Below are 88510 nucleotides of genomic sequence, written 5' to 3'. Positions count from 1 at the left end.
CTCCCCGCCGTATCGGGTCGAACTGTCGCTGAACCTGGCGCTGGCGCTGCTGTTGCTGCTGTTCTTCATTGCCTGGACCGTGCTGTCGGCGATCCGGCATCTGTCCGAGATGCCTCGGCGCGCCGCCGCCTACCGCGAGCGCAATCGCATGCTGAAGGCGCAGGCCGCGCTGCGCGAGGCGATCGAGAACCTGTTCGCCGGCCGCTTCGCCCGCGCCGAGCGGACCGCGCGCGAGGCCCAGGTCTGGCCCGAGCAGGCGCAGACCGCGGCGCTGATCGGCGCGCGCGCCGCGCACCAGATGCAGGAGGCCGAGCGGCGCGACGGCTGGCTGGCCCAGGTCACCGCGCCCGAGCGTGAGCAGGCCCGGCTGGTATCGCTGGCGGAAATGCTGGTCGACGCCCGCGATGCCGATGGCGCGCTGGAAACGATCGCGCAGCTGCAGGCCCAGGGCGGACGGCAGATCCATGTGCAACGGATCGCGCTGCGCGCGCACCAGCATCTGAAGAACTGGAGCGAGGTGCTGCGGCTCGCGCGTTCGCTGGAGAAGCGCAACGCGCTGCATCCGGTGCTGGCGCTGCGCCTGAAGCAGCTGGCCTGCGAGGCGATGCTGGAAGAGCGCCGCCACGACGCCGACGCGTTGCAGGACTTCTGGCGTTCGCTGTCGAACGACGAGCGCCGCGCGGCCCGCATCGCCGAGCCGGCCGCGCGCTATTTCTCGGCGCTGGGCCGTCAGCAGGAAGCCCGCCGGATCGTCGAGGACGCGCTGAAGGTCAACTGGGACAGCCGGCTGGTGCTGCGCTACGCCGACTGCGCCGAGCCGGGCCAGGCGTTGCCCCAGATCCAGCAGGCCGAGAAATGGCTGGCGCAACATCCGAACGATGCCGAGCTGCATTTCACGCTGGGCGTGTTGTGCCTGGGCGAACAGCTGTGGGGCAAGGCGCAGTCCAACTTCGAACGCGCGCTGAAGTACGCGACCAGCGAGGAACAGCGCCGCCTGCGCATACGGGCGCATCTGGCACTGGCGCGGCTGTTCGAGCAGACCGAACGTCCCGAGGACGCGCAGCGGCACTATCGCGAAAGCGCGCTGCTGGCAGCGTAGGCCCGCTGCTCGACAGGGGGCCTTCTCCCCTCTCCCGCATGCGGGAGAAGGGTTGGGGGAGCGGGCAAGGCGCCCGCTATGCCGATCCCGTCGCTGCCGCGGCCCCCACCTTCACCACCGCATACCGCTGCAGCGTTTCCTGCCGCGCCACGTCATGCTGCACGAGCGGACGCGGATAGTCCTTGCCCAGCGTGATGCCGGCCGCGGCCAGCACCGCCTCCGGCGCGGTCCACGGCGCGTGCAGATACTTGTCCGGCAGATCGGCCAGCTGCGGCAGGTAGTGCCGGATGAAGCGGCCCTCGGGATCGAACTTGCGGGACTGCGTGACGGGATTGAAGATCCGGAACCACGGCTGCGCGTCGCACCCGGTCGATGCGGCCCACTGCCAGCCGCCATTGTTGGCCGCGAAGTCGTAATCGTTGAGCAGGTCCGCGAACAACGCTTCGCCGCGGCGCCAGTCGATGCCCAGATCCTTGACCAGAAAGCTGGCGCTGACCATGCGCAGGCGGTTGTGCATATAGCCGCTCTGGCGCAGCTGAAGCATCGCGGCATCGACCAGCGGATAGCCGGTACGCGCCTCGCACCACGCGCCGAAATACTGCTCGGCGATGGGTCCGGTGCGCCAGCGGATCGCGTCATAGGCGGCGTGGTACGAGCGGCCATCGGCCAGGTCCGGGCGATGGTGCAGCACCATGAAATAGAAGTCGCGCCAGATCAGCTCCGACAACCACGCCGCCGCGCCGCCGGCATCGGCACCGCCTTGCAGCATCGCCGCATGCGCGGCGCGCGCCAGCGTGCGGATCGAGATGGTGCCGAAACGCAGATGCACCGACAGATAACTGGGCCCGCGCACGGCAGGGAAATCGCGCCGGCGCGCATAGTCGCCCAGCCGGTCGAGGAAGGCATCGAACAGGGCATGCGCGCCGGGGCTGCCCGGAAGGAGCGGCACCGCCTGCGGCTCGGGCGGCGTGAAGCCCAGCGCCTCCAGCGTGGGCAGCGGACGGTCGTGCGCCGCCGGCAGCGGCGCCAGCGCATGCAGATAGGGCGCGACCGGGTAGGGCCGCAGATCGAAGGGCTGCAGCGCCTTCAGCCAGGCGTTCTTGTATGGCGTGAATACCGAGAAGGGTTTGCCCTGGCCGTTCAGGATCTCGTCGCGCTCGAACACGGCCTGATCCTTGAAGGTGAACCAGATGCGCGCATCGGCGGCCAGCGCGTCGGCCGCGGCGCGGTCGCGCTCGATGGCCGCAGGCTCGTAGTCATGGTTGGCGAAGACGGCCTGTACGTCGAGCTCCCGGGCGAGCCGGGGGATCGCCGTACGCGCGGCGGCGTGCAGCACGATCAGGCCGCCGCCTGCCGCCCGCAACGCGGCGTCCAGCGGGGCCAGCGAGGCGAGGATGAAGGCCACGCGGCGATCGCTGGTCAAGCCGCGAGCCAACAAAGGGTCGACGATGTCCCGATCGAATACGAATACGCACCATACCCGGCGCGCATGCTTGAGGGCATAATGCAGCGCCGCGTGGTCGTCCACGCGCAGGTCGCGGCGAAACCAGACCAGTGCGCGGTCGAACGAACGGCCGACGCGGTACGGCTCGCGATGGGGGGATGGGTTCAAACTCGATCTCCGAGAAGGCTGCGCCGCCAGCCGCGCGACCGTTTACCGTAGCATGGCCCCCTGCGCCATTCCCCCTGCAACGCGCCGCTTTCCCTGATCGCCGATGAGCTCGAAGACCGCCAAACCGCCCAAGACCACGCCGCTGGACCGCATCCTGCAATCGCAGGGCTTCGGCACGCGCCGCTATTGCGGGGATCTGGTGGCGGCCGGCATGGTCGAGGTCGATGGCGAACTGTGCGAGGACCCGCGCGCGGAATTCGTGCTCGAAGGGCTGCGGCTGACCGTCGATGGCGAGGCGTGGGTCTGCCACGAGAAGGCCTACCTGATGCTGCACAAGCCGACGGGATACGAATGCTCGCAGCGGCCGCTGCATCATCCGAGCGTCTACACGCTGTTGCCGGTGCCGCTGCGCGAGCGCGGCGTGCAGGCGGTCGGCCGGCTCGACCAGGACACCACCGGGCTGCTGCTGCTCAGCGACGACGGCCAGTTCATCCACGCGCAGACCTCGCCCAAGCGCAAGGTGCCCAAGGTCTACGAGGTCACGACCGCGGAGCCGGCCACCGAGGCCCAGGCCGCGGCGCTGCGCGAAGGCGTCCAGCTCGAGGACGAACCCGCCCCGATCGCGGCGCTGGCCTGCGAGATCGTCGGCGAACGCGCGCTGCGGCTGACGCTGGCCGAAGGCAAGTATCATCAGGTCAAGCGGATGGTCGCCGCGGCCGGCAACCATGTCGCCGCGCTGCATCGCAGCCGCATCGGCGGACTGGCGCTGGATCCGGCGCTCGCGCCCGGCGAATGGCGCTGGCTGACGCCGGCGGATCTGGCCGAACTGGCGCGCAAGGACTGAGGCGGGGACTGGGCGGCAAGGCTCACCGCGGCCCCGATGCTGCGATGCAACGGCTGTGCGGCGGCGCGCACCATCCCAATCCCTGCGCGGGCCCGGACGAGGGAATCTTTTCCGGAACATTGGCGCTGATTTGATAAAATGCAACGCATGGCGACGTCCGCAGCCCCCATCAATCTGACGAATCAATTCCTGATCGCCATGCCCGGCATGGCGGATCCGACTTTTACCGGCGCCGTCGTCTACATCTGCGAACACAACGAGCGTGGCGCGCTCGGCCTGGTGATCAACCGGCCGATCGACATCGACATGGCCACGTTGTTCGACAAGATCGATCTCAAGCTCGAAATCCAGCCCGTTGCGCAACAACCCGTCTATTTCGGCGGCCCGGTGCAGACCGAGCGCGGCTTCGTGCTGCACGACCCGGTCGGCGTCTATGTGTCGTCGCTGACGGTGCCGGGCGGCCTGGAGATGACCACCTCCAAGGACGTGCTCGAGGCGGTCGCCAACGGCAGCGGTCCGCACCGCTTCCTGCTGACGCTCGGCTACGCCGGCTGGGGCGCGGGCCAGTTGGAGGAAGAGCTGAGCCGCAACGGCTGGCTGACCGTGCAGGCCGATCCCGAGATCGTATTCAGCGTTCCGCCCGAGGAACGCTTCGCCGCCGCCATTCGCCTTTTGGGCATCGACATCACCATGCTCTCCGGCGAGGCGGGGCATGCCTAGCGCGGACGCGGCCACGCCGCTCCACAAGCCGGCGCCGCAAGGCGCGCCAGTGTCCGCCGCGCCTACCGACGGCACCGTATTGGGCTTCGATTACGGCGAGCGCAAGATCGGCGTGGCGCTGGGCAACTTCATCACGCGCGAGGCGCGGCCGCTGACCATCCTGCCGAACATCACCGTCGAAGGGCGTTTTCAGGCCGTCGCCGCGCTGATTGAAGAATGGGCGCCGGTGCATCTTGTCGTTGGACTGCCCCTGACGCCTGACGGCGGCGAACAGCCGGCGACCACGCTGGCGCGACGCTTCGGCAATCAGCTGAACGGCCGCTTCAATCTGCCGGTGACCTGGGTCGACGAGCGCTATAGCTCCCTGGAGGCCCAGGCGTCCGGCGCCAGGCCCGGGGCGCTCGACCACGAGGCGGCCCGCATCATCCTGCAACAGTATTTCGACCAACTCCCGCTATGATTTCCAACGTCACTCTCGACGCCGAGGCGCTGTACCGCGCGCTGCGTGACCACGTGCAAGGGATGCTGTCCGCGCCCTCAGGCTCCGCTTCGGGCGGTGCGCCCTGGTCGATCGCCGGCATCTATTCGGGTGGCGCGTGGATCGCGGAGCGGCTGGCCGCCGATCTGCAGTTGCCGCATTACGGCGTGATCAACGTGGCCTTCCACCGCGACGATTACGCGAAAAAGGGCCTGCACAGCCAGGCGCAGCCGAGCACGCTGCCGTTTTCGGTGCAGGACAGCCAGGTGCTGCTGATCGACGATGTGCTGGCCACCGGCCGTACCATCCGCGCCGCCGTCAACGAGTTGTTCGACTACGGGCGGCCTGCGCGCGTTGCGCTGGCCACGCTGGTCGATCGCGGCGGCCGCGAGTTGCCGATCGCGGCGGACTTCGTCGGCGAGCGGATCACGCTGCCGCGCGGCACCAACCTGGTGTTGTCGCGCGAAGGCGAGGGCGCCGGCATCCGTTTTTCCTTCGCCACCGAAACGCTGAACGGCAACCACGATTCCGCCGCGGGCTGAACGGAAAGCAGACCAGCAGGCAGACCAGCAGTAGAACGAGCAGAGCCGCCCGAGCCAACGCAAGCACAGCACCCGCGCACCCGTACCGAGCCAAACCGCACCCGCCCACGCCTCACCCATGACCAAGACGTTCCGCAACCCGCAGCTCACCAGGAACGGCGAGCTCAAGCATCTGCTGTCCATCGAGGGGCTGTCGCGCGACATGATCACGCACATCCTCGACACCGCCAGCCAGTTCGTGTCGCTGTCGGACTCCGACCGCGACGTCAAGAAGGTGCCGCTGCTGCGCGGCAAGAGCGTGTTCAACCTGTTCTTCGAGAACTCGACGCGGACCCGCACCACGTTCGAGATCGCCGCCAAGCGGCTGTCGGCGGACGTGCTGAACCTGAACATCAATGCCTCGTCGACCAGCAAGGGCGAATCGCTGCTCGACACCATCAACAACCTGTCGGCGATGTCGGCCGACATGTTCGTGGTGCGGCATGCCAGCTCGGGCGCGCCCTATCTGATCGCCGAGCATGTCGCGCCGCACGTGCACGTGATCAACGCCGGCGATGGCCGCCATGCGCACCCGACGCAGGGCCTGCTGGACATGTACACGATCCGGCATTACAAGCAGGACTTCACCAAGCTGACGGTCGCGATCGTCGGCGACATCCTGCACTCGCGGGTGGCGCGCTCGGACATCCACGCGCTGACCACGCTGGGCGTGCCCGAGGTGCGCGCGATCGGTCCGCGCACGCTGCTGCCGTCTGGGCTGGAGCAGATGGGCGTGCGCGTCTTCCACAACATGGAAGAGGGGCTCAAGGGCGTCGACGTGATCATCATGCTGCGGCTGCAGAACGAGCGCATGAGCGGCGCGCTGCTGCCGTCGGCGCAGGAATACTTCAAGGCCTTCGGCCTGACGCCCGAACGTCTGGCCCTGGCCAAGCCCGACGCGATCGTGATGCACCCGGGGCCAATGAACCGCGGCGTCGAAATCGATTCGGCGGTCGCCGACGGTCCGCAGTCGGTGATCCTGAACCAGGTCACCTTCGGCATCGCGGTGCGGATGGCGGTGATGGGCATCGTCGCCGGCAACAACGACTGAATGACTGAAGCGCGATCCACCGGGCAATCGTCGGCCTCGTGACGATCGCCAGGCACCAAAACAAGCCGCAATGGCAAGCGATAGCAAGCGACACGATATGAAGATCCACATCAAGGGTGGCCGCCTGATCGACCCGGCCGGCAATATCGATGCCCAGCAGGACCTGTTCCTGGCCGCCGGCAAGATCGTCGGCATCGGCAGCGCGCCGGCCGACTTCCAGGCCAACAAGACCATCGACGCCAGCGGACTGATCGTCTGCCCGGGCCTGGTCGACCTGTCGGCCCGGCTGCGCGAGCCGGGCTACGAATACAAGGCCACGCTCGAATCCGAAGTGGCCGCGGCCACCGCCGGCGGCGTCACCAGCCTGGTGTGCCCGCCCGATACCGACCCGGTGCTCGACGAGCCGGGCCTGGTCGAGATGCTGAAGTACCGCGCCCGCACGCTGAACCAGACCCATGTGTACCCGCTCGGTGCGCTGACGCTGGGGCTGAAGGGCGAGGTGCTGACCGAGATGTCGCAGCTGACCGAAGCCGGCTGCGTCGGCTTCTCGCAGGCCGAGGCGCCGATCCTCAACACCCAGGTGCTGCTGCGCGCGTTGCAGTACGCGCAGACCTTCGGCTTCACGGTCTGGCTGCGGCCCGAAGACCCGTACCTGGGCGGCGGCGTCGCGGCCAGCGGCGCGGTCGCGTCGCGGCTCGGGCTGTCGGGCGTCTCGGTGATCGCGGAGACCGTGCGGCTGCATACGATCTTCGAGCTGATGCGCTCCACCGGCGCGCGCGTCCACCTGTGCCGGCTGTCGTCGGCGGCGGGCCTGGAACTGGTGCGGCAGGCCAAGCGCGAGGGGCTGCCGGTCACCTGCGACGTCAACATCCACCACGTCGCGCTGACCGACATGGACATCGGCTACTTCAATTCGCAGATGCGCTTCTCGCCGCCGCTGCGCAGCGGGCGCGATCGCGACGCCATCGTCGCCGCGCTGGCCGACGGCACCATCGACGCGCTGTGCTCGGACCACACGCCGGTCGACGACGACGAGAAGCTGCTGCCATTCGCCGAAGCCACGCCGGGCGCGACCGGCCTCGAACTGCTGCTGCCGCTGACGCTGCGCTGGGCCGACGAACACAAGGTGCCGCTGGTCAAGGCGCTGGGTCGCATCACCAGCGAGCCGGCACGCGTGATCGGCCTGCCGGCCGGCCGGCTCGCGGTCGGCGGCGCGGCCGACGTCTGCCTGTTCGATCCGAATGCCGTGTGGAAGGTCGAGCGCCGCTCGCTGAAGAGCCAGGGCAAGAACTCGCCGTGGCTCGGCTACGAGATGCGCGGCCGGGTCACGGCCACGCTGGTCGGCGGCCAGCTGGTCTACGAGCTGGCCGGCCAGCCGCGCAACGGCGAGGCGGTGGCCGCCCGCTGATCCCGAGGCTCGGCGTCGGCCCTGGCAGACCGACATTCCCCTCGCCCGGTTGCGGGAGAGGGGCGGGGGAGAGGGCAGCAGCCCTTGACCCGCCGCCACGGTTCCGACGCCTGTTTCCATCGATCCCATGATCGCCCTGCGCAAGCTCGCCCTCTGCCTGCACCTGCTGCGCGGCCTGCTGACCTGCGCGGTCCTGTTCCCTTGGCTCGGCAAGACATCGCGCCAATGGCATATCCGCCGCTGGTCGCGCCGGCTGCTGCGGATCTGCGGCGTCGACATCGAACTGATCGGTGCCGTTCCGCAGACCGGGCGCGGCGCCATGGTCGTCGCCAACCATATCTCCTGGCTCGATATCTTCGTGATGCACAGCTGGGAGCCGTCCCGCTTCGTCGCCAAGTCGGAGATCCGCGACTGGCCGCTGATCGGCTGGCTGTGCGAGCAGACCGGCACGCTGTTCATCGAACGCGGCCGCAAGCGCGACGCGCACCGCGTGCTGCACGACATCACCGACTGCATGCTGCAGGGCGATCGCGTCTGCGTGTTCCCGGAAGGCACCACCACTGATGGCACCGACGTGCTGCCGTTCCACGCCAACCTGATGCAGGCGCCAATCTCTGCGGGCCTGCCGGTGCTGCCGGTGGCGCTGCGCTATTGCGACGCCGCCACCGGGGAGCGCACCGTCGCGCCGGCCTATATCGGCGACTTGACGCTGTTGCAGACGCTCGACGCGATCCTGCACTCGCCGCCAATCATCGCGCAGATCGCGTTCGGCCAGCCGCTTCAGGCGAACGACGGCGGGCGCCGTGCGCTGGCTGAGCATGCGCGCGAAGGCGTGGTCGCGTTGTGCCGGCAACTAGAGGGCGAGACGGCGGTGCCCGCCGGCGGACCGTCCGCCGCCGCGGCGGAAACCACGGCCACCGGCAATCCGGTCTGATCGTCGGTGCGCCTGCACACCGACATCCCGTCGAGGGGATGACAAAATCAGCCTAAAGGATCACAATATTGCGGGCAATCGACCTGGATGACCTCGCGGTCGGCCGGATCGGGCGCCAGGCGGGCTGCGGTCAGCCGGCCGCCCCAGACGCAGCCGGTATCCAGCGCCATCAGGTCGGGCCGCATCACCAGCCCCAACGTGGACCAGTGGCCGCAGACGATCGTGGTATCGCCGGTGCGGCGTTCCGGCACGTCGAACCAGGGCAGGAAGCCATCGGGCGCCTTGCCCAATCCCTCCTTGGTCTTGAAGTCCATCACCCCGTCGACGGTACAGAAGCGCAACCGGGTCAGCGCATTGATCACGACGCGATGCCGCTCGATGCCGCGCAGCCCCTCGTGCCAGCGGTTCGCTGCATTACCAAAAACATCCGCGAGAAATGCTTTCCAGTCCGGTCCCTGTAGCTTCCGCTCGACTTCGCCGGCAAGCTCGAGCGTCTGCTCGACGGTCCATTGGGGCAGCACGCCGGCGTGGATCAGCAGGAAGCCGTTCTCATGGAGGGCCAGCGGCCGGTGGCGCAGCCAGTGCAGCAGTTCCTCCCGGTCCGGCGCCTGCAGGATGTCATCGAGCGTGTCAGACGAACCCGGATTGCGTACGCCGGCGGCGACGGCTAATAGATGGATATCGTGGTTGCCCAGCACCGACTCGGCCCGCTTGCCCATTGCCCGGACTCTCCGCAAGGTATCCAGCGACGCCGGCCCGCGGTTTACCAGATCCCCGACGAAGCGAAGTGGCGCATCGTCGGGGATTTTGGTGACAAGTTGTTCCAGGGAGGGACAGCAACCTTGCAGGTCGCCGACGGCGTAGGGGTAAGGGGCTGGCACCGAGGAATGGGGCATAGAGGTAAAAAAGAGAGCCGGAGGCGGCTTTTTGTCGATTGTAAAGAGGGGGGGCGTGAGCCGTTACAACAGGCTACAAAAAGATGACTGGCCCGGGTAATCCCGGGGGGGCGCTCGGATAGAATACCGCCACTTCTGAGAACACTGATGATCCTGCCGTCCCCCAAACGGATCAAGGCGGGCGCCGGGCTATTGTCCCGTTTTCGAAACATATCGATAGTTAGGGAGAAAGGGGTTTGCCGCACATCCTCGTGACAGGGGGCGCCGGTTTCATTGGCGCCAATTTCGTCTTGAACTGGCTTGGCAATGCCGACGCCGACAGCGTCGTCAATGTCGACAAGCTCACGTACGCCGGCAACCTGAAGACGCTTGCCTCGCTTGAGGGCAATCCGCGTCACATTTTCTCGCGCACCGACATCTGCGATCGCGCCGCGCTGGACCGGCTGCTGGCCGAGTACCAGCCCCGCGCGGTCCTGCACTTCGCCGCCGAAAGCCACGTCGACCGCTCGATCCACGGCCCCGGCGAGTTCATCCAGACCAATATCGTCGGCACCTTCACCCTGCTCGAAGCCGTGCGCGCCTACTGGAGCGGCCTCGACGACGCTCGCAAGGGCGCCTTCCGCTTCCTGCACGTGTCGACCGACGAGGTGTTCGGCTCGCTCGGACCGAGCGATCCGCCGTTCTCGGAGACGACGGCCTACGCGCCCAACAGCCCGTATTCGGCTTCGAAGGCAGGCTCCGACCATCTGGTCCGCGCCTACCACCACACCTACGGGCTGCCGGTCCTGACGACCAACTGCTCGAACAACTACGGGCCGTATCACTTCCCCGAAAAGCTGATCCCGCTGATGATCGCCAACGCGCTTGGCGGCAAGCTGCTGCCTGTATACGGCGATGGTCTGAACGTACGCGACTGGCTGTATGTGGGCGACCACTGCGCCGCGATCCGCGAGGTGCTCGCGCGCGGCCGGCTCGGCGAAACGTACAACGTCGGCGGCTGGAACGAGAAGACCAACCTGGACGTGGTCCACACGCTGTGCGACCTGCTGGACGAACTGAAGCCAAAGGCCTCGGGCTCCTACCGGGACCAGATCACCTTCGTCAAGGACCGCCCTGGCCACGACCGGCGCTATGCGATCGACGCCCGCAAGCTCGAGCGCGAGCTCGGCTGGAAGCCGGCGGAGACCTTCGAGACCGGGCTGCGCAAGACGGTCCAGTGGTATCTGGACAATCAGGCCTGGGTGCGGGACGTGATGTCCGGGGAATATCGGAATTGGGTGGCGAAGCAGTATGCGGCGTGAAAGCTCCCGTGTCCCGACCCTTCTCGTCACTGGAAGCAATGGCCAGGTTGGTTTCGAGCTGCGCCGCAGCCTGGCACCGCTAGGCCGCGTCGTCGCGCTGGACCGCAATGCCTGCGATCTGGCCGACCCGGAGCAGCTTCGTCGCGTCGTGCGGGACGTCCGCCCGGACATCGTCGTCAATCCCGCCGCCTACACCGCGGTAGACAAGGCCGAGAGCGAGCCTGAGCTGGCTCACGCCATCAATGGCGTGGCCCCCGGCGTACTCGCCGAGGAGGTGCGGGAGCTCGGCGGCCTGCTGGTCCATTACTCGACCGATTACGTGTTCGACGGCCGCAAGACGAGCCCGTATGTCGAGACCGATCCGGTCGACCCCCAATCGGTCTACGGCAAGAGCAAGCTCGCAGGCGAGCAGGCCATCGCGGCAGCCGGTGCCGATGCACTGGTGCTGCGCACCTGCTGGGTGGCCGGCGCGCACGGTGCCAATTTCGCCAAGACGATGCTGCGGCTCGCGTCGGAGCGCGACGCGCTGCGTGTCATTGCCGACCAGTTCGGCGCTCCGACCACTGCGTCGCTGATCGCCGACGTGACGGCCCAGATTGTCGCGCGCCATTGGTTGCACGGCGATCGCGCGGGCTTCGCTGGAGGCGTCTATCACCTCGCCGCCGCGGGCGAAACGAGTTGGCATGGCTATGCGACGGCGGTGCTGCGCCACGCGGAAACCAAGGGCATTGCGCTGAAGGTCGGGTCCGACCGGGTGGCGGCGATCGCGTCCACCGAGTATCCGCTGCCGGCGCCAAGGCCGGCGAATTCGCGCCTGGATACCAGCAAGTTGCGCGATACGTTCGGCATTCATCTTCCGGACTGGCAGCAGGGCATCGCCCACCTGCTGGACCAGATCCTTTCCTGAGTGGTTCGCCATGCGCAAGGGCATCATCCTGGCCGGGGGCTCCGGCACTCGCCTTTATCCCATCACCCGCTCGGTGTCGAAGCAGCTGCTGCCTGTCTACGACAAGCCGATGATCTACTATCCCCTGTCGACGCTCATGTTGGCGGGGATTCGTGACATCCTCGTTATATCGACGCCGGAAGATACGCCGCGCTTCGCGGAAATGCTCGGCGATGGCAGCAAATGGGGACTGAATCTGCAATACGCGGTCCAGCCATCGCCAGATGGGCTGGCCCAGGCGTTCCTGATCGGCCGCGATTTCATCGGCAATGATCCTTCGACCCTGATCCTGGGGGACAACATCTTCCACGGCCATGACCTGGTCAGCCAGCTGACGCGAGCGTGCGCGAAGGAAGACGGCGCGACGGTGTTCGCCTATCACGTGCACGATCCCGAACGCTACGGCGTGGTCGAGTTCGACGAGAACTTCCGGGCGATGTCGCTGGAGGAAAAGCCGCTGAAGCCGCGCTCGAACTATGCGGTGACGGGACTCTATTTCTACGACAACCAGGTCTGCGATATCGCGGCCGAGATCAAGCCGTCCGCACGTGGCGAACTCGAGATCACCGACGTCAACAAGCGTTACCTCGCGATGGCGCAACTCGAGGTCGAGATCATGGGCCGCGGCTACGCCTGGCTGGACACCGGCACGCACGATTCGCTGCTGGAGGCTGCCAGCTTCATCGCGACGCTGCAGAGCCGGCAGGGATTGATGGTCGCGTGTCCCGAGGAAATTGCGTTCCGCAATAAATGGATCTCCGCCGATCAGGTTGCCGAACTGGCGCGCCCTCTGTCGAAGAACGGCTATGGCGCCTACCTGATGCAGATCCTGTCGGAGGCCATCAAATGAGCCTGAACGTCATTCGCACCGAAATCCCGGAGGTGTTGATCCTCGAGCCCAAGGTCTTTGGCGATCAACGCGGGTTTTTCTTCGAAAGCTTCAACGCCAGGCAGTTCGCCGAGGCGACGGGCTTGAACCGGGTCTTCGTGCAGGACAACCATTCGCGTTCGGCGCGTGGCGTGCTGCGCGGTCTTCACTATCAGATCCAGCATCCCCAGGGCAAGCTCGTCCGCGTGGTAGCGGGCGAGGTGTTCGATGTGGCGGTGGATATCCGCAAGGGTTCGCCCACCTTCGGCAAGGCGGTCGGCGTCACGCTCTCGGCGGAGAACAAGCGCCAGTTATGGGTGCCCGCAGGCTTTGCGCATGGATTCCTCGTGACGTCCGACCATGCCGAGTTCCTGTACAAGACTACCGATTATTGGTATCCCGAATACGAGCGTAGCTTGTTGTGGAGCGACCCGGCCCTGGGCATCGACTGGCCGACCGACGGGAACCCCATGCTGGCCGCGAAGGACACCGCCGGCAAGCCGCTCGCCGAAGCGGACCTGTTCTCGATGGACGATCCATCGCTGCAGGGGCAGGGGCGCGGCTGACCCGATGCCGGATTCCGACGGGAGTGTGCCTTGCGGCCCAGATCCAACGTCGACATTTGAAACGCAACACCAAGCGCAACGATTGACGCGCATTGTGAGGAACATGTGAGTTTGGTACCCATCATCCTGTGCGGTGGCGCCGGTTCCCGGCTGTGGCCCGTGTCGCGTGAACTGCATCCGAAGCCGTTCATCCGTCTGTCGGATGGTCAGAGCCTGCTGCAGAAAGCATTCTTGCGCGCGGCAGCTCTGCCGGGCGTGGCGGAAATCCTCACGGTCACGAACCGGGAGCTGTTCTTCAAGACGGAGGACGAATTCCGTGCCGTCAATGAACAACATTGCGCTACCTCGTACATCCTCGAGCCGCTCGGCCGGAACACCGCCGCCGCGGTCGCGGCAGCGTCGCTGCGCGTCGCGCAGACCCATGGCGACGATGCCGTGATGCTGGTGCTCGCCGCCGATCATCTGATCGCCGATCAGGACGCGTTCCGCGACGCCGTTCAGCAGGCCGAGGCGCTGGCGCGCGAAGGCCGCATCGTGACCTTCGGTATCCATCCGGAGTCGCCCGAGACCGGCTATGGCTATATCGAGGCCGATGGCAATAAGGTACTGCGTTTCGTCGAAAAGCCATCGCTGGAAAAGGCGCGCGAGTATCTGGCATCGCAGCGGTTCCTGTGGAATTCCGGCATGTTCTGCTTTACCGCGGGCGCCATGCTGCGCGAGCTGAAGGAGCATGCGCCGGATATCCTGCAGGCTACCGAGGCCAGCCTCGCCAGATCGCGCGTCGCCACGGCGAAGGGCTGGGCCCAGGTCGAACTGGAGCAGGAGAGCTTCGCCGCGGTGCCGGAAGACTCGATCGACTACGCCGTGATGGAAAAATGCACGCGGGCCGCGGTGGTGCCGTGCTCCATCGGCTGGAGCGACATCGGCTCCTGGGCCGCGCTGAGCGAACTGTCGAAGGCCGACGACAAGGGCAACCGCGTCGAAGGCGAGGCGCTGTTGCATGACGTCAGCGACTGCTATCTGGTGAGCCGCGACCGGTTGATCGGCGCGGTCGGCGTGGAAGGCCTGATCGTGATCGACACCCCCGATGCACTGCTGATCGCCAACCGGGAACGGGCGCAGGACGTCAAGCACGTGTTCGCCAAGCTCAAGGCGCAAGGCCATGAGGCGCACCGCCTGCATCGGACCGTGCATCGGCCCTGGGGCACCTATACGGTGCTGGAAGAGGGCCCGCGCTTCAAGATCAAGCGTATCGAAGTCAAGCCCGGCGCCAGCCTGAGCCTGCAGATGCATCACCATCGCAGCGAACACTGGATCGTCGTCAGCGGCATGGCGAAGGTCGTCAACGGCGACAAGGAGTTCTTCGTCGCGATCAACGAATCGACCTATATCCCGGCGGGCCACAAGCACCGGCTCGAGAATCCGGGCGTGGTCGATCTGGTCATGATCGAAGTGCAGAGCGGCGAGTATCTCGGCGAGGACGATATCGTCCGCTTCGAGGACATTTACGGACGTGCATGACATGGCGGAAACCGCAGCAGCTGAACACAGCTACGACACCGACGATATCACCCGGCATAGCCATAGCGACGACATGCTGGTGGGCATGCGTGCGTCCCGTATCTGGGGCACGCTGGGCTGGCATGACATCCGCCAGCGCTATCGGCGCTCGGTGATCGGGCCGTTCTGGTTCACGTTGAGCACGGCGATCATGGTGATCGTGCTGGGCGCGCTGTACTCGACGCTGCTGCAGCAGGAAATCTCGGACTATCTGCCGTATCTGGCGATCGGCCTGGTGGTCTGGCAATACCTGGCCTCCGTCGCCAACGAGGGCTGTACCGCGTTCATCGGCTCGGCCTATCTGATCAAGCAGATACGCATCCCGCTGACCGTACATGTATGCCGCATCGCGTGGCGGAATTTCGTCATCCTGCTGCACAGCCTGCCGGTGGTGATCATCCTGATGGTGGGCTTCGGTCACTGGCCGACATGGGAGTTCCTGCTCGTGCCGGTTGGCCTCGCCATGCTGCTGTTGCACGGCATCTGGGTCGGCGTCTCACTGGGCGTGCTGTGCGCCCGCTTCCGCGATATTCCGCCGATCGTGACGAACCTGGTTCAGGTGATTTTCTTCTTCACGCCGGTGATGTGGATGCCGGAGATCCTGAAGGATCGTTCCTGGATTGCCCACATGAACCCGCTGTATCACCTCATTGAAACGATCCGCGCGCCGATTACCGGCAGGCCGATGCTTTGGGAATCGTGGGCCTGGTCGTTCGGGCTGCTGATTCTGGGATTCGCGTTTGCGCAGTATCTGATGAGCCGATACCGCAATCGCGTTCCATACTGGCTGTAACATCGTGACCTCATCCATCGTTGCAAAAGACATCTCCGTCGCCTTTCCGATCTACGAGAACTCGCACCGTTCTCTGAAGAAGGCCGTGCTGAACCTGACCACAGGTGGCCGGATCGGACAGGATGCCGGCAAGCACGCGATCGTGACTGCGCTCGATCGGCTCAGCTTTCGCTTCGCGGATGGTGAGCGGGTCGCACTCGTGGGCCACAACGGCTCCGGCAAGACCACGCTGTTGCGCACGCTGTCGGGCGTCTATGCGCCCGTCAGCGGCGAACTGCATACGCGTGGCAAGATCGCCTCGCTGCTCGACGTGTCGATGGGGCTGGACCCCGACGCGACCGGATTCGAGAACATCTATCTGCGCGGCATTCTCGACGGCCTGCGGCCTGCGCGCATTCGAAGCAAGATCGACGACATCGCCGAGTTCAGCGAACTTGGCGATTACCTGAACCTGCCCGTTCGCACGTACTCGAGCGGAATGATGCTGCGGCTGGCCTTCGCCATCTCGACCAGTGTCGAGGCCGACATCCTGATCATGGACGAATGGCTCAGCGTGGGCGACGCCGACTTCAGCCTGAAGGCTGCCAAGCGCCTGGACGAGCTGGTCGGCAAGGCTTCGATCCTGGTGCTGGCGTCGCATGACCCGAAGCTGGTGGCGCGAGTCTGCAATCGGCAGATCAAGATGGAACACGGCCGGATCGTCTCGGACGAGCCAGTGGTCGCCGCAGCCCCGGCCAAGGAGGAGGCGGCGACAACGGAGGCTGCCGGCCTCGCGGCGAGCTCGGTCGGCTGAGGCGCGTCGGCGGATATCGATAACAAGGACGCCTGCGTACCGACAGGCGCCATGGAAAGCCCAACCCGACCATCGGCGACTTTCCCGAACACAGTGCGGTCAGCCCTATGAGCGACATGACATTTACTATGCGAGCTGATCATCCCCTGCTTCGTTATGGCGAACTCGTTTTTGCTCGCCAGCCGCTGCGCACGCTGAAGGGCGTGGTCGGCGGCTATATCGGCTATCCGATCGCCGAACGGCGGGAGCGCCGCAGCGTCACGCCGAAGGTGGCGGAGCTCCGCCGCTACTACGCCAAGCCGATTGCCGAACGGCGCCGTATCGCGCAAAAGCGGCTTGGAGACATCCTGGCCTTCGCCGGCATCCATGTGCCGTACTATCGCGACCTGTTCCGCCAGGTCGGCTTCGATCCACAGCGTGCGGCCGAGGATCCGCGTCGACTGGAGGTCCTGCCTTACCTGACCAAGGACATCATCCGCGAGCAAGGCGAACGCCTGCTCTCGCGCCCGCTGGCCGAACTGCGGCACCACGCGTGCAAGACGGGCGGCTCGACCGGGCTGTCCTGCACCATCTACTACGATCAGGAAGCGGCCGATTATTCGTCGGCCGTCACGCGCTATGCGCGCGAGCGCATCGGCAAGTCGGGCCATCGATCGGAACTGCATTTCGCCTGTCGCTTTCCCGATATGGCGGTCCCGCAGTGGCCGTCCCGTGAAGACTTCAAATGCTTCGTCAATAACCGAAGCAATATCTTCTTCGACCGCATCGACGATGTCGGCCTGGAAGAGATCTGGCGTACCCTGCAGCGCCGCCGGCCGTATCTGGTCCATGCGCATCCATCGACCATCTACGCGTTGGCCTGCTATGTGCAACGTCGGTACGGCGGCGGAAAGACCTTCGAAGTGTTCGAGTCCAGTGGTGAACTGCTCGAGCCTCACGCCAGGAAGACCATTGCGGCCGCCTTGCAGTGCCGGGTGGTCGACCGCTACGGTCTGGCCGAACTTGGCGTGATGGCCTACGAGCTCGACGGCGAACAGGGCGGCTTCCAGGTATTGGAGTCGGAGGGATGGCCGGAGTCGCGCACGGTCGAGAACAATGCGGACGGTGCGCACGAACTGGTGTTCACCGGTTTCCGCAACCGGCTGATGCCGCTGGTGCGCTATGCCACCGGCGACCTGGCTCGGGTCGAGGAACGTCCGACCGGCTTCTATCTGACCGATGTGGTCGGCCGCATCCACGACGTCGTGCCGATCAATGGCGTCGATCATCCGACCCACCATATCCAGGACATGCTGGACCACCGGGTCGGCGGGATCCAGGAATTCCAGATCGATCTGCGTACTTCGCCGCCGACGCTCCGTATCGTGCTCGAACCGTGGGCCAGTGCGGACGACACCATGGCCAAGCTCAAGGCGTTCTGGGGCGATGCCTTCACCGTGGCGTTTGTCGGCCATGACGACTTCGTGCGGGTTGGATCCCGTGCCAAGTTCCGGCATGTGGTGACTGGATGATCGGCGTCGCCTTTCCCTATTCCGCGCGGGCTGCCGGGCAACTGGTGCTCGCGGCCGTGCGCCGTTCGGTCAGCGCGTCGCAAGCGGCGGCGTTGTCGCGGGGCGCGCTGGCGTCGGTCTCGACGCTGGTAGCGGTCGATATGCCGGATGCCTGGACGGATGACCTGATCGCATGGCTCTCTCGGGGAAGGCGCAAGCTGATCGTGTTTGGCCGTATCTCCGACGTGCTGGCACGCCATCTGGGCTGGCAACCGTCCGCGCTGCCGGACGAGCTCGAGCCGGCCAGCCGCAGCGTGGCGGCACCGCGTTATGGCATGGCGGCGAGCCGTGCCGCGGTGCGCTATAACGGCGCTGCCGCGGCGCTGGGTTTGCCGGCATGGCACCGACCGTTCGAGCGCTTCGATTTTGCCGACGAGTGGAACAACCTCGGCTACGGTGCGATCCGCGCGGACGGTTCATGCTGGAGCATCGCGGTCGGCATGGATACCGGCGCCGACGAACTGGCCGCGATCGACGTCGATGGCCAGCGCCAGGGCAGCTATGCCGCGCTGGCACGGCGCGACGAAGCCAGCGTGCTGTGGTTCAACCGTGCCGCCGGCCCATGCGATTCCTGGGAATGGCGCATCGTCGAGCAGTTCCTGTCGGCGCACGGGGCGGAGACGCTTCCCTGCCATCCCGTGCTGTCCGAAGTGCCATGGGGCCATGACGCCGCCATTACGTCGCGGCTGGATTGCGACGAAGACGTCGAGTCTGCACGCCCTTTGTGGGACGCTTACCGCGAGGCCGGCGTGCCGTTTTCCCTGGCGGTTCACACCAGCACGCTGGAGGACGAGCGCCAGCACGGGCTGCTGCGCGAACTGGTCGCCCAGGGCGGTGCCGTGCTGTCGCATACCGCGACGCACGCCCCGCAATGGGGCGGCAGTTACGAAGCGGCGCTGCACGAAGGCTGGGCCTCGGCGCACCGTCTGCACGCGGTGACCGGCCGCGAGGTCCGCTATGCGGTCTCGCCGTTTCACCAGACTCCGCACTACGCCCTGCAGGCATTGGCCGATCTCGGCTATGCCGGCTGCATCGGCGGCATCATCCGCAACGACCCCGAATTCGTTCTTGCGCGCGGCGGCGAGCTGCCCGATCTGCCGGCGGGCTTTGTCGGCCACAGCCAGCAATGCATGCTGCACGGGGACTGCTTGCTGGCGGAAGGGGATCCGCTGGCCGTTTATCGTGAAGCCTTCGACCGTGCGCATGCAACCGGCACGCTGTTTGGCTATCTCGATCATCCCTTTTCCGCCCGCTATGCCTATGGCTGGGCCGATGAAGCGGCCCGCATCGACGCCCATCGACAATTGATCGCACATATCCGCACGCGGGCACAGTCGCCGCTCTTCCTGCACGAGGAGGCGGCAATGGATTTTCTGCAATATCGCGCGCGGGCGTCGGTGCGCGAGCAAGAGGGCGCCTATCGTGTCGCCGTGCCGGTCGGCGCATCGAACGGACTGCAACTCGCGGTCGAGTATCACGGCCGCCGGATGTGCGCGACCGGATGGGAGGCAGCGCGATGAAAGTCATGGTCGTGATGGGCACCCGTCCCGAGGTGATCAAGCTCGCGCCTGTCGTCGCGGCCCTGCGCGAAGCGGTCGACGTCACGGTCTGCAGCAGCGGTCAGCACCGCGAAATGCTCGAACAGGCGATGTCGTATTTCGCGCTGTCGCCGGATATCGGCCTCGATTGCATGCGACCAGGCCAATCGCTGAACGGTCTGGCATCGCGCCTGCTGGCGGAGCTGGACGAGGCAATCGCCGCTCAACGGCCCGACTGGGTGCTGGTGCAGGGCGATACCACCACGGCCTTTTGCGCGGGCCTCGCGGCGTTCCATCGCGGCGTACGCGTCGGGCACGTCGAGGCCGGCCTGCGCACTGGCGATCTGGCCAGTCCCTTTCCCGAGGAAGCCAACCGCAGCCTGCTGGGCCGCATCGCCGCGCGCAACTTTGCGCCGACCCGATCGGCCCGCGCCAACCTGCTGAACGAGGGCGTCCGCGCCGATACGATCGTCACGACCGGCAACACCGTCGTGGACGCCATCGAAATGGTGCGCGCCGGCTGGGCGGGCCATGCACCGGAGCTGCCCCCCGAACTGCGCCATGGCGGTCCGCAGGTCCTGGTCACGTGCCATCGGCGCGAAAACTTCGGCGACGTGATGCTCGGTATCTGCACCGCACTGCGCGAACTGTGCGGCCGCTATCCCCACCATCGCTGGATCTTCCCCGTGCACCTGAATCCGGCGGTGCGCGAGCCGGTGTTGCGTGAACTGGGCGGCGTTCCGAATCTGTCGCTGGTGGAGCCGGTCGACTATCCGACCAGTCTCTATCTGATCAGCCGCAGCGACCTGGTCGTCAGCGATTCGGGCGGCATCCAGGAAGAGGCGCCGACCTTCGGCGTGCCGGTGGTCGTGATGCGCAGCCATACCGAGCGGCGTGAAGGCGTCGATGCCGGCTTTGCGACGCTGGCGGGCCAGGATCCGCGGTCGATTTGCGCGGCGGTTGCGGACTGGCTCGATGCCCCGCAGCGTGTCGTCGCGTTGCGCGATCGCGCCAATCCGTATGGCGACGGTCGCGCGTCGGCGCGTGTGGTCGCGAGCCTGCTTGATCGGCCGATGGAGGACTTCGGTGGCTGAGGCGATCGACAGGTCCGAAACGGCGAGCGCCCGTCAATCCGCGCCGGCGATAACCGGCGCGGAAGCGGGCGATTGCGTGTTGTTCTCGACCGCCGATTGGGACGAGCCTTACTGGACCAACAAGCAGCATATGACCTGCGAGCTGGCCGGACTCGGCTGGCGGGTCTTGTATATCGAGAGCGTGGGCCTGCGCAGGCCCCGCATGGCGAGCGGACGAGACTGGAAGCGCCTGTGGCGACGGCTCTGGCGTGGCGTGCAGTCCGTGGTGATCGGTCCACCACGGCGCCGCGACAATATCTGGGTGCTGTCGCCGCTGATCGTGCCGGCGAAGCATCATTGGCCTGTCGTTCGCTGGATCAATCAGGCCCTGCTGCGACATGCCCTGGGGCGATTCCTGCGGGCCAGGCGTTTCGCGCAGCCGCTGGTGTGGACCTACCACCCATACATGCAGAACGCGATCGCCGACATGCCGCGCGGTCCACTGGTCTATCACTGTGTCGACGATCTGTCGGCGGTGCCGGGTGTCGACGTGGCGGCGTTCGATGCCGCCGAGCGCAGCTTGCTACAGGCATGCGACCTGGTCTTCGTCACCGCGCGCGCGCTCGAGGAGCGTTGCCGCCCGTTCAATCCGAACACGTATTTTCTGCCCAATGTCGCGGACGATCGCCACTTCGGCAAGGCGCTGGCCGCCGGACCGGTGCCCGACGATCTCGCTGCCATTCCGACGCCGCGTCTCGTTTATCACGGCGTGCTGTCCGACTTCAAGGTCGACTTCGCGCTGCTGCTGGAGGTCGCGCGTCGGCGTCCGGATTGGCACTGGGTGCTGATCGGCGAGCAGCGCGAGGGGCAACAGAGCCAGCTGGTGGATGCACTGGCGGCCTTGCCGAACGTGCATCTGCTCGGCTACCGCAGCTATGCGCAATTGCCCGACTACCTGCGCGGCATGCAGGTCGGCCTGCTGCCGACACTGATCAACGATTACACCAGATCGATGTTTCCAATGAAGTTCTTCGAATACCTGGGGGCCGGCTTGCCGGTAGTGTCGACCCCGCTGGCATTCGCCGAAAGCGGGCCGGCGGGCCTGGAAATCGGCGCCGATGCGGACGCGTTCGAGGCGGCGATCGAGCGTCAGCTGCGGCGCGGACGGTTGAGCGAGGAGGAGGCCCGGCGCTTCGTCGGCGACAACACTTGGCGGGCCCGCACCGCGCGCATGCTCGGACGCGTCCGTACGTTGGAGGCCAGACCATGAAGGTGATGTTCGCCACGTATCCGATGGCGTTCCATACGCCGGGCGGCGGGGAGATCCAGCTGCTGGCCTATCGCAAGCATCTGCCCGCGCATGGCGTCGACGTTTCGCTGTTCGACCAATGGGCGCCGCGTTTTCTCGAGCACGATGTGGTGCACTTCTTCTCGTGCATTGGCGGCTCGGTGCACTTCTGCCATTTCGTCAAGCAGTTGGGGTTGCCGCTGGTCGTGTCGACCAGCCTGTGGATCACCGAAGGGACCCGGCACCTGTACCCGGTGGACGAGATTCGTGCCCAGCTTGCGCTTGCGGACCGGGCCGTCACCAACTCGGATATCGAGAGCGACATGCTGGCCAGCGTGCTGGACCTGCCGCGCTCGAAGTTCGCCACCGTCTACAACGGCATCGACGAGTTCTTCCTGCAGAAGGTCGGCCCGGAAGGGTTTCGGCAACGCTTCGGTATCGACGGTCCATTCGTGTTGAACGTCGGCAATATCGAGCCGCGCAAGAACCAACTGGCGCTGGTGCGCGCGATGAAGCGGCTGCCGCAGTGCAGACTGGTCCTGATCGGTCATCAGCGCGATCCGGGATATGCGCGCCAGGTGCTGGAGGAGGGCGGCGCGCAGGTCAGTTACCTGGGACCGATGCCGCACGACGAAACGCTGCTGTCCGCGTACACCGCATGCGAACTGTTCGCGTTGCCCAGTACGTTGGAGACGCCCGGCCTTGCGGCGCTGGAGGCGGCGGCGCAGGGTGCGCCGCTGTTGCTGACGCGGGAGGGTTCGTGCCAGGAGTATTTTGGTGACCGTGCCGTGTACGTGGACCCGGCCTCGGTGGACGCAATCGCCGACGCCATCAGCGCGATGCTGTCGAACGGCGGGCGCGCGGGCGCGCGGGAACAGGCGGACGCCGCGGCGTCCTCGTTCCGGCCGGAGGGGTTTACCTGGTCGTCCACGACGGCGGCGCTGCGCGATGTCTACCGGCAGCTGATCTAGCCTCATGACGACCGACGCAGCAGATACGTCGCAGACGCGCCGCAGATACGCCGCAGAAACACAGAACGGCCATACGCCATTAGAACGATGATGAAACCCAGTTTCGCTTCCATCCCGCAGAGCAGCGCCAGGCCGCGCGTGCTGATGGTCACCCATGTGATGCCGTACCCGCCCGCGGCGGGTAACGAGATCCGCATCTACAAGATGCTGTCGTGGTTCCGGCACAAGGGATATGCGGTGACGCTCGTGCTGAAGCCGCTGGGCGACACCGAGGTCACCAATCAATGCATCGTTGGCCTGCGCGAGGTCGTCGACGCGTTGCATGTGTTCGACAATCGGATCGTGCTGCCGCGGCCCGGAGGCACCATGGCCAAGCCGGTGCAGGTCGATACCGATTTTGCAGACGCCGAGCTGTCCCGCATCCAGGACGGCTTCTGCCCCGACTGGTTTGCCGCCGAAGTGGCGCCCATCGTGGCCGCGGTCCGTCCGGACGTGGTGATCGCCCAATACGTGTTCATGAGCCGTATTCTCGAACTGCCGGAATGCGGGGATGCGCTGAAGATCATCGACGCCCATGATCTGTTTTGCCGCAAGCAAAAGACGGTGGAACAGTACGGGATCAAGAACTACACCCTGAGCCTGACCGAGGCGCAGGAAAGCGCCTTGCTCCGCCGCGCCGACATCGTGCTGGCGATCCAGAAGGCCGAGCAGGACGAGCTCCGGCAACTGGTGCCGGAAGTCGAGGCGCTGCTGACGTCGTTCGATCTGGACATCCATCATGGCGATTCCGCCGCGGTGGTGGCGGACCAGGTGCTGATCGTTGCATCGAGCAACGAATTCAACGTCAAGGGAACGCAGGACTTCCTTGACTATACGTGGCCGCTGGTGCGTGCCGCGCGTCCCGGCGCGCGCCTGCGGGTGATCGGCAAGGTGTGCCAGTTCGTGCATTGCGACGATCCGACCGTATCGCTGCTTGGATTTGTCGAGAGTCTCGAGGCGGAATATGAGCAGGCTGCGGTCGTGGTGAATCCCTGCCGCGTCGGTACCGGCCTGAAGATCAAGACCATCGAGGCGCTGGCGTGGGGCAAGGCGCATGTCGCCTGGCCTTCCGCGGCGGACGGACTTCGTGAGCTCGGCGACGTGCCGGCGGTGATCGTCCACGACGCGGTGGCGTTTGCGCGCGAGATCGTGGCCCTGCTGGCGCGGGAGCCCGAGCGCATCGCGCTGCAGCAGTCCGCTCACGCCTTCATCGAACAACATTTCGGTTCCGAAAGCGTTTATTCGGCGCTGACCGGCCGGATCGACGCATGCCGCAACCACGACATCGAACAGGTGCCCGCTTGACCAGCAAGATCGCCATCGTCATTACCTTGCCCGAGGCTGCCCAGCCCGGGAAGCAGGCTATCGCCTGCCTGAGCGCGCTGGCCGCTGCGTCGCTGCGGCAGCTCGTCGGGCGCGTCCATGTCTTCGTGCCCGCCGGCGCGGCGCCGATCTCGGACGACCCGATGATCGATACGATCCCGGTGCGGGACGCCGGCGATTACATCGCACGGTTGAACCGCGTCGTGCATCCGCTGGCGGAAGCCGGCACGCCGGTGCTGTTCACCGCGCCAGAGTACGAGTTCGACGGGGAGGCGGTCGCGCAGCTGCTGGAGGCGCTGTCCGCGGATCCGCTGTATGGGTTTGCCGTGCCGCGCACCAATATCGGCGGTTCGGCGCCGGTTCCGCGCCAGGGCGGAGACGAGGCGCTGACCGGCCGCGAACCGCTCGCGCCGTTTCTGCAATCGTTGCCGTCGCGCTGGGGCGGGGGCATCGTCACGGGCGCGCCCGTGCTCGTGCGGGGCGACATGCTGTACCACTTCGGCCGGCTCGACGGCAAGGACCAGGGGCTGGGCGATGCGCTGGGGCGGCTGTTCATCCGTGCCAACCGCCGCGGCTACAGCGCCGTGGTCTGCAATCGCGCGTTGTTCTTTGCCGCCGAGTCGGGGCCCTATCCGGGCGCGGCGCAGCCGCCGTCGATCGAACGGGCGGCCGACTATGCGCGCGCCATTTCGCGCCGTGCGGAGTTTCCGGAGCAGCGCTGGGAGGCGCTGCTGTGGCAACGGCTCAAGCCGAAGGCAATGCGTACGGTCCTGTTCGACATCCGCAATCTCGCTCCCGGCTACAACGGCACCGCGCAACACATCCTTTCGCTGCTTGACCCGATCGTCAGGCTCGCCGACAGCTTGTCGGTGACTCCGCGTTTCTGGGTGCTTCCGGAGGCCGCGCAGTTCCATGGGCTCGACCGCACCATGCCGGACGCCCTGATCCACACGATGCCCGACGATGCCATGTTCGATGCGGCGATCCGTCTGTCGCAACCGTGGAGCTTCAGCGAACTGCGCGACCAGGCGCGTCGCTCGACCGTGAATCTGTATCTGATCATGGACGCCATCGCCTGGGACTGCCATTACATCCGCATGCCGCATATCGATGGCGTATGGCGCGCGGCCGCCAGCTATGCCGATGGCTTCGTCTTCAACAGCGGCTATACCCGCAATGCGTTCCACGAGCGCTTTCCGGCGTCGCGCGAAGTGCCGAGCGCCATCTCGTACTGCTCGCTGGATCCCGCTGAATACTACGCACCGCCAACGGTGGGAGACGGACCGGAAGGCGAGCCCTATGTGCTGGTGGTCGGCAACCAGTACTACCACAAGGGCCTGCACGAAGCGGTGCGCGTGCTCGCCGCTGGCTTTCCGGAGGCGCGGATCCGCGTTCTCGGCGAAGTGGGCGAGCAGTACCCCAACGTCGAGCAGCTGCCTTCTGGCATGTTGTCCAACGAAGCGGTCGATACGCTGTTCCGCGAATGCGCCTGCCTGGTGTTCCCGTCGTTCTATGAAGGGTTCGGTCTTCCCGTGCTGAAGGCGCTGTCGTTCGGCAAGCCGGTGATCGCGCGGCAAAGCCAGCTGATCGACGAGATCCGCTCGCGCGTCAGTCCGGTCGACGGCATCGTGCCGTTCTCGCGGCGGACCGAATTGCTGCAGGCGGTCAGCGAGGTGCTGGAGCGCAAGGAACACTGGCGGAATTGCCAGACCCAAACGCAACGGCCCGCCCAGGTCTTCGGTTGGGAGGCGGCTGCGCGCGAAGTGCTGTCGCTGGTGGACGCATCGCTGCGCGACGCGGATGCCGGGCGCTGCCTGCAGCGGCTGGAGTTCTTCTATCGGATCGACCAATTCGACGTGGAGCGCGCGGGATGGGCCAACGCGGCGCAGAACAAGGTCATCTTCGAAGTGGAGATGGAAGAATGAAGCTGCTTACCTTGTTCGTCCGCTACGGCGATGCCGACTACCAGGGCGCATTCAAGCGGCTGTGCCAGCTTTACCAGCGCATCGAAGGGCTCGACTATGATGCCGTCCTAATCGACACGGCGCTGCCCACGGACCTGACGGTGAACCTTGGTCCGAACATCGTCATGATCGGCGGCGACAACTCGCGCCGCGAATTCAGCGGCTGGGACACCGCGCTGGCGCGCTTTCCCGCCTTGCTGGATGGTTACGACCTCGTCCATATCGTGACGTCCGCCTTCGAGAACGAGTACAACGGCTTCTATCCGTACATCAATCGGCAGATGTTCGACTATGCGGCAAGCCACGACGATGTCGTGCTCGCGCATATCGATGCCTATCCCGACGCGGTGCGGCAGTTCGGGCGCAGTTTCCAGACGTGGGGTTGTTCCAAGTTCCTGATCGCGGTCCCCGAGCGGATCCGCAAGCTCGGCAGCTTCGTCGGCCGGTTTGGCCCGGAGGCGCTGTTCGCGCCTTCGTCCGACCGCCCCTTCCGCGAAGACGCGCCGTTGTCGGCAAACTACCAGTCCTATCTGCTGGAATGGCTGACCGGAGACGGCCTGCCGCACGGCAAGTGGCATTCGGTGTTCGAGCTATCGCCGCAGAACCTGCAGCGCTTCCAGGCGAAGGCAATCTCGATTCTCGACGAACATGCACTGTCGATGCGGCTGCGCGAAACCGGCGCTCGCATTGTCGACTACACGTGGCTGCATTCTCGCGGGCTCGAGCAGGATGTTGGCAGCATCCCGGATGAAATCCAGCAGGTGCAGGAACGCAACCGATATCTGTTCGACAATCCCATCGTCGACCGTGGCCTCGATCTTTCCGACCATCGGCATCATCGGAGCCTGTCGACGCTGTTCCAGCGCCGGCAGAAGAGCGAGACGCCGTTCGGTCGCACTCCGGTGCTCGAGGCGTTGTGGCTCGGCAACCGTGTGCTGCGATCCCAGTTCGATCTCGACGATCCGCTGCACTGCGCCGCCATCCATCTGAACCAGGGCGTCGCGATCGATGGCGAGCAGCGCGACTGGCTGGCGCGCCCCGATTCCACGCTGCCGCAGGACTGCTGGCTGCCGCTGACGCGCGGCCTGCATGCCATCTATCTCGCCCGTGACGATCTGCGTGCTTCGTTCGATCTGGCCACCCGCGGCGGCAGGCACGGCCTGGTGTCATGGTGGCTGCTGGAAGGCCTGCGCGATGCGCGCTACGTCGGCTTCATGCGCGACGACATGTACGCGCGCGTCGATGAAACCGTGGTGCAGGACCAGCCATTGCCCATCACCTGCGGCTTGCACGCGATATGCGAGGCTCGCGACGATTTGCGCGAGCAGGCCGACCTGTCGACCGAGGCCGGGCGGCGTACGCTGCTTTCCTGGTGGATGCTCGAAGGCATTCACGATCCTTCGCTGCGGACATGCATGCCGGCGGCCCTATACGCGGAAGTGTCCACGCAGGTCGACCAGGATGCCGCCATTCCGCTGACACGCGGTTTGCTGGCGCTCAGGGTGGCGCGGCAGGATTTGCGGGGCATGGATACCGCCACGCGCGAGGGGCGTGAGCGGCTGGCGTCGTGGTGGGTGCTGGACGGCCGCCACGAATCCCAGCCCGTCTGCATCGTGCGGCCTGAAGAGTATGCGGCGGTTGACCCGGCGATCGTGCAGGACGCATTGCTGCCCATCACCAAGGGTCTGCATGCCGTCTGCAAGGCGCGCACGGATCTGCGCGACCAGATCGATCTGGCCACGCCTGAAGGCAGGGGCAAGCTGGTCCAGTGGTGGATCCGCGAGGGCGCCGGAACGCCGGCGTTCGACGGCTTCCTGCCGATCGCCTTCTATCACGAGCTGGCTCGCGATATCGCACAGGATGCACCGCTGCCGATTACGCGCGGCATGCAGGCCCTGCACGCCGCCCGGGACGACCTGCGCGAATTCGCCGATCTGGCGAGCAGGGAAGGGCGCGCGGCTTTTGTCTCGTGGTGGATTCGCGAGGTGCCGGGCAATGCGTTCCTTGCCCAGTTGATCTCCCGCGACCAGTTGCAGCAGCCCGACACCGCGGTGACGCAGGACCAGCAGGTTCCCATTACGCGGGCGATGCGAGCCCTGTACACAGCTCTGGCCGGCGGGCCTGACACCGACAAGATCTTGTCGAAGGCAGAGGGCCGCGGTGAACTGGTGGCATGGTGGAGCGAGCTGTTGCTGCGCGGCGCGGTTCCCCGCGCGCTGCTGCCCACCGACGCAACACTGGGCATCTCCGACCCGACGCAGCCCGGCAACGAACGCGACGTGGTGCATCCGCTGGCCGCGGCCGCCTATGCCCAACGGTCCGATCTGCGTGATGCGTTCGACATGGGCACGGCCGAAGGCCGTCTGGCGCTGAACTTGTGGCTGTTCAACTTCGGCAAGTACGAACTGCGCCTGCATATCGAGGATGAAGAGTCGCAGACGCATGAAATTCGGCCTGCGCAGCAGGCCGCGGCAACCGGCAAGTTCCTGCGCGGCGGCGTCAATATCGTGGGCTTCGGGCGCGGCGAGCTGGGCATCGGCGAGGACGTCAGGATGGCATCGCTCGCGCTGCGCCATGTCGACATGGACCTGTGCGTCCCTGCTATCCCGCTCGCGATCGGGGCGCGCCAGCAGGATCTGTCGCTGCGTGCCTATGAGGTCGACGCGCCGCTGTACAACACCAATCTCGTGTTTCTGCCTCATTACGAGACGATCCGGCTGCTGGGCGCCACCGGCGAGAAAATGTTCGGCGACCGCTACAACATTGGCTGCTGGCAGTGGGAGTTGCCTGCCTACCCTCGCGGCATGGAGCTGGCGCTCGAACTCGTCGACGAAATCTGGTCGAGCACGCGCTTTACTGCCGAGGCAATGCGCGGCGCCACCGACAAGCCTGTGCTGGTGATGCCGATGGCGGTCGCGCTGCCGCCGTTGAGCCGCGCCTACACCAGGACGGACTTCGGCCTGCCGGAAGACGCGTTCGTCTTCCTCAATATCCTGGACGGTAATTCCAGCGTCCATCGCAAAAATCCGCTGGCGGTCATCAAGGCGTTCCAGCGGGCGTTCCCCCCGGGTACGCCCGGTGTTCACCTGCTGTTCAAGACGATGAACATGGGGAATGCGCCGGGCCAATGGGCCGATGTGCTGGCGCTGTGCCGCGACGATCCGCGTGTCTCGATCATCTCCGAGGCCATTGCGCGCGAGGCGGTGATCGGGCTGCAATCGGTCTGCGACTGCTTCGTGTCGCTGCATCGTGCCGAAGGCTTTGGCCGCAATATCGCAGAGGCGATGCTGCTGGAGAAGCCGGTGATCGCATCGGCGTTCTCGGGCAATACGGACTTCACCAACGACACCACCGCGTTCATGGTCGGCGGCGAAGCCATTGCAGTTGGCGCCGGCGAGTATGCATTCGCGGAGGGGCAGCATTGGTGGGATGCCGACGTCGAATCGGCGGCGTCGCAGATGCGGCGCTGCGTCGAGGACGAGGGCGAGCGCCGGCAGCGTGCGCTGGCAGGCAAGCACTTCGTGCTGGCCCACTATTCGCCGGAAGCGGTGGGGCGCAACTATCTCGAACGGCTGCAGCAATTGAACGCAGCGGGCAAGGAGGGCGCATGACGCTATTCATCGCTGCACCGGACATCCACGTCGGGGACGCCGTGGGCAACCACTGCCTCGGTATCGCCCGCGCCGCCGAGCGGCTGGGCATACCGGCGCGCGCCTGCGCGAAACACTTCACGGGCGACGTGGAACCGCTGGATACGCTGTTCGAGCAAATCCAGCCGCAGGATACGCTGCTGGTCAGCTATTCGATCTACGATCCGATGCTCGAGCGGCTGCTCGCGCTGGGAAATCGCAAGCTGTGCTATTTCCATGGCGTGACCGAGCCGGAGCTGCTGCGCGAATTCGAGCCCGTCACCGCGGATCTGTGCGCACGCTCGCTGGAGCAGTATCCGCTGCTGCGCCAGTTCGATCTGGTAATGGCCAATTCCCGGCTGACCGCGGCATCGCTGTCACCGCATCTGCGGACCGACGAGATTCTGGTAATTCCGCCGGTATGGCCGGATATGCCGCTGTTCCGGCGTATCCCCGCCGGACAGGCCGACCCCACCGGCCCATTGACGCTGCTCGTGGTGGGACGGGTCGTTCCGCACAAGCGGGTCGAGGATGCCATCGAGATCCTCGCTCTGGTTCGAGAAGCCGGTGTCGACGCGAAGCTCGAAATCGTCGGCAGCGCGCCCAACGGCGTCTATCTCGCTTTCCTGCGCGAGCGCGCGGCGCAATGCGGCGTGGCCGAGCACGTCGACATCACCGGCATGATCGACGACGAAAGCCTGTTCGCGCGCTTCGACCGCGCCGGCGCCTTGCTGTCCGTCAGCCAGCACGAAGGGTTCTGCGTGCCCGTGCTCGAGGCCATGCACCTGGGCGTGCCGACCTTCGTGCGCTCCGGCACGGCGGCGAGCGAGGTCGGCGCCGATGCCACGGTCTCGTTCGACCGCCTGGACGACGCGCCCACGGCGATCCTGCAGATGCATCGCGATCCGGGGCGCCGTACCGCCATGATCGAAGCGGGCAAGCGGCGCGCGGCGGCGGTGCTGGCGCAGGCCGACGACAAGGCCCTCGCCGCGGTGCTGTCGGTGCCGCGCCAGGCCAACAACTTCTAGCTGGATATCATCTTGTCCGATCCTCGTGTATTGATCACCACCTACCACCAGGCGTTTCTGGTGCGTGGCGGCGGCGAGTACGAAATCTTCTCGGTGGCCGACAGCCTGAAGCAGCGCGGTCTGATCGTCGACATCTATGGCCCTTATTCCAGGGACATGGACAACTACGATGTCGTGCTGCATTTTTCGGTGCACGGAGGCGGTATCGAGTTGCTGCAGGAATTGAAGGCGACCGGCAAGCCGGTGGCACTGTGGCCCAACCTGTGGGTTCGGGACATCGGCAACGCGCCGGTCGATCTGGTCAATCGGCATGTCGATCTCGCCGATGCGGTGATCTTCAAGTCGGACGCAGAGCTTGCGCACTTCCGCGAGCGCTTCCGGCTGCCTGCCGAGAAGGAGCACCGCGTCACGGTCGGCGCCGACGCCGCCTACATCAAGCGGGCACCACAGGGCCTGTTCCGCAGCCTGTATGGTCTGGATCGCTACGCGATCTGGTTCGGCGTGATCGAGCCGAACAAGAACCAGCTGGCGGCGATTCGCGTGCTGCGCGAAAAGGGCATCCCGTTGGTGCTGGTCGGGCGTAGCCGCGAGGAAGCGTACTTTCGCCAATGCAGAGAGGCCGGCGGCGACAACGTGCTGTTCATCAAGGGGCTGCCGCAGAAATCCGAAATCGTCCGCAGCGCGCTGCAGGAAGCCCTGTTCTATATCGAGGTTTCGCATGAGCCGCCGGGGTTGTCCGCCATCGAGGCAGGCTTGTCCGGCTGCCGTCTGCTGTTGAGCGATTCTCCCTGGTCGCGCGAGCACTTCGGCGATCATGCGGTCTATGCCGATCCCGCCAGCGACGACGCCATCGCCGCTGCTGTCGATCAGGTACTGGCGCTTCCCGCCGATACCACGTCGCTGGTCGATGACATGCGCCGCTTCTGCCTTCCCGGTGCGATCAATCCTCTGATCGACATCCTGCGGAGCATTGCCAGATGATGCTCTATCTGGTCCGCCATGGCCGTTCCGTGGCCAACGATGCCGGGCTGGTGACCGGCACCACTGCCGACGAGCTCGATGCCATCGGCCTCGCGCAAGTCGAGCGGATGGCGGCGTGGTTCTCGCGTGCCGGCATTGTCGCCGATCGCTACGTGACGAGCCAATGGCGCCGCGCCCAGCAGACCGCGCGCGGGCTCGTGCCCGGCGTGGAGTGGGAGGTCGACTCCCGGCTGGGCGAGACCGACGCCGGCGAGGTGGCCGACTGGCAGCTTGCCCGCTTTGTTGCGCAATGGCCGGACTTTTATGCCGATCCGGGCAATCGCTATCCGGGCGGCGAGTCGCATCTCGCGCTGAACGAGCGCGTGCTGGCCTGGCTCGATGAACAATTGGCGCGGCCGGTCGACGCCCTGATGGTGGTGGCCCATTCGGGCCCGATTTCTTGCATCCTGCAGCATATCCACGGCGTGGGGATGGAGCGCTTTCCGGCCTTCCTGCCGGCCCATGCCAGCCTGTCGGCGATCGAAATGGTGCGCGGCGACGATGCATGGCACGGCCGACTGCTCGGATTCGCGCTGGGCCCGCTGGAAAACCTGCCGGTCTCGATCCATGGGGCGCGGGGGAGGGCGGCATCGTGAAAGTCGTCGCCTTGCATCGCGAGTCGCATGTGGCACAAGGCGTGCCGTCGTTGTCCGTCGCGGCCCGGATCACCGAGGTGCTGGAGTACATGGAGTCGCGCGGCCAGCTGGTCTTCACGGCGATTTCCGAGAACGACGAAGCGGCGCGCAACGGCGTCAATTGGGCCGACGTGCTGATCCTGAGCAAGCACAGCTCTCAGCGCGCGCTGGACCTCGTCCGCCATGCCCGAGCCCGGGGCGTGCGCGTCATCTACGACATCGACGACTGGATCTTTTCCTTTCCGAGCTATAGCGGCGCCCAGGCGCATAACAGCAAGGTCGCCCTGATCCGCGACATTCTCGCCCTGTGCGACGTCGTGACGGTGGCGAACCCCGTCCTGCTCGACAAGGTCCGGCCCTATGTGCCGGAACCTGTGCTGGTGCCGAACGGCATGTGGGTGGAGAAATATGCAGCGGGCGTGGTCGAAGAAGCGATGCCGCCGCGCATCGTCTTCACCAACGCGGACTTCCTGAAGATGCAGAGCGCGAAAGACATGCTGCTGACGGCGCTTCAGGTCTTTTTCCTGCGTCACCCGGACTACGCGCTGGACTTCTATGGCGACCCCTTTCCGGAGATGTTCTCATTGCCGTTCCTGCATTTCACCAACCGGATGCCGTATGCCGACTATATGCGCGCGCTGGTTTCGGGCCGCTACCAGTTCGCGATCACCCCGCTGGGCGGCAGCGAGGACGTGGAGGCGGCCGAGTTCAATGCCTGCAAGAACCCCTTCAAGTATCTGAACTACGGTACCGCGCGCGTGCCGGGCATCTACTCGTCGGCACCGATTTACCAGGGTTGCGTGATGCCGGAACGCACGGGGCTGCTGGTCGGCAACGACTTCCAGGAGTGGGTGGACGCCCTCGAGCGCCTTGCCGGCGACCGCGCGCTTCGGCACCGGATCCGCGATGCGGCGTTTGACGACGTGATGCGCAGCCACCACGTGGAGGCGAGCGCCGCCGCGCTCGCCGCGGTGCTATGAGGCCAGCGATGATGGGCGCCTCCATCCCGGCAAAGGGCGAGCGTCGACCGCTGCGGGTGCTGCACGTGTATCGGACCTATTTCCCGGACCCCCCGGGGGGGCTTCAGGAAGCCATCCGGCAGATCGCGCTCGGTTGCCAGCCGTACGGCGTCGAGAGCCGCGTCTTCACGCTCTCGCCGACCCCCACGCCATCGGAGATCGCTCTCCCGGAAGGGACGGTGCTGCGCAGCCGCTCCTGGGCGGCGCCGGCGTCTTGCGATCTCGGCGGGATCGGGTCCGTGCTGCGCTATCGGCGGGCCGCCGACTGGGCCGATGTGGTGAATTTTCATTTTCCCTGGCCGTTCGGGGACGTCCTTCATCTGCTCGGCGGCAGCAGCCGTCCCGCGGTGATGACGTACCACTCCGATATCGTGCGCCAACGCATGTTGGGCCAGGTTTACGGCCCTCTGATGCGCCGCACGTTGCGCGCGATGGATGCGGTGGTCGCGACATCGCCGGCCTATGCCCGGACCAGCGAGGTGCTGAAAGCCAATGTTGTACCGCAGCGGCTGCGCGTCATTCCACTCGGCATGGCCGATCTTGCCGAAACGGCGCCGACTGCCGGCGAGGCGGAATCGCTGCTGCAGCGTTTCGGCCTGGGCGGACGGCCGTTCCTGCTCGCGCTGGGCGTGCTGCGCTACTACAAGGGGCTGCATTCTCTGATCGAAGCGGCGCCGGCCATCGCTGGCGATATCGTCATTGCCGGGTCCGGTCCGGAGATGGAGCGGCTTCGCGCGCTGGCAGCGCAGAAGGGTGCCACCAACGTCCTCTTTGCCGGCCAGGTCTCCGATGCGGAAAAGGCCGCGCTGCTGCGTGGCTGCCGCGCGCTCGTGCTGGCTTCGCAATTGCGGTCGGAGGCATTCGGCATGGTACTGGTGGAGGCATCGATGTTCGCCAGGCCGATGGTCTCCTGCGAGATCGGCACCGGCACGTCCTATGTCAATGCCGATGGCGTGACGGGTTTCGTGGTGCCGCCGGAATCGCCTGCCGAACTCGCGGCGGCCGCTTCCCGCTTGCTCGATGACGGCGCGCTTGCCGAACGGATGGGCCGCGCCGCGCGCGCGCGCTATGAGCAGCTGTTCTCCGGCGCGGCACTGGGGCAAGCGTACAGCGATCTCTATCAAGAGGTCGTGGCGGCTTGCGCGGCGGGCCGGTCCACGCAACGGGCCTAACGCGGCTCTACGCAAGGACGGCAATCATGGAGGCGCGATGGAACATGTTCTGTTGACCGGCTCTGGCGGATTCGTCGGCGCGGCGTTGTTGCGTGCGCTGGAAGCCGTCCACGTGCAAACGACCTGTGTGGTCCGCGGTGGCACAGGGCGGCCGGCGGCGCAGCGGCACGAGCTCGTCGTGGCGGACGACTTCGCCGATATCGAGTCGGCATGGCCGGACTCGCTGCGGCCGGATTGCGTCATCCATCTGGCGGCACGGGTCCATGTCATGCGCGATCGTGCGCCCGATCCGCTTGCCGCCTTCCGCGCGACCAACGTCGAAGGCACGCTGCGTGTGGCCCGTGCCGCGGCGCGGGCGGGGGCAAGGCGCTTCATCTATGTCAGCAGCATCAAGGCGGTGGCCGAGATCGATCCCGGGCGTCCGCTGCGCGAGAGCGATACGCCGGCGCCGGCCGATCCCTATGGGATATCGAAGCGGGAAGCGGAGCAAGCGCTGGCCGAGCTGTGCCGGGATCACGGAATGGAATGGACCGTCGTGCGTCCGCCGCTGGTCTACGGCCCGGGGGTCAGTGCGAACTTCCGCAGCCTGCTTGGCGCGGTGGCGCGCGGCGTACCGCTCCCGCTGGCATACGCCAATGCGCCGCGCAGCCTGGTCGCCGTCGACAATCTGGCCGATGCGCTGCTGGCCTGTGCGCGTCACCCCGCCGCCGCCGGCAAGATCTTCCATGTGTCCGATGGCGAAGACGTCACGGTGGCGCAACTGGCGCGGCTGATGGGCGACGCGCTGGACCGGCCCGCCCGCCTGGTGCCGATGCCGTTGGCACTGTTGAAGCTGGCGGGGGCGCTGACGGGCCGGCGCGATGCCGTCGCCCGGCTGGTCGAGCCACTGAGGGTCGACAGCACCAGGATCGTCGGCGAACTGGGCTGGCGCCCGCCACTGACGCTGCGCGAGGCACTGAAGCAGACGGCGGACTGGTATCGGCAACGAACCGGGGGCGAGATCGCGCATGCCGTTCGCTAGTCTCCTGCTGCCTCCCGCGGCGCTCGCCTTCGTCGCCAACGCGGCACTGCTCTATCTGTTGCTTCGTACCGGCCTTGCATGGCGGCTGGCCCTTGACGTGCCGAACGCGCGCTCGCTGCATCAGCGTCCGACGCCGCGGGTCGGGGGCGTCGGCGTGACGCTGGTCAGCGCGATATCGATCGCCGTGTTCGCGCCCGCGTTGAGCGCACTGGCGGGGCTCGCGCTGGCGCTCGGCATGCTGTCGCTGGCCGATGATCGATGGGGCATGCCGGCGCGCTACCGCTTCGCCGCGCATTTGGCCGCCGCCGCCGCCTTGCTGTGGCTGCTGCCGCTGCCGTCCGGGCTCTGGATGCTAGCGCCGGTGCTGGTGGTTGCCGTCGTGTGGGCGGTGAACCTGTACAACTTCATGGACGGAGCGGATGGCCTGGCCGGGGGCATGGCCGTCATCGGCTTTGGCGCCTACGCCGTTTGCGCCGGTCCCGCACATGCCGACCTGGCCGTCGCCTCGATCACCGTGGCCGCCGCCGCCGCAGGGTTTCTGGTCTTCAACTATCCGCCGGCGCGCATGTTTCTCGGCGACGCAGGCTCGGTGCCGCTCGGCTTCCTGGCCGCGGCACTTGGTTACTGGGGCTGGCAGGAACAGGCCTGGCCGTTCTGGTTTCCCGCGTTCGTGTTCGGTCCGTTCGTCGCCGATGCGACCGTCACCTTGTTGCGGCGGCTGCTCAATGGAGAGCGCTTCTGGGAAGCCCATCGGACGCACTACTATCAACGGATGGTGCAGATGTCCGCTGGCCATCGCAGCGTGGTGCTGCGGTGGTATGTCCTGATGCTGGTCGGTACAATTCTGGCCGTCATGTCGGTCGACATGCCCGGCTGGAAAGCAGGTGCGGTGATGGTGACATGGGGATTGCTGCTGATCGGTCTTGGCCTGACGATCGATCGTCGCTGGCGTCAATTCAAGTCCGGTTAGATTTACCGAGAGATGTCCAAGATGCCGATTCTCAAAGCCTCACGCGTGGGTGCGCGCTGGTTGTCGCTGGCCGCATTCGCCTTCGATGTCGGATCCGTGGCCGTCGCGTGGCTTCTGTGCTACGTGATCCGTTTCAATGGCATGCCGCCGGACGATTTCCGCGAAAGCGGATTGTTGGCGATCGCGTGGGTCGTGCCGGTGTACGCGGTGATGTTCCGCGTATTCGGCCTGTATCTCGGCATGTGGGTGTTTGCCAGCCTGCCGGATCTGTTCCGCATCGCCAAGGCGATCATCGCCGGTGCCATTGTCGTGACAGTCGCTTCCACGATGCTGCAGCCGTCGCCGCCGATTCCGCGATCAGTGCTGCTGCTGATGCCGGTGATGCTGTTCTTCATCATGGGCGGAAGCCGGGCCGCGTATCGCGCCACCAAGGAGTTCTACCGTTACGGTGGCTTGATCGGCCAAGGCAAGCCGGTGTTGCTGCTGGGGGCCGGGGAGGCCGGCGCCAGCCTGGCCCGGGAGTTGCGCCGATCGCCGCAATGGCGGCTGGTCGGCCTGCTCGATGACGACGAGCGCAAGCTCGGGCGGGAGATCCATGGCTACAAGGTGCTCGGCCGCATCAGCGATCTGAAGGAAGTGTCGGAGCGCCACAAGATCGAGCACGTGATCATCGCGATGCCGTCGGCCCCCGCTCCGATTCATCGGCGCGTGGCGCGCCTGTGCGTACGCGCCAACGTCCGTGCGCTGGTGCTGCCGGCGCTGACGCCGCTGACCCAGGGCCAGCCGTTCATGTCGCGCGTGCGGCAGATCGACCTGGAGGACCTGCTGGGCCGCGAAGAGGTGACCATCGACACGCCGCACATCGCGCAGTTGCTCGAGGGCAGGGCCGTCATGGTCACCGGCGCGGGAGGTTCGATCGGGTCGGAATTGTGCCGTCAGATTGCACGGTTCCATCCGGCTACCCTGATCGCCTACGAGATCTCCGAGTTCGCCAGTTATCGGCTGGCGGAGGAATTGCGCGAGCACTTCCCGCGGCTCAATGTGATTTCAGTGGTCGGGGACGTCAAGGACACGCTTCTGCTGGAGCAGACGATGCGGCGCTTCGCGCCCTACATCGTCTATCACGCTGCCGCGTACAAGCATGTTCCGATGATGGAGGAGCTCAACACCTGGCAGGCGGTGCGAAACAACACGCTGGGCACCTACCGGGTGGCGCGCGCGGCCATCGATCACGGCGTCCGGCGCTTTGTGCTGATTTCCACGGACAAGGCCGTCAATCCGACCAACGTGATGGGTGCCTCCAAGCGCCTTGCGGAAATGGTTTGCCAGGCCCTGCAGCAGACGACCGCGACCACCCAGCTGGAAACCGTTCGTTTCGGCAACGTGCTCGGCAGCGCCGGCAGCGTGATTCCGAAATTCCAGCAGCAAATTGCGCGCGGCGGTCCCGTTACCGTCACGCACCCGGAAATCATCCGTTATTTCATGACGATTCCGGAGGCGGCCCAGCTGGTGCTGCAGGCGTCCAGCATGGGCGAGGGCGGGGAGATCTTCCTGCTCGACATGGGGCAACCGGTCAAGATCGCCGATCTGGCCCGCGACCTGATTCGCTTGTATGGCTTCGACGAGAACCAGATCCGGATCGTCTATACGGGCCTGCGGCCCGGCGAGAAGCTGTACGAAGAGTTGCTGATGGACGACGAGACCACGCGGCCGACGCCGCACGACAAGCTGCGGATCGCCCGGGCGCGCGAGGTGCCGGAGCATCTTCTCAGCGAGGTGCTGCCATGGCTGATGCAACGGCGCATCCCGTCCGACGACGAGGTGCGGCGCGACCTGCGCCGCTGGATCGTCGAATACACGCCGAGTGTGCGGCCGACACTGCAGCCGGTGCCCGAGCGGGCCTGGTCACGGACGGGCTGAACGCGCTACCCGCCTCGCGTGCCGGCGCCCGCGGCACGCAGGCGGCGGTGGCGTTAGCCGATATGCCACCCCTGGCGCCAAGGGCCGGCATTGTTCAGCGGGTCGCTGGCGCCCGCGATTGCCACGCGAAACGCCGTGCCGTGCAGTGGCGGGAGCGCGATAGAGAAACCGGTATGGCTGCTGCCATAGCCTGCGGCAGCGACATCCGGACGCGGCTCGCCAGTCGTTCCGGCCGCCACCATCTCGTTCCCGCTCCACACTTCGATGGAAACCGGTCGATCGGGGCGCGTCAGGTTGATCGCCCATCCGCTGACACTGTTCTCCCGTACCGCATCGACGAAGCCCTCGTAGATGTCAGCGGGGGCGGCGATGGATTGCTGGCTATGCTCGATATAGTCGCGGATCGGGGCAAGGTCGAAACTCTGCGCGATCTCCCGCAGCTTGCCCAGATGCGCGTGGTCGTAGCCGAAGATCATCGACGCATGCTCGTGCGGGTTCTCGACCTGGTTCAGTTCGGCCTGCACGGTCCGGACCAGGGCCAATGCCTTGTCGAACAGCTCGCCGCCGGCGGTCTTGTCGCGGTCGTTCGACTCGCGGACATCCCGATACAGCGCGTAGTCCCACGCATTGTCCGCGAGGAATTTTTCTCGCGCCGACTCGCTGAGCTGTTGCTTGCGGCTGCCCGAGATGTTGGTCACGTTGGTCTCAGCGTAGAAGGGCAGGCCAAAGCCTGTCCTTCCGCACAATCTCAATAGAAACGCACTCATGTCCTCGCACAGTCCGGCGACCGGGATATGGTGCCGCAGGTTATATCGGGCCAGGTCGAGGCTGTGCTCGTTCAATGCCGGATCGCCGCTGAGCATATGAACGTACAGATTTTTGCCGGCGTACGATCCGGCCACCCATTCGTCGAGCGAAATCTCGCCGCGCCGGACCATGGCTTCTACCGTCGATACGCTGGCGCCGCGTTCGACCTCGCCGTTCTTGCCATTGAAGGCATACCAGTAGTGCGAAATCTGCCGCGCCAGCGGATCGCGCAGAATGGTGCAATAGGCCAGCGGCCTTTTCAGGAACCGGTGCATGCCAAAGGAGTGATGGCCTCCGCCTACTCCCGTTTCCACCAATCTGCCCAAGCTGGTACGCCATTCCGGATCACGATCCCATTCGAAATGAACAAACTGGCGTTCACCTCGATTCAGCTCGAAGAAGGAAATGACGGTGGAACCGCCGCTCTTGGGCGGATGAATGAAAAAGATGGGTGATTGCATGGTGGGCATCCACGGATTCGCGAAGGATTTATCCGCGACCGGTATTGGCGAATCTCGGCAAATCGGCAACGCCTTTCGTCATCGGCAGGCGTGGACGGACGTTGGCTAGCGGGAAAGACGGCCGTCCAGGAACGCGGCGAGCACTTCGACGCATTCCTCCACCTTTGTGGTGGTGGTGTCGACGGTCAAGTCCGGGGCGACCGGAGGCTCATACGGTGCGCTGATGCCGGTGAATTGGGCAATGCTGCCGCTGGCGACCTTGCGATAGAGACCCTTGGGGTCGCGTTGCCGGCAGCGCTCCAGATCCGCGTGGACGTACACTTCGGCAAATCGGTCCGCACCGACGATCTGCCGCGCCGCTTCACGATCGCGCGCGGCAGGCGAGATCAACGAGGCCAGAACCAGCACACCTTGATCGTTCAGCAGCTTCGCCATATGCGCAGCGCGCCGGACATTGGCATGGCGCTCTTCTGCGGAAAATCCAAGATCGCTGGTCAGTCCGGCGCGCAGTTCGTCGCCGTCCACGCGCAAGGCAGTGATGCCACGGTCGTAGAGCCGCCGCTGCAGATTGCGCGCAAGCGTCGTCTTGCCGGCCCCGCTCAGACCGGTCAACCAGAGCGTGATCGGGTAGGAACGCGCGGGCGGAGGAGCATCGACCGCCTCGAGAGCGGACGATGGGGGAGCTTCTTTCGTCATCGTTGTATTGGCGCTGGCTGACCGGGATAAAACGGGCGAACCTGAGCAATGCGGACTGAGCGGATCGTTCTGCCAGCCGGAAAGTCAGGAGGTCGGATAAAACGCGCCGGACGGCCGCTCCATATTGCCGTGTTAATTGATGTGCAATGCAGATTTAAACAACTGCGTTGCAGAGGGACTCGATGCTGCTTATTTTCTGGACTCGAATGTTAGCACGCGAATATCAGGATTGAGGATTGACTCCGCTTTGATGCGCGCCCGCTATTTCGGATTGTTCGAGCAGCGGAAGCCAGGCAGCCGCAATCCGGTTTGCCTCGTAATATCTGGCCCGCTCGATCCCGAGGTGCGCCATGCGGGCCGTCATGTCCGGATCGGCGATGGTCCGACAAATCGCGTGCCCCAGCGCATCGGCGTCGTCAACGGGGACCAGCGCCGCGTGCGCCGCCGCTCCGAGTACCTCTCTCGGTCCCGTCTCGCAATCGGTCGCCACGACGGGCAGGCCATGGGCCATCGCCTCGATCAGTACCAGGCCGAAGCCTTCATAGCGGGACGACAGGCAGAACAACGATGCGCCGCGATACAGGTCGGACAAATCTCGGCGCGCAGGCAGTAGCCGAACGCTTGCCGACAAGCCGAGCTCGTTCCGCAAGGTCATCAGCGCATCGTGCAACTCCCCGTCGCCAACGATATCCAGCCGCCAATCCGGATGCTCGCGCGCGACTATCTTCCAGGCGTGCAACAGCACATCGAATCCCTTGGCATGCGTCAACCGCCCAACGGCGAGCGCGATCTTCGACGTTCTGTCCGATCGCTTCTCGGGCATCGCGAACGGCAACGCATTCGGAATCGCGACCACATTGCGTGCCCCCAGCGCTTGTTCCCATTTGTCCCGATCCCGCTGCGTCAGCACCACGACATGCTCGCAAGTCCGAACCGCGAGTCGCCGAGCGACCCGCCGCGCGCCCCGTCCGAGGTCCTGGTCGAAATTGCAATGCTCCCAGGCAATGCGGCGCACGCCAAGGCCCGCACAAGCCGCCAGCGTAAACAACGTCAGCATCGTATCCACCTCGATCAACACCTCGATCCGATGCCGCTTCAGATACCGGCGAATGCCGAGGACGGTCGACAGATACCGCGTCTTGAACGAAGGCCGCTGCGCAAACAGCGCCTCGTGCCGTACCCTGGGTTCGAGGTCGAAACAACTGGCGGCGTCCCACAGGCTCAGGATATGCACCGTGTAGCCGCGCCGCGCCAGCTCGTTGGCGATCACCGCCGTCATGCGTTCGGCGCCGGCGAACGCATTCAGCGTTCCGGTCAAAAAGCAGAGGGTAGGCCTAGTGCTCATGGGCTGCCGTCGCCGTTTGAAGGGCGGTAGAAGACCGCCAACGCCACCACAGCGCCAATCCGATGATCACCGCGAAGCCGTTGGCGAGCGCATAGCCCGCAACCGCTCCCCAGATGCCGTAACGCGGTACCGCGATCAGGTCGAATACCAGGATCATCGCCAGCGTGCCGGCCCATTTGAGTGCAACCCATTCGGGCTTGCGCAGATACACCGGCAGCAAGGTCAGGCCGACATCGACGAACAGCAGCGCGGTGGCGAATGCCGCGACGCGCAGCAGCCCGATGGCGGCGCTGAATTGCTCGCCATAGAGCAGGTGAATGATCCAGTCCGCCGCGCCGGCGATTACCGCCGCTCCCGCGAAGCCGACCGCACCGAGCATCAGCGCAAGAAGGCCAACGTTGCGGCGGGCGAGGGCGGCGTCGGCTTGCCCGTAGACATAGACCGGCGCGGCGCCTGCCGCGATGATGGTGGCCGCCGCCGCGTAGTTGTCGAGAATCTGCATCGTCGCGGCGTAGGCGCCGAAGTCTGCGAGCGGCACCAGCGGCTGCAGGATCAGCTGATCGACGCGGCGCGCGGCCATCATCATCATGAAGCTGGCCCAGAACAGCGTGCCGCCGCGCAGCAGTTGACCTGCGAGCGCGGAATCGACAGTGATGCGCCGGTGCGGCACACGGCTCAGGTAATAGCCGGCGAGCAGCAGCGCGAGTACGATCGCCTCCACCGCGAAGGCGCTGGCGAAGGCCGGTGCGGCTCGGCTGCCGGCGGCAAACAGCAGCCCGACCATGCCGGCCTTGATGGTCAGCGAGATTAGGCTGAACACGGTGCCGGGCCGGTTATTGGTATGCGCCTGCATCCAGGCCGCGACGACGCCGAACGGCTCGCGCAGCAGGATGGCGATGCCGAGCAGCAGCGCCACGGCCCAGACCTCCGCGGCGGCGCCTGCCACGGCCAGGTAGCCGCACATCAGCGCATAGCCGAGCAGGCCGCCAAACGCGCGCAGCACGAAGGCATGCGCGAGCAGGCGATGCTGGGCCGCGCTCGCCGCATCGGCAACCAGCCGCGGTACCACCACTTCGCTGCCGCAGATCAGCGCGACCGACGCGGCGATGGTGACCACGGCTTGGGCATACTGGAAATGCGCGAAGCCTTCGGGTCCCAGCGCGCGCGCCAGCATCGCGACGATCGCGATGCCGGTGACGACCTGCAGCCCGCGCTCGGTCAGCATCCACAGCAGGTTGCCGGCGACCCGTCTGCGCATCAGGCGGTCCCCGTGCGTGCGTGGGCCTTTGCAGCGGCAAGTGCGGCGTAGCGGGCCAGCCATTGGTCCGCGATGGCCTCGAGGCCGAGCGAATCCGCGATATGGCGGTGCCTTGCCGCTTGCTGTGCGATGTCGCCGCGTCCGTCGCGCAGGGCGCGAGCGAGGGCGGCTGCCAGCGCGTCGGCATCGCCGCGCGGTACGACCTGGCCAAAGCCGTCGACCATCTGCGCGACACCGGCCGCATCGGTCGCCACCACGGGGCAGCCGCAGGCCATCGCTTCGCCGACGACCAGCGGCATGCCCTCGATATCGGACGACAGCGCAAACACGTCCGCCGCATTGAGCAGGGCCGGGATATCGGCGCGCGTGCCGAGCAGACGGACGTGGTCTCCGATCGAGAGGGCATCAATGCGGCGTTCCAGCGCCGCGCGTTCGGGGCCGTCGCCCGCGATCAGCAGTTGTGCGGAGGCAAGCGACCACGGCAGGCGGGCAAATGCCTCCAGCAGCAAAGCCTGGTTCTTCTCGGGGACGAGTCGTCCGACATGAAGCAGCAGCGATGTGGCCGCATCGAGGTCCAGCGCCGCGCGCGTCTGCGCCCGCGCCGTGCCATCGGGCCGGAACCGTGCGGTATCGATGCCGTTGGGCAGCACCATGATGCGCTCCGCCGGCACCGCACCAGCCGTGATCATTCTTTCCCGGCCCTCGGCGCTGACATGCGTCGTCAGGCCGGCCCAGCGATCGGTCAGCCGATAGGCCAGCATGCGCGCCGTGCCGCCCTCGCGTGCGCTGTGCGCAGTGCAGACCAGCGGCGGCATGGTGCGCGCCGGACCGGTTGCGATCAGGGCGCGGCCGAACAGGTTGGCATGGACCATGTGCGCGTGGATGACGTCCGGCCGCCAGTGTTGGATGAAACCGCGCATCTGCCGCAGCGCCCGCGCCATCGACCACGGCGATTTGCGCATGGCGAGGTTCAACGTCTCGATGCCGGGCGGCAACGCGACCTCGCATCCCGGCGTCAGGCTGGCCACCGCGACGGCGTGGCCCAGTGCATCGAAGCGGCGCGCCAGCGCGGCGACCTGCTGCTCGGCGCCGCCAAGGCGCAGTCCGGTGGTCAGCAGCAGGATGCGCATCGGCGACCGCGGGGACTCCGGCAGCTGCGGCAATGCCACATAGGCGGAAGATGCCGACGCGAAGGGCGACTCAGTTGGCCCCAACGAACGGGCCGCATCCGGCGACAGCCCCGGCAACGGCGCCACGCCTGGCTCACGCATCCGCATCACCGCGCCCCATACCCAGTCAACAACGTCCGCACCGTCTTCACCGCCACCAGCAGATCCAGCGCGAAGCTGCAATGCTTGACGTAGTACAGGTCGTAGCTGAGCTTGGTGACCGTTTCCTCGTGCGTGCCCGCATAGCCCTGCCGCACCTGCGCCCAGCCCGACAGGCCTGGGCGCACCAGATGCCGGTACGGGTAGTAGGGGATCGTGTCGGCAAAGCGATCGACCATCGGCACCTGCTCGGGACGCGGTCCGATCAGGCTCATGTCGCCGGTCAGCACGTTCCACAGCTGCGGAATCTCGTCGAGCCGGTATTTGCGGATCACGCGGCCGACGCGGGTCACGCGCGGGTCGCGCCGGGCGGCGAAGCGGGCTGCGTCCTGCGGCGCGGCTTCCATGCTGCGGAACTTCAGCATGGTGAAGGGCTTGCCCAGCAGGCCGACCCTCACCTGTCGGAACAGCGCCGGGCCTGGCGAATCGAGCCGGATTGCCACCGCAACGGCAAGGGCCGCGGGCAGCGCCAACGGGGCCAGGCACAGCACCGTGGCGACATCGATCAGCCGCTTCAGATAGCCGTAGAAATAGTGCGCGGCATGATCGTCGAGGAAATTCTCGTCGATATGGTCGAGCCCCAGCCGGCCGGTCAGCATCTCGCCGACGCGCTCGACCGAGTAGATCCGCACATGGCTCATCTTGTAGCGCGCCAGCAGCCGCGTACGCTCGGGATCGGCGGCGGCGCTGCGGTCGAGCATCAGGCCGTCGCAGTGCACCGCCTCTTCGATCGAGGCGATCGGCTCGAAGCGGGTGCGTCCCGGCGGCAGCGCGCCGGGCATCGCCAGCAGCTGCTGCAGTTGCGCGAGGGCGGCGGGGTCGGTGTAGCCGAACACCGGCACGTAGTTCTGCACATAGCGCCGGTAGCCGGCCCAGATCCACGCCAGCGTGGTCAGGTAGCCGAGCAGCAGCGCGCCGCGCGAGTAGGGGATCTGGAAGGCGGCGAAGGCGAACAGCAGCGCGACGAATGGCAGGGTCGCCGCGAGGCCGACCAGGCTGTTGCCTTCCATCGCTGGCAGATGCAGCGAGCGGTGCAGCAGCACGAAGGCCAGCAGATACGGGACGATCGACCACAGCAGCGTGCGCGGGAAGACGTGGGTCACGTAGCCGGCCTGGTGCGCGGCCTCGGCCAGTCCCATGTTCAGCGCGAAAGGCAGCAGGCCGAGCAGGGCCCAGCCGAGCATACGGCTGGCGCGGCGCATCGTTTCGGAGCCGCGGGCTCGGATGGCCAGCGGTACGCGGGCTTGGCGGGCGGTGCCCGATGCCTTGTCCATGCGCATTCCCTCAGGCCCCGTCCCGCGCGAGCGGCACGTTGGCCAGCGCGGCAGCCGGCAGATGCTCGCGGTAAACCGACCAGGTCGCATCGGCCATTGCGGTCACGCCATAGTGCAGCGCCCAGCGGTCGCGTGCGGCCGTGCCCAGCGACGTCCGCAGCGTGGCATCGCCGGCCAGGCGCGCCAGCGCGTCCGCCAAGGCCGGCACGCTGCCGGGCGCGCACAGCAAGCCGCAGCGTCCGTGGTCGAGCTGCTCGCGAATGCCGGGCAGATCGGTGGCAACGACCGGCAGACCGGCGCGCATCGCCTCCAGAATGGACAGCGGAAAGCCCTCGTGGTCGGAGGCCAGCACGAACGCCTGCGCCGATGCCAGCAGCGCTGGCACGTCGCCGACGTTGCCGCTGCACACCACGCGGCCGGGAGCGAGGCGTTCGGCCAGCGCCCGCATCGTCGGCAGTAGCGGGCCATCGCCGGCGATCACGAGTTCGCAACTGGCCAGCGCGCCATCGCCATGGGCCAGCTCGGCGAAGGCCCGGATCAGCAGATCGGGCCGTTTCGGGGCGGCAAAGCGTGCAACCATCACGATGCGATGCATCGGTGCGCCAGGCTCCGCACGCGCCGGCACTTCGGCAATGCCGTTGTGGATCACGGAGATTCGCCGCGCCGGCAGGGGCAGGCTGCGCGCCAGTTCGCGCTCGGCCTGGGCTACGCAGATCAGCCGTGCGGTCAGCGGGGCCAGCATCCATTCGGCGGCGCGGGCGGCGATCCGCTGCCGGCGCGGTGCGGCCGGCTTGAAGCCGAAGCCGTGCACGGTATAGACGACGGGGATGCCAAGCAGCCAACCGGCGATGCGGCCCAGCGCGCCGGCCTTGGCACTGTGCGCGTGGATCAGGTCCGGATCGGCCTGGCGCAGCGCCTGGATCAGTTCGCGCAGCGCGGCGAACGCGCGCAGCGGAGACAGCGCGTTGTCGAGCAGGGACAGCCGGACCGTGCGCGCCCCGAGCGCTGCCGCGGTCGGCAGCAGCGGACCGTCGCCGCCGGCCAGCACGATCGCTTCCACCCGGTTGCCCAGCGCCTCCAGCAGCGTGGCCACATGGGCCTGCGCGCCGCCGATCTCCGAATTGGTGATCAGGTAGGCGATGCGGGGCCGCCGTGCCTGTTCCCGATCCCCCGGCAGCGCGGGGGCAGACAAGGGCTGGGACTCGGACAAACGCTGGGACCGGCGCAGGGACCAGCGCGCCGGAGAATGGGGGAACGAGCGCGGCGACAAGGGCACGGTGGCAGGAGGGCGCGATATCGGAATGGCGGCGGGAATGGCGGCGGGCGGCGCAGCAAATCGTGGGTGCGATGGCGTGTGTCAGGACACCGAACTGCCCGGCCGAACCGATTATAACTGCCGTGCCTGATCGCAATCCGGCAAAATACAGGTTTTGGCGCGCCGTTCTGGGCACATGGCGGGGCATACGAACTGTCCGGCTCCAGGCCCTCGGTGGGGCGCCCGCTCCCTTCACTTCCAGGAAGCTGCATGCAAATCGACTCCTCCATCTTCAAGGCTTACGACATCCGCGGCATCGTCGGCAAGACCCTGACTCGCGATGTCGCCCGTGCCATTGGCCTGTCCTTCGGTTCCGCGGCCGCCGAGGCCGGCGAGACCGCGGTCGTCGTCGGCCGTGACGGGCGCCTGTCCGGGCCCGAACTGCTGTCGGCATTGGTCGAGGGCCTGCGCGCCGCCGGCATGGATGTGATCGACCTCGGCATGGTCGCCACGCCGATGGTGTACTTCGGCACCAATGTCGAGCTGGCCGGCCGCCGCGCCACCTCGGGCATCATGGTCACCGGCAGCCATAATCCGCCCGACTACAACGGCTTCAAGATGGTGCTGGCCGGCAAGGCCATCTATGGCGAGCAGATCCAGGGCCTGCGCGAGCGCATCGTCGCCGAACGCTTCGCCAGCGGTGCCGGCGACTATCAGCAGGTCGACATCCGACAGCAGTACCTGGACCGCATCGCCAGCGACGTCAAGCTGGCGCGGCCGATGAAGATCGCGCTCGATGCCGGCAACGGCGTGGCCGGCGCCTTCGTCGGCGATCTGTTCCGCGCGCTCGGCTGCGAAGTGACCGAGCTGTTCTGCGACGTCGACGGCAACTTCCCGAACCACCATCCGGATCCCGCGCATCTGGAGAACCTGCAGGATCTGATGCGCTGCCTGCGCGAGACCGACAACGAGCTGGGCCTGGCCTTCGACGGCGATGGCGACCGGCTCGGCGTGGTCACCAAGGATGGCCAGGTCATCTTCCCGGACCGTCAGCTGATGCTGTTCGCGCAGGAGATCCTGTCGCGCCATCCGGGCCAGCAGATCATCTACGACGTCAAGTGCACCGGCAAGCTGGCGCCGTGGATTCGCGAGCATGGCGGTGAGCCGCTGATGTGGAAGACGGGCCATTCGCTGGTCAAGGCCAAGCTGAAGGAAACCGGCGCGCCGATCGCCGGCGAGATGAGCGGCCACGTGTTCTTCAAGGACCGCTGGTATGGCTTCGACGATGGTCTCTACACCGGCGCACGCCTGCTGGAGATCCTGTCGCGCCACGACGATCCGAGCGCCGTGCTGAACGCGCTGCCCAATTCGATCTGCACGCCCGAGCTGCAACTGAAGTGCGCGGAGGGCGAGCCCTTCACGCTGCTCGACAGGATCCGCGCCAATGCGAAGTTCGAAGGCGCGCGCGAGGTCATCACGATCGATGGGGTGCGTGTCGAATATCCCGACGGTTTCGGGCTGGCCCGTCCGTCGAACACCACGCCCGTGGTGGTGATGCGCTTCGAGGCCGATAACGACGCCGCGCTGGCCCGCATCCAGGCGGAATTCAAGCGCGTGATCCTGGCCGAGAAGCCGGATGCCCAGCTGCCGTTCTGAGCGGATGCCGGTCGAACCGGCAGTTCCGTTGCAGGACAGCGCCGCCCCCGAGGCGATCGAGGCCGCCGGCATGCCGCGCCCGCTGGGCGTGCGCATGCCGGAGCGGCCGCGCATCCTGGTGGTCAAGGTGTCCTCTCTCGGCGACGTCGTGCACAACATGCCGCTGATCCACGATCTGCGCGCGCGCTGGCCCGGTTGCGAGATCGACTGGGTCGTCGAGGAGGGCTATGTCGAGCTGGTGCGGCTGCTGCCGCAGGTGCGGCGCGTGATTCCGTTCGCGCTGCGGCGCTGGCGCAAGGGCCTGTTCTCCGGCGCGGTGTGGAGCGAGCTGGCAGCCTTCCGCCGCGCGCTGCGCGAGGACGCCTACGACGCGGTGATCGAGACGCAGGGGCTGCTGAAGACCGCCGTGGTCTCGCGGATCGCGCGCCGCCATGCGGGCGCGCCGGTGATCGGGCTGGCCAATGCGACGCAGGGCTCGGGCTACGAGCCGGCCTCGCGGCTGTTCTACACCGATCCGATCCAGGTCCCGCTGCAGACCCATTCGGTGCGCCGTTCGCGCCTGCTCGGCGCCGCGCTGACCGGCGTCGCGCCGGCCGAGCCGCCGCGCTTCTTCGGCGACGAGGCGCGCGTGCTGCATGCCAACGATCCGCTGTGGTCCGATCTGCCGACGCGCTACGCGGTCTGCTTCCATGCGACCGCCGGCGCGAAGAAGCGCTGGCCGCTGGAACACTGGCATGAGCTGGGCCGGCGCCTGTTCGCCGAGGGGCTGGCGGTGATGCTGCCGTGGGGCAACGAGGCCGAGCGGCAGGCCGCCGAGCGCATCGCCGCCGGCGTGCCGGGCTCGCGCGTGCTGCCGCGCTTTACGGTGATGCAGGGCTTCGGCCTGATCAATCGCGCCGAACTGGTGGTCGGCGTCGACACGGGGCTGGTGCATATCGCCGCGGCGCTGTGCCGGCCGACCGTGGAAATCTATACCGCGACCTGGCGCTGGAAGACCGAGGGCTATTGGTCGGCGCGCATCGCCAATGTCGGCGACGACGGCGAGGCGCCGACGGTCGAGGAGGTCCATGCGGCGGCGCGCCGCGTGCGTGGGCTCGGACGGGAAGGCTGATGCTGTTGCGTGTTCTGTACAACCTGGCCTGGGGTTTGATCCTGCCGGCCGCGCTGGCGCGGCTGGCGTGGCGCGCGCGCAAGGAGCCCGGCTATCTGCGGCATGTCGGCGAACGCCTCGGGCGCTACGAGGGGCTGCCGACGCAGGGCCCATGGCTCTGGGTCCATGCGGTCTCGGTCGGCGAGACGCGCGCCGCGCAGCCGTTGATCGCGCGGCTGCTGGCCGCCTATCCGGGCCATCGCATCGTGCTGACGCATATGACGCCGACCGGCCGGCAGACCGGCGCCGAGCTGTTCGGCGCAGAGATGGCCACCGATCCGCCGCGGCTGGTGCAGTGCTACCTGCCTTACGACGTGCCGGCGCTGGTGCGGCGTTTCCTGGCGCATTTCCGGCCGGAGGCCGGCATGCTGATGGAGACCGAGGTGTGGCCGAACCTGGTGCGCGGCGCGCGGCTGGCCGGCGTGCCGCTGTACCTGGTCAATGCGCGGCTGTCGCCGCGCAGCTTTCGCCGTACCGCCCGCTTCGGCCGCGCCGCGGCGGCGATGTATGCCGACTTCACCGAGGTACTGGCGCAGACCCAGGGCGATGCCGAACGCTTCCGTGCACTCGGCGTGGCGGCGGTGCGCGTGACCGGCAACCTGAAGTTCGACATGCAGCCACCGGCCGAGCAGATCGAGCGCGGACAGCGGCTGCGCGGGGCCTTTGGCACGCGGCCGGTATTGGCCGCGGCGAGCACGCGCGAGGGTGAGGAAGCGATGCTGCTCGATGCCTTGTCGCGCTGGCGCAAGCTGTGCGGCGACGTGTGGGGGCAGGGCGCCGACACGGCGCGTCCGCCGGCGCTGCTGCTGGTGCCGCGCCACCCGCAACGCTTCGATGCGGTGGCGGCGATGGTCACGCAGACCGGCTTCACGCTGCAGCGCCGCAGCGCGCTGGGCGAGGACGGGCTCGATCGGCCCATCGACGCGGACGTGCTGCTGGGCGATTCGATGGGCGAGATGGCCATGTATTTTGCGGCATCGGATGTCGCCTTTATCGGCGGCAGCCTGTTGCCGCTCGGTGGCCAGAATCTGATCGAGGCCTGCGCGGTCGGCACGCCGGTGCTGATCGGCCCGCATACGTTCAACTTCGCCCAGGCCACCGACGATGCGATCGCCGCCGGTGCCTGCCTGCGCGTCGACAGCGCCGAACAGCTGATGCATACGGCCGCGGTGCTGCTGTCGGACCGCGAACGGCTGTCGCGCATGCGGACGCAGGCGCGGGCCTTTGCCGGCGAGCACCGTGGCGCCACCGCCCGCACCGTCGAGGCGCTGGTGCCGGCGCTGCCGGCGCCGGCCCAGGCTCCGGCGACCCAGGCCGGCCAAAGGACCGATGGATCGGCCGCGGCGCACAGCGAAGGCACTCGCTGACCGCCGCCCCGTCAAACCGATTGCGTACACTTGCCAGGCGCCCCGTGTGGGCGCGTCGGCATTCTCTTTGCTTCGGGACGCATCATCGTCTGCGATGCATCCCGCCAACCCGAGGAGCGAACCGATGTCCCTGTCCTTCCGCATGGGTACCGCCGCCGCGGCAGCAACGCTGCTTGGCGCGGCGATGACCGGCTGTGCCACCGCGCCGGCCCCCGATTCGCCGTCGGCCACGCCGACGCTGAGCGAGACCCGGCCCGGCGGCCCCAGCCGCTGGGAGCTGGTGCGCTGGCAGATGCCGGACGGCTCGCTGAAACAGATTCCGCATGGCGACAACGGCGAGCCGGTACTGTTCGAGTTCAACGCCGGCATCGATGCGGCGCAGGGCACGGTGACCGGCAACGCGGGCTGCAACCGGATGACCGGCAGCTATGGCAAGACCGACAGCGGCATGCGCTTCGATCGCGTCGCCACCACGCGCCGCGCCTGCCCGCCGCCGCTGATGGAGGTCGAGAACAGCCTGCTCAAGGCGATGCAGTCGCCGTTCACGACGGTCGGCACGCAACCGTCGGCCGGGTCCACCGGGCGCCAGATCATCTGGAAGACCGCCGATGGCGATCTGCTGCATTTCGTGGAGCGCGAGGGCGTCGGCCGGCGCGGCGACCGGCTCGATGACCAGCAGGCCAACGCCGCGCCGGGCGTCGAGAAGATTGTCTATATCGACTCGCAGCGGGTCGAATGCACGGGCGTTGGCAAGCAGACCTGCTATCGCTTCCGCGACGACCCCAATGGCGCCTGGCAGCTGTGGTACGGACCCATCGAAGGGCTCGACTTCGAGCCGGGCATCGCCTACACGCTGCGCGTGCGCGAGTACCGCGTGCCCAATCCGCCGGCCGATGCGTCGACGATCCGGTGGGAGCTGCTCGAGGTACAGCGGCGTACGCGGGTCAATTGAAGGGAAGCTGTTTTTTACCGTGGGTGGTCGTGAACCACCCCCTCTCCCCGACCCTCTCCCCCTGAGGGGGAGAGGGAGAACAACTCTGGGTCAGGGGAGGACGGCAACACCCATTGGAACACCGCGCCGCTTTTCTCCCCTCTCCCGCGCGCGGGAGAGGGGCCGGGGGAGAGGGCAGCAGCGCCTCAAATGTCGCCTAACGCGGCAACCAGCTCCACGCCGGCCGCTGCAAGTCGCCAAGGCCCGCCACCTGCGTCTGCCCCAGCGCCTTCTCCAGCACGATCGCCTGGCTGTCCGGCTGCTGCTCCAGCGCCGCGATCAGCCGCGCCGCATGCGAGACCACGATGACCTGCGAGCGTTGCGCGGCCTTGCCGATCATGCGGCCCAGCGCGGGCAGCAGGTCGGCATGCAGGCTGGTCTCCGGTTCGTTGAGCACCAGCAGCGCCGGCGGTCGCGGCGTATGCAGCGCGGCCGCCAGCAGCAGATAGCGAAGCGTGCCGTCGGACAGCTCGGCGGCGCGCAGCGGCCGCAGCATGCCGGGCTGCCACAGCAGCAGCTCGAAACGGCCGTCCTGCGCGGCGATCTCGATGCGCGAGCCCGTGAAGGCATCGTCAATGCATTCGTTCAACGCGTCACGGTCGCCGATTTCGCGGATCGTCTGCAGCGCCGCGGCCAGGTCCCGTCCGTCGTCCGACAGCACCGGCGTATGCGTGCCGACCTGAGGCTGGCGTGCCAGCGCATCGGCATCGGTACGGAAATGATCGTAGAAGCGCCATGAGCGGACCTGCTCGCGCACCGTCAGCATCTCCGGTGTGCTGCGGCGGTCCGCATATTCGGTCAGCATGCTGTCGAAGCCGCGCAGGGGCAGCGGCAGGCTTTGCCAGCGTCCCTTGTCGTCGCGCGCCCGCACGCCCGCGCCGCGCCGGTCGACCAGCAATGACGAAGGATGGGCCGCCTCGCCATGCCAGATGGTTTCGCGCTTGATGTCCGGGTCCAGCGTGAACATCGAATCGATTGCCTGCCGCAGCCCGAGTTCGATCGCATAGCCGAACTCATCGGAGGCAAAGCCAAGTCGCAGCGATACCGGGTGCTGGCGCACCGTCCCCTGTACCGGCTGCTCGCCGCGCAGCATCGCGCGGGACACCGTCTCCGGCCCGGCCCACAGCGTCGATTGCATGCCGCCTTCGCGCGCCAGCGCCGCCACCACGCCACCTTGCGCGGTTGCCGCCAGCAGGCGCAGCGCGCGATACAGATTCGATTTGCCGGTCCCGTTCTGGCCGCTGACCACATTGAGCGGCCCCAGCGGCATCACCAGCTCCCGGATGGAGCGGTAGTTGGCGATGGCGAGCGTCGTGATCATGCCGGCCGGCTACGCTGCGGCACGAGGCCTGACGGATCGGCTCAGCCGCGCCTTGCCGTCCGCGCCGGCTTGGACGCGGGCGCCGCGGCCTTCGCCGGCTCGGGCAGCTTGTACATCGAGCCCGGCGGCAGGGTCAGCAGCGTGTTGATCTGCACCAGGTCGTCTTCGCTGAGCGAGCCGGTGGCGGCCTTCAGGCGCAGGCCGTTCATGATGGTGTCGTAGCGGGCCCGGGCGAGATCGCGGCGGGTCGAGAACAGTTGCGCCTCGGCGTTCAGCACGTCGATGTTGATGCGCACGCCGACCTCGTAGCCGAGCCGGTTCGACTCGACCGCGGTCTGCGCCGAGCGCTCGGCCGCTTCCAGCGCGCGCACCTGGGCCAGTCCGTTCGATACGCCGGAGAAGGTCTGCCGCGCATTCTGCGCCGCGGTGCGGCGCGCGAATTCGAGATCGCTGGCGGCACGGTCGGCCAGCGCCAGCGTTTCGCGCGCACGCGACTGGATCTGGCCGCCGGCGTAGATCGGAATGGTCAGCTGCACGCCGATCTGCGCGCTGTTGTAGCGGCTGGCGACGTTGATCTGCTGCTGCACCAGGCCCGATGAATCCTGATAGCCGTACGAGGCGACCAGATCGACCGAGGGCAGGTGGCCGGCGCGCGCCTTGTTGTATTCGCGCTGCGCGGTCTCGAGGTTGTAGCGGGCCAGGCTGACCTGCGGGTTGGTCTGTTCGGCCTGCTGCGCCCACAGGTTGACGTCGGCCGGCTGGGGGCCGGGGATGTCGGCGGCGGGGCGCAGGCCCATCAGCTCGTCGACCGGCCTGCCGGTGATCTGCTGCAGCGTCGCGCGCCGGACCTCGAGCTCGTTCTGCGCGGCGATTTCGGTCGAGACGGCGAGGTCATAGCGGGCCTGCGCGTCGTTGGTATCGGTGATCGTCGCGGTGCCGACCTCGAAATTGCGCTTGGCCTGCTCGAGCTGCTCGGCGATCGCGCGCTTCTGCGCGCCGGCCAGATACAGGTTGTCCTGCGCGGCCAGCACGTCGAAGTAGGCCTGGGACGTGCGCGTGATCAGGTCCAGCTGCGCCTGGCTGAAGGTGACTTCCCCCGCCAGCGCAGCCAGTTCGCCCTGCTTGTAGGTTTCCCAGCGGTCCCAGCGGAACAGCGGCTGCGTCAGCTGCAGCGCCCAGTTCTTGTTGTTCAGGAAGCGGTTGGCGTCGATCGGCGCGCTCTGGTCGATTTTGGTGCGGGTAACGCCGGCCACGCCGTTGATCTGCGGCAGCAGGCCGGCGCGGCCCTGCGGCAGCCGTTCCTGCGAGGCGGCAAGCTGGGCGCGCGCGCTGGCGAACTGGGCGTCGTTGGACTGCGCCTCGCGATAGACCTGCAGCAGGTCGGCCGCGCTGGCCGGCAGAGGCAGCACGGCGGCCAGGCACAGCGCCAGCGCCATGCCGGTGAGGGCACCGGGCCGGCCACTGCGCAGCCCCTTCGACACACCCTTCGACACACCATTAGACGCAACAGCATGCGCGGCACTCCGCGCGGGACACAGCGCAAACCTCATGACGTCTCCAGCTTGTCGGACGCGGCGCGGCCGACGGTTAGCGTCCGCTCAGTACTTCGGCATCGCGGGATCGACCTGTTCGGCCCAGGCATGCACCCCGCCGCTCAGGTTGTAGACCTTGCCGAAGCCGTGCTGCCGCTCCAGGAAGTTGGCCACCTGCATGCTGCGGCCGCCGTGATGGCAGACGCAGACGACTTCGGCGTCCGGGTCCAGCTCGGCCGCGCGCGCGACGATCTGGCCCATCGGGATATGCGTGATGCCGGGCAGCGCGCAGGTCTGGACTTCCCAGTCCTCGCGCACGTCGAGCAGCACCGGCTTGGCGCGGTTGGCGTCGCCCAGCCATTGGGACAACTCGGTGGCGGTAATCTGCTGCATGGTGGTTTCCGGTTCAGAACTGGAAGCGCGACGGCGGCTTGATGCCGGTCAGCGGGGCGACCGCGGTCTCGAACAGATTGACGGTCTGGTATTCGGTGTCCGACACGCGCGTGATCAGCTGCGCCTCCATCACCGGCAGCGTGCCGACGAAGGCGGCGATGCGGCCGCCGACCTTGATCTGCGACAGCATCGCCTCGGGCACCGCCGGCAGCGAGCCGGAGATGCAGATCACGTCGTAGGGGGCGCCGGCGGGCCAGCCGTCGGCGGCATTGCCCTCGGCGACCTCGACGTTGACGATGCCGGCCTTGGCCAGGTTCTCGCGCGCCAGCGCGGCCAGTTCGGGGCGGATGTCCACGGTCAGCACGTGGCGGGCGCGATGGGCCAGCAGCGCGGCCATGTAGCCGGAACCGGCGCCGATCTCCAGCACGTTCTCGTGCTTGCGCACGCCCAGTTCCTGCAGCACGCGGGCCTCGACGCGCGGTGCCAGCATGTTCTGGCCGCCCGGCAGCGGGATTTCCGTATCGACGAAGGCCAGCGCCTGGTACGCCGCGGGCACGAACTGCTCGCGCTTGACCACGGCCAGCAGGTCGAGGATTTCCTGATCCAGCACGTCCCAGGGCCGGATCTGCTGTTCGATCATGTTGAATCGGGCTTTTTCGAGGTCCATCTTGCCTTCCTTGCTATGCCAACCGCTATCTGTTTCGTATTCCGGCCGCGCGGTGCAGGGGCCGGGGAATTCCGTCAAACCCGACATTTTAACTCCCCGGCGTGACGCCGGGGCATCCGACCGGAGCGGGGGGCGGGGCGCCTGGCGCCGGTGCGTCGGATCGTCATTCCGCGCTCGCGGGCCGGCGGGAGGCCGGCAGGGCAGCGTCCGCCGACGGGTCCTGACCCGCGGGAGCCGCCGCTCCGGCTTCGCCCTGGGGTACGTCCCCCGCCGCCTTGCCCCGCCAGCGCCGCGCCAGCCAGCCGCCAAAGTCGTCCAGGTAGGTGTAAATCACCGGCACCACCACCAGCGTCAGGATCGACGAGGTGATGATGCCGCCGATCACCGTCTGTCCCATCGGGGCGCGCTGCTCGGCGCCTTCGCCGAGGCTGAAGGCCAGCGGCACCATGCCGAAGATCATCGCCAGCGTGGTCATCAGGATCGGGCGCAGCCGCACGCGGGCCGCCTCGACCAGCGCCGCCTCGCGCGACAGCGGTGCCTTGCCGTGCTCGCCGCGCCGCGCCTGATTGGCGAAGTCGACCAGCAGGATCGCGTTCTTGGTCACCAGGCCCATCAGCATGATGAAGCCGATGATCGAGAACATGTTCAGCGTCGAGCCGAACAGCAGCAGCGCCGCGAACACGCCGATCAGCGTCAGCGGCAGCGACGTCATGATGGCGACCGGCTGGAAGAAGCTGGCGAACTGCGAGGCGAGGATCATGTAGATGAAGATCACCGCCAGCGCGAGCGCCGACACCGCATAGCCGAACGATTCGTTCATCGACTTGGTCGAGCCGCCGAAGCGGTACTTGTAGCCGACCGGCCAGGTCATGCCGTCGAGCGCGTGCTGGATGTCGCGCGCGACCTCTCCCTGTGACCGTCCGGCGGTATTGGCCGTCAGTTCGACCTCGCGGTTCAGGTCGCGCCGGCTGATCTGGTTGGCCCCGGTGGTCGGCACCAGCTCGGCGATCTGGCGCAGCGGCACCATCCGCGGCGAGCCGTCGGGGTTGGTCTGCGTGCTGGCGATCATCAGCGCCGACAGGTCCGCCATGCCAGTGCGCGCGTCCTTCGGCAGCCGCACGCGCACGTCGTAGTTCTCGTCGTCCGGCGCGCGCCAGCTGCTGATCGCATCGCCGGCCAGCAGTGGCCGCAGCGCATTGCCGATCTGCGTGATGCCGATGCCCAGGTCCGAGGCCAGCTCGCGGCGGATCCGCACCTCGACCGTGGGACGGTCGTCCTTCATGCTCGAATCGAGATCGACCAGCCCGGGGATCGCCCGCATCCGGCGCGATGCCTCCTCGGACAGCCGCTTCAGTTCACCCAGGTCGTCGCCCTGCAGCGAGACCTGGATCGCCTTCTGCCCGCCGGCGCCATCGGGCATGCCAACCATCGTCAGCGTGATGCCGGCGATGCGGTTCATCCGCTCGCGGATCAAGGGATTGAGCTGCGTGGTGGTCCGCTCGCGCTGCTTGCGGTCGACCAGCCGCACCGACACCAGCGCGTTGTTGCGGCCCGAAGTGTTGCCCGCATTGATGGTCGCGTAGGTGTAGGCGACCTCGGGGAATTCGCGCAGCGCGGCCTCGACTTGCCGCACCTTGGCCTCGGTGACCTCGAGCGCGGTGCCGACCGGCGTGGTGAAGCCGATCTGCGTCTCGCCGAGGTCGGCGTTCGGTACGAACTCGGTGCCGATCAGCGGCACCAGCGCGAAGCTGCCGAAGAAGGTCGCCACGGCGATCAGCGCGGTCGCCAGCCGGTGCTTCAGCGCCCAGCCCAGCATTGCGCCATAGCCGTGGCCGAGCGCGTCCATCCGCGCCGAGAACCAGTCCAGCAGCCGGCCGATGCTGCGGCCGTACCAGCTGCGCTTGTTGCCGGTGCCGTGCAGGTCCGGGTCGTGCCAGACCGACGACAGCATCGGGTCCAGCGTGAACGACACGAACATCGAGATCATCACCGCGGCGACCACGGTGATGCCGAACTGATGGAAGAAGCGGCCGATGATGCCGCCCATGAAGCCGACCGGCAGGAACACCGCGACGATCGAGAACGTCGTCGCCAGCACCGCCAGGCCGATCTCCTCGGTGCCGTCCAGCGCCGCGGCGCGGTGGTTCTTGCCCATCAGGTTGTGCCGCACGATGTTCTCGCGCACCACGATGGCATCGTCGATCAGCAGGCCGACGCACAGCGACAGCGCCATCAGCGTGATCACGTTCAGCGTGAAGCCGAACAGGTACATCACGCCGAAGGTGCCGATCAGCGCGATCGGCAGCGTCAGCCCGGTGATCACCGTGCTGCGCCACGAGCCGAGGAACAGGAAGACGATCGCCACCGTCAGGAACGCACCCTCGAGCAGCGTCGAGCGGACCTCGTCGACGCTGCGGCGGATGCCGCGCGCGCTGTCGTTGATCACGGTCAGCTGCACGCCGGCCGGCACCAGCTTGCGCACCTCGTCGGTCATGCGCACCAGGCCGTCGACGGTATCGACGGTGTTCTGCCCCTGCGCCTTGACCACCGACAGGAACAGCGCGCGCTTGCCGCCGAGCAGGGCCAGGCTTTCCTGTTCCTGTTCGCCGTCGCGGACCTCGGCCACCTGCTCGAGCGTGACCGGCTGATTGCCCCGGCGCGCGACGATGATCTGCCTGAACGCGGCCGGATCCACCACACGGCCCTTGATCTGCACCACGGTCTCGGTCGCCGACGAACGCAGCTCGCCCGCGGGCAGCTCCTGGTTCTCGTTGCGGATCGCGGTCATCACCTGGTCGACACCGATGCCCAGCGCCTCCAGCTGCGCCGGGCGGATCCGGATCTCGATCTCGCGCTTGGTGCCGCCGACGATGCTGATCGCGCCGACGCCGCGCACCGTCTCCAGCCGTTTGCGCACGATCTGGTCCGCGATGGTGGTCAGTTCGCGCTGGCTGCGCGCGGAGCCGGGCGCGTTCGAGACCGACAGATGGAAGATCGGCGCGTCCGACGGGTCGTAGCGCAGCACGCGCGGTTCCTCGACCTCGTCGCGGAACTGCGGCCGGATCAGCGCGATCTTGTCGCGCACGTCCTGGGCGGCCTGCGCCACGTCGACCGACAGGTCGAACTTGATCACGACGACCGAGGTGCCCTGGTACGAGTGCGAGAAGATCTCGTCGATGCCCGAAATCGTATTGACGATCTCCTCGACCTTGCGCGTGACATCGGACTCGACCGACTCGGGCGGCGCGCCCGGATATTCGGTCTGCACCACGACGATCGGGAAGGTGATGTCCGGGAACTGGTCGACCGGCAGCCGCTGGTACGAAAACAGCCCGATCACGATGAAGGCCATCATCATCATCGTGGCCATCACCGGGTTGCGGATCGACAGACGCGTGAACCACATATCGGGCGCTCCGCTCGTTCAGGCCTTGGTCAGGCGAACCTGACTGCCGACCCGCAAGGTGCCGAGGTTGCTGCGCACGACCTGCGCGCCGCTCGCCAGGCCGCCGGCGATCTCGACCAGCCCGGTGCTGTCGTCGCGGATGCCAAGCTGCACCGGCCGCTCGGCCAGCACGCCGTTCTCGATCACATAGACGAACGCGCGCTCGCCCTCGGTGCGCACCGCGGTGATCGGCACCGATACCACGCCGGCGCGCTGTCCCAGTACCAGGCCGCCCTGCGCGAACATGCCGGCGCGCAGCCGGTGCTCGGGATTGTCGACGCGCACGTAGACCATGATGCTGCGCGTGCCCTGCGTGACGGCCGGGTTGATCCGCACCAGCTTGCCCTCGAAGCGGCCCGCGCCCTCGACCTCAAGCTGGACCGGCTGGCCGATCGCCACGCGGCCGACATCGGCCATCGGCACCGGCGCCTCCAGTTCGAGGACGCGCAGGTCGACCACCTCCAGCAGCGCGGTGTCCGGCGACACCTTCTCGCCCGGCTGCACCGAGCGCACGGCGACCATGCCGTCCAGCGGCGACTTGACCACGGTGTCGGTCAGCGCCTTCTGTGCGACCGCCAGCCCGCCCTCGGCCGCATCGAGATTGGCCTTGGCCACGTCGAGCTCGGACTGGAACTTGTCGAAGGCGGTCTTCGAGATGAAGCCGCGTCCGACCAGGTCGCGATTGCGCTCGTATGTCTGGCGCGCGTTCTCGTACTGCCCGCGCTGGGCCAGCATCTGCCCGCGCGCCTGCGTGACCTTGGCCTGGTATTCGGTCGGATCGATGCGCACGATCACCTGGCCCGCGCGCACCGGTTCGCCTTCGCGCACCAGCACGTCGCGGACCTCGCCCGAGACCTTGGCCTTGACCGCGGCCTGGTTCAGCGCGCGCAGGCTGCCCGACAGCGGCAGCGTCACGCGCAGGTCGTGCGCCGCGGCGGCGACCACGTCGGCCTGCAGCAGCTCGATCACGTTGGCCGCCGGGGCAGGGGCCACCGCTGCAGGGGGCTGCTTGCTGCCGCTGGCCTTCCGCACCATCGCGCCGGCGCCGACCAGCACGGCCAGGCCCAACACCACGAGCAGCAGCTTGTTACGCGAAATCTTCATCGTCAGGGGCGCGGCCGGTCCGGCGGCGCTTCGGTTTCGGTTCGGGAGTGGCCGCCGGGGTGGGGCGGCCGTTTGCCCGCACTGCACGCACGGGCTGGCGCACGGTATCGTGCGGCGATCCGTCGACGCGAGCGTCGCCTTGCAGACGGGCTTGTTCCTGCATCTCGTCGCGGATCTGTTCCCAGACGTAGGGACCGGCCTGCGGCGGCAGCGGCGTATCGCGCGCGGCGCCGGCGGTCACGCCGAACAGCAGCACCTGCAGCAGGTTGTCCAGAAACGCCTCCGGATCGATGTCGACGTCCGAGCCGATGCGGAACGCGCGCTGCCACAGCATCAGGAAAACCAGCGGCGCGCAGATCAGCGTGGTGGTCGGGTTGGCCGGCAGCGAGCGGAACTCGCCGCGGGCGACGCCACGCGCCAGCACGCGCGCGAACAGCTCGTCGCCGGGCACCATCACCTCCTCGTGGTAGAAGCGCGCGATATCGGGGAAGTTGGCCGATTCCGCCATGATCAGCTTGGTCAGGCCGGCCACCGGCGTCGCGCCGATCAGTCCCCACCAGCCGCGCAGCAGCTCGCGCAGCAGCTCCGGGGTCGAACCCTCGTAGGTGTCCACCAGATCGGTGCCGCGCACCAGCGCCGGCACCAGGTTCTCGCGCACCACGGTCTTGAACAGTTCCTTCTTGTTGGCGAAGTACAGATAGACCGTGCCCTTCGATACCCCGGCCGCCGCGGCGACGTCTTCCAGCCGCGTGGCCGCGTAGCCGCGCTCGACGAACAGTTCGAGCGCCGCCGCCACCAGCTCCTGCGGACGGGCGGATTTGCGGCGCGACCAGCGCCGCGCTTCGGGGGCGCCGTCGTTGGGCCCGGTGTTGGCACCAGCGGTGGCGTCGAGGCGTCGGACTTGGGGTGGATTCACTGCAGGGGAGCGCCGCGCCAGGACGGGCGGCGAAATAAATAACCGATGGGTCAGTAATGTAGTGTGCACGCCCGGGAGCGGTCAAGCGCGGCGCCCGGATGTGGGCCGGAACACAGGCCACAGCCGGGCGGTGGTGCACAATGGCGGCTTTGGCGCCGGGCGATCGCCTCCGCCAGGCCGTTCTGAACCATTGCGATGTCCTGCCAGTCTGACGTTTCCTGCCGTGCCGGTTGCGGCGCCTGCTGTATCGCGCCGTCGATCGCCTCGCCGCTGCCGGGCATGCCGCGGGGCAAGCCGGCCGGCGTACCGTGCGCGCAGTTGCTGCCCGACATGCGCTGCGCCGTGTTCGGCCGCCCGGAGCGGCCTGCCTTCTGTGGCGGCCTGCGGCCCTCGGCCGAGATGTGCGGCGAATCGCGCGAGGCGGCGCTGCACTGGCTGACGCAACTTGAGGTCGCGACCGCGCCGGCATTGGCCCGCGGCGCCTGACCGAACCTGGAGAACAGTGGATGGCCACGATTTCTCGCCGGCGCTGGCTGGCGGCCTGCGGCACCGCCGCGCTGACCGTGTCGCTCGCCTGGCTGGCCGGCTGCGGCTGGGTCGGCAACGAATACACCTTTTCGCAGAGCCAGCTGCAGTCCGCGCTCGAGCGCAAGTTTCCGTTCAGCCAGCGCTACATGCAGCTGTTCGACATCCAGCTGGCCAACCCGCAACTGGTGCTCGATCCGCAGCGCAATCGCGTCAGCATCGCGTTCGACGCCACGCTGGATAACCGGCTGTTCTTCCGCGAGGCAATGAAGGGGCGCTTCGCCCTCGACAGCGCGCTGCGCTACGACCCGGCGACGAAGTCCGTGGTGCTGCAGGATCCCGAGGTCAAGCAGTTCGACGTGGCCGGGCTGCCGCAGCAATACTCGCGTCAGCTGAACGCGGTCGGCGGCATTCTGGCCGAGCAGCTGCTGCAGGACTATCCGCTCTATACGTTCAAGCCCGACGAGCTCAAGTTCGGCGGCTCGCGTGTCGAGCCCGGTACAATCACCGTGCTGCCGGACGGCATCAACGTCAAGATCAACCGGCAGTAGCAGCAAGAACAATATTCGATGCGGGGCCGGCGTTCGCCCGGCCTTCGCGGGGCGGCATGGTCGTGCCGCCCTGGGTCGTCCCCTGGAATCGACGCTGTCAACAACGCCATCAACGCGTGCCCGTGTGGCTGCGCCAATGCGCCGGCCGGCGGGCGCCTTGTCCCTGAATCGCTTCAATCGTCCGCTATCGCATGGATATCGCCATCGCCCTCAAAGCCCTGATCCTCGGCATCGTCGAAGGACTGACCGAGTTTCTCCCGATCTCCAGCACCGGGCACCTGATCCTGGCCGGCGAGCTGCTGAACTTCAACGACGAGAAGGGCAAGATCTTCGAGATCGTGATCCAGTTCGGCGCGATCCTGGCCGTGTGCTGGGAATTCCGCCGGCGCATCGTCGACGTCGTCGGCGGGCTCGCGACCGAGCCGCGCGCGCAGCGTTTCGCGATCAACGTGATCATCGCGACGGTGCCGGCGATCGTGCTGGCCTTCCTGCTCGGCAAATGGATCAAGGCCTATCTGTTCAACCCGATCACGGTGGCGACGGCGTTCATCGTCGGCGGACTGGTGATCCTGCTGGCCGAATGGCGCGAAAGCCGGCGCGGGCAGGTGTCGCATCCGCAAGGCAATGCGCTGCTGGAGGCGGCCAAGGCCAGTGCGCCGCGCATCGAATCGGTCGACGACATGAACTGGCGCGATGCGCTGAAGGTCGGCATCGCGCAGTGCTTCGCGCTGGTGCCGGGCACCTCGCGCTCGGGCGCCACCATCATCGGGGGCATGCTGTTCGGACTGTCGCGCCAGGTCGCGACCGAGTTCTCGTTCTTCCTGGCGATCCCGGTGATCTTCGGCGCCAGCGTCTACGAACTGTACAAGGCGCGCGATCTGCTGTCGGCCGACGACATCGGCGTGTTCGCGATCGGCTTCGTGTTCGCCTTCCTGTCGGCCTTCCTGTGCGTGCGCTGGCTGCTGCGATTCGTCGCGACGCACGACTTCAAGCCGTTCGCCTGGTACCGGATCGTGTTCGGCGTGCTGGTGCTGGCGACCGCGCAGCTGGGCATCGTGGCCTGGCACGGTTGAACGTTTTGCCGCGTGGTTTGCTCCCCTCTCCCGCTTGCGACAGAGGGGCGGGGGGAGAGGGCATGCGGCGGTGGTCATGCCGGCATGGTTTGAAACCACCTCCCTCTCCCCAACCCTCTCCCCCATGAGGGGGAGAGGGAGAACGCAATAGGTCGCCTGAAGGTCAGGGCAGCTGTCCTTCAGCCTCCGCTCATCCCCGCTTGCGGAACACCACATCCCAGACGCCGTGCCCAAGCCGTAGCCCGCGGCGCTCGAACTTGGTCACCGGCCGGTAGTCGGGCCGTTCGGCAAAGCCACCCGGCGTATCCGAGGTATTGGTCAGCGTCGGCTCGCCCGACAGCACCTCGACCATCTGGTGCGCGTACTCCTCCCAGTCGGTCGCACAGTGCAGATAGCCGCCGGACTTCAAACGGCTCGCCAGCAGCTTGACCAGCGGCGGCTGCACCAGCCGACGCTTGTTGTGGCGCTTCTTGTGCCACGGATCGGGGAAGAAGATGTGCACGCCGTCCAGGCTCTCCTCGGTCAGCATGTGGGCCACCACTTCGACCGCGTCGTGCTGCAGGATCCGGATATTGCCGAGGCCGCGCTCGCCGATCAGCTTGAGCAGCGCCCCCACGCCCGGCTCGTGCACCTCGCAGCCGAGGAAGTTGTCCTGCGGCCGCAGCTGCGCGATATGCGCCGTCGTCTCGCCCATGCCGAAACCGATCTCCAGGATCGATGGCGCTTCTCGCCCGAACGCCGCCTGCCAGTCCAGCGGCTGGCCGGTGTAGGGCACCACGAAGCGTGGGCCCAGCTCGTCGATGGCGCGCTGCTGGCCGGTCGAGGTCCGCCCCGCCCGGCGCACGAAGGAGCGGATGCGGCGCGGATGGGCGACATTGGCGGCGGGGTCCTGCGCGTGGCCGCTCGGTTCGCCGGCAGTGCCGGACATCTCGTCGTCGGGCAGGGTAGGGGTGGATTCGTCGGGAAGCATGGCAACAAAAAGGCCGCCGGGCGATTCACCGAACAGGGCGAGAGCGGCGGCCAGAGGATACGTTCGTCAGGGGCGCCATTTTACCGCAGGCGTACCGGCGCAATAGCCGCGCCGCTGTTTGTCCCGGGACGATACTTTCGGTCTGCGGTGTGGCCTGTCTTTCAGCGCTGGAATGGGTGCAATGAGCTGCAACGGGCCCAAATGGGCTGCAATGAGCTGGAACGAGCTGGAAATGAGCTGCAATGAGCTAGAATGGGCCAAAACTGCCCGGACGAGGCCAATGACAGTCAGAGATGAGGTTCTTGCTGCACTTCAACAGCAAAGCCGTACGAACGCCCCATGGCTCAGCTCTACCGAACTTAAAAGTAAAGTCCGGGCCAGCTGGACCACGGTCAAGCGTCAACTCGACGCGCTCGTCCGAGACGGCCAGGTGGTGCGCGAGGGGCGGTCACGCGCCACGCGATATCGCCTTGCCGAGGGCGGCCAGCCGGTCGCGACGGTGGCGCCGCGGCCCGCGAACCGTCTCGGACCGGCGTGGTCCGACGAAAGCCAGGCGATCCTGGCGATACTGTCGCTTCCCTTGGGCATGCGAGAGCCGGTCACCTACGATCGATCGTTCGTCGACGCCTATGTGCCCAACGTCAGCACGTTGCTGCCTCCGAGACTGGCGGCCGCGCTGGCAGAGGAAGGCCGGATGAGCGGCCAGCAGCCTGCCGGCACCTATGCGCGCAAGGTGCTGGAACCGCTGCTGATCGATCTGTCCTGGGCGTCGTCGAGGCTCGAAGGCAACCGCTATTCGCTGCTGGCCACGGAGCAGCTCTTCAAGAGCGGGATCACGGACGGCGACCTCGATGCGGTCATGCTGCTCAATCACAAAGCCGCCATCGAATTCATGGTCGATGCGGTGCCCGAGTATGGGTTGACCACGGTGCTCGTCCGAAACGTGCATGCCATCCTGATGCGCGACCTGCTGGCGGACGCCAGCGGACTCGGCGGCATTCGTCGCAAGGTGGTCAATATCACCGACACGACCTATTTGCCGGCCCAGGTGCCGAACCTGCTCGAAGAGATGCTGGGCCAGATCATCGAGAAGGCCCGAAGCATCAAGAACCCCGTCGAAGCCTCGTTCTTCCTGTGGGTCAATCTCGCCTACCTGCAGCCGTTCGAGGACGGCAACAAGCGCACCAGCCGGCTGTCCGCCAACATTCCGTTGATGCTCTACAACTGTGCGCCGCTGTCGTTCCTCGATATCGAGGTGCGCGACTACGCGTGGGCCATGATGGGCGTCTACGAACACCGCAACGTCGCCTTGGCCGCTGACCTGTTCGAATGGGCTTACCGGCGTTCGATCCGGAAATACGCCGTGATGCTGGAAGCGATGGGCGTTCCCGACCCTGTGCGGCTGCAGTTCCGCGAAGCCTTGAACGAGGCGATCGGCCGCGTGGTACGGGAGCGCCAAACCGCTGAGGAGGCGATCGCCGCCATGTCGCTGCAGCAAGACCAAAGCGAGGTCTTCCGAACCCTGCTCGATGCGGAGCTTCGCAGCCTGGACCTTCATAATTGCGCGCGCTATCGCCTGACCCTGCGACAGGTCGAGCAATGGATCAGCGCAGGCAGGCCGCGGTAGCGTGGGAGGCGGGCTCCGAGGTGGCGCACCGGGCGGCGCGCGGTCAGCGTCCCGAGGACGGCGATGTTTCCCGGCTACCACCCCTACTATCCGAGTCGCCGCCAGTCGTCGCGGGCGATGCGATCGCTGATCGGGGCACTGCGTTATTCGGGGAAACGGCCGGCATCGCGAGAGAACACCGACAGGCGCTCATACAACCGGAAGGAACTGCAGGAGGGAAGGGTGGAGCGGGCGATGGGAATCGAACCCACGTCTTTGGCTTGGGAAGCCAAGGTAATAGCCATTATACGACGCCCGCGCGAGGCGGCCATTTTATGCGCGATCCGGCTGCGCGCGCAAGGCGGCTAGGTGGGAAGCAGCCGGCAAACCGCCTCGGTGCGGTCGCCTGGCGCAACCCACAGCGTTTCGCCGGGCCGATGAATCGCGTCGGGCAAGGCCAGCCACGGCTCGACGCAATAGAAGTCCGAATCCTCGCGTTCGCTCCAGGTCGTCACGGCTTGCCAGGGGACCGTCCTTCCGTTGGCATCGAGATCGATCCGGATGGCGCGGCCCGTGCCGCCGCCATCGCTTGACGGAATCGCCAGCTGGCACGCGCCGGCCACGGGCGCATGCAAGCGGTGGAAGGTGTCCTGCAAGCGCGGGTCGTCCAGTGCGTAGACCGCTTCGCCGGGCTCGGCCGCGGTCAGGCTGCCATCGGGGCGCTGCCGTAGCCATTCGGCCGGCGGCATCGTCAGCCGGCATTGGCCGCGCAATTCGTGAGGCACGGCGAAATAGAAGTGGTGGCCCGCATAGAAGGGCAGCGGCTCCCGGCCGGTATTGCGCACCGCCAACGTGACTTCGAGTCCGTCTTCCAGCAGCCGGTAGCTTGCCTCGAAGCGGAACGAAAACGGATAGGCGTCGCGCGTCGCTTCGGAATCGGTCAGCACCATCGTGATCGACCGCGCCGGATTGCAGTGCTCGATCTCGAACGGCAGGTCGCGTGCGAAACCGTGCTGCGGCATCGTCCGTACCACGCCGCCGGCATCGCGCCATTTGCCTGCTTCGCCGTCGACGAAATGGCGGCCGATAAAGGGAAACAGCAGCGGATTGCCGCCGCGGATCTTGGCCGGGCGCGACCAGTCGGCGTGGTCCGGCCAGAACAGGATGTCGGCGCCGCGATGGATCCAGCGCACCAGGCGGCCACCGGCCCGCGGCGCGAGCAGCAGCGCGTCGTGGTCGTCACCGATGCGGATCAGGTCCTGGTCCTGGAAGCGAAACGTCGGGTAGCTGGGCATGGTAGTCGCGGAACGGGGACAGGCGGGCGAAGCCGCATGATACCGGCACGGCGCCGCCCGCCCTTCGATACGTCGATGGCGTCGATGCCGCGATGCGCTAGGCCGTCGCCGCGCTGCTCTCGCTCAAGTACCGCCGCGCGTATTCAAAGTACCAGTCCAGCGTGTCCGGATTGGCCATCGCGTCGCGATTGGCGATCTTGTCCGGATCATGGCCGAGCAGCAGCTTCTTGATCGGCACCTCCATCTTCTTGCCCGACAGCGTGCGCGGAATGCCCGGCACCTGCAGGATCGCGTTGGGCACGTGCCGCGACGACAGCGCCTCGCGGATGCGCGCGCGGATCGTGTCGGCCAGCCTGTCGTCGAGCGCGATGCCTTCGCGCAGCACGACGAACAGCGGCATATACGAGTCGCGGCCCAGATATTCGAGGTCGACCACCATGCTGTCGAGCACCTCCGGCAGTTCCTCGACCACGCGATACAGCTCGCTGGTGCCCATGCGGATGCCGTGCCGGTTGATGGTGGCGTCCGAGCGGCCGTAGATGATGGCGCCGCCGCGCGAGGTGATCTTGATCCAGTCGCCGTGGCGCCAGACGCCGGGGTAGGTATCGAAATAGCTGTCGCGGTAGCGCTTGCCGTCGGCGTCGCCCCACAGGTACAGCGGCATCGAGGGCATCGGCTCGGTGCAGACCAGTTCGCCGACCTCGTCGATCCGCGCATGGCCGGCCTCGTCGAAGGCCTCGACCTTGGCGCCGAGGCAGCGGCATTGCATCTCGCCGGCGTAGACCGGCAGCAGCGGGCAGCCGGCGACGAACGAGCCGGCGAAATCGGTGCCGCCGGACATCGGCGCCAGCCAGATATCGTCGCGCACGTTGCGGTAGATCCAGTCGTAGGCCTCGGCCGGTAGCGGCGAACCGGTCGAACCGATGCCGCGCAGGCGGCTCAGGTCGGCCTCGCGCGACGGCACCACGCCGGCCTTGATGCCGCCGGTGAAGAACGCCGCGCCGGCACCGAACACCGTGATGCCGGCCTGTTCGGCAAAGCGCCACAGCACGCCGGCGTCGGGCCAGGCCGGATTGCCGTCGTAGATCGCGATGGTGGTGCCGAGCAGCAGCCCGGCCACCTGCGCGTTCCACATGATCCAGCCGCTGCTGCTGTACCAGTGGAAGACATCGTCGGGGCCGAGGTCGTTGTGGAACGCCATCAGCTTGAGCTGCTCGATCACGATGCCGCCGTGGCCGTGGACGATGGGCTTGGGCATGCCGGTGGTGCCGGACGAATAGACGATCCACAGTGGGTGGTCGAACGGCACGCTGTCGATCTGCAGCGGTACCTGGTGGGCGAGTGCGCCGTGCCAGCGATGGCGGCGCAGGGCGTTTGCAGTGCCCGACGACGTGGCCGGTGCGGTTGCCGGTGCGGTTGCAGGTGCGGTTGCCGGCGCGGCCGGCAACATCTCGTCCGGCGTACCCAGCAGCGGCACGACGATCAGGTCCGTCAGCGATGGCAACGCATCGACCAGCTGCGCGACGACCGGCGCGCGGTCGTAGGTCTTGCCGCCGTAGCGGTAGCCGTCGACGGCGATCAGCACCTTCGGTTCGATCTGGCGGAAGCGGTCGATCACCGCGACCTGTCCCATGTCCGGGGCGCAGCCCGACCAGACCGCGCCGACACTGGCGGTGGCGAGGAAGGCGACGATGGTCTGGGGGATATTGGGCAGATAGCCCGCGACGCGATCGCCGCGCTCGACGCCGAGTTGGCGCAGCGTATGCGCCAGCGCCGCGACCTGCGCCTCGAGCGCGTCCCAGCTCAGTTCGGCCAGCGGCTGCGCTTCTCCGGCATGGCGAATCGCGGCGCGCTGGCGCGCGGGGCCTTCGCCCGCATGGCGGAAGACCTGCTCCACATAGTTCAGCGTGGCGCCCTCGAACCAGCGCGCCCCCGGCATCTCGCGGCGCGCCAGCACTTGCCTGGCCGGCGTGTCGAAGCGGACGTCGAAGTAGGCGCGGATCGCGTCCCAGAACGCTTCGATCTCGGTGACCGACCAGCGCCACAGGCTGTCGTAATCGTCAAAGGCAAGAGCGCGCTCGTCGCGCAGCCACTCCATGAACTGGGTCAGCCGCGCGCGCTCGCGCACCGCGGGCGACGGCGTCCAGACCAGCTTGCCTTCTTCCAGCGTCGTCATGTCTCCTCCTCTGCCTTGTTTTTACGCCGGCTTGCCGATGGCAGCGCGGGCTTCGGTGTGGCGCAAGGGATGCGGGATGGGGGCGGGCGCCGCCGGCGCCCGCGCGGCGGTCAGATGCCGCCGAGGCAAAGGTACTTCAGCTCGAGGTACTCGTCGATGCCATAGGTCGAACCCTCGCGGCCGAGGCCAGACTGCTTGACGCCGCCGAACGGCGCCACCTCGTTCGAGATCAGGCCGGTGTTGATGCCGACCATGCCGTATTCGAGCTGCTCGGCCACACGCCAGACGCGGCCGATATCGCGGCTGTAGAAATACGAGGCGAGGCCGAACTCGCTGGCATTGGCCAGCGCCACGGCCTCCTGCTCGTCGCGGAACTTGAACACCGCGGCCACCGGGCCGAAGGTCTCCTCGCGCGCGATCAGCATCTCGGGGGTCGCATCGGCCAGCACGGTCGGCGCGATGAAGCGGCTCGACCCCAGGCCCTCGACCAGCTTGCCGCCGGTCAGCAGGCGCGCGCCGCGCGAGGTCGCGTCGTCGATATGCTGGCGCACCTTCTGCACCGCCTGGTCGTCGATCAGCGGGCCCTGCGCCACGCCGGCGTCGAAGCCGTTGCCCACGCGCAGGCCTTCGGCCTGGCGCGCGAGCTTGGCGACGAACTCGTCGTAGATCGACTCATGCGCATAGAAGCGGTTGGTGCAGACGCAGGTCTGGCCGGCATTGCGGTACTTCGACGCGATCGCGCCTTCGACCGCGGCATCGATATCGGCATCGTCGAACACGATGAAGGGCGCGTGGCCGCCCAGTTCCAGCGCGATCTTCTTGACCGTCGGCGCGCACTGCTCCATCAGGATGCGGCCGACCGGCGTCGAGCCGGTAAACGACAGGTGGCGGACCACCGGCGACGCGCACAGCGTCTTGCCGATCGCGATCGACTGGTGGGCATCGCCGGTGACGATATTGATCACGCCGGCCGGAATGCCGGCGCGGTGCGCCAGCTCGGCCATCGCCAGCGCGCACAGCGGCGTCTGCTCGGCCGGCTTGACCACGATGGTGCAGCCGGCGGCCAGCGCGGGCGCGCACTTGCGCGTGATCATCGCGATCGGGAAGTTCCATGGCGTGATCGACGCGCAGACGCCGATCGGCTGCTTCAGCACCACCATCCGCTTGTCGGCCCAGGTCGAGGCCGGCACGTCGCCGCTGACGCGCTTGGCTTCCTCGGCGAACCACTCGATAAAGGACGCGCCGTAGACGACCTCGCCCTTCGATTCGGCCAGCGGCTTGCCCTGTTCGGCCGTCATCAGCGCGGCCAGGTCGTCGGCGTTCGCGATCAGCAGATCGAACCAGCGGCGCATCAGATTCGCGCGCTCCTTGGCCGTCTTCGCGCGCCAGGCCGGCCAGGCCGCCTCGGCGGCGGCGATCGCGCGCTCGGTCTCGGCGGCGCCCAGGTTGGCGACCTGCACCAGTTCCTGGTTGTTCGCCGGGTCGATCACCGGGAAGGTCGTGCCGTTGTCGGCGCCGACCCATTCGCCATTGACATAGGACTGGCTGCGGACCAGGGCACGGTCCTGGATTCGGTCTAGCGCATTGGCCATCGTGGTCTCCTGTAATCGGTTCTCGTATCGGTTCTGGTTGCAGATGATAGCGGGGGATGGCGGCGGCCGCGTCCAGGCCGCTCGCCGCGCGCGGCGCTCAGCCGCCGGACGGGCGCTCGAACAGCGTCTCCCACATGCCGTCGACGCGGGTCCTGGTCGCCGCGTCCATCTGGATCGGGCGCCCCCATTCGCGCGTGGTTTCGCCCGGCCACTTGTCGGTGGCGTCGATGCCCATCTTCGAGCCCAGGCCCGACACCGGTGAGGCGAAGTCGAGGTAGTCGATCGGCGTATTGTCGACCAGCACCGTATCGCGCGTCGGATCGACCCGCGTGGTGATCGCCCAGATCACCTCCTTCCAGTCGCGCACGTCGACATCGTCGTCGACCACGACGATGAACTTCGTATACATGAACTGCCGCAGGAAGCTCCAGACGCCGAACATCACGCGCTTGGCGTGGCCGGCGTACTGCTTCTTCATGCGGACCACCGCCATCCGGTAGCTGCAGCCCTCGGGCGGCAGATAGAAGTCGGTGATCTCGGGAAACTGCTTTTGCAGCAGCGGCACGAACACCTCGTTCAGCGCGACGCCGAGTACTGCGGGTTCGTCGGGCGGCTTGCCGGTGTAGGTCGAGTGATAGATCGGATCGCGCCGCATCGTGATGCGGTCGATCGTGAAGACCGGGAACCAGTCCTGCTCGTTGTAGTAGCCGGTATGGTCGCCGAACGGGCCCTCCAGCGCGTGCTGATAGCCGGACGGATGCGTGGGATCGGGCTGGATATGGCCCTCGAGCACGATCTCGGCCGAGGCCGGCACGCTTAGTTCGGACAGCGTCGGCGTCAGGCAGCCGGCCAGCGCGGTACGGCTGCCGCGCAGCAGGCCGGCGAACTGGTATTCGGACAGCGTGTCGGGCACCGGCGTCACCGCGCCGAGCATCGTGGCCGGATCGGCGCCCAGTGCGACGGCGATCGGAAACGGCTTGCCGGGATTGGCCAGCGCGTGCTCGCGGAAGTCGAGCGCGCCGCCGCGGTGCGCGAGCCAGCGCATGATGACCTGGTTGCGGCCGATCACCTGCTGGCGGTAGATGCCCAGGTTCTGCCGCTTCTTGTGCGGGCCTTTGGTGACCACCAGGCCCCAGGTGATCAGCGGTGCGGCGTCGCCGGGCCAGCACTTCTGGATCGGCAGGCGCGCCAGGTCGACGTCGTTGCCTTCCCAGACGATCTCCTGGCAGGCCGGGCTCGACACCTTCTTCGGCGCCATGTCCCAGACCGACTTGACCAGCGTGAACAGCTTGCCGGCCTCGCGCAGGCCGCGCGGCGGCTCCGGTTCCTTCAGCGCCGACAGCACGCGCCCGATGTCGCGCAGATCGGCCAGCGATTCCGCGCCCATGCCCAATGCGACCCTGCGTGGTGTGCCGAACAGATTGGCGAGCACCGGCATGTCGAAAATCGCCTCACCAGCTGCCGTGCCGTTGCCCGCCGCCGTCTTCTGCGTGGGGCGTTCGAACAGCACGGCGGGCCCTTCGGCGCGCAGCAGGCGATCGCAGATCTCGGTCATTTCGAGGTCCGGCGACACGGGCGCCGCGATGCGCCGCAACTCGCCCTGTTGTTCAAGCTGACCGATGAAATCGCGCAAGTCTTTGTATTGCATCAGGAATTTGTGGTTTGGCGAGGGGCGCGGCAATGGCGCCGCGCTCATCGGAGTGTCGATCTGAGTGAACTACGGTCCATATTGGACCGCTTCGGAAGAAAAATTTTGCGGCACAGCGTACCGGCAAATTGTAAGTTTTTTTGAAAGACAGGCGGACGAGCGGCGCGGGGCATCCTAGGCCAGCACTACGATTGCGGCCAGCCGAGTGATTCTTTCACCCCACAATAGCGGGGTTTTGATATAACGAAAAGGAATTGTTTTAGATTCCTTAATTCTTGACTCGATATAAAACGGTTTTTACAATCGCGTCTGCTCAAAGGTGTGCTGCGTTGCAACAACGAACTTTTCGATCCTGTCAAGGGGTGTAACGCAGATCACCACGTTGGATCAACCGGAGCGGACCGCTACATGGGAGGTCCCTCCGATCACCGCCGGCAACGACCGGCGCGTCTTGAGTCTTCGCAGCAGGGCAGGCTACCCCAAGAGCCTCCTCTGCTAATCGCTGGGCGCTTGGGGAGCGCCCACCAACAACAGATGCCGGTCGTCCCTGCAAGGCGGTGCGGTGTCCTTACTTGACTACGTTGCCAGAGCACGGTGATGCGTGGGCGAATGCCCTGCAGGACCGGGAGACGGCGGCGCATGGAGGTAAGCATGAGTGGTTGGAAAACCCTTCATCTTCCCGGTGTCGGGCGGGCGTTGCAGGTCCGCTTCAGGCAACCGGTTCCCGGTGTGCGGCGTGCCCTGCAGGTTCGTCTCGCGCATCCGGTGGCCGGCCGCGCACTGCGCGGCGGTCGTGCAACGTTGAAGTACGCGCTGAACGGCGCGGGTCTGATCGCGGTGGTGGCCGGCATTTCGCTGTCGGTCAGCCAGGAATGGCGCACCGCGCTGGCCGGCATGCTGGCCGGCGACGAAGCGCCCGCCATCCTGCTGGAGGCGGCGACCGCGTCGGCGCCGGTCCATGCCAGCACGGCGGACGTGGCGGCGGCCAAGCTGCTGCCGGCCGTCAAGGTGCCGGCAGGCGGCGGCGCCGCCTCGCCGGTCGCCACGGCCGGCCTGCCGAGCGTCTCGGGCGTTAGCGAGTGGGCCAATGCCGGCCAGTCGAAGGTGCCGTCGGTCGCCCATCTGGCGGCCCGTATCCCGGCCCAGCGCGTGGCGCTGGACGCGCGCTACAGCAGCACGCTGGCCAACGCACGCGAACAGGCCGCGGTGGCCGAGTACATCGCGCGCAAGTACCGCGTGGCCGCGCAGGCGACCGCGCAACTGGTCAAGGCCGCCTATCTGACCGGCCGCGAGGTCGGCATCGATCCGCTGCTGATCCTGGGCGTGATCGCGATCGAGTCCAGCTTCAATCCGTACGCGGAGAGCGGCGTGGGCGCGCAGGGCCTGATGCAGGTCATGACCAAGGTCCATCAGGACAAGTACGAGCACGTCGGCGGCGTGGCGGCCGCGCTCAATCCTTACGCCAACATCAAGATCGGCGCGCTGGTGCTGAAGGACTGCATCGCCCGCGCGGGTTCGATCGAAGGCGGCCTGAAGTACTACGTCGGCGCCACCACGGCGACCGATGGCGGCTATGGCGCCAAGGTGCTGGCCGAGCGCGCGAAGCTGCGCCAGGTGCTAGGCATCCGCGGCAAGGCGGCGACGCCGGACGCGACCGAGTCGCTGCCGGGTCCGTCGTCGACCAAGACGCAGGCCGAGCACACGCCCGAGCCGCAGGATGGCATCGAGCTGGAGGCGGCGCAGACGCCCCGCAAGGCCTGATAGCCGGATTGCGGCGCGGGTTTGTCCGCGCAGGGCCCAAAGAAAAGCGGCGCAGCCTGATTGGCTGCGCCGCTTTCGTTTTGGCGGGCCGCGGCGATGGCCGCCGCGATTGCGCTATCTCTATTTCCCGAACAGCTTGCCGAGCCGCCGCATCGCTTCCTCGATATGCGCCAGCGACGTGGCGTACGAGATGCGGATGTACTCGCGCGCGGTATGCGGACCGAAGTCCAGACCGGGCACCAGCACCACGCCCGCATCGTGCAGCATCGCCTGCGTCAGCCGGTCCGAATCGCCGGCGGCCGCATGCTGGACGCCGCGGCAATCGGCGTAGACATAGAACGCGCCATCGGGCCTGACCGGCACGCCGAAGCCCAGCGCTTCGAGCGCGGGCACGATGGCGTCGCGGCGGCGCTGGAATTCCGCCTTGCGCTCGTCGTAGATCGCCAGCGCCTCGGGCGTGAAGCACGCCAGCGCCGCGTGCTGCGCCACCGCCGACGCACAGATGAACAGGTTCTGCGCGACCTTCTCGAAGTCCGCCACCAGCGCGTCCGGCACTACCAGCCAGCCCAGCCGCCAGCCCGTCATGTTGAAGTACTTGGAGAAGCTGTTGACCGTGACGGCATTGTCGTCCAGCGACAGCGCCGACACAGGCCGGCCGTCATACGACAGCCCCTGGTAGATCTCGTCGACGATCGCGAAGCCGCGGCGCTGCCGCACCTCGGCGAGGATGCGCGCCAGCTCGTCGGGCAGGATCGAGGTGCCGGTCGGGTTCGACGGCGAGGCCAGCAGCACGCCGCGGGTCGATTCTCCCCAGTGTTCGCGCACCTGATCGGCGGTCAGCTGGAAGCGCGCCTGCGGGCCGCTCGGGATCATGCGGGCGACGCCGTCGAACGCGGCGACGAAATGCCGGTTGCACGGATAGCTCGGGTCCGGCATCAGCACCTCGGCGCCGATCTCGACCAGCACCGCGCAGGCCAGCAGCAGCGCACCGGAGGCGCCGGCGGTGACGATGACCCGGCGGGCCGGGATATCGAGCCCGTAGGCGGTCTTGTAGTAGCCGGCGATCGCCTCGCGCAGCGCATGGATGCCGAGCGCGCCGGTGTATTGCGTCACGCCGCGACGCATTGCCGCTTCCGCCGCCCGCACCACGGGCTCGGCCGCGGTGAAGTCCGGCTCGCCGATGCCCATGTGGATGATGTGGCGGCCGGCTCGTTCGAGCTCGGCGGCCTGCTTGGCCAGCTCCATCACGTGGAAGGCGCGGATATTGGCGAGGCGGGAGGCGGTGGCGAGGCGCTGTGGGTCCATGGCGGGAAACGTTGGAATCGGTGGAATGGGTTGAATCGGTGGAGTCGGTGGAGTCGGTGGAGAAAGCGGTGCTTGAAAGAGGGCAGGCGAGGCGCGGGCCCAGCCGCAATCATCGCCGGAAATGAAAACACCCGCCTGGGCGGGTGTCGGTCCGGCGCATGCCGCGGGCAGGGCGCCGGTCAGCGTCGGGCGGCGACCTCGGTCGCGCGCACCTGGGCGGCAACCTTGTCGAGCACGCCGTTGACGTACTTGTAGCCTTCGACGCCGCCAAAGGTCTTGGTCAGCTCGACGGCCTCGTTGATGACGACCTTGTACGGGATGTCGATGCAGTGCACCAGCTCGTAGCTGCCGATCAGCAGCGCGGCGCGCTCCACCGGGGACAGCTCGTCCACCGTGCGGTCCAGGAACGGCGAGAAGGCCGCGGTCAGCCGTTCTTCCTCGCGCACGGCGCCGTTGAGCAGCGCGTCGAAATGCTCGCGATCGGCCTTGTTGAAGCCCTGGGCATCGTGCAGGTGGGCCTGGATCGCGCCGATGTCGTTGCGGTTCAGCAGCCACTGGTACAGGCCCTGCAGCGCCAGTTCGCGCGAGCGGCGGCGCGCGCTCTTGGGCGGTGCCTTGGCGTCGGAGCGGCCGGACTTGGCGGCAGGCTTGCCGCCCTGTGCTGCATCACTCATCGTCGTCCTCGTCCTCGTCGTCCTGGCCACGCAGCGAATCGAGCGCCGCCACCAGGTTCGCCATTTCCACCGCGGCACGGGCGCAGTCGCGGCCCTTCTCGCGGGTGCGGGCGTGGGCCTGGGCGTCGGTATCGACGGTCAGGATGCCGTTGGCGATCGGCAGGTTGAAGTCCAGGCCGACGCGCGTGATGCCAGCGCCCGACTCGTTCGAAACCAGCTCGAAGTGGTAGGTTTCGCCGCGCACCACGGCACCCAGCGCGATCAGCGCATCGAACTGGCCGCTCTCGGCCATCTTCTGCAGCGCCAGCGGGACTTCCAGTGCGCCGGGCACCGTCACCACCAGCGTGTCTTCGCCTTCGATGCCCAGCGTTTCCAGCTCGGCCAGGCAGGCTTCGCGCAGTTCGTCGCAGACCGGTTCGTTGAAACGCGCCTGCACGATGCCGATGCGCAGGCCTTCGCCGTCGAGGTTGCTCGGGTAGAAACCGTGATCCATATCGTTCTCCAGGGTTCGGTGGGCGGCCGCGCCCGGGATGGGCCGGCCGCCGGTGTTTGGGGGGACGCTCAGTCGTCGTCGCCGTTCATCGGCTGGTAGCCGGTCACTTCGAGATCGTAGCCGGTCATGCTCGGCATCTTGCGCGGCGAGGCCAGCACGCGCATCTTGCCGACGCCCACATCGCGCAGGATCTGCGCGCCGATGCCGTAGGTGCGCAGGTCCGGCTTGCGCGGGGTGCGCGTCTGCGGCTCGTCCAGCGCGCTGAATTGCGCGAACAGGCGCTCGGCGCTGTCGCCGCAGTTCAGCAGCACCATCACGCCGCTGTCGGCCGCGCCGATCGCTTCGAGCGACGCCGGCACGGTCCACGAGTGGGTGGTGCGGGAGACTTCGAGCAGGTCCAGCACCGACAGCGGCTCGTGCACGCGCACCAGCGTTTCGCGGTCGCGCTGCGGCTCGCCCTTGATCAGCGCCAGATGGGCGTGGCCACTGGGCTTGTCGCGGTACGCGATGCCGCGGAAGGTGCCATACGGCGTCTGCATCGTGCGTTCGCCGACGCGGTCGACGATGCATTCGGTGCGGCTGCGGTAGTGGATCAGGTCGGCGATGGTGCCGATCTTCAGGCCGTGCAGCTCGGCAAATTCGATCAGGTCCGGCAGCCGCGCCATGGTGCCGTCGTCCTTCATGATTTCGCAGATCACCGCGGCCGGGGTCACGCCGGCCAGCGCGGCCAGGTCGCAGCCCGCCTCGGTATGGCCAGCGCGCATCAGCACGCCGCCGGGCTGGGCGGTCAGCGGGAAGATGTGGCCGGGCTGGACCAGATCGCTGGGCCTGGCGTCGCGCGCGACGGCGGCCTGCACGGTACGGGCGCGGTCGGCCGCGGAAATGCCGGTGGTCACGCCTTCGGCCGCCTCGATCGACACCGTGAAGGCCGTGCCGTGCGGGGTGCCGTTGCGGCTGACCATCGGATGCAGTTCCAGCTGGCGGCAGCGCTCGGGCGTCAGCGTCAGGCAGATCAGGCCGCGGCCGTACTTGGCCATGAAATTGATGGCCTCGGGCGTGACGAAATCGGCCGCCAGCACCAGATCGCCCTCGTTCTCGCGGTCTTCCTCGTCGACCAGGATGACCATGCGGCCGGCACGGATCTCGGCAATGATGTCTTCGGTTGGGGCGATCGTCATGAGGTAGGCAAAGGAAAGTCTGGCGGGGCGGCCCCGGGCGGTACCCGTGAGGCGACTGCGGCGCGCCGGGGCGGCGCGCGGTTTAACCCGGCATTGTACGCGATGCGAGCCGGGGGCAAGGGGCCTGGCGGCGGGCCCGAGCACGGGAGCCGGGCCGGCCCGCGTGGCCCTCAGAGGGGTTGGCCCGCCTTGCCGTCGGCGCTCAGCATCCGCTCCACATAGCGGGCGATCAGGTCGATCTCCAGATTGACGCTGGCGCCGGGACGCAGGTCCTGCAGCGTGGTCACCTCGATCGTATGGGGGATCAGGTTGATCGAGAATTCGCAGCCGTCGGGCTGGTCGACCACGCGGTTGACCGTCAGCGAGACGCCGTTGACCACCACCGAGCCCTTGTAGGCCAGATAGCGCGCCAGCTCGCGCGGCGCCCGGACGCGCAGCTCGTGCGATTCGCCGACCGGCGCGAAATGGGTGACCTCGCCGAGCCCGTCGACATGGCCGGACACCAGGTGGCCGCCGAGCCGGTCGGCCAGCCGCAGCGCCTTTTCCAGATTGACGCGGCCCGGCTGCGCGAGGCCGGTGGTCTTGTCCAGCGATTCGCGCGAGACGTCGACGTCGAAGCGGCCGGGCTGCAGCGCCACCACGGTCATGCAGGCGCCCTGGATGGCGATGCTGTCGCCGATCTGCACGTCGGACAGGTCGAGCCCGCCGGCGTCGATCCGCAGGCGGACGCCGGCGTCGTCGGAGTTCTGGTCGCCCAGCGGCGTCACGGAGTCGATGCGGCCGACGGCCGCCACAATGCCAGTAAACATGGTCTGGTCAGCAGGAATAGAAGGGATAGCGAAAGGGGGAAAGCGAAAGCGGCATGCTAGCAGCCCGAAGAAAGACGTGCCGCTCAGCCCGCCGGATGGCGGCGCGCGATCAGCCGCAGGTCGTCGCCGATCTGCCGCACGTCGTGCCAGCGGAAGGCCGGGGCATCCTGCAGCCGGGCCAGTGGCGGCAGGTTGAACATCCCCTGGGCGTCGCCGAGCAGCCGGGGCGCCAGATAGACCAGCAGTTCGTCGGCGCAGCCCTCGCGGATCAGCGACCCGTTCAGCTTGAAGCCGGCTTCGACATGCAGCTCGTTGATGCCGCGCCGGCCCAATTCCTCGAGCATGCGGCGCAGCTCGACCTTGCCGTGCGCGTTGGGCAGTACCACCACTTCGGCGCCGCGCGCCTCCAGCGCCGTGCGGCGCGCGTGGTCATCGATCGCGCAGAACACCAGCACGGGCTTGGCGAACTCGCCGGTGTCCGGCGTCAGCATGCGCGCGTCCAGCGGCACCTCCAGGCGCGAGTCGATCAGCACGCGCTGCGGCTGGCGCGGCGTGTCGATGGCACGCACGGTCAGCTGCGGGTCGTCGTCGCGCACCGTGCCGATGCCGGTCAGGATCGCGCAGGCGCGGGCCCGCCAGGCATGGCCGTCGTCGCGTGCGGCCTGGCCGGTGATCCACTGGCTGGTGCCGTCGTGCAGCGCGGTGCCGCCATCGAGCGAGGCCGCGACCTTGACGCGGACCCATGGCAGGCCGCGGGTCATCCGCGAGACGAAGCCGATGTTCAGGTCGCGCGCCTCCTTCTCCAGCAGGCCACAGCGCACGTCGATGCCGGCATCGCGCAGCCGCTGCAGGCCGCGTCCCGACACCGTGGGATTCGGATCTTCCATCGCCGCGACCACGCGCTTGATGCCGGCGCGCACCAGCGCATCGGCGCACGGCGGCGTGCGGCCGAAATGGCTGCACGGCTCCAGCGTGACGTAGGCGGTCGCGCCGACGGGATCGAAGCCGCGCGCGGCGGCGTTCTTCAGCGCCTGGATCTCCGCATGGTCCTGGCCCGCGGGCTGCGTATAGCCTTCGCCGATCACCTTGCCGCCCTTGGTCAGCACACAGCCCACGCGCGGGTTCGGCGTGGTGATGAACATGCCGCGCGCGGCCAGCGCGAGGGCCTGCTGCATGGCGGCGTGATCGGTTTCGGAGAACATGAGTGGGCGGTTTCCTGCCGGTTGTCTTGACGGGCCTGACTGGCGTGATGGGTTGGCGTATCGGTCGGGCGTATTGGTCGGGCGTATCGGTCGGGCGTATCGGTCGGGCGTATTGGTCTGGCGCACTTGGCTGGCGTGGACGGATCCGGCATGCCGGGCCGCGCTTAGGGGCCGGCGTGGCTCAGGGCCGGGCGTCGGTCCGGCTGTCGCAGTCGGCGTCCTGCCCGGGCGTACAGATGCGCAAGCGGCCCAGCGCGCCGAGCCTGACCTGACGCTGCGCATCGCCGCAGCGCAGGGTAAAGGTGGCGGCATAAAAGCCGCCACGTTCCGACCGAGAGTATCCCACAGGCGCCAGCCGCAGCGCGGGGCTGCCGTCGGTGGCGCGCAGCGCGACGCGCAGGCAGGCGGCGCCGAGGGTCACCACCGACAGCGTCGGGGCCTCGCCGGTCTCATCGGCGTCGTTTGCTTCCGCCGCCACGATACGCCAGCCGCGCGAGAAGTCGGCGATGCCTGCACGCGGCGCCAGCAGGACGGTGCCGCGCCTGGCCAGCGCGAACGCGCGCGCCGTCTCGATCGAGGCCGCCAGCAGGTCGGCGGCCACGCGGACCTGCTGGCGCTCCAGCGCATCGCGATACGACGGGTAGCCGGCGGCGGCCAGGAGTGCCGTCATCGCCAGCGCGGCCAGCGATTCGATCAGCGTGGTCCCCGTATTGTCCTGGCAGGCCCACCAGCGATCGCCGCGGCGCGCGCTCAGCACCCTTCGGGCCATGGTACCGGGCGCCCCGTGCCAGGCGGATTCATCAGCCACTCACCGGTGCTGCGCAGGATCAGCGTGCCGCAGTCTGGGTCGGGCCATTGCGGCACGGCATGCAGTTCGATGCAACGGTCGAGGTCGGCATCGCGCGGGCTGGCATCGATGCAGGCCAACGCCGCCAGACGGTATTGCGGGCGCGCCGGCGGTGCCGGTACCCACTGCGGCCAGCTTCCGGCGGGACGGTGCCCGCTGTCGTCGGCGAAGCTGCCGCGCGTCATCGCGTGGCGCTGCAGCTCGAGCATCGCCGCGATCAGCGCCGTGCGCGCCTGCGCGCGCCAGCTGCGCTGCAGGTGCCGATGCCAGCTGGCGGCTGCGATGCCGGCGACGATGGCGGCGATGGTGACCGCGACGAGCAGCTCGATCAGCGTGAAGGCGGCGGGGCGGGGTACCGTCATGGCGGATATGGCGGCACGAGTTCGCGCCAGCCGAGGCGTCGGATTCCGGCGCGTCCCGGCTGGCCTGCGCCTCCGTCGCGTGGAGACGGATCGATCCATTCGGTTTGCAGCACGACGCGGGCGGCCGGATCGCGGCCCTGGCCGAGTGCGGTGATCCGGTAGCGCCGCGCGGGCACGCCGGCGGGCGCCGATGCGCCGGTGTCTTTCTGCGGCAGGCGTTCGATCAGATAGCGCGGCACCGTGGTCGCGCCGGCCATCTCCGCAGGGATGACGGGCAGCGTCGCGCCGCTCTCCGTTCCGATCGGGATGCCGATGTCGTCGGCAGGCAGGCCCACCCCCATCCAGGCTCGCCACGGTGGCGGCTGGCCCACGGCGGCGCTGCACAGGCCGCGCTGTGCCTGCGTGCCGCAACGACCGGGCGCAGGCCATGTTGCGAAGCGATGGTCAGGCTGGGCCGATGCCGCGCTGGCGGCGGCGTCCGCCATTACCTTCGTGATGTCGCGCAGATTGCGCTCGCCGTCGATCAGCGCAAGCTCGGCGCCGCGGAACGCAATCTCGCGTTCGAGCCGCTGGCCGATCGCCTGATGTCCTGCCAGCAGCAGCACGAACAGCGCGCCCGCCAGGGCCAGCGTCAGCGTCGACATCACGACCACGGAAATCAGCGTGATGGCGCCGCGTTGCGCTTGCCGAGACATCGCCTCGTCGTTGGCTTTCAACATGGCGACCCCGCGCGGAACGGCGCATTGCGCAGCCATACCGTGGTGGCGAAGACCCGCCGCGAAGCGTTGGGGCGCGAGCGCGGCCGGAACACGATATCGTCGCCCTGCTCGCCGGCCATGCGCGCCGGCAACAGTGGCAGCGGTAGCGGCGGCGGCAGCGCGGCGGTGGTGCCGACCCCGGTGCGCAGCACCAGCGCGATCTGCACGGCCAACACGCTGCACCACGCACCGGGTCCGGCCGCCCCAAGCTCGCTGGCGCGCAGGAAGGCGTCGACGCGGCCATCGCCATCGCGGTCAATGCCATAGCGCAGCTGCAGGGTCTCGACGCCGCGGGCCAGCGCCCCGGTGCTCCAGGTCCTGCCAGCGCTGCCGCCACCGCTGCCTCCATCGCCGCGCCCCGGGTAGCGGCACAGCAACTGCGGCTCGCCGTCGGCACCGTCGGCGACGTAAAGCAGATTGGCGGTCAGATAGTCGGCCGTTCGCGCCGACAATGCCGGCCTGGTTTCCGCAGGAACGGCCGCGATGGGGACGGGATATCCGCTGCAGTCGGTCAGATAGCGGTCCGGCAGCGCCGGATCGCCGGCCGGATGATCGCCGCCGAAGCGGATCAGCAGCGCATCGCTGCCGGCGACGCCGGGTTTGTCGCAAGCGAGCGTGCCGCCGAGCCTCGGTTGGCCGCAGTCGTCGCGGCCGCTCAGCGGCGCAGGCAGGGCAGTGGTCGGATCCGGATGCCAGCCCGCATGGCGCAGCAGCGCGGCAATCGCGTCGAGCAGGGCGGCGCCGCGCTGTTCGAGCTCGCGCTGCTCGGCGGCGATTGCGTAGGCGGAACGCATGGTCAGGAACACCATCGCCGCAGCGCCGGTCGCCAGCGTGCCGAGCAGCAGGCCGACCATCGCGTCGACCAGCGACGATCCGGCGGGCATACGCGCGGGCCGTGGTATCGCCGTGACTTGGGTCGAGGCCGATGCGGCCCGGCGCGGGCCAGGCACGATCGCGATCATGGCCGCAACCGCAGCGCGATCGCGCGCAACGCGATCCGGGGATGGGCGACACCGGTTTCGCCGCGCGGGCTGGGCGACGAAGGCAGGGGGCCGACCACCACGACGCGCTGGCCGGCCGGACAGTGCGACTGCGCCGCGTCGGTCGGCACCGACGCGCACCAGCGTGGCCGCGGCAGGCCGTCGGCATGCGAGACAGCGGGCAGCCTGGCGGGATCGGGCACGGCATCCGGCCCCGCCAGGCCGGCGAGTTCCGCGCCCTCGGCGGCGAGCCGCAGGGCTTGGCCGATCAGCAAGGGATCACGCCACCATTGCAGCGCGGTCGGGCCGAGCCGGGCCAGCGGCAGCAGGCCGATGCCGAGCACGGCCAGCGCGACCAGCGATTCGAGCAGCAGGTAGCCGCGGTGGGGCACGCGCCCGCGGTTGGAACGGTAGAGAACGGAAGGGGAAGCCGCCGAAGGGATCGCAACCATCGCTCTGGTCCTGTGCGTGACAAGCGGGGACCAGATTAATCGTCAGCGGGCGGGGATCCGGTGTCGAATCGTGGAGGATTCGACAAGGTTTGCAACAGCGCAGGCCGCAACGGCAACCAGCAAGGCGCCGCTGCCCGTCATGCAGCGCCTCAGCGCTTGCCGTTGGGCGTACTGACTTCGGCCAGCACGTCGGAGAACTCGGACACGTCCTCGAAGCTGCGATAGACCGAAGCGAATCGGATATAGGCGATCTTGTCGAGCTTGCGCAGCTCGCGCATCACCAGTTCGCCGACCTGGCTGCTGGGAATTTCCTTCTGTCCCAGCGCCAGCAGCTTTTCCTCGATGCGCGCGATCGCCTCGTCGATGGCCTCGGCCGATACCGGCCGCTTGCGCAGGGCCAGCCGCATCGAGTCCTTCAGCTTGCTGCGTGCGTAATCGACGCGGCTGCCGTTCTTCTTGACGATGGCCGGGAAGAACAGCTCGATCCGCTCATAGGTGGTGAAGCGCCGGTCGCAGGCCTCGCAACGGCGGCGCCGGCGCACGGTATCGCCTTCCTCGGACATGCGGGTGTCGAGCACCTGGGTATTGGAGTGACCGCAGAAGGGACATTTCATCGGACCACCTGGAGGCGGAGGTTGGGCGGCCGCGCGCCGCCGGGCAAGGCGGCGGCGCGCGGCGACGGCCGATCAGCCGTAGACCGGGAAGCGCTTGGTCAGCGCCGCGACCTGCTCGCGCACGCGCGCGATGTTGGCGGCGTCGTGCGGGTTGTCCAGCACGTCGGCGATCAGGTTGGCAACCTGGCGCGCTTCCTCTTCCTTGAAGCCGCGCGTGGTCATCGCCGGCGAGCCCAGGCGGATGCCCGAGGTCACGAACGGCTTTTCCGGATCGTTGGGGATCGCGTTCTTGTTGACCGTGATGTGCGCGTCGCCGAGGATCTTCTCGGCTTCCTTGCCGGTGATCTGCTTGGCGCGCAGGTCGACCAGCATCACGTGGCTCTCGGTGCGGCCCGAGACGATGCGCAGGCCGCGCGCGATCAGCGTGTCGGCCAGCGCCTGGGCGTTCTTGACGACCTGCTGCTGATAGGCCTTGAACTCCGGCGACAGCGCTTCCTTGAACGCGACCGCCTTGCCGGCGATCACATGCATCAGCGGGCCGCCCTGGATGCCGGGGAAGATCGCCGAGTTGATGGCCTTCTCATGCTCGGCCTTCATCAGGATCACGCCGCCGCGCGGGCCGCGCAGGCTCTTGTGCGTGGTGGTGGTGACGAAGTCCGCGTGCGGCACCGGGTTCGGGTAGACGCCCGCGGCGATCAGGCCCGCGTAGTGCGCCATGTCGACCATGAAATAGGCGCCGACCGACTTGGCCACCGCGGCGATGCGCTCGAAGTCGATGCGCAGCGAGAAGGCCGACGCGCCGGCGATGATCAGCTTCGGCTTCTTTTCCTGGGCCAGCTTTTCCAGCGCGCCGTAGTCGATGTCCTCGTCGGCGTTCAGGCCGTAGCTGACCACGTTGAACCACTTGCCGCTCATGTTCAGCGCCATGCCGTGGGTCAGGTGGCCGCCTTCGGCCAGGCTCATGCCCATGATGGTGTCGCCCGGCTTCAGAACGGCGAAGAACACACCCTGGTTGGCCTGCGAGCCGGAGTTCGGCTGCACGTTGGCGGCCTCGGCGCCGAACAGCTGCTTGACGCGGTCGATCGCCAGCTGCTCGACGACGTCGACATATTCGCAGCCGCCGTAGTAACGCTTGCCGGGATAGCCCTCGGCGTACTTGTTGGTCAGCTGCGAGCCCTGCGCGGCCATCACGGCCGGCGAAGTGTAGTTTTCGGAAGCGATCAGCTCGATATGGTCTTCCTGGCGCTGATTTTCCTGCTGGATGGCGGACCAGAGTTCGGGATCGATCTGGTCGATCGTGTAGCGGCTGCGTTCGAACATGGCGAAAACTCGTCTGTAGAAGGATCGGTGAAAACCGTGCAATGACGGCGGATGACCGAAGGATACGGGAACGGAACGACGGTAGGGCGCGCGGGGAAGACGCATGCGAACCGCGTCGCCGGCCTGGGCGCGGGGCCCGGAGCTGGCGGCGCAGGGCGCACCCTGCTTCCCATTCGCTGGCCCAGGCGAGCGGCAGGCGCGGCGGCTATCGCAAGGGGCCGGGGCCGGGCATCGCGCCCTGGCATCGGACCGCTTCCGGTGGCGTGGCGCCAGAGATCTTGCGCTTCCTCGTGGTAGTACCCACTGACTTCGCCAGTCGCGCAAGGTGGAATGGTTGGCCGGAGTTTACGCGAGGCCCCGCCTTGCCGCAAGCCGGGAGGACCGCCTGCAGCAAGGCGCCGGCGGGCAGGCAACGGCCGTTCATCTGTAGGACGGTCCCGGCGTTGCGTTGTCGGACGCCGTGTGACACCGGGGCCGCGCCCGCGTCCGTTACAATCGCGGCCATGACGAATTTCGTATGGCCCCTGCGCGTCTACTGGGAAGACACCGACGCCGGCGGGGTGGTGTTCTACGCCAACTACCTCAAGTTTTTCGAACGCGCGCGCACCGAATGGCTGCGCTCGCTGGGTATCGAGCAGCAGGCCCTCGCCGACGAATCCGGCGTGGTCTTTGTCGTGCGCAGCACGGCGGTGGAATACAATGCGCCCGCCCGGCTGGACGATCTGCTGGAGATCCGCACCCGTATTGAACGGGTCGGGCCCGCCTCGGTCCAATTCGCCCAGGAAGCGTGGCGCGGGCCGCTGATGCTGGCCGCGGGCACGATCCGGGTGGGATGCGTGGACCGCAACAGCTTCCGCCCGGCCCCGATTCCCGCACCAGTCCTCGCAACCATCAAGACCGCTCGATGAATCCCGTGACCGTCACGCAAGACATGTCGATCCTTACGCTGGTGATGCACGCCAGCTTCCTGGCGCAGGCCGTGATGGCCTTGCTGGTCGTCATGTCCTTGTTCTCCTGGACCTATATTTTCCGCAAGCACATGGCGCTGCGCGCCGCGCGCACCCAGACCGAAGGCTTCGAGCGCGATTTCTGGGCGGGCGGCGACCTGCAGGCGCTGTATCACAGCGCGGCCAACAACCGGCACAGCACCGGCGCGCTCGAGCGGATCTTCGAGTCCGGCATGGGCGAATACCTGAAGGCGCGCGAGCGCAGCAACGACGCCGGCGCGCTGCTCGACGCGGCCCGCCGCGCGATGCGCGCCGCCTACCAGCGCGAGATGGACGTGCTCGAGTCCCACCTGCCGTTCCTGGCCTCGGTCGGCTCGGTCAGCCCGTACATCGGCCTGTTCGGCACGGTCTGGGGGATCATGAACGCGTTCCGCGGCCTGTCCAACGTCCAGCAGGCCACGCTGGCCTCGGTCGCGCCGGGCATCGCCGAAGCGCTGGTGGCCACCGCGATCGGCCTGTTCGCGGCGATTCCGGCGGTGATCGCGTACAACCGCTACGCGACCGAGATCGACCGGCTGGCGATCCGCTTCGAGAGCTTCATGGAAGAATTCCTCAACATCCTGCAGCGGCAGACCCGCTGAAGGCCAGGCCAAGGAGAAGCGCAGCATGGCAGCCATTCAGCGCCGCGGCGGCTCGCGCCGCCGGGCCAGCGCCGACATCAACGTCGTGCCGTATATCGACGTGATGCTGGTTCTGCTCGTCATCTTCATGGTGGCGGCGCCGATCGTCAGCCCCGCCGTGGTGGACCTGCCGACCGTGGCCGACGCCACGCCGCAGCAGAAGACCCCGCCGATCGTCGTCACCGTGCACGAGGACGGCACGCTGACCGCGCGCGGCAAGAATCCCGAGGGCGGATCGTTCGAGCGCAAGCTCGACACCAAGGGCCTGCTGGACTTCGTGCACCAGCGCCAGAACGAGAACCCGGACCAGCCGGTGGTGATTGCCGCCGCCCGCGCGGTCAAGTACGAGGCGGTGCTCGACGTGATGTCCGAACTGAAGGCCGATGGCGTCAAGCGCGTCGGCCTGATGGTCAAGTCCAAGTAACCGCTGGATGACGACCGGATGTCGCCCGGAACCCTGCCGTTAGCCTTTCCGATGAAGACCGCCGACTCCTACCCGTATCAGCCGGTCAAGGAACGCGGCACGCTGCGCTCCTTCCTGCTGGCGCTCTTCATGCATCTGCTGCTGGGCATCGTGCTGTACTACGGTGTCAACTGGCAGATCAGCACCCCGGCTGGCGTCGAAGCCGAGCTGTGGGAGGAAGTCCCCGATACCCCGGCTCCCGAGCCGACCCCGCGGCCGCAGCCCCAGCCAACCCCGGCGCCCCCGGCGCCGGTGGCGCAGCCCAAGCCCGAGGAAGACGCCGACATCGCGCTGGAGCGCCAGAAGCGCCGCGAGGCCGAGGCGCGCGAGGCCGCGCGCAAGCAGGCCGAGCTGAAGGCCCGCCAGGAGCGCGAGGAACGCGAGGCTGCCGAGCGCCGCGAGGCGCAGCGCAAGGAAGAACAACGCAAGGAAGCCCTGCGCAAGGAAGAGCAGCGGAAAGAGGCCCAGCGCAAGGAAGAGCAGCAGCGCGCCGAGGAGCAGAAGCGCAAGGAACAGGCCGAGCGCAAGGAAGAGCAGGCGAAGAAGGCCAAGGCGGACGCCGAGGCGAAGGCCAGGGCCAAGGCCGACGCGGACGCGAAGGCCAAGCGCGAGGCCGCCGCCAACGCCCAGCGCCAGGCCGAGCTGGCCCGCCT

General features: G+C 67.4%; 78 protein-coding genes and 1 tRNA gene. 44 read left to right on the top strand and 35 right to left on the bottom strand.

Annotated elements, in window-relative coordinates:
- Nucleotides 1–1099, top strand: a 1099-nt coding sequence (locus B551_RS20810; RefSeq protein ID WP_023264935.1) for a heme biosynthesis HemY N-terminal domain-containing protein, incomplete at its 5' end; no start/stop codon positions are given.
- Nucleotides 1100–1175: 76 nt separating this feature from the next.
- Here the strand turns inward: B551_RS20810 and B551_RS20805 are convergent.
- Entirely contained in the window at nt 1176–2711 is a 1536-nt protein-coding gene (locus tag B551_RS20805; protein WP_023264934.1) for a deoxyribodipyrimidine photo-lyase, read from the bottom strand.
- 103 nt (nt 2712–2814) lie between these two features.
- On the opposite strand from B551_RS20805, the gene B551_RS20800 reads away from it, so the two are divergent.
- The 7 genes from B551_RS20800 to B551_RS20770 all read left to right on the top strand — a co-directional run bounded on the left by B551_RS20800 (nt 2815) and on the right by B551_RS20770 (nt 8727).
- On the top strand, nt 2815–3555 hold the full coding sequence (locus B551_RS20800; RefSeq protein WP_006575893.1) for a 16S rRNA pseudouridine(516) synthase: 741 nt from the start codon (nt 2815–2817) through the stop codon (nt 3553–3555).
- A gap of 147 nt (nt 3556–3702) precedes the next feature.
- Nucleotides 3703–4275, top strand: coding sequence for a YqgE/AlgH family protein (locus B551_RS20795; RefSeq protein ID WP_006575892.1), 573 nt, complete (start codon nt 3703–3705; stop codon nt 4273–4275).
- The gene (gene ruvX, locus B551_RS20790; protein WP_006575891.1) at nt 4268–4735 is read left to right on the top strand and encodes a Holliday junction resolvase RuvX; all 468 of its coding nucleotides are present in this window, start codon (nt 4268–4270) and stop codon (nt 4733–4735) included. Before B551_RS20795 ends, ruvX begins: the two co-directional genes overlap by 8 nt.
- Complete coding sequence (gene pyrR / locus B551_RS20785) at nt 4732–5295, top strand: bifunctional pyr operon transcriptional regulator/uracil phosphoribosyltransferase PyrR (protein WP_006575890.1); 564 nt, start codon at nt 4732–4734, stop codon at nt 5293–5295. The genes ruvX and pyrR overlap by 4 nt, the downstream gene beginning before the upstream one ends.
- 118 nt (nt 5296–5413) lie before the next feature.
- Nucleotides 5414–6385, top strand: a complete 972-nt coding sequence (locus B551_RS20780) for an aspartate carbamoyltransferase catalytic subunit (RefSeq protein ID WP_006575889.1) — start codon at nt 5414–5416, stop codon at nt 6383–6385.
- A 97-nt stretch (nt 6386–6482) separates the two neighbouring features.
- A complete protein-coding gene (locus B551_RS20775) occupies nt 6483–7793 on the top strand; it encodes a dihydroorotase (RefSeq protein WP_157072054.1) in 1311 nt (436 codons plus the stop codon).
- A 127-nt stretch (nt 7794–7920) separates the two neighbouring features.
- Nucleotides 7921–8727: a 1-acyl-sn-glycerol-3-phosphate acyltransferase gene (locus B551_RS20770; RefSeq protein WP_006575887.1), complete on the top strand. Its 807-nt coding sequence runs from the start codon at nt 7921–7923 to the stop codon at nt 8725–8727.
- A 47-nt stretch (nt 8728–8774) separates the two neighbouring features.
- On the opposite strand, the gene B551_RS20765 is transcribed toward B551_RS20770, so the two are convergent.
- Nucleotides 8775–9623, bottom strand: a complete 849-nt coding sequence (locus tag B551_RS20765) for a symmetrical bis(5'-nucleosyl)-tetraphosphatase (protein WP_023264932.1) — start codon at nt 9621–9623, stop codon at nt 8775–8777.
- A 236-nt stretch (nt 9624–9859) separates the two neighbouring features.
- On the opposite strand from B551_RS20765, the gene rfbB reads away from it, so the two are divergent.
- From rfbB to B551_RS20650, 23 genes are all read left to right on the top strand, one after another.
- A complete protein-coding gene (gene rfbB, locus B551_RS20760; RefSeq protein WP_006575885.1) occupies nt 9860–10924 on the top strand; it encodes a dTDP-glucose 4,6-dehydratase in 1065 nt (354 codons plus the stop codon).
- Nucleotides 10914–11831, top strand: a complete 918-nt coding sequence (gene rfbD / locus B551_RS20755) for a dTDP-4-dehydrorhamnose reductase (RefSeq protein ID WP_006575884.1) — start codon at nt 10914–10916, stop codon at nt 11829–11831. The genes rfbB and rfbD overlap by 11 nt, the downstream gene beginning before the upstream one ends.
- A 10-nt stretch (nt 11832–11841) precedes the next feature.
- Complete coding sequence (gene rfbA / locus B551_RS20750) at nt 11842–12720, top strand: glucose-1-phosphate thymidylyltransferase RfbA (RefSeq protein ID WP_023264931.1); 879 nt, start codon at nt 11842–11844, stop codon at nt 12718–12720.
- Entirely contained in the window at nt 12717–13304 is a 588-nt protein-coding gene (gene rfbC, locus B551_RS20745; protein ID WP_006575882.1) for a dTDP-4-dehydrorhamnose 3,5-epimerase, read from the top strand. The genes rfbA and rfbC overlap by 4 nt, the downstream gene beginning before the upstream one ends.
- Nucleotides 13305–13409: 105 nt before the next feature.
- Nucleotides 13410–14825, top strand: a complete 1416-nt coding sequence (locus tag B551_RS20740; RefSeq protein ID WP_006575881.1) for a mannose-1-phosphate guanylyltransferase/mannose-6-phosphate isomerase — start codon at nt 13410–13412, stop codon at nt 14823–14825.
- A gap of 1 nt (nt 14826) precedes the next feature.
- Nucleotides 14827–15657, top strand: coding sequence for an ABC transporter permease (locus tag B551_RS20735; protein WP_006575880.1), 831 nt, complete (start codon nt 14827–14829; stop codon nt 15655–15657).
- Between the two features lies 1 nt (nt 15658).
- Nucleotides 15659–16450, top strand: coding sequence for an ABC transporter ATP-binding protein (locus tag B551_RS20730; RefSeq protein ID WP_043441848.1), 792 nt, complete (start codon nt 15659–15661; stop codon nt 16448–16450).
- A 128-nt stretch (nt 16451–16578) separates the two neighbouring features.
- Complete coding sequence (locus B551_RS20725; protein ID WP_006575878.1) at nt 16579–17961, top strand: phenylacetate--CoA ligase family protein; 1383 nt, start codon at nt 16579–16581, stop codon at nt 17959–17961.
- Entirely contained in the window at nt 17958–19520 is a 1563-nt protein-coding gene (locus tag B551_RS20720; RefSeq protein ID WP_023264929.1) for a polysaccharide deacetylase family protein, read from the top strand. Before B551_RS20725 ends, B551_RS20720 begins: the two co-directional genes overlap by 4 nt.
- Complete coding sequence (gene wecB, locus B551_RS20715) at nt 19517–20632, top strand: non-hydrolyzing UDP-N-acetylglucosamine 2-epimerase (protein WP_043441903.1); 1116 nt, start codon at nt 19517–19519, stop codon at nt 20630–20632. The genes B551_RS20720 and wecB overlap by 4 nt, the downstream gene beginning before the upstream one ends.
- Complete coding sequence (locus B551_RS20710) at nt 20625–21881, top strand: glycosyltransferase (protein ID WP_006575875.1); 1257 nt, start codon at nt 20625–20627, stop codon at nt 21879–21881. Before wecB ends, B551_RS20710 begins: the two co-directional genes overlap by 8 nt.
- Nucleotides 21878–22870 (top strand): glycosyltransferase, encoded by a 993-nt coding sequence (locus B551_RS20705; RefSeq protein ID WP_006575874.1) that lies wholly within the window; start codon nt 21878–21880, stop codon nt 22868–22870. The genes B551_RS20710 and B551_RS20705 overlap by 4 nt, the downstream gene beginning before the upstream one ends.
- Nucleotides 22871–22957: 87 nt before the next feature.
- A complete protein-coding gene (locus B551_RS20700) occupies nt 22958–24214 on the top strand; it encodes a glycosyltransferase family 4 protein (protein ID WP_052511439.1) in 1257 nt (418 codons plus the stop codon).
- Nucleotides 24211–26157 (top strand): glycosyltransferase family 4 protein, encoded by a 1947-nt coding sequence (locus B551_RS20695; protein WP_023264926.1) that lies wholly within the window; start codon nt 24211–24213, stop codon nt 26155–26157. The genes B551_RS20700 and B551_RS20695 overlap by 4 nt, the downstream gene beginning before the upstream one ends.
- On the top strand, nt 26154–29807 hold the full coding sequence (locus B551_RS25255) for a glycosyltransferase family 4 protein (RefSeq protein ID WP_006575872.1): 3654 nt from the start codon (nt 26154–26156) through the stop codon (nt 29805–29807). Before B551_RS20695 ends, B551_RS25255 begins: the two co-directional genes overlap by 4 nt.
- The gene (locus tag B551_RS20685) at nt 29804–30853 is read left to right on the top strand and encodes a glycosyltransferase (protein WP_006575871.1); all 1050 of its coding nucleotides are present in this window, start codon (nt 29804–29806) and stop codon (nt 30851–30853) included. Before B551_RS25255 ends, B551_RS20685 begins: the two co-directional genes overlap by 4 nt.
- Nucleotides 30854–30865: 12 nt before the next feature.
- Nucleotides 30866–31834, top strand: coding sequence for a glycosyltransferase (locus B551_RS20680; RefSeq protein WP_023264925.1), 969 nt, complete (start codon nt 30866–30868; stop codon nt 31832–31834).
- Nucleotides 31831–32469, top strand: a complete 639-nt coding sequence (locus tag B551_RS20675) for a histidine phosphatase family protein (RefSeq protein ID WP_023264924.1) — start codon at nt 31831–31833, stop codon at nt 32467–32469. Before B551_RS20680 ends, B551_RS20675 begins: the two co-directional genes overlap by 4 nt.
- Nucleotides 32379–33488 carry a glycosyltransferase gene (locus B551_RS20670; RefSeq protein WP_157072052.1) on the top strand — a complete coding sequence of 370 codons (1110 nt, stop codon included), beginning with the start codon at nt 32379–32381 and terminating at the stop codon, nt 33486–33488. The genes B551_RS20675 and B551_RS20670 overlap by 91 nt, the downstream gene beginning before the upstream one ends.
- A 50-nt stretch (nt 33489–33538) precedes the next feature.
- Nucleotides 33539–34699 carry a glycosyltransferase gene (locus B551_RS20665; RefSeq protein WP_043441885.1) on the top strand — a complete coding sequence of 387 codons (1161 nt, stop codon included), beginning with the start codon at nt 33539–33541 and terminating at the stop codon, nt 34697–34699.
- A gap of 37 nt (nt 34700–34736) precedes the next feature.
- Nucleotides 34737–35720: an NAD-dependent epimerase/dehydratase family protein gene (locus B551_RS20660; RefSeq protein ID WP_006575865.1), complete on the top strand. Its 984-nt coding sequence runs from the start codon at nt 34737–34739 to the stop codon at nt 35718–35720.
- On the top strand, nt 35707–36690 hold the full coding sequence (locus tag B551_RS20655) for an Undecaprenyl-phosphate N-acetylglucosaminyl 1-phosphate transferase (RefSeq protein ID WP_006575864.1): 984 nt from the start codon (nt 35707–35709) through the stop codon (nt 36688–36690). Before B551_RS20660 ends, B551_RS20655 begins: the two co-directional genes overlap by 14 nt.
- Nucleotides 36691–36702: 12 nt before the next feature.
- Nucleotides 36703–38610, top strand: coding sequence for a nucleoside-diphosphate sugar epimerase/dehydratase (locus tag B551_RS20650; RefSeq protein WP_006575863.1), 1908 nt, complete (start codon nt 36703–36705; stop codon nt 38608–38610).
- Nucleotides 38611–38663: 53 nt separating this feature from the next.
- Here B551_RS20650 and B551_RS20645 read toward each other — a convergent pair whose 3' ends face one another.
- From B551_RS20645 to B551_RS20615, 7 genes are all read right to left on the bottom strand, one after another.
- Nucleotides 38664–39878, bottom strand: a complete 1215-nt coding sequence (locus B551_RS20645) for a sulfotransferase family 2 domain-containing protein (RefSeq protein WP_043441843.1) — start codon at nt 39876–39878, stop codon at nt 38664–38666.
- Between the two features lie 105 nt (nt 39879–39983).
- Nucleotides 39984–40574, bottom strand: coding sequence for an adenylyl-sulfate kinase (cysC, locus tag B551_RS20640; RefSeq protein ID WP_023264920.1), 591 nt, complete (start codon nt 40572–40574; stop codon nt 39984–39986).
- A 223-nt stretch (nt 40575–40797) separates the two neighbouring features.
- Entirely contained in the window at nt 40798–41892 is a 1095-nt protein-coding gene (locus B551_RS20635) for a glycosyltransferase (protein ID WP_006575860.1), read from the bottom strand.
- Between the two features lie 16 nt (nt 41893–41908).
- Nucleotides 41909–43177 carry a lipopolysaccharide biosynthesis protein gene (locus B551_RS20630; RefSeq protein ID WP_006575859.1) on the bottom strand — a complete coding sequence of 423 codons (1269 nt, stop codon included), beginning with the start codon at nt 43175–43177 and terminating at the stop codon, nt 41909–41911.
- A complete protein-coding gene (locus B551_RS20625) occupies nt 43177–44307 on the bottom strand; it encodes a glycosyltransferase (protein ID WP_023264918.1) in 1131 nt (376 codons plus the stop codon). The genes B551_RS20630 and B551_RS20625 overlap by 1 nt, the downstream gene beginning before the upstream one ends.
- 146 nt (nt 44308–44453) lie before the next feature.
- The gene (locus B551_RS20620) at nt 44454–45779 is read right to left on the bottom strand and encodes an exopolysaccharide biosynthesis polyprenyl glycosylphosphotransferase (RefSeq protein ID WP_006575858.1); all 1326 of its coding nucleotides are present in this window, start codon (nt 45777–45779) and stop codon (nt 44454–44456) included.
- A gap of 10 nt (nt 45780–45789) precedes the next feature.
- The gene (locus tag B551_RS20615) at nt 45790–46971 is read right to left on the bottom strand and encodes a glycosyltransferase family 4 protein (protein WP_023264917.1); all 1182 of its coding nucleotides are present in this window, start codon (nt 46969–46971) and stop codon (nt 45790–45792) included.
- A gap of 333 nt (nt 46972–47304) precedes the next feature.
- Here B551_RS20615 and B551_RS20610 point away from each other — a divergent pair, with 333 nt between their 5' ends.
- The 4 genes from B551_RS20610 to B551_RS20595 all read left to right on the top strand — a co-directional run bounded on the left by B551_RS20610 (nt 47305) and on the right by B551_RS20595 (nt 52159).
- On the top strand, nt 47305–48690 hold the full coding sequence (locus B551_RS20610; RefSeq protein ID WP_006575856.1) for a phosphomannomutase/phosphoglucomutase: 1386 nt from the start codon (nt 47305–47307) through the stop codon (nt 48688–48690).
- Nucleotides 48671–49801: a lipopolysaccharide heptosyltransferase I gene (gene waaC / locus B551_RS20605; RefSeq protein WP_043441839.1), complete on the top strand. Its 1131-nt coding sequence runs from the start codon at nt 48671–48673 to the stop codon at nt 49799–49801. Before B551_RS20610 ends, waaC begins: the two co-directional genes overlap by 20 nt.
- A gap of 2 nt (nt 49802–49803) precedes the next feature.
- Entirely contained in the window at nt 49804–51207 is a 1404-nt protein-coding gene (gene waaA, locus B551_RS20600; RefSeq protein WP_083492690.1) for a lipid IV(A) 3-deoxy-D-manno-octulosonic acid transferase, read from the top strand.
- 124 nt (nt 51208–51331) lie between these two features.
- Entirely contained in the window at nt 51332–52159 is an 828-nt protein-coding gene (locus B551_RS20595; protein WP_023264914.1) for an META and DUF4377 domain-containing protein, read from the top strand.
- A 196-nt stretch (nt 52160–52355) separates the two neighbouring features.
- On the opposite strand, the gene B551_RS20590 is transcribed toward B551_RS20595, so the two are convergent.
- From B551_RS20590 to B551_RS20560, 7 genes are all read right to left on the bottom strand, one after another.
- Nucleotides 52356–53519 carry an AAA family ATPase gene (locus B551_RS20590; RefSeq protein ID WP_006579499.1) on the bottom strand — a complete coding sequence of 388 codons (1164 nt, stop codon included), beginning with the start codon at nt 53517–53519 and terminating at the stop codon, nt 52356–52358.
- 41 nt (nt 53520–53560) lie between these two features.
- Complete coding sequence (locus tag B551_RS20585; protein ID WP_006579500.1) at nt 53561–54955, bottom strand: TolC family outer membrane protein; 1395 nt, start codon at nt 54953–54955, stop codon at nt 53561–53563.
- Nucleotides 54956–55117: 162 nt separating this feature from the next.
- A complete protein-coding gene (locus B551_RS20580; protein WP_006579501.1) occupies nt 55118–55444 on the bottom strand; it encodes a rhodanese-like domain-containing protein in 327 nt (108 codons plus the stop codon).
- 13 nt (nt 55445–55457) lie between these two features.
- Nucleotides 55458–56111, bottom strand: a complete 654-nt coding sequence (locus tag B551_RS20575) for a protein-L-isoaspartate O-methyltransferase (protein ID WP_006579502.1) — start codon at nt 56109–56111, stop codon at nt 55458–55460.
- A gap of 163 nt (nt 56112–56274) precedes the next feature.
- Entirely contained in the window at nt 56275–59517 is a 3243-nt protein-coding gene (locus tag B551_RS20570; protein ID WP_023264912.1) for an efflux RND transporter permease subunit, read from the bottom strand.
- Between the two features lie 18 nt (nt 59518–59535).
- Complete coding sequence (locus B551_RS20565; RefSeq protein WP_006576561.1) at nt 59536–60591, bottom strand: efflux RND transporter periplasmic adaptor subunit; 1056 nt, start codon at nt 60589–60591, stop codon at nt 59536–59538.
- 52 nt (nt 60592–60643) lie between these two features.
- Entirely contained in the window at nt 60644–61576 is a 933-nt protein-coding gene (locus B551_RS20560; protein WP_023264910.1) for a TetR/AcrR family transcriptional regulator, read from the bottom strand.
- A 195-nt stretch (nt 61577–61771) separates the two neighbouring features.
- On the opposite strand from B551_RS20560, the gene B551_RS20555 reads away from it, so the two are divergent.
- The 3 genes from B551_RS20555 (at nt 61772) to B551_RS20545 (ending at nt 63725) form a co-directional block, all read left to right on the top strand.
- The gene (locus B551_RS20555; RefSeq protein WP_006576559.1) at nt 61772–62062 is read left to right on the top strand and encodes a YkgJ family cysteine cluster protein; all 291 of its coding nucleotides are present in this window, start codon (nt 61772–61774) and stop codon (nt 62060–62062) included.
- 20 nt (nt 62063–62082) lie between these two features.
- Entirely contained in the window at nt 62083–62652 is a 570-nt protein-coding gene (locus B551_RS20550) for a DUF1439 domain-containing protein (RefSeq protein ID WP_006576558.1), read from the top strand.
- 191 nt (nt 62653–62843) lie between these two features.
- Complete coding sequence (locus B551_RS20545; RefSeq protein WP_006576557.1) at nt 62844–63725, top strand: undecaprenyl-diphosphate phosphatase; 882 nt, start codon at nt 62844–62846, stop codon at nt 63723–63725.
- A gap of 190 nt (nt 63726–63915) precedes the next feature.
- Here B551_RS20545 and trmB read toward each other — a convergent pair whose 3' ends face one another.
- Nucleotides 63916–64695, bottom strand: a complete 780-nt coding sequence (trmB, locus tag B551_RS20540) for a tRNA (guanosine(46)-N7)-methyltransferase TrmB (RefSeq protein ID WP_006577488.1) — start codon at nt 64693–64695, stop codon at nt 63916–63918.
- A gap of 211 nt (nt 64696–64906) precedes the next feature.
- Here trmB and B551_RS20535 point away from each other — a divergent pair, with 211 nt between their 5' ends.
- The gene (locus tag B551_RS20535) at nt 64907–66322 is read left to right on the top strand and encodes a Fic family protein (protein WP_253281385.1); all 1416 of its coding nucleotides are present in this window, start codon (nt 64907–64909) and stop codon (nt 66320–66322) included.
- 223 nt (nt 66323–66545) lie between these two features.
- On the opposite strand, the gene B551_RS20530 is transcribed toward B551_RS20535, so the two are convergent.
- The 5 genes from B551_RS20530 to ubiD form a co-directional block, all read right to left on the bottom strand.
- Nucleotides 66546–66620: transfer RNA gene (locus B551_RS20530), tRNA-Gly, on the bottom strand.
- Between the two features lie 46 nt (nt 66621–66666).
- The gene (locus tag B551_RS20525) at nt 66667–67596 is read right to left on the bottom strand and encodes an aldose 1-epimerase (RefSeq protein WP_006577486.1); all 930 of its coding nucleotides are present in this window, start codon (nt 67594–67596) and stop codon (nt 66667–66669) included.
- Between the two features lie 97 nt (nt 67597–67693).
- The gene (locus B551_RS20520) at nt 67694–69772 is read right to left on the bottom strand and encodes an acetoacetate--CoA ligase (protein WP_023264908.1); all 2079 of its coding nucleotides are present in this window, start codon (nt 69770–69772) and stop codon (nt 67694–67696) included.
- A gap of 110 nt (nt 69773–69882) precedes the next feature.
- Complete coding sequence (locus tag B551_RS20515; RefSeq protein WP_006577485.1) at nt 69883–71364, bottom strand: NAD-dependent succinate-semialdehyde dehydrogenase; 1482 nt, start codon at nt 71362–71364, stop codon at nt 69883–69885.
- Nucleotides 71365–71461: 97 nt separating this feature from the next.
- The gene (gene ubiD / locus B551_RS20510) at nt 71462–73012 is read right to left on the bottom strand and encodes a 4-hydroxy-3-polyprenylbenzoate decarboxylase (RefSeq protein WP_006577484.1); all 1551 of its coding nucleotides are present in this window, start codon (nt 73010–73012) and stop codon (nt 71462–71464) included.
- Between the two features lie 651 nt (nt 73013–73663).
- Here ubiD and B551_RS20505 point away from each other — a divergent pair.
- Nucleotides 73664–74773, top strand: coding sequence for a lytic transglycosylase domain-containing protein (locus tag B551_RS20505; protein WP_043441833.1), 1110 nt, complete (start codon nt 73664–73666; stop codon nt 74771–74773).
- Nucleotides 74774–74893: 120 nt separating this feature from the next.
- On the opposite strand, the gene B551_RS20500 is transcribed toward B551_RS20505, so the two are convergent.
- From B551_RS20500 to glyA, 13 genes are all read right to left on the bottom strand, one after another.
- Nucleotides 74894–76078 carry a pyridoxal phosphate-dependent aminotransferase gene (locus B551_RS20500; protein ID WP_006579656.1) on the bottom strand — a complete coding sequence of 395 codons (1185 nt, stop codon included), beginning with the start codon at nt 76076–76078 and terminating at the stop codon, nt 74894–74896.
- Nucleotides 76079–76257: 179 nt separating this feature from the next.
- Nucleotides 76258–76752 carry a transcription antitermination factor NusB gene (gene nusB, locus B551_RS20495; RefSeq protein WP_006579655.1) on the bottom strand — a complete coding sequence of 165 codons (495 nt, stop codon included), beginning with the start codon at nt 76750–76752 and terminating at the stop codon, nt 76258–76260.
- The gene (ribH, locus tag B551_RS20490; protein WP_006579654.1) at nt 76745–77245 is read right to left on the bottom strand and encodes a 6,7-dimethyl-8-ribityllumazine synthase; all 501 of its coding nucleotides are present in this window, start codon (nt 77243–77245) and stop codon (nt 76745–76747) included. The genes nusB and ribH overlap by 8 nt, the downstream gene beginning before the upstream one ends.
- 68 nt (nt 77246–77313) lie before the next feature.
- On the bottom strand, nt 77314–78423 hold the full coding sequence (gene ribBA / locus B551_RS20485; protein WP_023264906.1) for a bifunctional 3,4-dihydroxy-2-butanone-4-phosphate synthase/GTP cyclohydrolase II: 1110 nt from the start codon (nt 78421–78423) through the stop codon (nt 77314–77316).
- Between the two features lie 170 nt (nt 78424–78593).
- Entirely contained in the window at nt 78594–79232 is a 639-nt protein-coding gene (locus B551_RS20480) for a riboflavin synthase (RefSeq protein ID WP_006579653.1), read from the bottom strand.
- Between the two features lie 83 nt (nt 79233–79315).
- Nucleotides 79316–80434, bottom strand: coding sequence for a bifunctional diaminohydroxyphosphoribosylaminopyrimidine deaminase/5-amino-6-(5-phosphoribosylamino)uracil reductase RibD (gene ribD, locus B551_RS20475; protein ID WP_006579652.1), 1119 nt, complete (start codon nt 80432–80434; stop codon nt 79316–79318).
- A gap of 181 nt (nt 80435–80615) precedes the next feature.
- Nucleotides 80616–81203 (bottom strand): GspH/FimT family pseudopilin, encoded by a 588-nt coding sequence (locus tag B551_RS20470; protein ID WP_083492686.1) that lies wholly within the window; start codon nt 81201–81203, stop codon nt 80616–80618.
- Nucleotides 81185–81643: a type IV pilin protein gene (locus B551_RS20465; protein WP_006579650.1), complete on the bottom strand. Its 459-nt coding sequence runs from the start codon at nt 81641–81643 to the stop codon at nt 81185–81187. The genes B551_RS20470 and B551_RS20465 overlap by 19 nt, the downstream gene beginning before the upstream one ends.
- Nucleotides 81640–82287, bottom strand: coding sequence for a pilus assembly protein (locus tag B551_RS20460; protein WP_172682483.1), 648 nt, complete (start codon nt 82285–82287; stop codon nt 81640–81642). The genes B551_RS20465 and B551_RS20460 overlap by 4 nt, the downstream gene beginning before the upstream one ends.
- A 68-nt stretch (nt 82288–82355) precedes the next feature.
- Entirely contained in the window at nt 82356–83285 is a 930-nt protein-coding gene (locus B551_RS20455) for a PilW family protein (RefSeq protein ID WP_006579648.1), read from the bottom strand.
- Between the two features lie 74 nt (nt 83286–83359).
- Entirely contained in the window at nt 83360–83833 is a 474-nt protein-coding gene (locus B551_RS20450; protein ID WP_156526352.1) for a type II secretion system protein, read from the bottom strand.
- Between the two features lie 149 nt (nt 83834–83982).
- The gene (gene nrdR / locus B551_RS20445; protein WP_006577789.1) at nt 83983–84447 is read right to left on the bottom strand and encodes a transcriptional regulator NrdR; all 465 of its coding nucleotides are present in this window, start codon (nt 84445–84447) and stop codon (nt 83983–83985) included.
- A gap of 72 nt (nt 84448–84519) precedes the next feature.
- The gene (glyA, locus tag B551_RS20440) at nt 84520–85767 is read right to left on the bottom strand and encodes a serine hydroxymethyltransferase (protein WP_006577788.1); all 1248 of its coding nucleotides are present in this window, start codon (nt 85765–85767) and stop codon (nt 84520–84522) included.
- 503 nt (nt 85768–86270) lie between these two features.
- On the opposite strand from glyA, the gene ybgC reads away from it, so the two are divergent.
- From ybgC to tolA, 4 genes are all read left to right on the top strand, one after another.
- Nucleotides 86271–86675 (top strand): tol-pal system-associated acyl-CoA thioesterase, encoded by a 405-nt coding sequence (gene ybgC, locus B551_RS20435; protein ID WP_006577787.1) that lies wholly within the window; start codon nt 86271–86273, stop codon nt 86673–86675.
- Nucleotides 86672–87355, top strand: a complete 684-nt coding sequence (gene tolQ, locus B551_RS20430; protein WP_023264902.1) for a protein TolQ — start codon at nt 86672–86674, stop codon at nt 87353–87355. The genes ybgC and tolQ overlap by 4 nt, the downstream gene beginning before the upstream one ends.
- A 25-nt stretch (nt 87356–87380) precedes the next feature.
- The gene (tolR, locus tag B551_RS20425) at nt 87381–87818 is read left to right on the top strand and encodes a protein TolR (RefSeq protein ID WP_006577785.1); all 438 of its coding nucleotides are present in this window, start codon (nt 87381–87383) and stop codon (nt 87816–87818) included.
- 51 nt (nt 87819–87869) lie between these two features.
- Nucleotides 87870–88510: cell envelope integrity protein TolA (tolA, locus tag B551_RS20420; RefSeq protein ID WP_023264901.1), on the top strand; the 641-nt coding region annotated here is incomplete at its 3' end.

Source organism: Cupriavidus sp. HPC(L), assembly GCF_000307735.3.
GTDB lineage: Bacteria > Pseudomonadota > Gammaproteobacteria > Burkholderiales > Burkholderiaceae > Cupriavidus.
Note: the sequence above shows the minus strand (reverse complement) of the source record. Positions and strands in the feature narration are given on the sequence as shown.

Bases quoted from the DNA above. Each gene is read 5' to 3' on its own strand.
- B551_RS20720 (WP_023264929.1), top strand. From the start codon at position 17,958: ATGATCGGCGTCGCCTTTCCCTATTCCGCGCGGGCTGCCGGGCAACTG.
- tolR (WP_006577785.1), top strand. From the start codon at position 87,381: ATGGCAGCCATTCAGCGCCGCGGCGGCTCGCGCCGCCGGGCCAGCGCC.
- ubiD (WP_006577484.1), bottom strand. From the start codon at position 73,012: ATGCAATACAAAGACTTGCGCGATTTCATCGGTCAGCTTGAACAACAG.
- B551_RS20655 (WP_006575864.1), top strand. From the start codon at position 35,707: ATGCCGTTCGCTAGTCTCCTGCTGCCTCCCGCGGCGCTCGCCTTCGTC.
- B551_RS20550 (WP_006576558.1), top strand. From the start codon at position 62,083: ATGGCCACGATTTCTCGCCGGCGCTGGCTGGCGGCCTGCGGCACCGCC.
- ribD (WP_006579652.1), bottom strand. From the start codon at position 80,434: ATGTTCTCCGAAACCGATCACGCCGCCATGCAGCAGGCCCTCGCGCTG.
- B551_RS20735 (WP_006575880.1), top strand. From the start codon at position 14,827: ATGGCGGAAACCGCAGCAGCTGAACACAGCTACGACACCGACGATATC.
- B551_RS20700 (WP_052511439.1), top strand. From the start codon at position 22,958: ATGATGAAACCCAGTTTCGCTTCCATCCCGCAGAGCAGCGCCAGGCCG.
- B551_RS20455 (WP_006579648.1), bottom strand. From the start codon at position 83,285: ATGCCCGCCGGATCGTCGCTGGTCGACGCGATGGTCGGCCTGCTGCTC.
- B551_RS20505 (WP_043441833.1), top strand. From the start codon at position 73,664: ATGAGTGGTTGGAAAACCCTTCATCTTCCCGGTGTCGGGCGGGCGTTG.
- B551_RS20800 (WP_006575893.1), top strand. From the start codon at position 2,815: ATGAGCTCGAAGACCGCCAAACCGCCCAAGACCACGCCGCTGGACCGC.
- B551_RS20630 (WP_006575859.1), bottom strand. From the start codon at position 43,177: ATGCGCAGACGGGTCGCCGGCAACCTGCTGTGGATGCTGACCGAGCGC.
- tolQ (WP_023264902.1), top strand. From the start codon at position 86,672: ATGAATCCCGTGACCGTCACGCAAGACATGTCGATCCTTACGCTGGTG.
- B551_RS20775 (WP_157072054.1), top strand. From the start codon at position 6,483: ATGAAGATCCACATCAAGGGTGGCCGCCTGATCGACCCGGCCGGCAAT.
- glyA (WP_006577788.1), bottom strand. From the start codon at position 85,767: ATGTTCGAACGCAGCCGCTACACGATCGACCAGATCGATCCCGAACTC.
- rfbC (WP_006575882.1), top strand. From the start codon at position 12,717: ATGAGCCTGAACGTCATTCGCACCGAAATCCCGGAGGTGTTGATCCTC.
- ruvX (WP_006575891.1), top strand. From the start codon at position 4,268: ATGCCTAGCGCGGACGCGGCCACGCCGCTCCACAAGCCGGCGCCGCAA.
- B551_RS20670 (WP_157072052.1), top strand. From the start codon at position 32,379: ATGGCACGGCCGACTGCTCGGATTCGCGCTGGGCCCGCTGGAAAACCT.
- B551_RS20575 (WP_006579502.1), bottom strand. From the start codon at position 56,111: ATGGACCTCGAAAAAGCCCGATTCAACATGATCGAACAGCAGATCCGG.
- B551_RS20725 (WP_006575878.1), top strand. From the start codon at position 16,579: ATGCGAGCTGATCATCCCCTGCTTCGTTATGGCGAACTCGTTTTTGCT.
- rfbA (WP_023264931.1), top strand. From the start codon at position 11,842: ATGCGCAAGGGCATCATCCTGGCCGGGGGCTCCGGCACTCGCCTTTAT.
- B551_RS20650 (WP_006575863.1), top strand. From the start codon at position 36,703: ATGTCCAAGATGCCGATTCTCAAAGCCTCACGCGTGGGTGCGCGCTGG.
- B551_RS20780 (WP_006575889.1), top strand. From the start codon at position 5,414: ATGACCAAGACGTTCCGCAACCCGCAGCTCACCAGGAACGGCGAGCTC.
- B551_RS20565 (WP_006576561.1), bottom strand. From the start codon at position 60,591: ATGGTGCGGAAGGCCAGCGGCAGCAAGCAGCCCCCTGCAGCGGTGGCC.
- rfbD (WP_006575884.1), top strand. From the start codon at position 10,914: ATGCGGCGTGAAAGCTCCCGTGTCCCGACCCTTCTCGTCACTGGAAGC.
- B551_RS20625 (WP_023264918.1), bottom strand. From the start codon at position 44,307: ATGCGCATCCTGCTGCTGACCACCGGACTGCGCCTTGGCGGCGCCGAG.
- B551_RS20465 (WP_006579650.1), bottom strand. From the start codon at position 81,643: ATGACGGTACCCCGCCCCGCCGCCTTCACGCTGATCGAGCTGCTCGTC.
- B551_RS20660 (WP_006575865.1), top strand. From the start codon at position 34,737: ATGGAACATGTTCTGTTGACCGGCTCTGGCGGATTCGTCGGCGCGGCG.
- ybgC (WP_006577787.1), top strand. From the start codon at position 86,271: ATGACGAATTTCGTATGGCCCCTGCGCGTCTACTGGGAAGACACCGAC.
- B551_RS20480 (WP_006579653.1), bottom strand. From the start codon at position 79,232: ATGTTTACTGGCATTGTGGCGGCCGTCGGCCGCATCGACTCCGTGACG.
- B551_RS20795 (WP_006575892.1), top strand. From the start codon at position 3,703: ATGGCGACGTCCGCAGCCCCCATCAATCTGACGAATCAATTCCTGATC.
- B551_RS20470 (WP_083492686.1), bottom strand. From the start codon at position 81,203: ATGGCCCGAAGGGTGCTGAGCGCGCGCCGCGGCGATCGCTGGTGGGCC.
- trmB (WP_006577488.1), bottom strand. From the start codon at position 64,695: ATGCTTCCCGACGAATCCACCCCTACCCTGCCCGACGACGAGATGTCC.
- B551_RS20570 (WP_023264912.1), bottom strand. From the start codon at position 59,517: ATGTGGTTCACGCGTCTGTCGATCCGCAACCCGGTGATGGCCACGATG.
- nrdR (WP_006577789.1), bottom strand. From the start codon at position 84,447: ATGAAATGTCCCTTCTGCGGTCACTCCAATACCCAGGTGCTCGACACC.
- B551_RS20535 (WP_253281385.1), top strand. From the start codon at position 64,907: ATGAGCTGGAACGAGCTGGAAATGAGCTGCAATGAGCTAGAATGGGCC.
- waaC (WP_043441839.1), top strand. From the start codon at position 48,671: ATGCCCAGCTGCCGTTCTGAGCGGATGCCGGTCGAACCGGCAGTTCCG.
- B551_RS20555 (WP_006576559.1), top strand. From the start codon at position 61,772: ATGTCCTGCCAGTCTGACGTTTCCTGCCGTGCCGGTTGCGGCGCCTGC.
- B551_RS20545 (WP_006576557.1), top strand. From the start codon at position 62,844: ATGGATATCGCCATCGCCCTCAAAGCCCTGATCCTCGGCATCGTCGAA.
- B551_RS20705 (WP_006575874.1), top strand. From the start codon at position 21,878: ATGAAGGTGATGTTCGCCACGTATCCGATGGCGTTCCATACGCCGGGC.
- B551_RS20460 (WP_172682483.1), bottom strand. From the start codon at position 82,287: ATGTCGACGCTGACGCTGGCCCTGGCGGGCGCGCTGTTCGTGCTGCTG.
- B551_RS20770 (WP_006575887.1), top strand. From the start codon at position 7,921: ATGATCGCCCTGCGCAAGCTCGCCCTCTGCCTGCACCTGCTGCGCGGC.
- B551_RS20515 (WP_006577485.1), bottom strand. From the start codon at position 71,364: ATGGCCAATGCGCTAGACCGAATCCAGGACCGTGCCCTGGTCCGCAGC.
- B551_RS20580 (WP_006579501.1), bottom strand. From the start codon at position 55,444: ATGCAGCAGATTACCGCCACCGAGTTGTCCCAATGGCTGGGCGACGCC.
- ribH (WP_006579654.1), bottom strand. From the start codon at position 77,245: ATGGATCACGGTTTCTACCCGAGCAACCTCGACGGCGAAGGCCTGCGC.
- B551_RS20500 (WP_006579656.1), bottom strand. From the start codon at position 76,078: ATGGACCCACAGCGCCTCGCCACCGCCTCCCGCCTCGCCAATATCCGC.
- B551_RS20520 (WP_023264908.1), bottom strand. From the start codon at position 69,772: ATGACGACGCTGGAAGAAGGCAAGCTGGTCTGGACGCCGTCGCCCGCG.
- B551_RS20620 (WP_006575858.1), bottom strand. From the start codon at position 45,779: ATGGACAAGGCATCGGGCACCGCCCGCCAAGCCCGCGTACCGCTGGCC.
- B551_RS20585 (WP_006579500.1), bottom strand. From the start codon at position 54,955: ATGGCGCTGGCGCTGTGCCTGGCCGCCGTGCTGCCTCTGCCGGCCAGC.
- nusB (WP_006579655.1), bottom strand. From the start codon at position 76,752: ATGAGTGATGCAGCACAGGGCGGCAAGCCTGCCGCCAAGTCCGGCCGC.
- B551_RS20595 (WP_023264914.1), top strand. From the start codon at position 51,332: ATGTCCCTGTCCTTCCGCATGGGTACCGCCGCCGCGGCAGCAACGCTG.
- wecB (WP_043441903.1), top strand. From the start codon at position 19,517: ATGAAAGTCATGGTCGTGATGGGCACCCGTCCCGAGGTGATCAAGCTC.
- B551_RS25255 (WP_006575872.1), top strand. From the start codon at position 26,154: ATGAAGCTGCTTACCTTGTTCGTCCGCTACGGCGATGCCGACTACCAG.
- B551_RS20450 (WP_156526352.1), bottom strand. From the start codon at position 83,833: ATGGTTGCGATCCCTTCGGCGGCTTCCCCTTCCGTTCTCTACCGTTCC.
- B551_RS20590 (WP_006579499.1), bottom strand. From the start codon at position 53,519: ATGATCACGACGCTCGCCATCGCCAACTACCGCTCCATCCGGGAGCTG.
- B551_RS20525 (WP_006577486.1), bottom strand. From the start codon at position 67,596: ATGCCCAGCTACCCGACGTTTCGCTTCCAGGACCAGGACCTGATCCGC.
- ribBA (WP_023264906.1), bottom strand. From the start codon at position 78,423: ATGACGATCGCCCCAACCGAAGACATCATTGCCGAGATCCGTGCCGGC.
- pyrR (WP_006575890.1), top strand. From the start codon at position 4,732: ATGATTTCCAACGTCACTCTCGACGCCGAGGCGCTGTACCGCGCGCTG.
- B551_RS20645 (WP_043441843.1), bottom strand. From the start codon at position 39,878: ATGCAATCACCCATCTTTTTCATTCATCCGCCCAAGAGCGGCGGTTCC.
- B551_RS20675 (WP_023264924.1), top strand. From the start codon at position 31,831: ATGATGCTCTATCTGGTCCGCCATGGCCGTTCCGTGGCCAACGATGCC.
- B551_RS20765 (WP_023264932.1), bottom strand. From the start codon at position 9,623: ATGCCCCATTCCTCGGTGCCAGCCCCTTACCCCTACGCCGTCGGCGAC.
- B551_RS20685 (WP_006575871.1), top strand. From the start codon at position 29,804: ATGACGCTATTCATCGCTGCACCGGACATCCACGTCGGGGACGCCGTG.
- cysC (WP_023264920.1), bottom strand. From the start codon at position 40,574: ATGACGAAAGAAGCTCCCCCATCGTCCGCTCTCGAGGCGGTCGATGCT.
- B551_RS20610 (WP_006575856.1), top strand. From the start codon at position 47,305: ATGCAAATCGACTCCTCCATCTTCAAGGCTTACGACATCCGCGGCATC.